The 115,343-nt window shown below is 41.5% G+C and carries 97 protein-coding genes and 2 pseudogenes (2 of these 99 cut by a window edge); 32 read left to right on the top strand and 67 right to left on the bottom strand.

Annotated features, from left to right (window positions below):
• On the bottom strand, nucleotides 1–396 hold the beginning of the coding sequence (locus A6B41_RS01645; RefSeq protein ID WP_027073296.1) for a TDP-N-acetylfucosamine:lipid II N-acetylfucosaminyltransferase family protein. 672 nt of this gene lie to the left of the window's left edge; the window shows 396 of its 1,068 coding nt (coding positions 1–396); its start codon is at nucleotides 394–396; its stop codon lies beyond the left edge, outside the window.
• A gap of 173 nt (nucleotides 397–569) precedes the next feature.
• On the opposite strand from A6B41_RS01645, the gene glnA reads away from it, so the two are divergent.
• Nucleotides 570–1,991: a type I glutamate--ammonia ligase gene (glnA, locus tag A6B41_RS01640; protein ID WP_027073297.1), complete on the top strand. Its 1,422-nt coding sequence runs from the start codon at nucleotides 570–572 to the stop codon at nucleotides 1,989–1,991.
• A 45-nt stretch (nucleotides 1,992–2,036) separates the two neighbouring features.
• On the opposite strand, the gene rffA is transcribed toward glnA, so the two are convergent.
• The 5 genes from rffA to wecA are packed head-to-tail and all read right to left on the bottom strand — an operon-like array spanning nucleotide 2,037 to nucleotide 7,027.
• Complete coding sequence (gene rffA, locus A6B41_RS01635) at nucleotides 2,037–3,188, bottom strand: dTDP-4-amino-4,6-dideoxygalactose transaminase (protein ID WP_027073298.1); 1,152 nt, start codon at nucleotides 3,186–3,188, stop codon at nucleotides 2,037–2,039.
• Nucleotides 3,160–3,819, bottom strand: coding sequence for a dTDP-4-amino-4,6-dideoxy-D-galactose acyltransferase (rffC, locus tag A6B41_RS01630; protein WP_032847078.1), 660 nt, complete (start codon nucleotides 3,817–3,819; stop codon nucleotides 3,160–3,162). The genes rffA and rffC overlap by 29 nt, the downstream gene beginning before the upstream one ends.
• Nucleotides 3,816–5,081 carry a UDP-N-acetyl-D-mannosamine dehydrogenase gene (gene wecC, locus A6B41_RS01625; RefSeq protein ID WP_084493713.1) on the bottom strand — a complete coding sequence of 422 codons (1,266 nt, stop codon included), beginning with the start codon at nucleotides 5,079–5,081 and terminating at the stop codon, nucleotides 3,816–3,818. Before wecC ends, rffC begins: the two co-directional genes overlap by 4 nt.
• 50 nt (nucleotides 5,082–5,131) lie before the next feature.
• Nucleotides 5,132–5,944: an LPS chain length-determining protein gene (locus A6B41_RS01620; RefSeq protein ID WP_032847079.1), complete on the bottom strand. Its 813-nt coding sequence runs from the start codon at nucleotides 5,942–5,944 to the stop codon at nucleotides 5,132–5,134.
• 9 nt (nucleotides 5,945–5,953) lie between these two features.
• A complete protein-coding gene (wecA, locus tag A6B41_RS01615; protein WP_027073302.1) occupies nucleotides 5,954–7,027 on the bottom strand; it encodes a UDP-N-acetylglucosamine--undecaprenyl-phosphate N-acetylglucosaminephosphotransferase in 1,074 nt (357 codons plus the stop codon).
• Between the two features lie 141 nt (nucleotides 7,028–7,168).
• Between wecA and hemL the strand changes: the two genes are divergently transcribed.
• Both hemL and A6B41_RS01605 read left to right on the top strand, forming a co-directional pair.
• The gene (gene hemL, locus A6B41_RS01610; protein ID WP_027073303.1) at nucleotides 7,169–8,449 is read left to right on the top strand and encodes a glutamate-1-semialdehyde 2,1-aminomutase; all 1,281 of its coding nucleotides are present in this window, start codon (nucleotides 7,169–7,171) and stop codon (nucleotides 8,447–8,449) included.
• Nucleotides 8,450–8,771: 322 nt separating this feature from the next.
• On the top strand, nucleotides 8,772–13,655 hold the full coding sequence (locus A6B41_RS01605; protein ID WP_027073304.1) for an exo-alpha-sialidase: 4,884 nt from the start codon (nucleotides 8,772–8,774) through the stop codon (nucleotides 13,653–13,655).
• A 470-nt stretch (nucleotides 13,656–14,125) separates the two neighbouring features.
• Here the strand turns inward: A6B41_RS01605 and A6B41_RS01600 are convergent, their stop codons facing one another.
• The 3 genes from A6B41_RS01600 to rpoB all read right to left on the bottom strand — a co-directional run bounded on the left by A6B41_RS01600 (nucleotide 14,126) and on the right by rpoB (nucleotide 28,443).
• Nucleotides 14,126–19,786: an Ig-like domain-containing protein gene (locus A6B41_RS01600; RefSeq protein ID WP_027073305.1), complete on the bottom strand. Its 5,661-nt coding sequence runs from the start codon at nucleotides 19,784–19,786 to the stop codon at nucleotides 14,126–14,128.
• 172 nt (nucleotides 19,787–19,958) lie between these two features.
• Entirely contained in the window at nucleotides 19,959–24,242 is a 4,284-nt protein-coding gene (gene rpoC / locus A6B41_RS01595) for a DNA-directed RNA polymerase subunit beta' (protein ID WP_027073306.1), read from the bottom strand.
• A 175-nt stretch (nucleotides 24,243–24,417) separates the two neighbouring features.
• Nucleotides 24,418–28,443: a DNA-directed RNA polymerase subunit beta gene (rpoB, locus tag A6B41_RS01590; protein ID WP_027073307.1), complete on the bottom strand. Its 4,026-nt coding sequence runs from the start codon at nucleotides 28,441–28,443 to the stop codon at nucleotides 24,418–24,420.
• A gap of 523 nt (nucleotides 28,444–28,966) precedes the next feature.
• Here rpoB and A6B41_RS11250 point away from each other — a divergent pair.
• On the top strand, nucleotides 28,967–29,098 hold the full coding sequence (locus tag A6B41_RS11250) for a helix-turn-helix domain-containing protein (RefSeq protein WP_257792930.1): 132 nt from the start codon (nucleotides 28,967–28,969) through the stop codon (nucleotides 29,096–29,098).
• Between the two features lie 248 nt (nucleotides 29,099–29,346).
• On the opposite strand, the gene rplL is transcribed toward A6B41_RS11250, so the two are convergent.
• From rplL to dprA, 7 genes are all read right to left on the bottom strand, one after another.
• The gene (gene rplL / locus A6B41_RS01580) at nucleotides 29,347–29,712 is read right to left on the bottom strand and encodes a 50S ribosomal protein L7/L12 (RefSeq protein ID WP_027073308.1); all 366 of its coding nucleotides are present in this window, start codon (nucleotides 29,710–29,712) and stop codon (nucleotides 29,347–29,349) included.
• 58 nt (nucleotides 29,713–29,770) lie between these two features.
• Nucleotides 29,771–30,262: a 50S ribosomal protein L10 gene (rplJ, locus tag A6B41_RS01575; protein ID WP_025235143.1), complete on the bottom strand. Its 492-nt coding sequence runs from the start codon at nucleotides 30,260–30,262 to the stop codon at nucleotides 29,771–29,773.
• A 284-nt stretch (nucleotides 30,263–30,546) separates the two neighbouring features.
• Nucleotides 30,547–31,236, bottom strand: coding sequence for a 50S ribosomal protein L1 (gene rplA / locus A6B41_RS01570; RefSeq protein ID WP_027073309.1), 690 nt, complete (start codon nucleotides 31,234–31,236; stop codon nucleotides 30,547–30,549).
• Nucleotides 31,237–31,240: 4 nt separating this feature from the next.
• Nucleotides 31,241–31,669: a 50S ribosomal protein L11 gene (gene rplK / locus A6B41_RS01565; RefSeq protein WP_006248758.1), complete on the bottom strand. Its 429-nt coding sequence runs from the start codon at nucleotides 31,667–31,669 to the stop codon at nucleotides 31,241–31,243.
• Between the two features lie 224 nt (nucleotides 31,670–31,893).
• Entirely contained in the window at nucleotides 31,894–32,457 is a 564-nt protein-coding gene (gene nusG, locus A6B41_RS01560; protein ID WP_027073310.1) for a transcription termination/antitermination protein NusG, read from the bottom strand.
• A gap of 1 nt (nucleotide 32,458) precedes the next feature.
• Nucleotides 32,459–32,872: a preprotein translocase subunit SecE gene (gene secE, locus A6B41_RS01555; RefSeq protein WP_027073311.1), complete on the bottom strand. Its 414-nt coding sequence runs from the start codon at nucleotides 32,870–32,872 to the stop codon at nucleotides 32,459–32,461.
• 122 nt (nucleotides 32,873–32,994) lie between these two features.
• A complete protein-coding gene (gene dprA, locus A6B41_RS01550) occupies nucleotides 32,995–34,173 on the bottom strand; it encodes a DNA-processing protein DprA (RefSeq protein ID WP_027073312.1) in 1,179 nt (392 codons plus the stop codon).
• Nucleotides 34,174–34,261: 88 nt separating this feature from the next.
• Here dprA and def point away from each other — a divergent pair, with 88 nt between their 5' ends.
• Nucleotides 34,262–34,774, top strand: coding sequence for a peptide deformylase (gene def, locus A6B41_RS01545; protein WP_027073313.1), 513 nt, complete (start codon nucleotides 34,262–34,264; stop codon nucleotides 34,772–34,774).
• A 128-nt stretch (nucleotides 34,775–34,902) separates the two neighbouring features.
• On the opposite strand, the gene A6B41_RS01540 is transcribed toward def, so the two are convergent.
• The 12 genes and pseudogenes from A6B41_RS01540 to A6B41_RS01485 all read right to left on the bottom strand — a co-directional run bounded on the left by A6B41_RS01540 (nucleotide 34,903) and on the right by A6B41_RS01485 (nucleotide 43,643).
• Nucleotides 34,903–35,838, bottom strand: coding sequence for a KpsF/GutQ family sugar-phosphate isomerase (locus A6B41_RS01540; RefSeq protein WP_027073314.1), 936 nt, complete (start codon nucleotides 35,836–35,838; stop codon nucleotides 34,903–34,905).
• 10 nt (nucleotides 35,839–35,848) lie between these two features.
• Nucleotides 35,849–36,646: a glucitol operon DNA-binding transcriptional repressor SrlR gene (gene srlR / locus A6B41_RS01535; protein WP_027073315.1), complete on the bottom strand. Its 798-nt coding sequence runs from the start codon at nucleotides 36,644–36,646 to the stop codon at nucleotides 35,849–35,851.
• A 41-nt stretch (nucleotides 36,647–36,687) separates the two neighbouring features.
• Entirely contained in the window at nucleotides 36,688–37,335 is a 648-nt protein-coding gene (gene hxpB, locus A6B41_RS01530) for a hexitol phosphatase HxpB (protein WP_027073316.1), read from the bottom strand.
• A 74-nt stretch (nucleotides 37,336–37,409) separates the two neighbouring features.
• Nucleotides 37,410–37,778, bottom strand: a complete 369-nt coding sequence (gene gutM / locus A6B41_RS01525) for a transcriptional regulator GutM (protein WP_027073317.1) — start codon at nucleotides 37,776–37,778, stop codon at nucleotides 37,410–37,412.
• A gap of 84 nt (nucleotides 37,779–37,862) precedes the next feature.
• Nucleotides 37,863–38,651 (bottom strand): sorbitol-6-phosphate dehydrogenase, encoded by a 789-nt coding sequence (gene srlD, locus A6B41_RS01520; protein ID WP_027073318.1) that lies wholly within the window; start codon nucleotides 38,649–38,651, stop codon nucleotides 37,863–37,865.
• 47 nt (nucleotides 38,652–38,698) lie between these two features.
• Nucleotides 38,699–39,064 (bottom strand): PTS glucitol/sorbitol transporter subunit IIA, encoded by a 366-nt coding sequence (gene srlB, locus A6B41_RS01515; RefSeq protein ID WP_027073319.1) that lies wholly within the window; start codon nucleotides 39,062–39,064, stop codon nucleotides 38,699–38,701.
• Between the two features lie 73 nt (nucleotides 39,065–39,137).
• Nucleotides 39,138–40,139, bottom strand: coding sequence for a PTS glucitol/sorbitol transporter subunit IIB (gene srlE / locus A6B41_RS01510; RefSeq protein WP_027073320.1), 1,002 nt, complete (start codon nucleotides 40,137–40,139; stop codon nucleotides 39,138–39,140).
• A gap of 30 nt (nucleotides 40,140–40,169) precedes the next feature.
• Complete coding sequence (gene srlA / locus A6B41_RS01505; RefSeq protein ID WP_027073321.1) at nucleotides 40,170–40,724, bottom strand: PTS glucitol/sorbitol transporter subunit IIC; 555 nt, start codon at nucleotides 40,722–40,724, stop codon at nucleotides 40,170–40,172.
• Between the two features lie 240 nt (nucleotides 40,725–40,964).
• A pseudogene (locus A6B41_RS01500) lies at nucleotides 40,965–41,271 on the bottom strand (heavy-metal-associated domain-containing protein).
• Between the two features lies 1 nt (nucleotide 41,272).
• A complete protein-coding gene (locus tag A6B41_RS01495; protein WP_027073322.1) occupies nucleotides 41,273–41,653 on the bottom strand; it encodes a mercuric transporter MerT family protein in 381 nt (126 codons plus the stop codon).
• On the bottom strand, nucleotides 41,628–42,734 hold the full coding sequence (locus A6B41_RS01490) for a transglutaminase-like domain-containing protein (protein WP_027073323.1): 1,107 nt from the start codon (nucleotides 42,732–42,734) through the stop codon (nucleotides 41,628–41,630). Before A6B41_RS01490 ends, A6B41_RS01495 begins: the two co-directional genes overlap by 26 nt.
• A 192-nt stretch (nucleotides 42,735–42,926) precedes the next feature.
• Nucleotides 42,927–43,643 carry an arginine ABC transporter substrate-binding protein gene (locus A6B41_RS01485; protein ID WP_027073324.1) on the bottom strand — a complete coding sequence of 239 codons (717 nt, stop codon included), beginning with the start codon at nucleotides 43,641–43,643 and terminating at the stop codon, nucleotides 42,927–42,929.
• 244 nt (nucleotides 43,644–43,887) lie between these two features.
• Here A6B41_RS01485 and A6B41_RS01480 point away from each other — a divergent pair, with 244 nt between their 5' ends.
• From A6B41_RS01480 to A6B41_RS01465, 4 genes are all read left to right on the top strand, one after another.
• Complete coding sequence (locus A6B41_RS01480) at nucleotides 43,888–44,679, top strand: ABC transporter ATP-binding protein (protein ID WP_027073325.1); 792 nt, start codon at nucleotides 43,888–43,890, stop codon at nucleotides 44,677–44,679.
• A gap of 12 nt (nucleotides 44,680–44,691) precedes the next feature.
• Nucleotides 44,692–45,858 (top strand): ABC transporter substrate-binding protein, encoded by a 1,167-nt coding sequence (locus A6B41_RS01475; protein WP_027073326.1) that lies wholly within the window; start codon nucleotides 44,692–44,694, stop codon nucleotides 45,856–45,858.
• A 20-nt stretch (nucleotides 45,859–45,878) separates the two neighbouring features.
• The gene (locus tag A6B41_RS01470) at nucleotides 45,879–46,622 is read left to right on the top strand and encodes an ABC transporter permease (protein ID WP_027073327.1); all 744 of its coding nucleotides are present in this window, start codon (nucleotides 45,879–45,881) and stop codon (nucleotides 46,620–46,622) included.
• A 164-nt stretch (nucleotides 46,623–46,786) separates the two neighbouring features.
• Complete coding sequence (locus tag A6B41_RS01465) at nucleotides 46,787–47,845, top strand: acyl-CoA dehydrogenase family protein (protein WP_027073328.1); 1,059 nt, start codon at nucleotides 46,787–46,789, stop codon at nucleotides 47,843–47,845.
• Between the two features lie 117 nt (nucleotides 47,846–47,962).
• On the opposite strand, the gene A6B41_RS01460 is transcribed toward A6B41_RS01465, so the two are convergent.
• The 3 genes from A6B41_RS01460 to A6B41_RS01450 form a co-directional block, all read right to left on the bottom strand.
• Nucleotides 47,963–48,508 (bottom strand): carboxymuconolactone decarboxylase family protein, encoded by a 546-nt coding sequence (locus tag A6B41_RS01460; protein WP_027073329.1) that lies wholly within the window; start codon nucleotides 48,506–48,508, stop codon nucleotides 47,963–47,965.
• 149 nt (nucleotides 48,509–48,657) lie between these two features.
• Complete coding sequence (gene glpK, locus A6B41_RS01455; RefSeq protein WP_027073330.1) at nucleotides 48,658–50,169, bottom strand: glycerol kinase GlpK; 1,512 nt, start codon at nucleotides 50,167–50,169, stop codon at nucleotides 48,658–48,660.
• Between the two features lie 9 nt (nucleotides 50,170–50,178).
• Nucleotides 50,179–50,958, bottom strand: a complete 780-nt coding sequence (locus tag A6B41_RS01450) for an MIP/aquaporin family protein (RefSeq protein ID WP_027073331.1) — start codon at nucleotides 50,956–50,958, stop codon at nucleotides 50,179–50,181.
• A gap of 238 nt (nucleotides 50,959–51,196) precedes the next feature.
• Between A6B41_RS01450 and A6B41_RS01445 the strand changes: the two genes are divergently transcribed.
• Nucleotides 51,197–51,562, top strand: a complete 366-nt coding sequence (locus A6B41_RS01445) for a CrcB family protein (RefSeq protein ID WP_027073332.1) — start codon at nucleotides 51,197–51,199, stop codon at nucleotides 51,560–51,562.
• Nucleotides 51,563–51,703: 141 nt separating this feature from the next.
• Here the strand turns inward: A6B41_RS01445 and glmS are convergent, their stop codons facing one another.
• From glmS to A6B41_RS01395, 10 genes are all read right to left on the bottom strand, one after another.
• Nucleotides 51,704–53,539: a glutamine--fructose-6-phosphate transaminase (isomerizing) gene (gene glmS / locus A6B41_RS01440; protein WP_027073333.1), complete on the bottom strand. Its 1,836-nt coding sequence runs from the start codon at nucleotides 53,537–53,539 to the stop codon at nucleotides 51,704–51,706.
• A gap of 27 nt (nucleotides 53,540–53,566) precedes the next feature.
• Nucleotides 53,567–54,340: a DeoR/GlpR family DNA-binding transcription regulator gene (locus tag A6B41_RS01435; RefSeq protein ID WP_027073334.1), complete on the bottom strand. Its 774-nt coding sequence runs from the start codon at nucleotides 54,338–54,340 to the stop codon at nucleotides 53,567–53,569.
• A 208-nt stretch (nucleotides 54,341–54,548) separates the two neighbouring features.
• Entirely contained in the window at nucleotides 54,549–55,004 is a 456-nt protein-coding gene (locus A6B41_RS01430) for a DMT family transporter (RefSeq protein WP_027073335.1), read from the bottom strand.
• 1 nt (nucleotide 55,005) lies between these two features.
• Nucleotides 55,006–55,449, bottom strand: a complete 444-nt coding sequence (locus A6B41_RS01425; protein ID WP_027073336.1) for a DMT family transporter — start codon at nucleotides 55,447–55,449, stop codon at nucleotides 55,006–55,008.
• Between the two features lie 2 nt (nucleotides 55,450–55,451).
• Nucleotides 55,452–56,297 (bottom strand): S-formylglutathione hydrolase, encoded by an 846-nt coding sequence (gene fghA / locus A6B41_RS01420; protein WP_027073337.1) that lies wholly within the window; start codon nucleotides 56,295–56,297, stop codon nucleotides 55,452–55,454.
• Nucleotides 56,298–56,339: 42 nt separating this feature from the next.
• Nucleotides 56,340–57,440 carry an MBL fold metallo-hydrolase gene (locus A6B41_RS01415; RefSeq protein ID WP_027073338.1) on the bottom strand — a complete coding sequence of 367 codons (1,101 nt, stop codon included), beginning with the start codon at nucleotides 57,438–57,440 and terminating at the stop codon, nucleotides 56,340–56,342.
• Nucleotides 57,441–57,521: 81 nt separating this feature from the next.
• Nucleotides 57,522–58,580, bottom strand: a complete 1,059-nt coding sequence (locus tag A6B41_RS01410) for an NAD(P)-dependent alcohol dehydrogenase (protein ID WP_027073339.1) — start codon at nucleotides 58,578–58,580, stop codon at nucleotides 57,522–57,524.
• Between the two features lie 13 nt (nucleotides 58,581–58,593).
• The gene (locus tag A6B41_RS01405; RefSeq protein ID WP_027073340.1) at nucleotides 58,594–59,703 is read right to left on the bottom strand and encodes an S-(hydroxymethyl)glutathione dehydrogenase/class III alcohol dehydrogenase; all 1,110 of its coding nucleotides are present in this window, start codon (nucleotides 59,701–59,703) and stop codon (nucleotides 58,594–58,596) included.
• Between the two features lie 67 nt (nucleotides 59,704–59,770).
• The gene (locus tag A6B41_RS01400; protein ID WP_027073341.1) at nucleotides 59,771–60,430 is read right to left on the bottom strand and encodes an NAD(P)H-dependent oxidoreductase; all 660 of its coding nucleotides are present in this window, start codon (nucleotides 60,428–60,430) and stop codon (nucleotides 59,771–59,773) included.
• 19 nt (nucleotides 60,431–60,449) lie between these two features.
• Entirely contained in the window at nucleotides 60,450–61,511 is a 1,062-nt protein-coding gene (locus tag A6B41_RS01395) for an NADH:flavin oxidoreductase/NADH oxidase (RefSeq protein ID WP_027073342.1), read from the bottom strand.
• An 85-nt stretch (nucleotides 61,512–61,596) separates the two neighbouring features.
• Here A6B41_RS01395 and A6B41_RS01390 point away from each other — a divergent pair, with 85 nt between their 5' ends.
• Nucleotides 61,597–62,490, top strand: a complete 894-nt coding sequence (locus A6B41_RS01390; RefSeq protein ID WP_027073343.1) for a LysR family transcriptional regulator — start codon at nucleotides 61,597–61,599, stop codon at nucleotides 62,488–62,490.
• Nucleotides 62,491–62,566: 76 nt separating this feature from the next.
• Here the strand turns inward: A6B41_RS01390 and A6B41_RS01385 are convergent, their stop codons facing one another.
• Genes A6B41_RS01385 through A6B41_RS01375 form a run of 3 tightly spaced genes read right to left on the bottom strand, consistent with a single transcriptional unit; the run spans nucleotide 62,567 to nucleotide 63,971 of the window.
• On the bottom strand, nucleotides 62,567–63,430 hold the full coding sequence (locus A6B41_RS01385; RefSeq protein WP_237052483.1) for an alpha/beta fold hydrolase: 864 nt from the start codon (nucleotides 63,428–63,430) through the stop codon (nucleotides 62,567–62,569).
• Nucleotides 63,431–63,445: 15 nt separating this feature from the next.
• A complete protein-coding gene (locus tag A6B41_RS01380; protein ID WP_027073345.1) occupies nucleotides 63,446–63,730 on the bottom strand; it encodes a putative quinol monooxygenase in 285 nt (94 codons plus the stop codon).
• A 10-nt stretch (nucleotides 63,731–63,740) separates the two neighbouring features.
• On the bottom strand, nucleotides 63,741–63,971 hold the full coding sequence (locus A6B41_RS01375; RefSeq protein WP_027073346.1) for a tautomerase family protein: 231 nt from the start codon (nucleotides 63,969–63,971) through the stop codon (nucleotides 63,741–63,743).
• Nucleotides 63,972–64,085: 114 nt separating this feature from the next.
• Here A6B41_RS01375 and A6B41_RS01370 point away from each other — a divergent pair, with 114 nt between their 5' ends.
• A complete protein-coding gene (locus tag A6B41_RS01370) occupies nucleotides 64,086–64,985 on the top strand; it encodes a LysR family transcriptional regulator (protein WP_027073347.1) in 900 nt (299 codons plus the stop codon).
• A gap of 505 nt (nucleotides 64,986–65,490) precedes the next feature.
• On the opposite strand, the gene A6B41_RS01365 is transcribed toward A6B41_RS01370, so the two are convergent.
• The 13 genes and pseudogenes from A6B41_RS01365 to A6B41_RS01305 all read right to left on the bottom strand — a co-directional run bounded on the left by A6B41_RS01365 (nucleotide 65,491) and on the right by A6B41_RS01305 (nucleotide 77,079).
• Nucleotides 65,491–66,618 (bottom strand): NADH-dependent flavin oxidoreductase, encoded by a 1,128-nt coding sequence (locus A6B41_RS01365; protein ID WP_027073348.1) that lies wholly within the window; start codon nucleotides 66,616–66,618, stop codon nucleotides 65,491–65,493.
• 14 nt (nucleotides 66,619–66,632) lie between these two features.
• Nucleotides 66,633–67,628 (bottom strand): annotated as a pseudogene (locus A6B41_RS01360) (LLM class flavin-dependent oxidoreductase).
• 146 nt (nucleotides 67,629–67,774) lie between these two features.
• Nucleotides 67,775–68,446, bottom strand: coding sequence for an NmrA family NAD(P)-binding protein (locus A6B41_RS01355; protein ID WP_167325171.1), 672 nt, complete (start codon nucleotides 68,444–68,446; stop codon nucleotides 67,775–67,777).
• Nucleotides 68,373–68,675, bottom strand: a complete 303-nt coding sequence (locus A6B41_RS11220) for an NAD(P)H-binding protein (RefSeq protein WP_050436757.1) — start codon at nucleotides 68,673–68,675, stop codon at nucleotides 68,373–68,375. The genes A6B41_RS01355 and A6B41_RS11220 overlap by 74 nt, the downstream gene beginning before the upstream one ends.
• A 15-nt stretch (nucleotides 68,676–68,690) precedes the next feature.
• Nucleotides 68,691–68,891: a nitroreductase family protein gene (locus A6B41_RS01345; RefSeq protein ID WP_027073349.1), complete on the bottom strand. Its 201-nt coding sequence runs from the start codon at nucleotides 68,889–68,891 to the stop codon at nucleotides 68,691–68,693.
• Nucleotides 68,892–69,207: 316 nt separating this feature from the next.
• Nucleotides 69,208–69,408, bottom strand: coding sequence for a glycine zipper 2TM domain-containing protein (locus A6B41_RS01340; RefSeq protein WP_027073350.1), 201 nt, complete (start codon nucleotides 69,406–69,408; stop codon nucleotides 69,208–69,210).
• A 216-nt stretch (nucleotides 69,409–69,624) separates the two neighbouring features.
• Nucleotides 69,625–69,915, bottom strand: coding sequence for a dehydroquinate synthase/iron-containing alcohol dehydrogenase family protein (locus A6B41_RS11290; RefSeq protein WP_027073351.1), 291 nt, complete (start codon nucleotides 69,913–69,915; stop codon nucleotides 69,625–69,627).
• Nucleotides 69,916–70,325: 410 nt separating this feature from the next.
• Nucleotides 70,326–71,612, bottom strand: coding sequence for an L-fucose:H+ symporter permease (gene fucP, locus A6B41_RS01330; RefSeq protein ID WP_027073352.1), 1,287 nt, complete (start codon nucleotides 71,610–71,612; stop codon nucleotides 70,326–70,328).
• 39 nt (nucleotides 71,613–71,651) lie between these two features.
• Nucleotides 71,652–72,302: an L-fuculose-phosphate aldolase gene (locus tag A6B41_RS01325; RefSeq protein ID WP_027073353.1), complete on the bottom strand. Its 651-nt coding sequence runs from the start codon at nucleotides 72,300–72,302 to the stop codon at nucleotides 71,652–71,654.
• A gap of 58 nt (nucleotides 72,303–72,360) precedes the next feature.
• Nucleotides 72,361–72,795: an L-fucose mutarotase gene (fucU, locus tag A6B41_RS01320; RefSeq protein WP_027073354.1), complete on the bottom strand. Its 435-nt coding sequence runs from the start codon at nucleotides 72,793–72,795 to the stop codon at nucleotides 72,361–72,363.
• A gap of 12 nt (nucleotides 72,796–72,807) precedes the next feature.
• On the bottom strand, nucleotides 72,808–74,241 hold the full coding sequence (gene fucK / locus A6B41_RS01315; protein ID WP_027073355.1) for an L-fuculokinase: 1,434 nt from the start codon (nucleotides 74,239–74,241) through the stop codon (nucleotides 72,808–72,810).
• A 117-nt stretch (nucleotides 74,242–74,358) separates the two neighbouring features.
• Complete coding sequence (gene fucI / locus A6B41_RS01310; protein WP_027073356.1) at nucleotides 74,359–76,125, bottom strand: L-fucose isomerase; 1,767 nt, start codon at nucleotides 76,123–76,125, stop codon at nucleotides 74,359–74,361.
• 207 nt (nucleotides 76,126–76,332) lie between these two features.
• Entirely contained in the window at nucleotides 76,333–77,079 is a 747-nt protein-coding gene (locus A6B41_RS01305; protein WP_027073357.1) for a DeoR/GlpR family DNA-binding transcription regulator, read from the bottom strand.
• 277 nt (nucleotides 77,080–77,356) lie between these two features.
• On the opposite strand from A6B41_RS01305, the gene A6B41_RS01300 reads away from it, so the two are divergent.
• The 4 genes from A6B41_RS01300 to ansB all read left to right on the top strand — a co-directional run bounded on the left by A6B41_RS01300 (nucleotide 77,357) and on the right by ansB (nucleotide 86,789).
• On the top strand, nucleotides 77,357–79,453 hold the full coding sequence (locus A6B41_RS01300) for a TonB-dependent siderophore receptor (protein ID WP_027073358.1): 2,097 nt from the start codon (nucleotides 77,357–77,359) through the stop codon (nucleotides 79,451–79,453).
• Nucleotides 79,454–79,631: 178 nt separating this feature from the next.
• Nucleotides 79,632–83,528 carry a phosphoribosylformylglycinamidine synthase gene (gene purL, locus A6B41_RS01295; RefSeq protein ID WP_027073359.1) on the top strand — a complete coding sequence of 1,299 codons (3,897 nt, stop codon included), beginning with the start codon at nucleotides 79,632–79,634 and terminating at the stop codon, nucleotides 83,526–83,528.
• 55 nt (nucleotides 83,529–83,583) lie between these two features.
• Nucleotides 83,584–85,296 (top strand): anti-phage dCTP deaminase, encoded by a 1,713-nt coding sequence (locus A6B41_RS01290; RefSeq protein WP_084493719.1) that lies wholly within the window; start codon nucleotides 83,584–83,586, stop codon nucleotides 85,294–85,296.
• Between the two features lie 443 nt (nucleotides 85,297–85,739).
• A complete protein-coding gene (gene ansB / locus A6B41_RS01285; RefSeq protein WP_027073360.1) occupies nucleotides 85,740–86,789 on the top strand; it encodes an L-asparaginase 2 in 1,050 nt (349 codons plus the stop codon).
• A gap of 90 nt (nucleotides 86,790–86,879) precedes the next feature.
• Here the strand turns inward: ansB and A6B41_RS01280 are convergent, their stop codons facing one another.
• Nucleotides 86,880–87,464 carry a protein-methionine-sulfoxide reductase heme-binding subunit MsrQ gene (locus A6B41_RS01280; protein ID WP_027073361.1) on the bottom strand — a complete coding sequence of 195 codons (585 nt, stop codon included), beginning with the start codon at nucleotides 87,462–87,464 and terminating at the stop codon, nucleotides 86,880–86,882.
• Entirely contained in the window at nucleotides 87,464–88,417 is a 954-nt protein-coding gene (msrP, locus tag A6B41_RS01275) for a protein-methionine-sulfoxide reductase catalytic subunit MsrP (RefSeq protein WP_027073362.1), read from the bottom strand. The genes A6B41_RS01280 and msrP overlap by 1 nt, the downstream gene beginning before the upstream one ends.
• A 118-nt stretch (nucleotides 88,418–88,535) precedes the next feature.
• On the opposite strand from msrP, the gene A6B41_RS01270 reads away from it, so the two are divergent.
• The 6 genes from A6B41_RS01270 to A6B41_RS01245 all read left to right on the top strand — a co-directional run bounded on the left by A6B41_RS01270 (nucleotide 88,536) and on the right by A6B41_RS01245 (nucleotide 92,170).
• Nucleotides 88,536–89,102: a sigma-70 family RNA polymerase sigma factor gene (locus tag A6B41_RS01270; RefSeq protein ID WP_027073363.1), complete on the top strand. Its 567-nt coding sequence runs from the start codon at nucleotides 88,536–88,538 to the stop codon at nucleotides 89,100–89,102.
• Nucleotides 89,099–89,284, top strand: coding sequence for an anti-sigma factor family protein (locus tag A6B41_RS11245; protein WP_027073364.1), 186 nt, complete (start codon nucleotides 89,099–89,101; stop codon nucleotides 89,282–89,284). Before A6B41_RS01270 ends, A6B41_RS11245 begins: the two co-directional genes overlap by 4 nt.
• Before the next feature lie 141 nt (nucleotides 89,285–89,425).
• Nucleotides 89,426–89,710, top strand: coding sequence for a hypothetical protein (locus A6B41_RS01260; RefSeq protein ID WP_027073365.1), 285 nt, complete (start codon nucleotides 89,426–89,428; stop codon nucleotides 89,708–89,710).
• Between the two features lie 103 nt (nucleotides 89,711–89,813).
• The gene (locus A6B41_RS01255; protein ID WP_027073366.1) at nucleotides 89,814–90,857 is read left to right on the top strand and encodes a Gfo/Idh/MocA family oxidoreductase; all 1,044 of its coding nucleotides are present in this window, start codon (nucleotides 89,814–89,816) and stop codon (nucleotides 90,855–90,857) included.
• Nucleotides 90,858–90,959: 102 nt separating this feature from the next.
• Nucleotides 90,960–91,904 (top strand): ADP-glyceromanno-heptose 6-epimerase, encoded by a 945-nt coding sequence (gene rfaD / locus A6B41_RS01250; protein ID WP_027073367.1) that lies wholly within the window; start codon nucleotides 90,960–90,962, stop codon nucleotides 91,902–91,904.
• Between the two features lie 35 nt (nucleotides 91,905–91,939).
• Nucleotides 91,940–92,170 (top strand): PTS sugar transporter subunit IIB, encoded by a 231-nt coding sequence (locus A6B41_RS01245; RefSeq protein ID WP_050436758.1) that lies wholly within the window; start codon nucleotides 91,940–91,942, stop codon nucleotides 92,168–92,170.
• Between the two features lie 47 nt (nucleotides 92,171–92,217).
• On the opposite strand, the gene A6B41_RS01240 is transcribed toward A6B41_RS01245, so the two are convergent.
• Nucleotides 92,218–93,045, bottom strand: a complete 828-nt coding sequence (locus A6B41_RS01240) for a MurR/RpiR family transcriptional regulator (RefSeq protein ID WP_027073368.1) — start codon at nucleotides 93,043–93,045, stop codon at nucleotides 92,218–92,220.
• A 204-nt stretch (nucleotides 93,046–93,249) separates the two neighbouring features.
• Nucleotides 93,250–95,166, bottom strand: coding sequence for a bifunctional 5-dehydro-2-deoxygluconokinase/5-dehydro-2-deoxyphosphogluconate aldolase (locus tag A6B41_RS01235; RefSeq protein ID WP_027073369.1), 1,917 nt, complete (start codon nucleotides 95,164–95,166; stop codon nucleotides 93,250–93,252).
• A gap of 268 nt (nucleotides 95,167–95,434) precedes the next feature.
• Here A6B41_RS01235 and iolD point away from each other — a divergent pair, with 268 nt between their 5' ends.
• The 3 genes from iolD (at nucleotide 95,435) to iolG (ending at nucleotide 99,402) form a co-directional block, all read left to right on the top strand.
• Nucleotides 95,435–97,369, top strand: a complete 1,935-nt coding sequence (gene iolD / locus A6B41_RS01230; protein ID WP_027073370.1) for a 3D-(3,5/4)-trihydroxycyclohexane-1,2-dione acylhydrolase (decyclizing) — start codon at nucleotides 95,435–95,437, stop codon at nucleotides 97,367–97,369.
• 124 nt (nucleotides 97,370–97,493) lie between these two features.
• The gene (gene iolE / locus A6B41_RS01225; RefSeq protein ID WP_027073371.1) at nucleotides 97,494–98,390 is read left to right on the top strand and encodes a myo-inosose-2 dehydratase; all 897 of its coding nucleotides are present in this window, start codon (nucleotides 97,494–97,496) and stop codon (nucleotides 98,388–98,390) included.
• Between the two features lies 1 nt (nucleotide 98,391).
• Nucleotides 98,392–99,402 carry an inositol 2-dehydrogenase gene (gene iolG / locus A6B41_RS01220; protein ID WP_027073372.1) on the top strand — a complete coding sequence of 337 codons (1,011 nt, stop codon included), beginning with the start codon at nucleotides 98,392–98,394 and terminating at the stop codon, nucleotides 99,400–99,402.
• A gap of 40 nt (nucleotides 99,403–99,442) precedes the next feature.
• On the opposite strand, the gene citC is transcribed toward iolG, so the two are convergent.
• Together citC and acnB are read right to left on the bottom strand one after the other, a co-directional pair.
• A complete protein-coding gene (gene citC / locus A6B41_RS01215) occupies nucleotides 99,443–100,462 on the bottom strand; it encodes a [citrate (pro-3S)-lyase] ligase (protein ID WP_027073373.1) in 1,020 nt (339 codons plus the stop codon).
• Nucleotides 100,463–100,517: 55 nt separating this feature from the next.
• Nucleotides 100,518–103,130, bottom strand: a complete 2,613-nt coding sequence (acnB, locus tag A6B41_RS01210; RefSeq protein ID WP_027073374.1) for a bifunctional aconitate hydratase 2/2-methylisocitrate dehydratase — start codon at nucleotides 103,128–103,130, stop codon at nucleotides 100,518–100,520.
• A gap of 121 nt (nucleotides 103,131–103,251) precedes the next feature.
• Between acnB and A6B41_RS01205 the strand changes: the two genes are divergently transcribed.
• The 7 genes from A6B41_RS01205 to citG all read left to right on the top strand — a co-directional run bounded on the left by A6B41_RS01205 (nucleotide 103,252) and on the right by citG (nucleotide 111,176).
• Nucleotides 103,252–103,992 (top strand): GntR family transcriptional regulator, encoded by a 741-nt coding sequence (locus A6B41_RS01205; RefSeq protein ID WP_032847088.1) that lies wholly within the window; start codon nucleotides 103,252–103,254, stop codon nucleotides 103,990–103,992.
• A gap of 293 nt (nucleotides 103,993–104,285) precedes the next feature.
• Nucleotides 104,286–105,749, top strand: a complete 1,464-nt coding sequence (locus A6B41_RS01200) for an anion permease (RefSeq protein WP_027073376.1) — start codon at nucleotides 104,286–104,288, stop codon at nucleotides 105,747–105,749.
• Nucleotides 105,750–105,836: 87 nt separating this feature from the next.
• Nucleotides 105,837–106,901, top strand: a complete 1,065-nt coding sequence (locus tag A6B41_RS01195) for a 4-oxalomesaconate tautomerase (protein ID WP_027073377.1) — start codon at nucleotides 105,837–105,839, stop codon at nucleotides 106,899–106,901.
• Between the two features lie 48 nt (nucleotides 106,902–106,949).
• Nucleotides 106,950–107,237, top strand: coding sequence for a citrate lyase acyl carrier protein (gene citD, locus A6B41_RS01190; RefSeq protein WP_027073378.1), 288 nt, complete (start codon nucleotides 106,950–106,952; stop codon nucleotides 107,235–107,237).
• An 8-nt stretch (nucleotides 107,238–107,245) separates the two neighbouring features.
• On the top strand, nucleotides 107,246–108,121 hold the full coding sequence (gene citE / locus A6B41_RS01185; RefSeq protein ID WP_027073379.1) for a citrate (pro-3S)-lyase subunit beta: 876 nt from the start codon (nucleotides 107,246–107,248) through the stop codon (nucleotides 108,119–108,121).
• 12 nt (nucleotides 108,122–108,133) lie between these two features.
• Nucleotides 108,134–109,633 carry a citrate lyase subunit alpha gene (gene citF / locus A6B41_RS01180; protein ID WP_027073380.1) on the top strand — a complete coding sequence of 500 codons (1,500 nt, stop codon included), beginning with the start codon at nucleotides 108,134–108,136 and terminating at the stop codon, nucleotides 109,631–109,633.
• A gap of 190 nt (nucleotides 109,634–109,823) precedes the next feature.
• Nucleotides 109,824–111,176, top strand: coding sequence for a triphosphoribosyl-dephospho-CoA synthase CitG (gene citG, locus A6B41_RS01175; protein ID WP_027073381.1), 1,353 nt, complete (start codon nucleotides 109,824–109,826; stop codon nucleotides 111,174–111,176).
• 61 nt (nucleotides 111,177–111,237) lie between these two features.
• Here the strand turns inward: citG and A6B41_RS01170 are convergent, their stop codons facing one another.
• From A6B41_RS01170 to A6B41_RS01155, 4 genes are all read right to left on the bottom strand, one after another.
• A complete protein-coding gene (locus tag A6B41_RS01170; RefSeq protein ID WP_027073382.1) occupies nucleotides 111,238–112,371 on the bottom strand; it encodes a Gfo/Idh/MocA family protein in 1,134 nt (377 codons plus the stop codon).
• 127 nt (nucleotides 112,372–112,498) lie between these two features.
• Complete coding sequence (locus tag A6B41_RS01165; RefSeq protein WP_050436759.1) at nucleotides 112,499–113,527, bottom strand: ABC transporter permease; 1,029 nt, start codon at nucleotides 113,525–113,527, stop codon at nucleotides 112,499–112,501.
• A gap of 11 nt (nucleotides 113,528–113,538) precedes the next feature.
• Complete coding sequence (locus A6B41_RS01160; RefSeq protein ID WP_027073384.1) at nucleotides 113,539–115,083, bottom strand: sugar ABC transporter ATP-binding protein; 1,545 nt, start codon at nucleotides 115,081–115,083, stop codon at nucleotides 113,539–113,541.
• A gap of 50 nt (nucleotides 115,084–115,133) precedes the next feature.
• Nucleotides 115,134–115,343, bottom strand: the end of a protein-coding gene (locus A6B41_RS01155; RefSeq protein WP_027073385.1) for a sugar ABC transporter substrate-binding protein. 729 nt of this gene lie beyond the right edge of the window; the window shows 210 of its 939 coding nt (coding positions 730–939); the start codon falls outside the window, past its right edge; its stop codon occupies nucleotides 115,134–115,136.

Here is a 115,343-nt window from a genome sequence, read left to right as displayed (position 1 = left end):
AGCAAATCGGCGAATCGGATAAAAGAGTGTAAATTTCCAAGAATTGGCTGCTTCGTACAAATCTGCTCCCCAAATATGCCAAATCAAGTTTTGGCTTGGCATTATGCCTAAAGCGATCGCCAGCCAAATCCAAGGATTAAATTGTCCATGTAAGATAAAACAAGCGGTTGGATTTTGGCGAATTTTTGCAATTAGCGCTTTAGCCAATAAAAATTGGGAAGCAAATACATTCAAAGAAAGCGATGAAAACGCAGTTTCCAACTGCTTACCGCCCACAACGTAAAAATAATGAGATTGATTCGCTAGCTGAGGTAATAATGTTTGTTGGAAAAAAGATAATACCCTTTGGTTGTGGTGCGGAATATCCGAACCTAAAATATGATAGGTGGGCAGCATAAATGTTTTTTCTCCCAAAAATACAAGCGGTTTGATTTTAACAAAATTTTACTGTTTTACTGAAACTTCTTATCATCAATGCGCACTAAAAAACATCACATTTTCAGCTAAAAAATGCTATGATGTGTGAGTTTTTTATTTATTAATTTCGCTTAACGAGGAATACTTTTATTATGTCAAACGCAATTGCTAATGTGTCTAAACTGATTCAAGACAATGATATCAAATTTGTCTTATTAAAATTCACCGATATTAAGGGTAAAGAGCATGGTGTTTCACTACCTGTGAGTTTGGTAGCCAACGATCTTGAAGATTTATTTGAAGAAGGCAAAATGTTTGACGGCTCCTCCGTTGAAGGTTGGAAAGCAATTAACAAAGCCGATATGTTATTAATGCCAATCGCTGAGACCGCCGCTGTTGACCCCTTCGCCCGAATTCCTACTCTTACTATCCGCTGTTCCATTTATGATCCTAACACGATGCAGTCTTATGACCGCGATCCTCGCTCTATCGCACAGCGCGCTGAAAACTATTTAAAATCTACCGGCATTGCAGATAATGTCATGTTTGGTCCTGAGCCCGAATTCTTCTTATTTGATGATGTGCGTTTTAGTACGCAAATGAATAATGTTTCATACAAAATTGATGATGTCGAAGCTGCATGGAACACCAACCGCAAATTTGAAGATGGAAACAACGGATATCGCCCAATGAAAAAAGGTGGCTACTGTGCTGTGGCACCAATTGATACTGCCCATGATATCCGCAGCGAAATGTGTTTACTCATGGAAGAAATGGGCTTAGTGATTGAAGCGCATCATCACGAAGTAGCAACCGCCGGTCAAAACGAAATCGCGACCCGCTTCAACAGCCTAACCTTAAAAGCGGATGAGACCCAAATCTACAAATATATCGTACAAAACGTGGCAGTTGAACATGGTAAAACGGCATGCTTTATGCCAAAACCTTTCGCAGGTGATAACGGTTCGGGAATGCACTGTAATATGTCATTAAGCAAAGATGGCAAAAATGTGTTTATGGGTGATAAATATGCAGGCTTATCTGAAACTGCCCTTTACTATATTGGTGGCATTATCAAACACGCTAAAGCATTAAATGCGTTTACTAACCCGACAACAAACTCTTATAAACGTTTAGTACCGGGTTTTGAAGCCCCTGTGTTATTGGCTTATTCGGCAAGTAACCGTTCGGCGTCTATCCGTATTCCGGCAGTAACCAGCCCAAAAGCGACCCGTGTGGAAGCGCGCTTCCCGGATCCGATGGCAAACCCTTACCTCTGCTTTGCTGCATTATTAATGGCAGGCTTAGATGGCGTGATTAATAAAATCCATCCGGGCGATGCAATGGATAAAAATCTTTATGATCTTCCACCGGAAGAGTTAAAAGATATTCCAACGGTCGCTTCCTCTTTAGATGTTGCATTAGATGCGCTAAGTAATGATTTTGAATTCTTAACTCAAGGTGGCGTGTTCACAAAAGACTTTATTGATGCCTATATCGGTATTCGCCGTAAAGAAGTTGAACGCGTAAATATGACACCACACCCGGTCGAATTTGAACTTTACTACGCTTAATTTTTTATTATATATAGCAAAACGGCTGAGAAATCTCAGCCGTTTTTATGTCTGTTGAATAAATTCAACCACCGCTTTTATCACTCGATCCTGTTGTTTCTCAGTTAAATTATAAAACAAAGGTAACCGCACAAGCCTTTCGCTCTCTTTAGTTGTCCACTTGTCTTCTCCGCAAAAATAGCCAAACTGCCGTCCTGCCGGACTGGAGTGAAGAGGTAAATAATGAAAAACCGTCAAAATATTCCGAGATTTCATAAAATCAATAAAGGCTGTTCGTTCGTCAACATCCCGCCATTTCAAATAAAACAGATGTCCATTGGCTTTACAATTATTTGGCAAAACCGGCAACTCCAACCGCCCGGCTTGAGCAAAAGGTTGAAAAGCTTGGTAATAACGCTGCCAAAGCATTAAACGGATTTGATTGATTTTCTCCGCAACGTCCAATTGCGCATATAAATATGCCGCTTGAATTTCAGACATCAAAAAACTTGAACCGATATCTTGCCAGCGATACTTATCTACTTCACCACGAAAATATCGGCTACGGTCTGTGCCTTTTTCTCTTAATATTTCTGCCCGTTTTATCAATTTGGGATGATTAATAACAATCGCCCCACCTTCACCACCGGCACTGTAATTCTTGGTTTCGTGGAAACTGTAACAACCGATATGCCCGATTGAACCTAATGCTTTCCCGTTGTAAAACGACATCACGCCTTGAGCCGCATCTTCTACTACATAAAGCCCATATTTTTTCGCAATCGCCAGAATACTATCCATTTCGCAAGAAACGCCCGCATAATGCACCGGCACTATCACTTTGGTTTTAGCCGTAATCGCTTGTTCGATTTTCTTCTCATCAAGATTCAGCGTATCAGGACGAATATCTACAAATACAATTTTCGCCCCCCGTAATACAAATGCATTAGCAGTCGAAACAAAGGTATAGCTTGGCATAATGACTTCATCACCGGCCTGAATATCTAATAACATTGCAGACATTTCAAGTGCTGCCGTACAAGAGGGGGTTAACAGGACTTTACTGTGAGTGAGGTTCTTCTCTAACCATTGCTCGCACCGCTGAGTAAACTCCCCTCCGCCGGAAAGTCGTTTACTTTCAAGTGCTCGCTGAACATAACTAAGTTCTGTACCTACATTCGGTGGCTGATTAAATGAGATAAAATTTGAGTTTGTCATCATATTTTCGAGGATAAAACCAATAATAAATTGCCTTCACTTCAGCTCCCAAGCGTTGATATAAATGAATTGCTTTCAAATTGCTGGTTTGAGTAGAAATTTTAAGCAGTTCAGCACTGTTTTTGCTTGCCCATAAAATAGCAGCATTCAGTAATTCACAAGCAATGCCTTGCCGCTGGAATTCAGGGGCAACAGCAAGCAAGCCAATTGTCGCCTGATTTTGTTTGAGTCGAAGAGTTACCCCACCTTGAATCTCCCCCTCCTCATTTCGCTTCACTAAACAGAGATCATCAAAGCTGCCTTTTACTGCATTTGTCACCCACTCTTGGTACAAGCGTTGATTTTCTTCAATTGAAAAATAAGGAGGGCGAAAACGGCTATTCGGAAAAGCTGAACCAAAAAGCAATTGTAATGCCTCAATATCCTGAAGTGTAGCTATTTGACAAGCGGTCGTTTTTTCGGGGAATTTTGCATATTCTCCTAAATTAAGCTCAAATTCGATTTCACCCTCAACCCAAACAAAGCCCTGTTTTTGTAATTCTTCAATTTGCACTAAATCTTCTGCTCTTACTTTAACTTGTACAATCTCTCTGTCAAAAAAATCAGACAGCCATTGATCGATAGTTATCATCTTTTCCAAACTCCTCGACAATCTACAATACAAGTTTGCTGAATTTGCTCAATCGGCACATTTTTAAAAGGTTTGTGATCAACTAACAGCACCAAAATATCTGCTTGATTCAACGCCGTAGCTAAATCAACTAATTGCACTTTAGTAAGTGATAAACTTTGGATATTCGGCTCCACCGCCAGCACTCTGCCGCTATGCCAATCAGCAATTTGTTGTGTGATATTTAACGCAGGGCTTTCACGCAAATCATCAATATCAGGCTTAAAAGCTAAACCTAAGCAAGCAATAGTTAACTCACTCGGCTTGCAATCTTTTTCTATAGAACAATCAGCTAATGCCTTTTTTACCTTTTCTATTACCCACTGTGGCTTACTGTTATTTACTTCTCTTGCCGTACGAACTAACCTAGCTAATTGAGGAGACTGAGAAACAATAAACCAAGGATCGACAGCAATACAATGCCCTCCAACACCGGCACTCGGCTGTAGAATATTAACTCTTGGATGCCGATTGGCAAGCTCAATTAGCTCCCACACGTTAATACCAAGCTCATCGCAAATCATCGAAAGTTCATTGGCAAAAGCAATATTCACATCACGGAAACTATTTTCTACCAACTTACACATTTCTGCGGTTCGGGCATCGGTTTGTATGCAATTGCCCTTTGCAAAAATTTGATAAAAATCGACCGCTTGCTCGCTACATTTTGGTGTTAATCCTCCAATTACTCGGTCATTTTCAAACAGTTCTGTCATGACCTTGCCGGGCAATACACGTTCCGGACAATAGGCAATATAAATATCCGCTTCGTTTTTCGTATCAAGCTGAAAGCGTAAATCAGAACGAGCTTGCTTAAACCATTGTGCAATCTGTTCTGTTGTACCAATCGGTGAGGTCGATTCTAACACCACTAAATTGCCTTGACGTAAATGCGGAGCTATCGCCATAGCAGCGGATTGAATATAAGACAAATCAGGCTGATAATCAGCGGTTAGTGGTGTGGGAACGGCAATAACAAAAGCATCAGCAGGCTGTACCTCGCCAGTTGCAAAAAACAGACCGTTTTTGACCGCTTGTTGTACTAATTCTTGTAATTGCGGCTCAACAAAATGCACTTTTCCTTGATTTACCGTTTTAACCACCTGTGGATTAATGTCAACGCCTATTACCTGTTTACCACTATTAGCAAAAGCCACGGCGGTAGGTAATCCAATATAGCCCAGCCCAACAATGCAAATAGTGTTAAATTCAATTTTCCGCATTTCTATTCCTCAAATAGAAATGGCACACTGAGCTTGTGTGCCATTTTTCATTAAAGAGTTTCAACTTGTTGAACCAACTGCGACTTTCTTGCCTTTACCGCAAAACTCAATATAAAACCGATAACTAATCCGCTTAACGCCCCTATCATCAACCAGAACCAGCGGTCAGGAGATATCGGATTTAACGGAATACTAGGTGATTTCACCAAACGATAAGTAGTTAAAACATTATCCAAAGGCTGAACTGAACGCATCATTTGTAATTTAGCACTCCAATCGTTTGTGCTTTGTTTCGCACCTAAATTCAATTCTGCTGCGGCTTTAATTTGCTGGAAAAGCACTTTCCATTTTGCAATTAAATCAGCATTTAATTTCTCGCGAGCCTGCAAGTTTGCCAACAGAATAAATTCATTCAATAATTTTTGTGCTTCCTCAGGGTTTTCTGAAATTAAACTGAACGTATCTGCCGAAACTGCCGAATCTTTCTCAAAGCTAAATTGTGTTGCCAGCTGACTTGCCATCATAGTTGCCGATTTATTTTCAAGCTGCGCTTTTAGTTTTACGGCTTCCGTTTGAGCCAGATAATTTTGTAATAAATCCGCTGACGTCAGATTGCGTTTAAATTCCGCATAAACCTCTGCCACCACATCTTTCTGTAAATTCGCTTCTTGGTTATTGGTATTTAAGAAAGTATAGGTTGATAACAAAGAGTAGTAATTGCCTAAATCAGGCACAGCAGGTTGCTCAAGCTGTGCAGTTACTTTCCACTTCTCAGTCTGTGAATAACTTGCCCCATAACCTACTGCCGCACCAATAGCAGTGAGCAACAAAATAACCAGAAGACGGTAAAATAATGTTCGCATTTATATTCCTTATATATTATTAATTCGTTGATTACGCTTGGCTCGGCGTTTTAAGCGTCGAACAAAACGGGTTACTCGCCATGCATGGGTAATCGAATAAGCATAAAGCAAAAATAGGCCAAGAAACATTAACATCATTACCCATTGGTTCCAGTAATAAACTTCTCCCAACACGCCGATAGTCGAACAAAATGCTGCCCATAGCGTAATCACTAGCAATGCTTGACGAGAAGTTAAGCCTGCTCGCATCATTAAATGATGCAAATGCAAGCGGTCAGGTTTGAACGGACTTTTACCTTTTTTCAAACGACGAATAATAACCGCCACCATATCAATTAACGGCACCGCGATAAGCCATAAACCGGTAATCGGACTAATCGGAGAGCCTTGACCTTGGGTGCTGAGTAATAAAATCCAAATAATGGTAAAACCGATTAACATACTACCAGAGTCGCCCATAAACACTTTCCATTTTGCCCCAAACAAGCTTAAATTAAACATCGCATAAGGCAGTAGCACAAATATAATCGCAAAGCACCAATAACCCAAACTCGGCTCGCCATTAATAAACATTAATGTGCCAAGACCGGCAAAACTCACGCAGGAAAGTCCGGCTAATAAGCCATCAATCCCATCAACCATATTGAAGGCATTAATCACGCCAATTGTGATGAAAACGGTAAATACAATTCCTAGCCAGCCAAGTTCAATACTAAACGGTGCGATAATTTGCCCTAAACTTTCTAGCGATAAACCACTATAAATCATAGCCCCGGCTAAACCGGCTTGAATACCTGCCCGTAATAACGGGCTAACATCAAATCGGTCGTCTAATACACCGATGATTAATAAAATCGTCACCGCCGAAAGGTATAATTCAGGCAATCGCATATCTTGCCATTGCATAAAATAGAAGGTTAGATTGCCCAAAAATAGCGCAATACCGCCAATTAACGGGATTAATCCTTGATGACGTTTACGGAAGTTAGGCTTATCGACTAAACCAATAAATTCCGCTACCGGTCTCATAACGATTAATGATAAAAACGAAACAATAAATACGGTTAGAAAAGTAAGCCACATCGTGGGATTACCTCAGAAAATAAGCAAGAAAATAGGTAATCAGAATATCATAAGGTAGCAAAGTCGTAAAATTTTTTAGCGAAAATCGAGGCTTTTCAGTACAATAGTCAGCAAATTTATAAAAATCAAAAAGGAATCATTATGTCAATGTCAGAGAAACTGTTTGAACAAGCACAAAAAGTTATTCCGGGGGGAGTAAATTCTCCTGTTAGAGCCTTTAAAGGGGTTGGTGGCACACCTGTTTTTATTGAAAAAGCACAAGGGGCTTATATTATCGACAGTGATGGAAAACAGTATATTGATTATGTCGGCTCTTGGGGACCAATGGTATTGGGGCATAACCATCCATCAATTATTGATGCGGTATTAAAAGCAGTACCGAACGGATTAAGTTTCGGTACGCCAACAGCAGCGGAGATCACACTTGCCGAATTAGTCTGTAAATTAGTCCCTTCTATTGAAATGGTAAGAATGGTCAGTTCAGGCACAGAGGCCACAATGTCTGCTATTCGCTTGGCTCGTGGATATACAGGTCGGGATAAAATTATTAAATTTGAAGGCTGTTATCACGGGCATTCTGATTCTCTGTTAGTTAAAGCAGGGTCAGGCGCTTTGACCCTTGGTCAGCCAAGTGGCCCAGGCGTACCGGCAGATTTCGCAAAACATACCCTTACTTGCACCTATAATGATTTAGATTCAGTTAAAGCTGCTTTTGAACAATACCCAACTGAAATTGCCTGCTTAATTGTTGAACCTGTTGCCGGCAATATGAACTGCATTCCACCGCAAAACGGTTTCTTACAAGGCTTACGTGAACTTTGCACACAATACGGTGCGGTCTTTATTATTGATGAAGTGATGACAGGATTCCGTGTGGCATTAGGCGGTGCACAATCTTACTACGGCGTTACTCCAGATTTAACCACACTTGGTAAAATTATCGGTGGTGGTATGCCGGTCGGTGCTTTCGGAGGTAAAAAAGAGATAATGGAATACATCGCCCCAACCGGCCCTGTTTATCAAGCAGGTACACTTTCAGGCAACCCGATTGCAATGGCTGCCGGTTTGGCTTGCTTAACCGAATTATCGAAATCCGGCAATGAAGAAACGCTCGCACTCAAAACCAAAACATTAGCAGAAGGTTTTAAAGCCCTTGCTGATAAACACAATGTGCCATTAACAGTGCAATATGTCGGTGGAATGTTTGGCTTGTTCTTCACCGAACAAAAAGCAGTAAATAACTTCCAAGAAGTGATGAAATGCGATGCGGCTAAATTCAACCGTTTCTTCCGCTTAATGCTTGAACAAGGTGTATATCTTGCACCATCTGCATTTGAAGCCGGTTTTATGTCTTTAGCTCACTCAGATGCTGATATTGCCCATACGTTAGATGCGGCAGATAAGGCGTTCGCTCAGCTATAAATAATTGCAAGCGGTTGAATTTTGAGAAAAATTTACACACAATAGATAAAATCCTCAAAATTAACCGCTTTTTCCGAAATACTTATAAAAAACGCTTTCAATTGAATTATTTTAAATAGAATAATAATTGTCACCCGATCAAATTCTTATCGAAAAAAAGACCCCATTTCGAACAAAAAAAAACCAAAAAGAGCAGAAAACGACCAACCACTTAATCTTTCTGTGAAGCCGCTCTCGAATTTTCACTCCACTATTTTACTCTATTTTGAAAAATTACTATCTTAATGGGCGATTATGCGATCACCTATTAGGAGAAAGTTCTATGAAAAAGCAAACAAAAACTTGGCTTAAACAAACTGCTATTGCGGGATTTGTCGCTACGACGTTAGGGAATACAGCACAGGCTGAAATGATTTTCCAGCACAGTTCAACTAAGAGCTTAGGTAGTATGAATATCACTTCACAATTGGCGGAGGACACTTTTAAACTAGAAAATGGCTCAATTACTTTCCGAGTGAGGAATGTAGCACAAGCCCCTGCTAGATCTAACGGAGCTATTCAAAATGTTTTTGGTACCTTAATGGGTGTAACCAGCTCTTCGGCAGACAGAAATTACCTTTGGTTTTACAGTCGTTTAGATAGTAATAATAATGAGTATATCGGTTTAGAGATTAGAAACGCCCAAGGTAATCTTGTTCCGAATACTGATCTATTAACTGTTGCAGCACCTAGAAATTTAGGTGAGTATAGAACAATTACTTATACATTTGATAAAGAAGCAGGACAAATTAAAATTTATGTAAATGGGCAATTACAAAAAACCTCTAATTCGTCTAAGTTCTTTAATGATGTAGCAGAGTTAAATACCGTCGCATTAGGAAGAGCATTACGTTCACAGGAAAATCCTTTAGCAGGCGATATTCTTTATGCAGATATCACCAAAAATGTACTCAATGCTGATGAAATTAATACCAAACATCAGCAGCTTGTCGAAGCACAAAATACTGCTTTTGAACGCCGTAACCTTTTTGGTGCAGAGAAAACGGAAAAATATGAAATATTTAAACCGGGCCAAGGTGGTGCTAACAGTTACCGCATTCCATCTCTTTTTACAACGCAAAAAGGTACAGTGATTGCTGCAACTGACAAACGTCATCAACATGCTGGAGACTGGGGAAATATTGATACAGTAATTCGTCGTAGTACTGACGGTGGTAAAACTTGGGGAGAAGATCAGGTAATTTTAGATTTAGCCTCACAAAATTATGGTACGGAAAACTCGGCATTTTTAATCGATCCTCTAGTCGTACAAGATAAAAATACCGGTCGGATTTTTATGCTGGTAGATATGTTCCCTGAAATGCGAGGACTTTTCGGCTTTGGTGCAGGAGCAGAGCCTGACGGTACCGGTTATAAAAACATTGGTGGAACACATTATCGGGTTTTAACTGATACTGCTGGTAATCAATACACAGTACGTGAAAATGGGGTTGTGTATAACGAAGATAATCAGGCAACCGACTATCGTGTAGTGATGGAAGGTAATCGTGAGATTGCCTATAAAGATTTGGGCGACCTTTATCAAGGTGAAACTCGTTTAGGTAATATTTTTTTAAATACCCGTCATGCAGGTAACGATTCCGCACCATTAGTTGCAAAAAGAACCAGCTATCTCTGGTTAATTCATAGTGATGATGACGGTGAAACTTGGTCAAATCCTGTGGATATTACCCCGCAGGTCAAAGCTGATTGGATGCAATTTATGGGGGTTGGCCCGGGCAACGGTATTCAACTAAAAAACGGTAACTTAGTAATGCCTGTATACTACACCAACAATGTAGGTAAATTACAAGGCTCTCAAACTGCCGCGGTCATTATCAGCCGTGATGGCGGTAAAACTTGGGAACGTGGTGAAGCACCAACCGACCGCTGGGAGGCAGCAAATGGCGGCAGTCGCTTATTAAATAGCTACTATAAACAAACAACTGAGTCGCAGCTTATTGAACTTGATAACGGGGAAATAAAAATGTTCTCCCGTAACTTAATTGACGGCAAGAAAAAAGTAGTTATCTCTACCAGTAAAGATGGCGGCTATAGCTGGACAAATTCTAAAGTACTTGATGATGTATTGCTTGATCCTTATTCACAGATGTCTGTCATCAAATACTCCAAGCGAATTAACGGCAAGGAGATCGTGATTTTTGCTAATCCTCACTCAACTACACGCAGTAATGGTAAAGTATGGTTGGGCGAAGTACAAGATGATGGCTCAATTGTCTGGAAATACAGCACTAACATTACCGTAGGTACGTCTTATTCCTATAATAGTTTAACAGAGTTGCCGAATGGTGATATTGGTTTACTTTATGAAGAGGTTCAAGGGCAAAATATCCAATATGTGCGTCTGAATATCCAAGAACTGGTATGGCATGATAATTTTGTCCATCGTGATATTCGTAATCCTGACAATAAAGAAGTGAATTTAAATGACTCTGCCGATCAAACATTCTACAAAATCGGTGATGGTGAGATGATTCAAGTCGGTACAGGAATTAACTTATCACACTTAGTGGTTGAAGAAGGATTGGCAACATTAAGCCAAAAAGCCAATGAGCAAAATGAAAAGCAGGCATTTAGTAGCGTAAAAGTAAATAAAAACGGTACGGTACGTTTAGGTAGTGCCGATCAAGTAAATTTAAGCAGCCTCACGCTTAATCAAGGTACGCTGGATCTGAACGGCAATCAAATTGTGATTGATGATGTGACTCAACCTCCTACAGGGCTTCGTGCGGAAACCATTAACGGCAACATAATTAACCAAAACAGTGAAACCGAAGCAGGATTAACTATTGCTTTGAACGGTAGTCGTCAAATTAACGGTATTTTCGGTGATAAGAGCGGAAAAGTAAATCTGGCTTATCAACCAACAGAAAAAGAGGCTAATCTTGTCTTAGCAGGAAACTCTTTGCTTAATGTGATTGATGTAAACAAAGGTACCATCACTTATGCAGCAGATACCACACATCAAGCCAAAGAAGCGGTTTTGACCGAGGCAAACTTAGTACTTACGGACGGTAGTACAGTGAATATCGAACACACGAAATTGGATAAATTGAGTAATCTTGTTGTTCACAATACAGATAAAACAGTGCAACTAACAACTAATGTGAGTGGAGAAGGGAATTTCGTTAAAAGTGGCACCGGTGCGTTAAAATTAAACGCTAATCTAAACCATGTAGGCTTAACCGAGTTGAGAGAAGGTAATATTGATTTACAAGGTACAATCAAAGGCAGCATAGTAGTATTAGGTAATCGTGCGGTACTAAGCGGGAACGGCAAAATTGATACACACAGCGTATGGGCAAAAGGAGCGGTAATTGAACCGGCTGCTCAACAGCCAATTGTCAATAGTGGTAGAGCATTCCGTAATGCAAACTCCTTCACTCCACAGACTTTAACCTTTAGTAGCGTTAACTCATTGGGTGCTGATTTAGTATTACGGATCAATAACATCTTCCAAAATATGCAACGTTGGGATCACGACCGTGTGATTATTGAAGGTGACTTAACTACTACCGAACCAAACCGTGTTGAAGCCAAACTACTAGGCACAGAAAAAGGTGTATCGGATAAAAACCAAAATGGCCAATATGATGCCGATGAAGGTTTGTCGTTGGTACAGGTTAAAGGCAATGGTGAGTTAGGGCAGTTTGTTCTGAATAAAGCAACTGCAAGCGGTGCAGATGTAAGCGATATTTACAAATTTACTCTCGTAAGTGTCGATAAAAAAGTCAATGGTAATGACTACTATGATTACCGTCTACAAAATCTATTGATTGATGAAGAAGGTAACAGCCCTGAATCTGTCATTCGCTACACCGAACCAACTCCATCCACACTGGAAAATAATAATCCGAATAGTGGTGAAAGTACTGATAATCCGGCCGGTGGACACAGCGTAGATATAGGCAATACATCAAATCCGAATAGCAGTGAAAGTACTGATAATCCGATCGATGGAAACAGAGGAGATACAGATAACACTTCAACTCTGAATGGTGGTGAAAGCACTGATAATTCGGTCAGTAGAAACAGTGAAGATACAGTTAACATCTCAAATCCAAGTAGTGGCAATAATGCTAATAATCCAGTCGATAGAAACGACGGAGATATAGACAGCACCTCAAATCCGAATAGTAGTAAAAATACTGATAATCCGATCGGTGGAAACAGCGGAGATATAGGCAATGCCTCAAATCCAAGTAACACGGATAATACAATGCCCAAACCAACCCATCGTGCAGCGATTAACAGTCGAGTTCCGTCTTATTTAGTTGCACCTATTGCAATGTATAATCACGGCAATTTGATTCGTCAACAATTTATGGCAAATCTCTGGACACATGATAAAAGAGGTTTCTATGTCAGCCAACAAAATGGTAACAGCCGTTATGACTCTAATCTATCCTTTATCGACTATGGCTATAACTTTAAAGCCAAACAAAGTAGTACCTTGTTTGGCGGCTATCTACCAATTGGTGTGAACAGTGAGCTACATTTAGGACTTGCTTTTGGTAAGTATAGTGTCAATCCACAGGCGGCAGACGGTTGGAGTGAAACTCGTTATAAATCGACCTCCTTTATGGCTGCGTTACATAATCAGTGGGATAATCTGATTGTTAATGCAAGTATTGGTTACCACCTACAAAAAGGTAAGCTCCATACTGCTGATGCTCAAAATGTTGCCAGCATAAAAGGTAAACAACTCCAAGCATCGGGAGAAGTTGGTTATCAAATTCCATTGGGCAATGTGGCAGTTACACCGGTTTGGGGATTAACTTACCAACAAATGAAAACTTCAACAAACAACCGAGTGGGTAATTGGGCGGTAAATATTGATCCGTTTAAAGTCTTTACCCAGCATATTGGAGCAAACCTGAGTTGGAAAGGTGATCGAATTCGTTTAAATACCGGAGTATTCTATGAACATCAACATAGTCGTGGAGGAAAAGTCGCGATTCAAGCTAACCAAACCGAGCAATTTAAATCTGGCAGTTTAGGCAGCGGATTAGTATTTAAATTAAACGGTGATATTGCACTAACCGAGCAGTTCTTTATTGAACTTGGTGTAGCTCATCGCAAAGCGTTAGATAAAGCGAAAATCCATCAAACACAGTTCAATGCAAAATTAGAATACCGCTTCTAAATCATCTCCCCAAGTCAGATAGGTTGGGGAGTGATAAAATTTGCAAAAAAGCATAGTAGATAAAATTGAGTCTACTTTCCTAATGAAATAGCCATAATGGACATTTTGCGTCTGTTATGGCTTTGCATTTTTCGACAGTTTTTTGACCGCTTGTTGAAGCATATTTTGTATCTGTTGCCAATTTAGATGACGGCTAACTTTTATTCGGTAGTATAAATCTGTTTGGAATGCAAGACAGCTAGCCTGCTTATACCTGAATATTGATACTGAATAATCCGACCTCTTTATTGGGTAGTTGGGAATGATGAAGAGTTGAAAATGTCATGTTGAGCTTCCGAATAGAAATCAATGACTTGGTATTTGAAACATTGGTTATATTTAAGCATAAAAATCTGCACCTTAATCCGTTGGAGATTTAGTCCAACTTTTAGGGTGCAGATCATTTTCCTATCAGATTTTCTATTCTAATATTAGCCGATAATAAACTTATCGCCTTCCAAGTTTTGTAAGCCTGCCACTATCGCAAATGGCGTCGCATTATCTGCACCGCCGTTCTGGCTGTTATAGCTTAACTCGCCCGAAGCTGTATCGTAGAACAGGTGCTCCTTGATATTACTTAAATCGGCACTGATCGCAGAGAAAATCGTTGCTGAGAGTTTGATTTTATCTTGACCCACTACGAAATCAGTAATGGTATCCACTTTACCGTTTAAGCTACTTTCAAAGACGAAAGTATCTTGCCCTTCTCCACCGCTTAAGGTATCAGCTCCCAAGCCACCAATTAAGATATCGTTGCCTGCTAATCCGTTTAGAATATTGCCAGCATCATTACCTCGAATTTCGTTATTGAGGGCATTACCTGTACCGTTTTTCGCCGTTGTGCCGATCAGGGTCAGATTTTCCACGTTCGCATCTAAGGTATAATTTACAAGGCTGTAAATATGATCTGTACCTTGATCAGCCTCTTCGGTTACCACATCTGCTACACTATCAATCACATAGGTATCATTGCCTTGGTTACCGAACATTAGATCATCACCAAGACCCCCGTTAATAAAATCGTCACCCTCGCCCCCAGCGATTGTATCAACGCCGTCTCCGCCAAAGATATTATTCGCCGCTTTATTACCAGTCAATTTATCATCAAATTTCGAACCAATGAGGTTTTCAATTTGTGTGCCGTAACCGATAAAGGATTGACCATCATGGTAATTATTAAATTCTAGTACGCCTGATGCTGGTGGATTAGATACAGGATTCCCGGAAATTTCATTTTGTGAGTTATTCAATGCTGAACCTCTAATGTTCACTCCAGGCTTATCAAAAAATGTGTTTTTGTCATACACAGTTCTACCATCTGTTACGAAATTAAATTTACGTTCCGTACCACGATAGTTCCACGATCCCGGGGTCAGGTTTACCGTAACTCCCTCTTTTTCCATTGAGGCATCAAAGGTGTCCACACCGTTACCGTCCCAGATATAGATATCGCCATCGGCCTTACGTGCATCATACTTTCTGAAAGTATAAACATCATCACCGGCACGATGTGTACGATTTACTCCGAAGCGGTAGTGTAGATAAGCAAGGTCATACATTCTCAGATCACGCATTGCATCAAAGAGACGTACGGTCCAGTAAGACATATTCGAAAACTCGCTTGATGCTTCTGCTACGTGATTAAACGCAGTGGCTTCAGGTGGATTACTCTTCACATCGGTAAAACTATCGTGAGCGTGTCTCATATTCAACGTATGTAAAATCTCGTGGATTGCCATATAGTGAGAGTAATCATCCGTACCCGCTGTACCGAGAATTTTCTTATCCCAGACTAAGTTTCCTCCTGGATAACCAATCGCTGACGAACCTTTATAACGTGTAGCCTGCAAATCACCAACAAATAGCAATGTCCCTTTATTATCAGCCACCTCTTGCCAGCCACCAGTCACCTCTTCAAATTTCAGGTTGGTATATTTGGCAATCTGCTGATAAGCATAACGGAATGTCGCTTTCAAACTATCTGGTATTTCTTCTGCCGAATTGGCTCCAATTGCTTCCAAACCTTGAGTATTAGTTGGAAGCTGGTTAATTTCATTAGTACGTAAAAAGTGATACTTAACTGTAAGCGGCACTTCCGAACTACCGATTTCAACGTTGCGAAGGAAACCAAATTTTGTCGGTCCCTGATCTAATAGGTGAATAGGGTAAAAGAAGTTATAATCATCTTTAGTATGATCGATTTTACGGCTAGCCACAGGTATTTCACTATGTTGAGATACAAAAGTAGCTGAAACTGCCTTCGGCTGAACATATACCTCACTATCCATCACAACATCGCTACCAGTATCTTTCAAAGTTGCCGTTATTACACCTGAGGCATTATTTTTCAAGTGAATAGTATCAATCAAAACACTAAATGTCTTACCCTCTTTGACCTGAGTTTGAACCGTATGGCTGCCAGCTTTAACATCAATGTTCGCACCCACAGCCACATCACCTTTCACGATCCCACTGATTTCCGTTTTTTCCGTCACAAGCGGTTTAATGCTGTAGCTGTTATCGCCGTTTTTCACCAACAGATCACTTTCTAGCGTAAATTTTTTCACTGTCGGAACACGACCTGGTGTTAAGTATGTCACGTTATTCTCAAAATACGGCGAAGTGACTTTACTATAAAAAGATGTCTGTGTAACAAAATGATCCGTAAAATCGACCTTTACACTTTTACCAGCAATCGTCGCCCAATCTGCATTCGGAATATCCAAATGGAACGATTTAGTTAAACCGTCAAAGCCAGCTTGATAGGTCTTATCGCCAATCACCAACTTCACCATACGGATAAAACGCGCATTTTTACCTTGATTGTACAATGCTGCATCAGCAGGCGGGCTCACTACACCAAATTCCTGAATAGAGCCAGTTACACGTGTACTACCACTCATATCCAACCCAAAATTGTCACCAATTTTGGTAATATTGATTTCACGATAACTATCCTCTAGAGTATATTTACGGCTCGCTTCATCCGCAGCTTCTTCATTACCTGCGTCATCTTTTGCCGTGTAGTTGGCCTTGACTTTACGCTCACTCGACTTTAATTTCGCATTTGCAAGGCTAGTTTCACTCACCAGAACTTCAACTTCAAATTTACCATCAACAACTGTTGCTTCAACTTCTTTCCAGCCACTTGCACAGGATTGACAAGGGCAAAGTACGACAACCGGATTATCACCTTCTGCGTTTTCTACAATCCCTTTAATCTTAACTTTCCCATTTGCCTCAGTTGCATCAATCACATCATCTTCAGCAATGCTAGTAATTCTTACCACAGGCTTATTCAACACCGTATCAACTTGATAGGCTTGCGTGGTAGTCGATTCAGCAGGGTTACCTGCGGTATCTTCCGCCTTAATTTTCGCCACAATGCGGTTTTCGCCTTCAGCAAGGGCTAAATCACCACCTGCAACCACTAACTGCCAAGTATTATTTTGCGTATTTACTTCTGCTGCTCGTTCCTGATTGTTGATAAGCAACGTAATCACCACACTATCAGCTTTCACATCAGCATCTGCGGTATAAGTACCTGATAAGGTAATTTGCCCTGCGGCCTCTTGCTTATTGACCTTGTTATCCACCGCAATATCACTTACCGACACGCTTACGTTAAAGCTGTCATCCACACTTACTGTTTTAGAAGCTTGCGCTGTTATGCTATTTAACGCACGATCTTGGGTCGATAAGCTCGCAAAGATCTCTTTGTGATTGACTAAAGCAATAGTACTGACCGGAATAGAGAATTTCAGCTCACGATCCAACTTGCCTGTTACTTGAGATTGACCTACCGTTAAGGTAACTACATCGCCCTCTTTCGCCTCAGCGTGTGCTACATTCACCGCCTTACCTGTCACCAGAATCGTCTCTGCCTGTTTTTCAACAGCATTGATAATATCGTCTGTTGCAATTTTATCGATTATCAAATTTGGTGCAGCAATATCCGTATCGACAAGATAACCGTGGGTTTTAACTGTAGTTAAACGATTTTCTGCTGTATCTTGAGTGGTTAACGTAGCTTCAATGCGGTTATTTTTTGCAAGTAATGCCCCATCTACTTCGACACTGAAGCTTAAATCAGACTGCAAAGACGTCTCAAAAGTATGCTCTCCAATTTTAATCACGACCTTATCATTAGCTTTGGCTGCTGAATTCACCACATTTTCAACCTTGCCTCTAACAATAATTTTTTCGCCACTCTCTTGGATATTAACGATGTTATCAGGAGTGATATTCTCAATCGTAATAGTGGGATCAGCAATCACTTGATCGATAAAATAGCTGTGTTCAGCATTCGTGACCAACTCATTGCCGGCAATATCTTTGGTTAACAGAGATGCCTTAACCTTACGTTCCGCATTTACTAAAACATTACCAGGCACATTCACACTGAAGGTGAGATCATCGGTCAATACAGCTTCAAATTGATGATCACCTATCGTTAAGATCACTTTATCGCCGATTTTTGCTTCGGAGCCACCCACATTTTCTACTTTGCCACTTACCGTCACATTTTGACCGCTTGTACCTTCAGTTTGGTTGATGGTGTTATCATAAGTAACTACATCAAAGGTAATTTTAGGGTGCACAATTTCTTTGTCGATCGCATAGTTACGACTAGCTTGGCTCTCTTTACGATTGCCGGCTGGATCTTCCGTGGTCAGAGTTGCATCAATGCGGTCATTATCTTTTAACCACTCGCCTGCAACTGACACGCTAAATTTCAACTGCTCATCTAGTTTAGTAGTAACAAGATGGCTACCAATCACTAGAGTAACCACATCACCTTTCTTCGCCGCAGACTCATCTACATTAGTCACAAGGCCACTAACCATAACCTCATTCTCTAACTCTATGGCATTAAGAATGTCATCTGTCGCAATAGCATTAATCTGAATTTCAGGATTAACAATCAGCAAATCAACAGCATAGGCTTTTTCTGCTAGCGTTGTTATAGCATTGCCCGCATTATCTTTGGTTTCAAGTTCAACAGAAATTTTGCGATTTTTTGCCAATAATTGACCGCTTGCAGCGATTTCAAAACTTAAATCAGATTTTAATATCGTTACAAAAGTTTGATCTCCGATTTTCACAATCACTTTATCGTTAGGTTTTGCTTCAGAACCGGGCACATTTGTAACTTTTCCACCTACTTTTAGCACTGGTTGATTGCTTTCTGCAATATTCACAATATTGTCATTAGCAATAGTGTTAAGTGTAATGTTTGGATGGACAATTTCAGCATCTACCCCATAAATATGCACGCCTTCCGCATTACCTTTTGACTGCCCATTCTCTACACTTATACTCGCTTTAATTTGCTGATGTTGAGCAAGCAAAGTCCCTGGAATTTTCGCACTGAACGTTGATCCTGTTACTATTGCCTCAAAACGCTCTGAACCAATTTCTAACCACACTTGTGCCTGAGTAAAAGGCTTATCTGCTGTAAATTGACCAGAAACAACAACCTCTCCTTTACTTTCACTCAAATTGACAAGATTATCTGAAGTCACAGAATTAAAAGAAAGTGTGACATTAATTGACTCACCTGTAGTATTTGGAGTCTCTTCTTTATTTTCTTCAGTTTTTTTATCTTCCTCAATATTTTTATCGTCTTTAGGCTTTTCTGCTGGTTTTGCAGGAGCTGAGCCACTGCTACCGCCATTACCACCACTTAATGCCAAAGCACCACCTATTAATGCAGCAGCACCTAAACCATAGAGGATTTTTGACGTTAGACCCGCTGAGGCAACTTCTGATGCCAATACAAATGGAGCTTCACGGCTAGATGTAGCTAAACTTGCTGAAATCACAGCCAAATACGCACTATCTTCAATAGGATAAACAGAGTAATAATCTTCCAAAATAAAACTTGGTTCACTACTGTTATCAAGATAAACCGCTAAATCATCCTCATTGATTTTTTCAACTTTAGGATTAACAATCAGCTCACCCTGTTCATTAAAAATTTGATATTTTGCATTCTCTTGAGCCTGAATTTTGGCAGTATTGCTACTATGGGTAAGCGGAATAGAGTTTTCTGCGGTTTTGGTTATGACTTTGATAGTATATTGGGACATTTTTGCACCTAATGTGATAAATTTTGAGCATCATAGCAAACTTGCTCAAGACATCAAAAGCAAATTTATTGAAAATACCCCCTAAAAAACCTTTCTTACCAATCTACAATAACTATCAATAAAAAAGCCCCCAGAACTATTATTCTGAGGGCTTTACGGTTATAGCGAATTATTACTCTTCGTCACCTGCATTTAACAATGCTGCTAAACTTTGAGTTGCATCATCTGCCACAAACTCAAATTCAGCTTCAATGTCTGCATCAGTTACAAATGATTTTTCTTTTGCAACCGGAGCTTCAAACTCAGGTGAAACTGCGATGCCGGCTTCCATTTGAGCACGCTTCTTCGCACGTGCTTGGTGGTAAGCAAAACCGGTACCTGCCGGAATTAAACGACCAACAATTACGTTCTCTTTTAAGCCACGTAACTCATCTTGCTTACCTGCAACTGCGGCTTCAGTAAGCACACGTGTTGTTTCTTGGAATGAGGCTGCTGAGATAAATGACTCAGTCGCAAGTGATGCTTTAGTAATACCAAGCAATTCACGTTCAAACTCAACCAATGGTTTGCCTTCCTCCGCACGTTTGCGGTTAGCAATTTTCACACGAGCCACTTCAACTTGCTCCCCTTCGAGGAACTCACTATCGTATGCATTAGTAATAATTGCTTTACGTAGCATTTGTCGAACGATAACTTCAATGTGTTTATCGTTAATTTTTACCCCTTGTAAACGGTAAACTTCTTGCACTTCGTTCACGATGTAATCAGTTACAGCATGTACGCCACGCAAGCGTAGGATATCATGTGGCGTTTCTGCACCGTCTGAGATCACATCACCACGTTGAACTAACTCACCTTCGAATACGTTAAGTTGACGCCATTTTGGAATCATCTCTTCAAACGCTTCACCTTCTGCCGGAGTAATTACCAAGCGACGTTTACCCTTGGTTTCTTTACCGAATGAAACAATACCTGAGATTTCCGCAAGAATTGCCGGCTCTTTTGGTTTACGAGCTTCAAATAAATCTGCAACGCGTGGAAGACCACCGGTAATATCTTTCGTTCCCACAGATTCTTGTGGAATACGGGCTAATGCCTCACCGACTGCAATTTCTGCTCCATCATCAAGCGTTACAATCGCTTTACCCGGTAAGAAGTATTGTGCCGGCACATCTGTACCCGGAATTAAGATATCGTTACCGTTGCTATCAACTAGGCGTAATGCCGGACGCAAGTCCTTACCAGCTGTTGCACGTTCACCCACATCTTGTACTACGATTGATGATAAACCGGTTAACTCATCAGTTTGACGAGTAACAGTTAAGCCATCAACGATATCACTAAATTGGATACGACCTGATACCTCTGAGATAACCGGCATTGTGTGCGGATCCCAGTTAGCAACTACTTCACCTACAGATACCTCTGCGCCATCATGTTTCGAAAGTACTGCACCGTAAGGCACTTTATAATTCTCTTTAGTACGACCGAAAGTATCAATCACGGTTAATTCTGTATTACGAGATGTCAGAACAATCTTACCATCTTTATTCGTAACAAATTTAGCATTCGCTAATTTAATCGTACCGGCATTTTTTACTTGAATGCTTGATTCTTTCGCTGCCGCAGATGCCGCACCACCGATATGGAACGTACGCATCGTTAACTGTGTACCCGGCTCACCGATAGATTGTGCTGCAATAACACCAACCGCTTCACCTTGGTTGATTAAGTGACCACGTGCTAAATCACGTCCGTAACATTTCGCACACACACCGAAGTCTGTATCACAAGTTACTACAGAACGTACTTTGATCACATCAACAGATTCTCTGTCAACTACATCACACCATTTCTCATCTAATAAAGTGTTACGAGGAATTAACACTTCATCTGTACCCGGTTTTAATACATCTTCAGCCACCACACGACCTAATACGCGATCACGCAATGCTTCTTTTACATCACCACCTTCGATGAGAGGAGTCATCACAATACCTTCGTGTGTACCACAGTCATCTTCAATGATCACTAAATCTTGTGCCACATCAACTAAACGACGGGTTAAGTAACCTGAGTTCGCTGTTTTTAATGCAGTATCAGCAAGACCTTTACGTGCACCGTGGGTTGAAATAAAGTACTGAAGAACGTTTAAGCCTTCACGGAAGTTTGCTGTGATTGGCGTTTCGATAATAGAGCCATCCGGACGAGCCATCAAACCACGCATACCGGCAAGCTGACGAATCTGTGCCGCAGAACCACGCGCACCAGAGTCTGCCATCATAAAGATGCTGTTAAACGATGCTTGTTTTTCTGGATTACCTTCACGGTTGAGCACTTCTTCAGTTGAAAGGTTTTCCATCATCGCTTTAGCAACACGTTCATTTGCTGCCGCCCAAATATCGATTACTTTATTATAACGCTCACCAGCTGTTACCAAACCACCGTTAAACTGTTCTTGGATTTCTGCTACTTCAGCTTCAGCTGCTTCAATGATTGCATATTTTTGCTCTGGAATAACCATATCATCAATACCAACTGAGGCACCAGAACGTGCAGCGTAAGCAAAACCTGTATACATAATTTGGTCAGCTAAAACCACTGACTCTTTCAAACCTAAACGGCGATAGCTCTCATTGATTAATTTTGAGATCGCTTTTTTACCTAAGGTTTGGTTGAACAGTGAGTAAGGCATACCTTTTGGTGCGATCATCCAAAGAATAGCACGACCAATAGTGGTATCCACTAATGAAGTTTTCGCTTCAAACTCACCGGCTTCATTTTTCTCATATTCTGTTACACGCACTTTTACACGCGAATGTAACTCTGCCTGACCGGTACGATAAGCTTTCTCCGCTTCACGTGGGTCAAGGAAGTACATGCCTTCACCTTTACCGTTTACTTTCTCACGAGTCATATAGTACAAGCCTAATACAACGTCTTGAGATGGAACGATAATCGGATCACCACTTGCCGGTGAAAGTACGTTATTGGTTGACATCATTAACGCACGAGCTTCTAATTGCGCTTCAAGCGTTAATGGAACGTGTACCGCCATTTGGTCACCGTCGAAGTCCGCGTTGAACGCCGCACACACAAGTGGGTGTAACTGAATAGCTTTACCTTCGATTAACAACGGTTCAAACGCTTGAATACCTAAACGGTGAAGCGTTGGTGCACGGTTAAGTAAAATTGGATGTTCACGAATAACTTCTGCAAGAATATCCCATACAATCGGCTCTTCACGCTCTACCATTTTCTTCGCAGCCTTGATCGTTGATGCAATGCCACGAGATTCTAATTTAGAGTAGATAAACGGACGGAATAATTCCAATGCCATTTTCTTCGGTAAACCACATTGGTGTAGACGTAAGTATGGACCTACGGTAATTACCGAACGACCTGAATAGTCAACACGTTTACCTAATAAGTTTTGACGGAAACGACCTTGTTTACCTTTGATCATATCCGCAAGTGATTTTAATGGACGTTTGTTCGAACCGGTAATTGCACGACCACGACGACCATTGTCTAATAACGCATCCACAGACTCTTGTAACATACGTTTTTCGTTACGTACGATAATGTCCGGTGCAACTAAGTCTAACAAGCGTTTTAAACGGTTGTTACGGTTAATTACACGGCGGTATAAATCGTTTAAGTCAGAAGTTGCAAAACGACCACCATCAAGTGGTACTAACGGACGTAAATCTGGTGGAAGAACCGGTAATACTGTCATCACCATCCATTCCGGTTTGTTACCGGATTGCAAGAATGCTTCTAAAGTTTTTAAACGTTTAGTGATTTTTTTACGTTTGGTTTCTGAGTTGGTTTCTTGTAACTCTTCACGCAATACTTCGCATTGGTGTTCTAAATCTAAGTCACGAAGTAATGCTTGGATACCTTCTGCACCCATTTTTGCTTCGAACTCATCACCCCAACGCTCTTCTGCATCCATAAACTGTTCTTCGGTTAATAACTGATTTTTCTCTAAATCAGTCATTCCCGGCTCAGTTACCACATAGCTTTCAAAATAAAGTACACGTTCAATATCACGTAATGGCATATCTAAAATTAAGCCGATACGGGATGGAAGTGATTTTAAGAACCAAATATGTGCAACCGGACACGCTAATTCAATGTGTCCCATACGCTCACGGCGTACTTTAGTTTGGGTAACTTCAACACCACATTTTTCACAGATTACACCACGGTGTTTTAAACGTTTGTATTTACCACACAAACATTCATAATCTTTTACCGGCCCGAAAATACGTGCGCAAAATAAGCCATCACGCTCAGGTTTAAAGGTACGGTAGTTAATGGTTTCAGGTTTTTTTACCTCACCAAAAGACCAAGAACGGATCTTATCTGGTGATGCTAAACCGATTTTAATCACATCAAAATCATCGCTTGATTTTGATTGTGCTTTTAAAAACTTCACTAAGTCTTTCACTTTTTTGCCCCTAGGGTGAGAAGTTTGATCCAACGTTTTTACGCTGAACAGGAAATTCTTTTTGTTTTACAAGCGGTCGATTTGGTAAAAAATTTTGCAAATTTGACCGCTTGTTTCTCCATTTTCGCTTCTGTCAGGGCGTAATTATTCGCCCCTACATCGTTTACCAATAGAATTACGCTTCGTCTAGCTCTAAATCAATCGCTAATGCACGGATCTCTTTAGTGATTACATTAAAGGATTCAGGGATACCCGGCTCCATATAATGTGTACCATCTACGATGTTTTTATACATCTTCGTACGACCGTTTACATCATCCGATTTCACAGTAAGCATTTCTTGTAAGGTGTAGGCTGCGCCATATGCTTCTAATGCCCAAACCTCCATCTCACCGAAACGCTGACCACCGAACTGCGCTTTACCACCCAACGGTTGTTGAGTAACAAGGCTATAAGAACCGGTTGAACGTGCGTGCATTTTGTCATCAACCAAGTGGTTCAATTTGAGCATATACATATAACCTACAGTTACCGGACGCTCGAATTTCTCACCGGTGCGACCATCAAATAAGGTAATTTGACCTGAAGTCGGCAAGCCACCTAATTCTAATAAACCTTTGATTTCAGTTTCGTGAGCACCATCAAATACCGGTGTTGCAAGCGGTAAACCCTTACGTAAGTTTTGTGCTAAACGCATCACTTCTTCGTCAGTAAAGGTACTTAAATCCACTACTTGAGATCCATGACCTAAGTCGTAAGCTTTTTGCATATATTCACGCAATTTCGCCACTTCTTGTTGCTCTTTGATCATCTTGTTAATCTGATCACCGATACCACGTGCCGCTAAGCCTAAGTGCGTTTCTAAGATCTGACCGATGTTCATACGAGATGGTACGCCCAGCGGGTTCAACACGATCTCAACAGGCTGACCGTTTTCATCATACGGCATATCTTCAACCGGGTTGATTTTCGAGATAACACCCTTGTTACCGTGACGACCAGCCATCTTATCACCAGGTTGGATTTGACGTTTCACCGCAAGGTATACTTTAACTACTTTTAATACACCCGGTGCTAAATCATCCCCTTGGATAATCTTATTACGCTTGATTTCAAGCTTACGCTCAAACTCTTTACGTAACTCTTCATGCTGCTCTGCTAATTGCTCTAACTGGCTTTGTTTCACTTCGTCTTCAAGGGTTTGTTCTAACCATTTCTCACGAGCAACATCGTCTAAAGCCGCTTCACTTACGCCACCTTCAATTAATAAGTTGCGAACACGCGTGAATAAACCCGCTTCTAAGATTTCTAACTCTTCAGCTAAGTCTTTCTTCGCTTCACGAAGTTGCATTTCTTCGATTTCTTTCGCACGTTTATCTTTCTCTACTCCATCACGGGTAAATACTTGAACGTCGATAACCGTACCTGATGTACCATTTGGTACACGTAATGATGAATCTTTTACATCTGATGCTTTTTCACCGAAGATCGCACGTAATAGTTTCTCTTCCGGTGTTAATTGGGTTTCACCTTTAGGCGTTACTTTACCGACTAAGATATCCCCACCTTTTACTTCTGCACCGATATAAACAATACCAGATTCATCTAATTTGCTTAATGCAGACTCACCCACGTTTGGAATATCTGCAGTAATTTCTTCTGCACCTAATTTAGTATCACGTGCCACACAAGATAATTCTTGAATATGAATCGTTGTAAAGCGATCTTCTTGAACCACACGCTCAGACACTAACATTGAGTCTTCGAAGTTATAACCGTTCCAAGGCATAAATGCCACACGGATATTTTGACCTAACGCTAATTCACCTAAGTCTGTTGAAGGACCGTCTGCTAAGATCTCACCACGCGCCACCGGCTCGCCCAAGTTCACACAAGGCACTTGGTTGATACAGGTATTTTGGTTTGAGCGGGTGTATTTAATTAAGTTATAGATGTCGATACCTGCTTCGCCCGGAATTGTTTCATCTTCATTCACTTTAACTACGATACGAGATGCATCAACATATTGAACTGTACCACCACGTTTTGCAACAATTGCAACACCTGAGTCAAGAGCAATTGGTTTTTCCATGCCTGTACCGACTAACGGCTTGTCAGCACGAAGAGTTGGTACTGCTTGACGTTGCATGTTCGCACCCATTAAGGCACGGTTCGCATCATCGTGCTCAAGGAATGGAATAAGTGCTGCCGCAACAGAAACTACTTGTTGAGTAGAGATGTCCATATACTGAACTTCTTCCGGTTTGTATAAACCAGACTCACCTTGCTGACGGCAAGTTACATAAGTATCGGTAAAGCGGAAGTTCTCATCTAAATCTGAGTTTGCCTGCGCAATGATATTGTTGCTTTCTTCAATCGCTGATAAATACTCAATCTCTTCGGTTACTTGACCATCAACCACTTTACGGAATGGGGTTTCTAAGAAACCGTAGTTATTGGTACGTGCATACACAGAAAGTGAGTTGATCAAACCGATGTTTGGACCCTCTGGGGTTTCGATTGGACATAAACGACCATAGTGAGTCGGGTGAACATCTCGAACCTCAAAGCCTGCACGTTCACGAGTTAAACCACCCGGACCTAATGCAGAAATACGACGTTTGTGCGTAACCTCTGAAAGCGGGTTATTTTGATCCATAAATTGCGAAAGTTGTGATGAGCTAAAGAACTCTTTCACCGCGGCTGAAATCGGTTTCGCATTGATTAGATCTTGTGGTGTTACACCATCTAAATCACCTAAAGATAAACGCTCACGCACCGCGCGCTCAACACGCACTAAACCAATACGGAATTGGTTTTCTGCCATTTCGCCTACAGAACGGATACGACGGTTACCTAAGTGGTCGATATCATCCACATCACCACGACCATTACGGATCTCGATTAATTTTTTCATCACACCGATGATATCATCGTTGCTTAATGTGCCGGTACCAACGCCTTCTGGAATCTCTAAAGAGCGGTTGAACTTCATACGGCCTACCGCAGATAAATCATAACGTTCTGCAGAGAAGAACATATTGTCGAATAATGCTTCTGCCGCTTCTTTTGTTGGTGGCTCGCCCGGACGCATCATACGGTAAATTTCAACTAACGCACTTAAACGATCGTAAGTTGGATCCACACGTAAGGTTTCAGAAATATATGAACCATGGTCTAAATCATTGGTAAATAATACGTCAATCTCTTTATAGCCGGCTGCTGATAAGTTCGCCAACATTTCCATTGAGATTTCCATATTCGCAGGGCAAATCACTTCACCTGAAGATAAATCAACGTAATCTTGAGCTGCTACTTTACCTACGATATACTCAACCGGCACTTCAATTTGAGTAACGTTATCTTTTTCTAATGCACGAATGTGACGGGCAGTAATACGACGACCCACTTCTACATACACTTTGCCGTTTGCTGAAATATCGAATGTTGCCGTTTCACCTCTTAAACGCTCAGGTACTAACGTCATTAATAATTTATTATCAGCAATTTCAAACTTAATTTTCTCGAAGAATAAGTTTAAGATTTCTTCTGTAGTGTAGCCTAATGCACGTAAGATAATAGTTGCCGGTAATTTACGACGGCGGTCGATACGGGCAAATAAGTTATCTTTCGGATCGAACTCGAAATCCAACCAAGAACCACGGTAAGGAATAATACGTGCGTTATAAAGCACTTTACCTGAAGAGTGGGTTTTACCTTTGTCAGAATCAAAGAACACGCCCGGGCTACGGTGTAATTGTGAAACGATAACACGCTCGGTACCGTTGATAACGAAAGTACCGTTGTCGGTCATTAATGGGATTTCGCCCATATATACATTTTGCTCTTTAATATCTTTCACCGTACCTGCAGCAGCCTCACGGTCATAAGATACTAAACGCAATTTAACGCGTAATGGGGCGGCATAGGTTGTACCACGGATTTGACATTCACGCACGTCAAACACTGGCTCACCTAATTCGTAAGAAACGTATTGTAATTCAGTTGCACCATTGTTACTCACAATCGGAAATACTGAACGGAATGCCGCTTCTAAACCTTGTTGCCCTTCAGGATCTTTTTCAATAAATTTTTCAAAAGAATCAAGCTGAATTGTTAATAGATAAGGTACATTCAGAACTTGTGGACGTTTACCAAAGCTCTTACGGATACGCTTTTTCTCGGAATATGAATATGCCATTTTCTAAGATAGCCTCTGATTTATATTTTGGTTGAGATTACACAATCCGACACGAAAGACTCGGTTGGAAGTGGCATTATAAAAAACTGTACGAGATGTCATTTTCCAATCGCCAATCAAGCAGTCAAAAATCACTACTGCAAGCGGTCAAATTGGGCAGGAAATTTACAAATATTGTTGATTAAAATGACAAAATCAACACTTGCGTTCAAGCAGAAAAGGCTGACAGTCAAAGCTGTCAGCCAATTTTCACTAAAATGGTTGCAAATTATAGCGGATTTTGCAAAATTTTACAACAATTTGACCGCTTGTTTGGATAGATAATTTTCCTTTTACTACACTTAACTTAACGAGTTAAGACGATACTTTTGCTATCATCTTTATTAACTTGTACCTGTTGTAAAAGATAACCACCCTCAGTAACCTCTGTCGGATATTCACTATACTTAGTCAAATATTTTGTATCTCTTGAATTATTGCTGAATAATCGACTAACAATAATACTAAGAAAATGAAAAATGAAATGCTGACCAGCCACCCGATTCGCCATACTTTTGCCAATAATCTTAGAAAAATCCGCCGATTAAAGGATATTTCTCAGGAGGCATTAGCATTTGATGCTGAACTGAGCCGGGCTTATATAAGTGATGTATAAAGGGGGAAAAGAGCCATCTCAATTGATGCTATGGGGAAAATAGCCGACGCCCTAAACGTCAGCCTAATTGACCTACTGAAAAGCGACTATTCAGTAGAAGATTTGATTCAAAAATAAAAAACAAGCAGTGATTTTTCTTCAATTTTTTGCAAAAAATACTCCAAATCCGACCGCTTGTAAAAAACAAAACCCCGATGTTTCCATCGGGGTTTGTTGAACTTGAAGTTCGGGAAAAGTTAAATCAAAAATTATTTGATTTCTACTTTTGCACCAGCTTCTTCTAATTCTTTCTTAAGTGCTTCAGCTTCTGCTTTAGAGATGCCTTCTTTTAATGCTGCTGGAGCAGATTCAACTAAGTCTTTAGCTTCTTTTAAGCCTAAACCTGTTGCACCACGTACTGCTTTGATTACAGCAACTTTGTTTGCACCAGCTTCTGCTAATACTACATCAAATTCAGTTTTCTCTTCTGCTGCTGCCGCTGCTGGAGCTGCTGCTGCAACTGCTGCTGCCGCTGAAACGCCGAATTTTTCTTCCATCGCTGTGATTAATTCAACGATTTCTGATACTGATTTAGAAGCAATCGCTTCAATGATTTGTTCGTTAGTTAATGACATAACAATCGATTCCTAAAATAAATAAAGTTAAACGAATAAAAAAGAAGCACCGCTAAAATTAAGCCGCAGCTTCCATTTGGTCGCGTAATGCTGCAAGAGTGCGAACAAGTTTGCCTGCCGCAGCTTCTTTCATTGTGCCCATTAAACGTGCAATTGCTTCTTCGTAAGTCGGTAATGTTGCTAAGAATGCAACATCTTGTCTTTTACCTTCAAAGGCTGCACCTTTAAGTTCAAACTCTTTGTTTGTTTTCGCAAATTCAGTGAACAAGCGTGCTGCTGCACCCGGGTGTTCGTTTGAGAATGCGATAAGAGTTGGACCGGTAAACGTATCTGTTAAGCACTCGAATTCTGTGCCTTCCACTGCACGACGTAATAATGTATTACGTACAACTTGCATTGTCACACCAGCTTCGCGAGCTGCTTTACGTAACTCAGTCATTTTTTCAACTGTTACGCCACGTGAATCCGCAACAACAGCTGAAAGTGCACCTTTGGCAGCTTCGTTTACTTCAGCAACAATCGCTTGTTTGTCTTGAAGATTTAATGCCATTGGTTTTAGCTCCTGATACACTCTGCTTTTTCAAGCAGAATTTACAAAAAATCCCAAAAATATCACCGCTTGTTTTAATACAAGTTGCAATCTTCTGAGCCTAAGGTGTACAGAAGCAGAAAATTCTGTCTGTTCACCATCTATGTAGGATAATTAAGTTTTCACCCCTACAGTCTTAGACGGGGCTTAGATAGGCTAAGCACCATCAGCTTGCTCTCGCAAGTTAAGGTCGCAAATTATACAGATAACTTGCGACCCTGTAAAGTTTTAACTTCTTTCAGAAATTATAGTGAAGCTTGATCAACCGCTACACCAGCACCCATAGTAGTAGAGATGCTTACTTTCTTGATGAAGATACCTTTAGCAGTTGTTGGTTTAGCTTTAGTTAAAGCAGCTAACAACGCTTGTAAGTTTTCTTTTAGTTGCTCAGGTGAGAAATCAGCTTTACCGATAGTAGTATGGATAATACCATTTTTGTCGTTACGGTAACGGATCTGACCTGATTTTGCATTTTTAACTGCTTCAGCAACGTTTGGCGTTACAGTACCCACTTTCGGGTTTGGCATTAAGCCACGTGGACCTAATACTTGACCTAACTGACCAACAACACGCATTGCATCTGGTGAAGCGATAACAACATCAAAGTTCATTTCGCCTTTTTTCACTAATTCAGCCAAGTCTTCCATACCAACTAAATCAGCACCGGCTGCTTTAGCAGCTTCTGCGTTTGCACCTTGTGTAAATACAGCAACACGCGCTGTACGACCTGTACCGTGTGGTAATACAGTTGCACCACGTACGTTTTGGTCAGATTTACGAGCATCGATACCTAAGTTCACTGCAACATCTACGCTTTCAACGAATTTAGCTGTTGCGAATTGTTTTAATACTGCGATTGCTTCGTTAATGTCATAAGCTTTTGTAGAATCTACGTCGGCTTTGATTGCTTTCATTTTTTTAGTCAATTTAGCCATTGTATTATTCCTCTACGATTAAGCCCATTGAGCGAGCTGTACCAGCGATTGATTTCATTTTGGTTTCGATAGTCGCACCTGTCATATCTGCTGCTTTAGTTTCAGCGATTTGACGGATTTGCTCTTGAGTTACTGTACCCACTTTATCTTTGTTCGGTTTACCAGAACCAGATTTGATACCTACAGCTTTTTTCAATAATACTGCTGCCGGTGGAGTTTTTGTTACGAAAGTAAATGATTTATCAGCATAAACTGTAATAACAACAGGGATCGGTAAACCTTTTTCTAAACTCTCAGTACGAGCGTTGAATGCTTTACAGAATTCCATGATGTTAACACCTTGTTGACCTAATGCAGGACCAACCGGTGGTGATGGGTTAGCCATACCCGCTGCAACTTGCAGTTTAACGTAGGCTTGGACTTTTTTTGCCATTTTTGATTTCCTCTAAATGGGTAATAACGCCAGTAAATACTGGCTCCCCTGTTACATAAAAAATACGAGTCAGTAGACTGCCTCGTAGTAGGTCGCAAATTCTAACGAAATCACGACTATTTTTCAAGCAAAACTTTATTTTGCTTAGATAAACTTTTTACAAGCGGTTACTTCCTTACTCTTTTTTGCAAAAAAACGTATAAAAACAACCGCTTACCGGAAGATTAGCTGTGTTTTTCAACCTGGCTGAATTCAAGCTCAACCGGTGTTGCACGACCGAAGATGGAAACAGATACTTTCAAACGACCTTTTTCGTAGTCCACTTCTTCTACTGTACCTGCGAAGTCTGCAAATGGTCCTTCCGTTACACGAATACTTTCGCCCGGCTGGAATTCTTTTCTGTGACGTGGTTTTTCTGCCGTTTCTTGAACACGGTTTAAAATACGATCCGCTTCACGTTTAGTAATTGGTGCCGGACGGTCTGCCGTGCCACCGATAAAACCCATTACACGCGGTACGCTTTTCACTAAGTGCCAAGTATCATCGTTCATTTCCATCTCAACTAATACATAGCCGGGGAAGAATTTACGCTCAGTTTTGCGACGTTTTCCACCTACATTTTCAACCACTTCTTCGGTTGGTACCAAAACTTCACCAAATTGCTCTTCCATTTTGTGAAGTTTAATGTATTCGCGTAATGTTACCGCAACACGGTTTTCAAAACCTGAAAAGGCTTGTAATACATACCAACGCTTTGACGTGGTTTCTTTCACTTCTACTTCACTCATTTTAGAACCTTAAACTTGTTAAAAATGTAATTAATGCCACGATAATTGAGTCAATGCCCCATAACACTAATGACACTACCGCACATACTGCAAGCACAATCAGTGTGGTTTGTGTCGCTTCAGGACGAGTTGGCCAAATAATTTTACGCAACTCGGAACGAGACTCTTTGATAAAATGAATTGCTTTTTGACCTTGATTTGTGATTGCTGCCAGCGCCACAGCACCAACTAATACAACCACTAATAATAGCACTCGAACAACTAATGAAAAATGAGATGCAAAATAGGCATTACCCACTGCAGCAACAACCAATAATATTACTGCCACCAACCATAATGCCGTATTTACACCTTTACTTTTCTCCCCTTTTTGTTCAACTTGTTCAGGGATTTTTGTTTTAATCTCAGTAGCCATATATAACCTAAAAATGAATAAAAAATCGGAAATTTATTTTTAAAGCGTTAAATTCTATCATTTTCTGATAAAGTTGCCACGATATTTTCTACAATTTATCTAAATTTATTTCATTTTTAGTCTTAACCAATCACATATCCCCCACTTACCTGTTTAATCACCCCGCTTAATTCTAGCCCTAATAATTCTACTAATAGTGCTTCAACAGGAATTTGAAGTGTCTTAGCTAAATTATCCACAGGAATTGGCTCTAAGCTCAGCTGTTGATAAATCTGCTGCTGGCAAGCGGTTAAATTTGGCAAGTTTTTTACTGCTTTTTCTTGCCTTTCAGGCTGTTGGCAAGGCGAAGGTGTTTTTGCAAAATTTTCTGTTTTTTTGACCACTTGTACCGCCTTAGGCTTTTCATCTTCAAACAATGCGACTTGCTGTGGTTGTCGTTGATAAGCTATTGCATCCAAGATATCTGTTACAGACTCTACTAACAAAGCGCCCTCTTTGATTAATTTATGACAGCCTTGTGCATACAGACTTTGAATCGCATTTGGAATAGCAAAAACCTCTCTACCTTGCTCTAACGCATACCGAGCAGTAATAAGTGAGCCACTATTTACCGTTGCTTCAACCACTAACGTCCCTATAGATAAACCGCTGATAATACGATTACGACGAGGGAAATTTTCTGCCAATGGCGGCTGATTCGGTGAAAACTCCGAAACTAATGCCCCACCTAAATCTATCATCTGATCAGCTAAGTTTTTATGACGAGCCGGGTAAATTTGATTTAATCCACTTCCCAAAACCGCAATAGTCTTGCCCTTTTCTGCTACCACTTGCTTATGAGCGAAACCATCAATGCCAATTGCTAAACCGCTTGTCACCACAAGATGATTCTGGGTTAAATCAGTCGCAAATTTAGCTGCCCAATATTCTCCATAAGGGGAATAATCTCGACTGCCGACAATCGCAATTTGTGGTAGTGATAAACTTTCCACATATCCTTTTACAAATAACACGGGAGGAGCGGTTGAAATTTGCCGTAATAAAAAAGGATATTCCTCATCAAATAGCGTAATAATGTGCTGATTCGGCTGCTGAGCCCAAGTAAATGCTTGCTCAATCCAATTTAGATCCGGCTGAAACCAGCGCTGAATCTGCTTTTCATTCCAACCGATTTGCCGAAGCTGATGTTTATCATAAGCACAAAACTGTTTGAAATCGATCTCTGACAATAATCTGCCAATTCGTTGCGGCCCAATCTGCGGAACTTGCAATAAGCGTAATAAATCATACTGATATACCATTTTTTCACCCTCAAAATTTCCCTAATAATAAGAAAAGGTTTAGAATAGCCAAACGAATTTTTTAAACTTTTCGAGAGAGATCACAAAAATGGCAGTATTAGATGTTGTACTCTACCCAGATGAAGGGTTATCTACCTTATGCGAACCTGTAACACAGGTAGATGAGGAATTAAATCGTTTTATTGATGATATGTTTGAAACTATGTATGAGCATGAAGGTATCGGCTTAGCCGCACCCCAGGTAGGCGTATTAAAACGAGTAATCACTATTGATATTGAAGGCGATAAAACCAACCAAGTGGTATTAATCAACCCTGAAATTTTAGAAAGTTGTGGCGAAACCGGTATTGAGGAAGGCTGTTTATCCATCCCCGGACACCGTGCTTTAGTGCCACGCAAAGAAAAATTGAAAGTCAAAGCCCTCAACCGTAAAGGCGAAGAAATTGTGTTCGATGCAGACGGCTTGTTCGCTATTTGTATCCAACATGAAATTGACCATTTAAACGGCATTTTATTTGTTGATCATATTTCTGCACTTAAACGCCAACGCATTAAAGAGAAAATGCAAAAGCTAAAAAAACAAATTGCTCGAGCAAAATAGTTTTAATATAAAAAGACTGAGCCGAAAATTTGATCTGACCCCAAAAAGTTAGACTCATTTAATTCAAGGACCGGGTTCTGTATTCCACAGGTCTCAGTCTTTTTATTTATATATCATTTCAAAATTGCCTAGCTAGAAAACTCAATTAGCCCTGTTACTTTTCCATCATCATCCACCGCAATTAGCGAATGAATTTTTAATTCTTTCATTAAATCTTCTGCTTTTGCTAAGAATACAGAATCATTAATGGTTTTCGGATGACGAGTCATAATTTCACCTGCGGTTTTACTGAGACTATCAGCACCAAATTTCGCAAGCGTGCGGCGAATATCACCATCGGTAATAATTCCCTCTAATCTCTCATCTTGCATAATCACGGCAACCCCCATGCGCCCTTCGTTCATCACTGATAAACATTCAGTAAATAGCGTATTTGGATGAGCTATCGGTAAATTTCTCACCATCACATCTTTGACTCTATTCAGCAGACGGCGGCCAAGGCTACCACCCGGATGGAAGCGAGCAAAATCTTCGGGGCGGAAATCACGGGCTTTCATTAACGCGATCGCCAACGCATCACCTAATGCCATAGTAACCAAAGTCGAGCTGGTTGGAGCAAGGTTGTTCAAGCAAGCCTCACGCTCTACGCCGATATTTAAAATCACATCTGCATTTCGCCCAAGGGTTGAGTACGGATTTCCTGTCATGGCAATAATTTTATTACCGAAATTCTTCAAACTTGGAATCAGCTTATTCACATCATCCGTTTCACCGCTGTTGGAAATTAAAATCACCATATCAATCGGCTTTAGCATGCCTAAATCACCATGGAACGCTTCTGTCGGATGCAGGAAAAAACTTGGTGTGCCGGTTGAGGCAAAGGTTGCAACCATTTTTTTCCCCACCAAACCGGACTTGCCGATACCTCCGACTACCACACGCCCCTCACAGGCTAACATCATTTCGACCGCTTCATTAAACTCTTGAGAAAGACGATGATGCAGGGTCGTAATTTGATGAGCATAAAGGCTTAAAGTTTCTTTTGCACTCTCTAAATGATTCATTTTCTCGTCCTCATACGATTAACAGCTCAATGCCTTTTTCTCGAATTTGCTCTCTCATTTCTAATGATAAACCTTCATCAGTAATGATAGTATGGATTTTTTCTAAACCACAAACAATATTAGGACTTTTACGTCCAAACTTACTGGAGTCCGCAAGTAAGACAATTTTATTTGCAGCATCGCACATTAAAGAGCTGACTTTATATACTTCATTAAAAGTAGTTAATCCAACGTCTAAATCTAATCCGTCTGTACCAATAAAGAGTATGTCAAAATTTGAACCAATAAAAGCTGATTCAGCAAAATAACCATGAAATGACGCTGATTTCTCACGAAATGTGCCACCGGAAATAAGCAAGTTATACGATTTATTTAGTTTCAAAATTTCATTAAAAATCGTTAAACTATTTGTCATTAAAGAGAGATTATCAAATGGTTTTAGATAGGGGATCATTTGAAGCACTGTACTGCCAGCATCAAAAATAATAGAGTTTCCCTCATTAATCAACTCGGCGGCTTTTTGTCCAATACGTTGTTTTTGCTGAAGATTAATCCCTGTTTTTTGTGAAATTGGTTTATCTTCCTTATCTGTAGTGGCTACTTTTTCTTTTCTATCAAAGGTTTCATCCGAAATTAACACCACACTACCATAAGTTCGTAGAACTTTATTATCATCTTCTAAAGCAGTGAGATCTTTACGAATAGTTGCACCTGTTAGCTTAAAATAAGCTGCAAGTACGTCCACTTCTGTTCTACCGTGATTGGCTAAATACGCTAAAATTTGTTGTCGTCTTTCAAATGGTTTCATTTTAATCTCCAATTAGCAACGATTGGAGATTTCAATCTATGCTAATACTGTTTTAACTTTGTGATTACATCTAAAAGAGAAAGCATTCTTTCATCAGCAATCGAAAATTTTTCATTTTGATAGTGTGGATTAACTAAAAAAGTGGTTAAATTTGCCGCTTTTGCTGCGATTAAGCCCGTTACGCTATCCTCAATAACAATGCATTCTTGTTTCTCAATACCGAGGTTTTTTACTGCACTCAGATAAACAGCTGGATGAGGTTTGCCGTAATCTTCGTCCATTGCAGTACATTGAATAGGGAAGTAATCCCATAATTTTAAACGATCGAAAACCGCTTTGATAATAACCGGTGGTGATGATGTTGCCACAGCAAGTCTGATATTATTAGACTGTAAGAAATCCAATAATTCATGTAATCCTGCTAACGCAGAGCCTGATTTTTGTATCGCATTACAACCATAAGCAAGAATAGCCTCACTTAATTCGGCATTAGAAATCGTTAAATTGAATTTTTTTATCCAAGTTTCGCTAAGTTCATCTATGCGTTTACCCCTTGTGAATTTTTCACAATCTTCAACCGTAATATTAACTCCTAACGTTTCTAATACTTCAATTTGGGCTTCCGCCCATTGGGGTTCTGAATCAATCATCACCCCATCCATATCAAAAATGACACTGCTTATTTTCATTCTTTCCTCTCTATATTATCTTATTTCAAATAAAAAATATTCAAAATGAAATAAAAATTACATTATTTTTGATCCTAAGCATTATATCCGGAAGAGATAGCTACTTTTAAGGCAAACTGTGAGCGTTTATCCGTTGGAAATATCTTTTCTGGTACGATTTCATCAATGGATAAGCCAATCACATCATCTAATTTTTGTGGTCGGGCAAAAACAGAGAATCCTTTCATACAAAGGCTATCAACAACTTTTTTCTGCTCATCAAATGCCAATACAATAATGGATTTTGGATTAAAGCGACCACTGTTACGCCCAACGGTTACTTTTCCTTTCTGGCTAATTTTCATAAAGGCTTGATTAAATGCTTTGATTTGAAGCCACCCGAATAAAATTTGTAAAAGCCACATTACTATAGCAAAAATAATGAAGACGGTTGTTGAATTCATTTCTCCTCCAAAGAAAATACAAGCGGTCGATTTTGTTCATTTTTTTGCAACTTCCATAATGAACAGAACCAACCGCTTATGCTATTAGAACATCACTTGTCCACCAGTAATGTTGATGGACTGCCCTGTACAATAAGCCGCCTCTTCACTGGCATAGAATTTTAAGACATTCAATACATCTTGATAATCACAGCCACGTTTTAAAGGTACTTTATCAATATAAACCTGCTCCACCTCACTTTCCGGAATACCAAGTTTCGCTGCATATTGTGGAATTAACGATTGGAACATCGGTGATTTCAATAAATTGCCTAACATTAATGAATGTACGGTAATGCCTTTGTCTGCTAAATCTAACGCTAAGGATTGAGTCAGGCCTACACCGCCAAATTTTGCTGCACTATAACCTGAATTATATTTACTACCAACTTTACCCGATTTTGAGTTAATTTGAATAATCCGTCCTTTAATTCCATCACGAATCATTAAACGAGAAAAATGTTTTGCTGTTAAGAAATAACCTGTCAAATTCACTTTTACCGATAAATCAAAATCGTTTAAATTGAAATCCCAAATAGGCGATGCTTTTGCTGTGCCTGCACTATATACCAATACATCAGCACGCCCAAATGCAGCATCGGTAGCATTAGCTAATGTTTCAACGCTTGGCTCATCTCCAGCATCTACTTGCACTCCAATCGCATTGCCCTCGCCTTGTTTTGCATTAATATCTTTAGCCACTTTTTGTGCATTTTCTCCGTTTAAATCAGCAACAACTACACGATAGCCTGCATCAGCTAAACCTTCAGATAAAAAAGCCCCAAGTGTTTGACCGCCACCTACAACGATAGCCACTTTTTTTTCATTGTTCATAATGTATCCCTCTAAATTTTCAATTTGAAATAAGTTGTAATCCGTCATTAATCACGTTTGATAATCAAGGTTGAGTTTTCCGATAAGCCTTGCGGTGGTGTTCCGATAACGTGAACACTTCCCGGAAATTCAGCTTCTGTTGAGCTATCAAAGCGGAACGTGATGTGTCCGAGTGATGATAAGTTTTCTGATGCAACACTGCCAACTGCCGTAATTGGATAGGCTACGCCATCAAATTCGGCAATATCGCCTACTTGTAAAGGGCTGCTTAATTCAGATGGATTATGAATGAAACAATAATCTTCCAAGTCTGCAGGAGCACCTTGCTTAAAAGTGATTAACATATTGTCTTGTAATGATTCTTGAGCGAAGTTACCAATTTTAGTAAAGGTCGTTGTATAAATAATTGCCATATAAATATTCTCTCTGTGTTTACAAGCGGTGCATTTTGCAAAAAAATTTGTAAATTTAACCGCTTGTAATTCATTATTGATAGATAAATGCTGAAACCGCCCACGCAATCAGCACGGTCGGTGCACCGGTTAAGAAACGGCTAACTAACACCGACGGTACGCCAACTCTCACAGTATCTTGCTTCGCTTCTGCCATTGAAAGCCCAACAGGAATAAAATCACAAGCAGCTTGAGCATTGATAGCAAAGAGTGCAGGTAAGGCTAAATGCGGAGGAATATTACCTAAACCGATTTGAGTACCGACTAACACGCCGATAACCTGTGCAATCACGGCTCCCGGCCCTAAGAATGGGGAAAGGAGAGGGAATGAACAAATCAACGCTAGTGTAACTAAACCGATAGGACTATTTGCCAAAGGGGTTAAACCGTGTGCAATCACGTCTCCTAAGCCTGAAGCAATGATGATCCCAATGAGTGCGGAAACGAATGCCATAAACGGTAAAATGGTTTTAAGCACGGTATCAATAGTATCTCGCCCAGCTTGGAAGAATAATGCGGCAACAGAACCCATTCCCATTCCGATTTTTGCTAATAAACCATCGCTTTGCTCGGTAATTCTTTTACTTGAGTCATACTCTTTTGTATTTGCTGTCGTCGATGAGGTAGGTTTTGCTTGCTCTGTCGCCACAGGTACTATTCCGTCTGCATCAATTAAGCGGATGTTGTTTTCTTTCACCGCAGAAACATAAATATCTTCTACAATAAATTCCGCTAAAGGACCGGATTTACCGGTTGCGTGAATATTAATGGTTGGAATGCGGCGTTTTGGATAAAGTCCACAACGTAATACACCACCACAATCAATAATCGCAATGCCGATTTCTTCTACAGGTGGCTCGCCTTCTTTGAAGCCATCTACGGCTTCCCAGCCTGTTAATTCCACTAATTTATTGACAATCGCGGGGCGAGTTCCCCCTGTCATATAAAGTACTTTTTTGCCTTCCACAACAGGTAATGTTAATGGACCACCCCAACCACCATTGCCTTTTTCAATGTAAATCGCTTTGTTACTCATAATCTATTCCTCTGTATTTCAATTACTTGGTTAGTGAGATAAATGTACTTCTCTGTCTAAGGTAATCCCCATTCGTTTTTCAAAGAATGCGGTGGTAAAGTCAGTAATCCAGCCACGGAAGAAATTGGTAAACATACCAACTAATAAATAACTGATAGCTAAAGGTCCAAGTGGTAATCCTAAGGTGGTTAAACCGCTTGCAATACCTAAATAAACGAATAACTCGCCCGGATTGATATGAGGGAATAAGCCATTCATTGAGTGGCAACTATAAGAGGCTGCAGCATAGTAGCTTGGTTTGTAACGCTCAGGTAAGAAACGTCCCAAGCTTAATGTCATCGGATTACAAAAAACAAATGTTCCGATAACAGGTAGGATTAAATAACGAGAAATCGGATTTCCTGCACTGCGTTGTGCAAGCCTTTCAATACGATCTTGCCCAATGAATTTAATCAATGCATTCATTACTACCAGTAATGAAATTAAAAGAGGCAAAATACCGTTTATCATTCCAACTAAGGTTTCCCCACCTTTTTGAAACAAACCGATAAACCATTCTGCTCCGTGTGTGATTGTTTCGATCATAAAGACCTCCGTATTTTTCAAAATAAAAATTAGATTTTTTATCCCTGTGTCGAGATGTGCAAATAATAAAATATTTTCATTTTAAAAAATGTGATTTAGATCACAAAACCAGAAAAACATTTCAAAACAAACTAATTAATTTTTATTTTGAAAAATAAATATGGGTAAATGCTTTAATAAGAAAATGGGAGAGGTATGAATAAAAGAAAAAAGCTCAAACCATTGTTTGAGCTCTGTTTATTACATCACTTTTGCAGAATATTTCAATTTTTCGACCGCTTGTATTAACGCTTGGTTATCCACATTCGCTTTGGCGACTACGGTTGCGGTTCGTTCTTTCATTGAGGCTTTGGTCGAAATTACGCCCTCTACCGCTCGCAGTTCTTTATTAACCAAGTAAAACACAAAGTTGGCAGTACATTTCAGGAATGTGAAGTACCACTGTTTTTTCAGCTTGTTGCATTTCGGTTTGAACGGCTTTTTCTTGTGCATAGCTTGAATTAATCAACCCAAAAGCCAACAATATGGCTGCGATATATTTTTTCATTTTATTCTCCACCCCACATTTCTAAAATATAAGGCAAAACATAAGGGTAAGTTAGAAAGAACATTACAATAATAAACACCACCCAATACAAGATCACTAAGGTTTTGTGAGAGAAGTATTTGGTGCAAATAATCTTATTGGAAAAATTAAGTAGCCAAAAACCATAGCCAAATGCACAAAGTGAAAGAATTAGCATTGGAATTTGCAAAAATTCAAGCTGATTTAATTCCATCAGCCACGGGGAAGAAATGCCAAACAACAAATAAATGAGCGGTGCAATGCAGCACAAAGTTGAACTCACCGCTGTAATAACAGCGGTGATACACATTGTGATGAATTTGTTGTTATAGCTGCTGTTATAATTCTTTGGAGATGAACTCATAACCAAATTCTTTTGCATCAAAGGAATTTAACGGATCGCCACCCACTTCCGCATACGGATAACCGAAGTTGTTAAGCGGGGCCAATTCAGGCTGTGGATATAAGTTGAAATCACGACCGTGGTTAAAGCCGACCCAGTTCATTTCCCAGTTACCGAACAAATATTTAGACACTGCTTGAACATCTGCATCAGCTACTTCTTTTTTCTCTGCTAAACGCATTTTTGCTACATCTGCCGAATCCACCGGCACCCAGCCGAAGCCAGCTAAATAGAATTCCGCACGGCAGTGTTGTCCGCTATTTTCATTCGCAATACCATCTTTTGAGCTACCAAAAGCGGTTTTGGAGTATTGGCCCATTTTATCAGCTTTACCTAAACGGATACCAAACACTTCACGTGCCGGAATGCCGGAAGCACGAGCAAGGGCAACGAATACTGAGTTGATATCAGTACATTTACCTTTTAACACTTTGGTAGTTAAGATTTTCTCCACATCACCATCGCCACAACCCAATACCGAGTTGTCACGTTCCATATTATCTACAATCCACTTATGGATAAGTTCAGCTTTTTTCAGCGGATTTTGCTCGTTACCCACAATTTTATCAGCATATTCTTTCACGATACCGTCTGTTTTGATATGGGCAGTGGGTTTTAAATACGCTAATACATCCACCGAATAGATAATTTTTTCCGGCATTTGGTAATCTTTTAACGCACCTTGCGCCATTGGCTCACGGTCTTGAGTTTGCATGACCAATTTCACTTTCATATCACGTTTGGGAGCATCTTTATCCCAAGTAGCAAATAGTGTCTTCGCACCATAGGCATTATTTTCTGTGATATACGCCGTTTTGTAGCTGCCTTCAAATTCAATGGATTTCACTGTTTGATAATCGGTATCAGACGGCAATGGAATCCATAAATTTGTCGTGCCGGAAGAACCTTGCGGCACAACCAAATCATAAGATTGGGTAAATTCGTAATTGTGAGTATTAGTGTGGAAATTATTGTGTTGAATAGGAGCAGAGAACGCAGTCGCACAGCTGGATGCAACAAGAGAGGCAATAAGTTTATTCATGATAAATGATCCTTATTAGAGTGAAAAACAGTTAAAACTTAACATATTAAGTATTCTAACTACGGATGAGGTTGAATAGTAGCCAATAACAAAGGGAAAAGCAATGGGGGATAAAAAATAATCGGAAAGTCTTCCATTTAAAACAAGCGGTCTGATTTTTACAAAATTTTGCAAGAATCAAACCGCTTGTATTTATTTAGCGCTCATCCATTTATCATAGATTTTTTGGTACTCGCCACTATCTTTAATCGCTTTTAATGCACCATTAAATTGATCAACTAACTCTTGATTTTTTAAGTTGGTAGCAATACCCAAACCGTTACCAAAATAACTCGGGTTATCAATTTTTTCGCCGGTAAAATCTAAACCGTCATGCTTTTGAATCATTTCTACTAACACCGGTACATCACCAAAGATAGCATCAATACGACCGTTTTGAATATCTAAAATCGCATTTTGATAAGAAGCATAAGATTTCACCTTATACTCTTTTTTCTCTTTCATTAAATAGTTTTGATAAGTAGTACCGTTTTGCACGCCGATGGTTTTCACATTTGTAAAATCGGTGCCTTTTTTGGCAATAAATGCAGCAGAGCTGGCAAAGTAAGGGTCGCTAAACAAGACTTGCTTTTTACGCGCCTCAGTAATACCCATACCTGAAATTGCTGCATCAAATTGTTTTTGTCTTAAACCTTGAATTAAACCGTCAAAAGGTTGGCTATGGAAGGTACAATTCGCTTTCATTTCTTTACAAATAGCATTGGCAATATCCACATCAAAACCAATAATTTCCCCCTTCTCATTAGTCATTTCAAAAGGCGGATAACTTGGCTCCATTGCAAATTTAATATCCTGCGCTTGTGCAGTTACTGCACATCCTAATAAAAGGGCTAAAAGTGTTTTTTTCATAAAAAATCCTTGTGTTTATTATTGAGGGAATAACTTTACTCCAGTTACAGTCTGAAAAAAAGCCCTATTACTGAGAAAGTGTGTGCTTTTCAGCAAGCAAGCGGTCAGAAAATACTAATTTTTTGCAAAACCGTTACTCTTTAATAACAAATAGTTCTATTTAAAAATTTATAATTCTTTTCCTTCATAAAAATTTTATTCTATTTTCGCTTTATCTGCCAATACAACAGTAAAAAGAGGATGTATGAGCCTGAGCATTAATAATCTTTCTCTCGGCTATGAAAAAAATAAGCAAGCCAATACCATTCTACAGGCTGTCAATTTTGAAGTTAACAGCGGTACTCTTACCTCTATTTTAGGCCCAAGCGGTGTAGGAAAATCCTCTTTGCTTCGAGTAGTTGCAGGTCTAGATAAGCCGTTAAGTGGCCAAATTAATTTATTTGGTGAAACCATCAGCAAACCTCATCCTGATGTTGGTTTTGTGTTTCAATCAGCAACTTTATTACCATGGCTAAGCGTGAGAAATAATGTTGCCTTTGGGCTGGATTTCCAATGCCGAACGCCACTTACCAAATCAGACATTCAGCAACGGGTAGAATCTGCTCTTGAAGAAGTTGGCTTAAGCCATGCTATTGATGCTATGCCACACGAGCTTTCGGGTGGAATGGCACAGCGGGTCAATTTGGCTCGAGCCTTAGCTCGTAAGCCGAAAGTAATTTTATTAGACGAGCCGTTTTCTGCCCTTGATGCAGTCATCCGTACCCAAATGCAAAGTTTATTACACGATATTGTTCGTCATCACAATGCTGCAGCACTTTTAGTCACACACGATATTGATGAGGCATTATTAGTCTCCGACAATATTTTATTACTTGGTGGCACACCCGCACATATTGTGGGTAAATGGCAGCTTTCAGATGCTTTTCCTCGGGCTGATTTATTAAGCCTAAATCATATAAGAGTCGATATATTGCAATCTCTTCGTCAAGCTCAGCAACGCAATCTGCAAGAGCAGACCGTCGATTTTATGATCTAACAAGGGGGATTTATGGATCAACAACGTCGAGATTTTATGAAACTACTGAGCTTATTTTCGGTTGCCGGTAGCTTTCCGCTTCTGCAAGCCTGTGAACAAGTGCAAAAAACCGCAGAAAATCGACCGCTTGTGATTGGTTATTTGCCGATTACCGATGCCACACCACTACTGGTAGCTCACGCTAAAGGGCTATTTGAAAAGCACGGAGTACAGGTGGAAAAGCCGGTGATGTTTCGCAGCTGGGCACAGTTAGTGGAAGCTTTTTTAAGCGGTAACGTCAATGTGGTGCATTTACTTTCTCCAATGAGTCTATGGGCAAAATATGGGGCAAATGCGCCCGTGAAGGCAGTGATGTGGAACCACTTAGCAGGGTCAGCTTTAACCGTTCGTCCGGAAATCAACAGCATTGCCGAATTATCCGGCAAAACAGTCGCAATTCCGTTTTGGTATTCGATTCACAATATCGTATTACAACGCTTATTACGTGAAAATGGACTAAAAATAACCGAAAAAGAACCGAGCAGTGGTGAAGTTCGCTTAACGGTAATGGCTCCGTCCGATATGGTCGCAGCATTAGCAAGCGAAGCAATTTCCGGCTTTATTGTGGCAGAGCCTTTTAATGCCTTGGCGGAAGCTAAAGGTGTCGGAAAGGTGCTACGTTTTAGTGGCGATGTTTGGAAAGATCACGCTTGCTGCTTAACGTTGATGCACGAATACGATATTCAGCACCGCCCGCAATGGGTGCAAAAAGTAGTAAATGCGTTAACTGAGGCTCAAGTTTACACCCTCGCTAACCGTGCAGAAACAGCAAAATTATTGGCTAGGGGAAGCGGCTATACCCCGCATGATCAAAAAGTGTTGGAAAACGTACTCGCACCAACTCAAGCTCAATGGGATAAATATATCGAAAGCGGAGCAATTTTAAATCCACAATGGCATCAAGAACGTATTGGTTTTCAACCTTATCCGTTCGACTCTTATATGGAAGAATTAGTGAAAATGCTAAAAGAGACGCACATTGCCGGTAACAATGCCTTTTTACAAGCACTTGACCCAACCGAGGCAGCCAAAGCGATTAACGAGCCTAAATTTGTCCGCAAAGCAATTGAAGATAACGGTTGGATTGAAACGTTCAATCTTCAAGCCGGCTGGACACGAACAGAACAAATCAGCGTATAAGGTTTATAGGAATAATAGGTATGAAACAAAACTATCTCTACGGCTTGGCAGGCTTACTTCTTCTGCTTTTAGGTTGGCAACTGGGCGTGAGTATTCTTAGCCAAAAATTACCCATGGCATCTATGCTTGCCCCTGTAAAAACATGGGAAAGCTTAATGTGGCTGGTTTCATCGGGAGATATTTTTCCACATTTGATTACCAGCCTGCAACGTATTGCTATTGGTTTGATTTCAGCATTACTCATTGGTGTACCGATAGGTTTACTGCTAGGGTTTTCCCGTCATTTGGAAATGCTTTGCACCCCGTCCTTCCAGTTATTACGTATGATTTCACCACTTTCGTGGATGCCGATTATTGTGATGTTATTAGGCGTGGGCGATTTGCCGATTTATTTCCTGTTAGCGTTTGCAACAGTATGGTCTTTGATTATTTCCACCACATCAGGCGTGAAAAATATTGATTCACAATGGCTACAGCTTGGGAAAGTAATGTCAGCTTCCCGCCAAGAATTACTGTGCAAAATTGTAGTACCGGCAATTACCGGTCATGTTTTAACAGGTTTAAGAGTAGCGGTTGGAATTGCTTGGGTAGTATTAGTACCATGTGAAATGTTAGGAGTAAACCAAGGCTTAGGCTACTTTATTTTAGACACCCGAGATAGATTGGCATATTCCGAACTGATGGCGGTAATTGTGATTATCGGCTTAATTGGCTGGGCGTTAGATGGTCTTATCCGACTAGCATTAGCAAAAGGGGGAAAATAATCTGTCGGGGAGGGTTTTAACCCTCCCTTTTTACAAAAAATTTTTCTTTTTTGACCGCTTGTTTTTATTCCTAAAAAACATATCTCGTTCATTTATTTTATTTCTACGCCATAAAAAAGCCCATTAAGATAGCCTTAAATTAAAATATTTAAGGAGTAAACACAATGTCAGTTCTTTCAACATCTTTTATCGAATGGCTGCAAGCCAATGCAGAAAGTTTAGACCAATCTAATGAACGAGCAGACTTACTGATTCGCAATATTGCTGCCGAAAATCTATTTAAAATCGGCGTGCCGACTGATCTTGGCGGCAGCGGCGGCAATTTAGTGGATGCGATTAAAGCGATTAGTGAATTAGGTAATCATTCACTGGCAGCAGCTTTTGTGTCTTGGGGGCATCGCACTTTTATTGAGCATATTATCGCCTCGAAAAACCCTCTTCCCCGAGAAACCTATCTGTCGGATTTACTAAGCGGCAACTTAACCGCCGGCACAGGTTTATCGAATGCAATGAAATTCCTTTCCGGGATTGAAGAATTGAATGTCTCTATTCGAGAAGAAAACGGCAAACGTTATTTAAACGGTCGCCTACCTTGGGTAACCAATTTGCGTTCAGATCGCTTTGTAGCAAGTTTTGTTGCCGGTTTTGAAAACGGCAGCACACCGATTGTGATTGCTATTCCTTCTACTGCAGCAGGATTGACCCGTACCAAAGAGCTGGAATTTATGGCATTGCAAGGCACTAATACCACCGCTCTTGTGTTTGAAAACGTGGAATTAAAAGAGGAATGGATTTTAGCCGACAATGCCCCGGAATTTTTAGCCGCAACCCGTCCGGCATTCTTAGGGTTACAATTTGGTTTACCTTTTGGCTTGGTGGAAAAAAGCCTTGCCGAAATTGCAAAAACACTCTCATTCCGTGAAATTTTAACCTCAGAATGGCAGGCTTTAGCTGATGCTTTAAACGATATTAAATCTCGCTTATTCAACGGCTTAAACGAAGAAGGATATTTTGTCAGCCACCCGAAAGCGCTGTTTCAGGCAAGAATTGATATTGTTGATGTGGTCGCCAAAACCATTCTACTTGAGCTACAAGCAAGTGGCGGGCGTGGCTACTTAAAGAACGATACTTCAGGCTTTAGTCGCCGTTGGAAAGAGGCCGCATTCCTACCTGTGGTAACGCCAAGTGCAGTACAATTAAGAATAGTATTAGCGAAGAGCTAATGCATACAAGCGGTTTGATTTTGGTAAATTTTTACCAAAATTTGACCGCTTGATATCTTAAGTATATAAAGAAAAAGCAAACCTGAAGGTTTGCTTTTATTTCTAATAATACTCTCATTATGCAAAAGGTTGTAATTCCGGGTTGATTGGGGTTTCAGCAATGTTGTTGACGTAGTTACATAAGGTTGCAAGACTCACACCTAAAATAACATCAATTGCGTTTTGCTGATTATAACCTGCAGCAAAAAACTCACTTAATTGTGCTTCAGTTAATTTTGCTCTCTGTAAAATTACCGCAAGAGTAAAGCGAGCGAGAGTATCAAGTTTTGGATCTGAATCAATACGAGCAGTTGCACGTAGCGAATTGACTAACTCTTCCGGCATTTTTAATAATTTTGAGGCAATTTTAGTATGACCTGCGACACAGAAACCGCAGCCATTAACCACCGCAGCGGTAATTTGTACGACCTCACGCTCCTCCGCGGTTAAGCTGTTGCGACCATTAATTCCTCCCACCGTACGGTAAGTTTCTAACGCTGTCGGTGCATTGGCTAATACGCCAATCAAATTAGGAATAAAACCATTTGCTTGTTGAACCGCTTTTAATGCATCTTGAGATGCTTCAGGGGCAGATTCAATAGTATGAATTTGAAATTTAGACATAGATTGCTCCTTATAAGTGCTTTATAAATGAGCATCATCATAAAAGAAAGGATAAATTGCAACAAATCAAAAATGTCTATTTGATATAACCAAAAGATATGAAAGGGAGCTTAGTTTCCTTTGCTCCCCTCTTAGCTTAAATCAGAGTATTACTCTTCTGCATCCTCTTTCGCCCACTCTAATGAACGACGAACCGCTTTTTTCCAGCCTTTATAACGTTTTGCACGTTTTTCTTGATCGCCATCCGGAGTAAAGGTGCGTTCAATTTCAGCCTTATCTTTCAGTTCATCTAAGTCTTTCCAGAAGCCAACAGCAAGACCTGCAAGATAAGCTGCCCCTAATGCGGTGACTTCTTTCACTTTCGGTCGTTCTACTTTAGTATCTAAAATATCAGCTTGGAATTGCATTAAGAAATTATTTGCGGTTGCTCCACCATCCACACGCAATGATTGCAGCTTAGCTTTTGAATCAGACTGCATTGCTTCTAATACATCACGAGTTTGGTAAGCGATAGACTCTAATGTTGCACGCACAATATGATTGCGGTTTGCACCTCGGGTTAAGCCGAAAATCGCACCTCGAGCGTACGGATCCCAATAAGGTGCTCCTAAGCCGGTAAAGGCAGGTACCACATACACGCCATTAGAATCATCTTCTTTTGTCGCAAAATATTCGCTATCAAAACTATCATGCACAATTTTTAGCTCATCACGTAACCATTGAATAGAGGCACCGGCAATAAACACCGAGCCTTCTAATGCGTATTCCGGTTCACCCTTAGCGTTACATGCAATAGTAGTAAGTAAGCCGTTTTCAGACTGAATTGCCGTTTTCCCTGTGTGCATTAGCATAAAACAGCCTGTACCGTATGTATTTTTTGCTTGTCCTTCACTCACACACAAATGACCATAAAGAGCAGCTTGTTGGTCGCCTGCAATTCCTGCCACAGGAATACGAACGCCACCTTGACCACCGATATTTGTTTGTCCGTAAACTTCAGAGGAATTTTTCACTTCAGGCAACATTGAGCGTGGAATATTGAGTAATTCCAACATTTTATCGTCCCATTGTTTAGTGTGAATATTAAACAACATTGTACGGGAAGCGTTAGTGTAGTCAGTAACATGGACTCTCCCTTGAGTTAACTTCCAGACAAGCCAAGTATCCACTGTGCCAAAGAGCAATTCACCCCGTTCGGCTTTTTCTCTCGCGCCTTCCACATTGTCTAAAATCCACTTCACTTTAGTACCGGAGAAATAAGGATCAACCACCAAACCTGTGGTTTTGCGGATATACTCGTCGTGACCATCCGCTTTTAATTTATCGGTAATCGGCGAAGTACGGCGGCATTGCCATACAATCGCATTATAAACAGGTTTACCGCTTTCTTTTTCCCACACAATAGTGGTCTCACGCTGGTTTGTGATCCCAATTGCGGCAATGCTTTCCGGCTTAATGCCGGCTTTTGCTACCACTTCATTTAAGGTTGAGCTTTGTGTTGCCCAAATTTCCATCGGGTTATGTTCTACCCAGCCTGCTTGAGGATAAATTTGAGTAAATTCACGTTGTGCCACTTCAACAACATTGGCATTTTTATCTAATAATACAGCACGAGAGCTGGTTGTACCTTGATCAAGTGCGATGATATATTCTTTGCTCATAGCTTACTCCTAATTATTGGCCGGAAGGTTTTTATGAATAAGATTTTTATAGCCCCAAGCACCTGCTAATGCACCACAAATTGGAGCTACGATTGGAATGATGAAATAAGGGATTTCTTTACCACCTGTTAATGCAATTTCTCCCCAACCGGCAAGGAATGCAAACAGTTTTGGTCCAAAATCACGGGCAGGATTCATTGCAAAGCCGGTTAACGGACCGGTTGCACCACCGATAACCGCAATCAATAAACCAATAAGCAATGCAGCTAACGCTTTATTCGGTAAGCCATTTTTGTCATCACCAATAGCTAAAATAGTGGACATTAATACGGCCGTAATCACAAATTCCACAATAAAGGCAGTTACAAGCGTAATATTCGGATTTGGATAAGTTGAGAAAACTCCTGCAAAACCAACAGTTTCGCCTCTTACAATACCTTGAGCTGTTTCAGCGGCAATGAAGAGATCGCTATACATAAAATAAATAAGTGCAACAGAACAAAAAGCACCGGCAATTTGAGCGATAATGTAGGGAAGAATTTTGTGTTTTTCAAAACCATAGAATGCTGCAAGAGCAATAGTGACGGCTGGATTAAGATGAGCACCGGAAATACCTGCGGAAATATAAATTGCCATAGAGACCCCAATACCCCAAACAATTGCAATTTCCCACAAACCGAAACTCGCTCCTGCTAACTGTGCTGCAGCTACACAGCCTGCACCGAAGAACAAAATAAAACCTGTGCCGATAAACTCACCAATACAGGCGTTACGTAAAGATCTGTCCATAGAGTTTCTCCTTAATATGAAATGATTGAAAAACGATGGAAAAATGTTTGAAAATGAAAATATTTTCGGAATGATATTGCCAAAATGATATTTTTTAAGCAAATAGCAAAATTTAAATTTGTGAATTCAATCACATTATTTTTATAAAAATAACTTATTTTGGAGTGTAATTTCAAAAAATCGATAAAAGTAGTATCCTGATAACAAGTGAAAATATAAATATGAGGCAAATCATTTTATGTATACGATTTTTCTTCTTTCGAGCGGAGCTATATTAGGTGCCTTAATTCGCTGGGCTTTAAGCGTTTGGCTAAATCCGATATTTAGCCAGCTGGCATTCGGTACATTATTAGTGAATTGGTTAGGCTGTTTCTTGATTGGCATTGCAATTGGCTTTAATTTAGGCGAACACGAAAAACTTTTATTGATAACAGGTTTTCTCGGCAGCTTTACAACCTTTTCGAGTTTTTCAGCCGAATTAAGCGAGAAATTATTAGCCGATAAATGGGGGGAGTTTACTATGGTATTGAGCTTACATTTGGTAGGGGGTATTGTGCTGACAATTTGCGGAATTTTAATAACCCGCTGGCTTACAAGCGGTTAAATTTTCTAGAAAATTTACACATCTTTCACTTGTTAACTCCATAAAGTCAAAGGGCTGATTTTGCGATAATAGCGAAATCAGCCCTTTGATAAAAATAGCCTAACCTTTAAATTGGAAGATTAGCACAACGTTATTTTGACATTACTCTACAGTCACCGCTTTCGCTAAGTTACGAGGTTGATCTACATCTGTACCTTTAATTAATGCAATGTGGTATGAAAGTAGTTGTAACGGCACGGTGTAGAAAATCGGTGCAGTCACCTCATCTACTTTTGGCATAACAATAGTTTTAAAACCTTCTGCTTCTTCAAAACCTGCATCGTGGTCAGCAAATACATATAGCTGACCGCCACGAGCACGAACTTCTTCAATGTTAGATTTTACTTTCTCTAGCAAATCATTTTCCGGTGCAACCACGACCACAGGCATATCACTATCAATTAAAGCTAACGGACCGTGTTTTAATTCACCGGCTGCATAAGCTTCAGCGTGAATGTATGAAATCTCTTTTAATTTCAATGCAGATTCCATTGCAATCGGATAGTATTCACCACGGCCTAAGAATAAGGTGTGGTGTTTATCGGCGAAATCTTCCGATAATTTCTCAATTTGTTTATCGAACACTAACGCACTTTCAATTTGTGCCGGCAAGCGTTGTAGAGATTGAACAATGTGCTGTTCTTGCTCTTCGCTCATATTGCCTTGTAAGCGACCAATTGCAACATTCAACAATAATAAGCACGTTAATTGAGTAGTAAATGCTTTGGTTGAAGCAACACCAATTTCAACCCCTGCTTTGGTTAAGAAAGCAAAATCAGATTCGCGTACTAAAGATGAGCTTGCCACGTTACATACAGTCATCGCTGCCATATAACCCGATTCTTTCGCTAAGCGTAATGCCGCTAAAGTATCCGCAGTTTCACCCGATTGTGAAAGGGTAATTAATAAGCTATTTGGGCGTGTGACAAATTTGCGGTAGCGGAATTCGGAAGCAATTTCCACATCACAACTCACCCCAGCTAAAGATTCAAACCAATAGCGAGCTACCATACCTGCATTGTAGGAGGTACCACAAGCCACAATTTGCACGTGCTGTACTTTAGATAAAATCTCTGCTGCATTTGGTGCAATAGCAGAAACATCTACTTTACCGTCTTTAATACGACCATCTAAAGTATTCATAATTGCCACAGGTTGCTCAAAGATTTCTTTTTGCATATAGTGGCGATATTGACCTTTATCAGCCGCATCTGCTTCAAAGTTACCTTCGTGAATTTCACGTTCCACTTTATTCCCTTGGCGGTCGTAAATATCTACTGTACGGCGAGTGATTTCAGCCACATCACCCTCTTCTAAATAGGCAAAGCGACGGGTTACGCTCAATAACGCAAGCGGGTCTGAAGCAAGGAAATTTTCCCCCACACCATAACCGATCACAAGTGGGCTGCCTGAACGAGCCACAATTAAATGTTCCGGCTCTTCCTCGTTTAATACCACTGTACCGTAAGCACCACGTAACTGTACAACTGTTTTTTGTACCGCTTCTAATAATGAAGAAGCTGAACGCAACTCCCACTCTACTAAGTGAGCGATAACTTCAGTATCGGTTTGTGATTGGAATACATAACCACGTTCTTGTAAAACTACTTTTAGTTCTTCATAGTTTTCAATAATACCGTTATGCACCACCGCAATTTTACCGCTACGGTGTGGGTGAGCATTGGTTTCTGACGGCTCACCGTGCGTTGCCCAACGGGTATGTGCAATCCCCGTTCCGCCTAATAACGGTTTAGCTTCCAATGCTTCATCTAATGCTTTAACTTTACCCACGCGACGTACAATTTGCATTTGTTTATCGTCGCTATTTAAAACCGCCACACCGGCTGAATCATAACCACGATACTCTAAGCGGTGTAAACCATCTACTAAGATTTCTGCGATATCACGTTGTGCTACTGCACCTACAATTCCACACATAAATTTGCTTTCCTATTTTCATTAAGTTTAAAAATTCGATCCTTTAGCGATAACCACTTCGACACCCATTTTTTCGATTTGTTCTTTCGTTTCAAAACTTAATTGGTTGTCAGTAATAAGTTTAGTGATTTTTCCCCATTCTAATTCGATATTAGGCATCTTCCGCCCGATTTTTTGTGATTCAATTAACACAATCACTTCGCGGCTTACTTCTGCCATGACTTGGCTTAATCCAACCAACTCATTAAACGTAGTGGTGCCACGAGCTAAATCTAAACCATCTGCACCAATAAACAGTTGGTCAAAATCATACGAACGTAATACTTGTTCAGCTACTTTCCCTTGAAAAGATTCTGATCTCGCATCCCAAGTCCCTCCTGTCATCAACACGGTAGGTTCACATTCAAGCGCTGTTAATTCAGTTGCTAAATTCAGCGAATTAGTCATAACCACTAAGCCGGTTTGGTTTAAGGCTTTGACTAATGCCCCAGTGGTGCTGCCACTGTCAATAATAATACGATTATGGTCTCGAATGCAGTCTCTTGCTGCTTGAGCGATCATTTTCTTTTGAATCGAAAGTTGCTCGGTAAATTCTTCTTCCATCATTTCGGAGGGAATCTTCACTGCTCCGCCATATTTTCGCAACAAAAAACCACTTTCCTCTAAAGCGGTAAGATCTTTACGAATAGTAACTTCTGAGGTTTCAAATAAGCTAGCCAGTTCATCTACACTGACTTCATTTTGCGTTTGTACCATTTGTACTATCAGATGACGGCGTTGTTGAGTGTTTCGTTTTGACATTTTAAGCCTTCACTAAGTTTCGATTCAAAACTTTTCGCATTATAATGAAAGAAAATGAAAAGAAAAGCAGAAATTAGGAATTTACAAATTTTACATAAAATAAAACCGCTTGTTGATTTGATCTGCCCCCAAAAGTTGGACTAACCAACTGATTAAGGATTTCAGTTAGGGAAGCAAGCGGTCTTTTTTCACGAAAAAGTTGCAAAAATTACAATTTTTCGGATACACGGTTACTTTGGTAAATAAAATACAACGCCACACCCAAGCAAATTACCGCCCCCAAGCGATAATAGGAAAATGGGATTTGAGCATTGCCCAGCCAGCCAAAACTGTCAATCAGCATACTCATCAACAGTTGCCCAAAAATCACCGCAATGGTTGCCGTTGCCGTGCCGATTTTTTGCACCGCCAGCACCATAATAATGATATATGGCACGCCCATTAACGCCCCGAGCAGTTGCCATTTTGGCACATCAAGTAGGCTTGTTTCATAGCGTGGCTCAAAAAAGAAAATCAGTAATGCGGTCAATAATGCCCCCACCGAAAAGGTCAAAAAGGCACTTTTAAATACGCCCACACTTGCCCCTAATTTGCCGTTAATCGCCGACTGAATCGCCAACAAAGTCCCGCCAATAAAGGATAATAAAATCATCAAACCAATCATATTAAGCTCCCTTCCCCATTGCCACTAACACAAGGGCAATCACAATAAATACCAAGGCAATTAAACGGTTTTTGTCCATTTTCTTTTTGGGCATACCCAGCCAGCCAAAATGGTCAATCAAAAGGCTTTTGCCAATTTGCCCTGCCAAAATCGCAATCATCGCCATTGCAATACCAATCACAGGCACAGCCATAGTCAAAAACACCACATAGCCCACCCCCAAAATCCCGCCTGTCAGTTGCCAAGACGGCTGGGCAAAAAAGGACGGAGCATTTCTTGGGGCGAAAAATAGCATCAGCAAAAATGTCAGCCCTGCCCCCACGCCAAAAATGGAAAAAGTCGCCCATAAATGCCCGACTTGTTGCCCAAGAGGCCCTAATAAGCCAGCTTCAATGGATAAACCCATTCCTGCCAGCACGACCAATAAAATTAAAATTAACTGCATTGTTATCCTCGTAAATGTGTTGCGTGAAAAGCGATGTGTTCGCCAATAAAACTTGAAATAAAATAATAACTGTGATCAAAACCTGCTCGCAGATGAAACTGATAATTCACGCCCAATTTATCTGCCATTTGGCAAAACAGTTCAGGCTTTAATTGCTCGCTTAAAAATTGATCTTTGTCGCCTTGTTCAATCAAAATCGGCAGATTTTTGGCAATGATGTTGGCGTGATGTTTTTGCAAAAGTGCCACGCTGTCGTAGTCCTGCCAAGCGGTCTGTTTTTCGCCTAAATATGCAAAAAATGCCTTTTGCCCCCAAGCGACTTGTATGGGTGCGACAATCGGCGAAAATGCCGACACGCTGTGATAATTGTCCAGATTTTTAAAGGCAATCGTCAACGCCCCGTGTCCACCCATTGAATGCCCAAAAATGGACTGTTTGCCATTGGTCGGGAAATGTTCATTGATCAACTTGGGCAACTCGGTCACAATGTAATCATACATTTGATAATGACTTGCCCAAGGCTCTTGTGTGGCATTCAGATAAAAGCCTGCCCCTTGCCCCAAATCATAAGCCGTATCATCTGCCACGCCCTCGCCACGGGGCGAAGTATCAGGGGCAACCACAATCAGATGATGCTCATCGGCATAACGCTGGTAGCCTGATTTGGTAATAAAATTTTGCTCGGTGCAAGTCAAACCAGACAGCCAATACAGCACGGGCAAGTTTTGGCTTTTGGCGGTGTCGGGCAAATAAATGGCAAATTTCATTTCACAATTTAGGCTGGCTGAAAAATGTTGCCAAATTTGTTGTTCGCCGTTAAAAATACGGTAGCTTTCAAGGTGTTTCATCAAACTTCTCCAAATCATTCAGATATTGTTCGGGTTTTGTTGTTACTCTCGTCTTAAAGATTTCTCTTCCCACCAACGCTCCCCCACAAAACCGTCCGTATATTTCTCGCCCATTTTTGGCACATCAATCGGAACATTGTGTTCTTTGGCACTTTTAACGGCATTATCAATCGACTGATGCCACAGATTTCTGCCAAGACTAAACACGCCCCAGTGCATTGGCACCATTTTTTTGGCGTTTAAATCCAGAACTGCTTGCACCGATTGATGAGCGAACATATGCGTTTTTGGCCAGCCTGAATTAGCAGCGTCAATTTCCATAAAAGCGATGTCAAATCCACCGTATTTTTTGCCAATATCGCTAAAATGCTGGGCGTAACCCGTGTCGCCACTCCAATACAAGCGTTTGCTCCCTTCCAGCACAAAAGACGCCCACAGGGTTTTGTTGTGGTCGTTTGTCCAGCGAGATGAGTAGTGCTGGGTCGGTTCGGCGGTGAGTTTGATTGTCCCCACCATAGTGGACTCTCCCCAGCCCAGTTCGGTGATTTTGTCAGGCGAAACGCCCCACGACTCTAATCTTGCCCCCACGCCAAGCGGTGCGATAAAGCGTTTTGCTTTGTCTGCCAAATGGCGAATGGTGGTCGCCTCCAAATGGTCGTAATGATCGTGGCTAATCAGCACCACATCAATGTCGGGCAGGTTTTGACGGCTAATCGGGGCTTCCTGAAAGCGTGGTGCAATCAAGGGCAAATTCAATGGATTGGCATTGTCAAACACAGGATCGGTCAAAAAACGTTGTCCGTCCAATTCCAAAATGGCACTTGCGTGCCCCAGCCAATAATAGGCGAAATTTTCAGGCTGGCTGAAACTCGTTTTATCCAGCGAAATCATTGGCAAACGCCCGTTTGGGGTATAGCCGTCGTGACGAATAAAACCGCCCTTGCCAGTGGCTTGCTCAGGATAATAGGGCAAATCATCGGTATAAAGGTTCACAAATTGCCCGTTTTTATAATAAGGCAACTGGGCAAAACGGCTTTCATCAGGCAATGCACCCAAATTGCGGTACAACATCACGCCCAAAATCGCCACAATCACAAGTAAAACACCCAGCGTGGCAAGGGCAAACTTTAAGCATTTTTTCAAAAAAGGTTTCATAAAAATCAAATGAAACCATTGAGCAAAACGCCCAATGGTTTGTTTATATATCAATGAGTTAATGATAAATTAGTCTTTCAGACTTTGCATATCCACCACAAAGCGATATTTCACATCACTCTTTTGCATTCGCTCATAAGCGGTATTAATGTCTTGCATATTAATCATTTCCACATCTGGTACGATGTTATGCTCAGCACAGAAATCCAGCATTTCTTGGGTCTCTTTAATGCCACCAATTACCGATGCAGCAATGCTACGGCGACCTGTAATCATCGGCACGGTGTTAATGGTTTGTTCAAGCTCGCCCACTAGACCTACCAGCACCAGCGTGCCGTCCAATGCCAAAGTCGGGATATAGGGTTTTAAATCGTGGGTGTATGGCACGGTGTCAATGATTAAATCAAAGGTGTTCGCCACTTCTTTCATCTGATTTTCATCGGTAGATAGCACCACACGGCTCGCTCCTAGACGGAACGCATCGTCTGATTTATTCAATGAACGGGTAAACAGCGTAACTTCCGCTCCCATTGCGTGAGCCAGTTTAACCGCCATATGTCCAAGACCGCCCAAGCCGACAACCGCCACTTTATCGCCTGCTTTGACATTCCAATGACGAAGTGGCGAGTAAGTGGTAATACCTGCACAAAGCAGCGGAGCAACGGCTTTGGTGTCTAATTTTTCAGACACTTTTAAGACAAAATCTTCGCTCACCACAATGCCCGTGCTGTATCCCCCTTGTGTCGGAGTTTTATCAAAACGGTCAAAACCACCGTAAGTGCCGATATTGCCCTTTTCGCAATACTGCTCCAAACCGTGCGAACAAGGTGAGCATTCACGGCACGAATCCACCATACAGCCCACGCCCACCAAGTCGCCAACGGAGAATTTTTGGGCATTTTTACCGACTTTGCTGATGCGTCCGATAATTTCGTGCCCTGGAACGAGTGGATAATAGCTTGTCCAGCCCCAATCGTTGCGAGCCATATGTAAATCGGAATGGCACACGCCACAGTATAAAATATCAATTAACACATCATCTTCACGCAGCTCACGGCGTTCAAAAGTGTGTGGTGCAAGTGGTGTAGTTGCCGAAAAAGCGGCGTAGGATTTTACTGGATAACACATGATTTTTTCCTAATTAGTAGTGAATAACTGAACGAATCGATTTGCCTTCGTGCATTAAATCAAAGGCTTTGTTGATTTGGTCTAAGCCCATTGTGTGGGTAACAAATGGACGCAAGCGAATAATGCCTTTCATCGCATCTTCCACCATTTGCGGTAATTGACTGCGACCTTTGACCCCGCCAAATGCCGTGCCTTTCCAAGTTCTGCCTGTTACCAATTGGAATGGACGGGTACTGATTTCTTGCCCTGCTCCAGCCACGCCGATGATGATCGACTGCCCCCAGCCACGATGAGCCGATTCTAGTGCTGCACGCATCACATTGACATTGCCGATACATTCAAAAGTGTGATCCACGCCCCATTTGGTCATTTCAATCAACACTTGTTGGATTGGCTTGTCAAAATCATTGGGATTTAGACAGTCAGTCGCCCCAAATTCTTTGGCAAGGGCGAATTTGTCAGGGTTGGTGTCAATGGCAAAAATCCGTCCAGCGTTCGCCTGTTTTGCCCCTTGAATCACGGCTAAACCGATACCGCCCAAACCGAATACGGCAACGCTGTCGCCTTCTTGTACTTTTGCCGTGTTATGCACCGCTCCAATGCCTGTGGTTACGCCACAACCAAGCAAGCACACTTCTTCTGGGTTGGCTTCGGGGTTGATTTTGGCAAGCGACACTTCCGCCACCACTGTGTATTCGCTAAAAGTCGAGCAGCCCATATAGTGATAAATCGGCTTGCCTTCGTACGAAAAACGGCTCGTGCCGTCTGGCATTACGCCTTGTCCTTGCGTGGCTCGCACTGATACGCACAGGTTGCTTTTGCTGGACTGGCAAAACTCGCACTCGCCACATTCAGCCGTGTAGAGTGGGATAACGTGGTCGCCTACGGCAACAGAAGTTACGCCTTCGCCCACCTCCACCACCACACCTGCCCCTTCGTGCCCCAGCACCACAGGGAATAAGCCTTCTGGGTCAGCCCCTGATAGGGTAAAAGCGTCTGTGTGGCACACGCCTGTGTGGGTGATTTTGACCAACACTTCGCCTTTTTTGGGGCGTTCGACATCAATTTCTACGATTTTTAAGGGTTCGTTGGGGGCAAATGCCACCGCCGCACGGGATTTAATGGTGCTCATTTTTTGTATTTTTCCTTTTGGAAACAACCGCTTGCAAGCAAGCGGTCTCATTTGGTGATTATTCTACAAATTTCACAACTTGTTCAAAGATCTTGCGTGCTTTTGGACGAATTTCTTTATCACGGTAACCAAAAGTACACATTACCGAAATCCCCCACTCGTTTGCATCAAATAGCCCTGCCTCTGAAAGGATTTGGTTGACTTTGTCGTAATCAAAACCTTCAATCGGGCAAGAATCCACGCCGATCATCGCCGCACCTGTCATCATATTGGCAAGGGCGATGTAGGTTTGTTTGCTCGCCCAGTCAAATAAACTGCGGTCGGAATCCAAAATGGCAATGTCTTCTGTTTGGAATTTTTTGTACACCGCCATTGCTTTTTCACGAGCTTCGCCTTGCAAGCCTCGTCTGTCCATAATTTCGCCAAAATAAGGCGTGTCATAACGGGCGTTTTTCTTGGCAAGAATAGCGACAATGTGGCTTGAAGTTTCCATTGTCGGAATGCCCCAGCAGTAGGGTTTTAATTTTTGGCGTAAATCGGCATTTTGCAACACCAAAAATTGCCAAGGCTCAGAACCCACCGAACTTGGGCTTAAACGTCCCATTTCTAAAATGGCATTAAAATCATCGGCAGGGATTTTTTTGTTACCGTCATAAGAACGGGTTGAAGCACGATAATGGAATGCGTTTAAAACGTCTTCTTTGTTTAAAAAGCTCATAAATTTTTCCGAGTAAAAATTACATAAACCCACGCTGATATTGGCGTGGAACAAATTGCATTTCTGTGCTGTTAGCTGCATTTTGGCTAAATTGAGCATTCAGCACCCAATACGGGTCTCTAAGTAGCCCACGACCGATCGCCACCAAATCGGCATCGCCTACGCCTAAAATATGGTCGGCAACGGCAGGATTATCCAGCATTCCCACTGCAATCACAGGTTTGTTCGTTGCCTGTTTGACCTTGCGAGCCAAATCCACTTGATAGCCTGCATAAAATTCAGGGTGATTGCCCTTGTGAAGCACACCGTCGCCACCACCGCTGACATCAAACACATCTGCCCCAGCCTCTGAAAAACGCTTGGCAATCTCTACACCATACTCGCTGTCAAAGCCGTCTTTGCCATATTCTTGGGCAGAAATTCGCACGATTAACGGCATCTCGGCAGGTATCACCGCTTTAACGGCTTGAATCACTTCCACGCCAAATAATGCCTTGTCTTGACCGTATTCATCGCTGCGTTGGTTGGATTTTGGCGAATAAAATTGATGAATCAGATAGCCGTGAGCTGCGTGAATTTCAATGGTATCAAAGCCAGCTTCTACTGCACGCTTGGCAGAATCGGCAAAGGCTTGCACCAAGTCTTTGACTTCCTGTGTGGAAAGTTCTCGTGGCGTAATCAGATTTTGCCCAGCGAAATCTAATTCGCCATAATGAATAGAGCTTGGGGCAACAGCGTTTGGTTCATCTTGGGCTTTGCGACCTGCGTGGGCGATTTGCACGCCAATTTTTGCACCGTGAGAATGCACGCTGTCCACGATTTTTTTGAACGCATCTTTTTGCGTATCGTTCCACAGCCCCAAGCAGTTCGGGCTAATGCGACCGTTGGCAGCGACATTGGTCATCTCCACAATAATCAAGCCCACGCCACCAATGGCACGGCTACTATAATGCACAAAATGCCAGTCGTTCGGCACACCGTCTGTGGCAGAATATTGGCACATTGGGGGCATCACCACGCGGTTTTTGAGTTCAAGGTTTTTGATTGTAAATGGGGTAAAAAGAGAGCGGATTTTTGCCATCTTAGGTTCCTCAATAAAATTGGTGAAATGATAGAGAAGTGATATTATCAATTCAAATTGATTGTTTTTATAGTGAGATATCATAATGAGTGATATTAGAACCCTTGATTTCAACTTACTCAAAGCGTTTGTCGTGTTATTAGACGAATGCAATGTGAGCCGTGCGGCACAAAGGCTGGCAGTTACTCAACCGGCAATGAGCGGGATCTTAAACCGCCTGCGGGAGAGTTTTAATGATCCGCTTTTTGTGCGGGTGCAGCACGGTATGCAACCAACCGAACGTGCCTTGCAGCTAGGGCAAACTGCACGCAAAATTGTGCAAGAGATCGGCACAATGTTGCAGCCGCCGGTTTTAGAACCGGAAAAGCTGACGATGACGTTACGCATTGCAGCGATGGATTATGTTCAGCAGATTATCGCCTTGCCACTGATTTTACGCCTAAGGCGGCTGGCTCCCCATGTCCAAGTTGCCTTACTGCCTGTGCAGGGGCAGAGCATAAAAATGCTGTTTGAGCAGAATAAAATCGACCTCGCCTTAGTCAGCCATCACCATTTAACCGATGATATGCACCAAAGCCTGCTGTATGAAGAACGCTATGTCTGTGCAATGAGCAATACGCATTCAATGGCGAAAAAAACGCTGACACCAAGCCAATTTTGCGAATTACCCTTTGCTATGCTTTCCTATAATGGCGGGGAATTTAGCGGTGCGACAGATATTGCCTTGCAAAAATTGGGCTTGAAACGGAAAGTGATGGTGTCGGTCAACCACATTTCCCTTTTACCGCAGCTGATGCAAGGCTCGGATCTTGTGGCGGTATTGCCCGAACATTTGGCACAAACCTTGCCGAATGTCGATCTCCAAACACCGCCGATTGAGATCGAGGGCTTTCAAATGTTGATGGCTTGGCACGAACGCACCGATCAAGATCTCGCTCACCGTTGGTTGAGAAAAGTGCTGTTGGAAGTGATTGCATAGAAAGGTAATAAACAAGCGGTCGATTTCCTTTAAAATTTTGCAAAATCAGGCGGGAAATTGGCCGCTTGTGGTCTCTTTAAGGCTTTGCTAAGAATGCTTCAACCGCTGCCCATACCGCACGGAAATGGGTGGCAAAAGCAGGGTGTGGTGCATCTGCAACCACCGCTAAATCCGCATTCGGCAAGGCTTTATAAGCGGAGAAGACGGTATCGAGCGGAGCGTTTTGATCCTCTTCACCTACCACCAATAACACCGGTGAGGCGATCTGTTTGAAGATCGCTTGGCTATAATCTAACTCATTATAGTAGGCAATGCTTTGTGCAAACCAGTCGGCAGTGCGTTTCGGCTCAGGGCGGATTGTGGCTTGTTCTGCCCAATAAGCAGGGTCTAATTGGGCAAACGGCTCAAAATTGCCGTCTCCCAAGTGTCTTGCCCCTTTTACCCATTCGCCCGCCCCAATCGCTACTACTTTTTGGGTCTGGCTTGGGTAATTTTTGGCAAACATCATTGCTGTGTAAGCCCCATCGCTAAATCCTAACAGATCGGTTTTGGCAATTTTTTGCTGATTTAGCACCGCTTGCACATCACGGGCTTTTTGTTCATAAGACGGCACACGTTGTCCAATCTCTGATTTGCCGTGTCCCCGAGTGCTAATCGCAATCACCTGACGATTTTTCGCCAGCTCATCAATAAACTGCCCCATTTCGGCAGTCGAGCCGACCAAGCCACCGTGAAGAACCACAATCGGCTCGCCCTTACCATAGACTTCATAATAAATGCGGGTATCATCTGACAAAACATAATGCCCTGTGTTGGCATTGTTGCCGTAATCGATCTGGCTTTGGTAACTCTGCGGCGTTTGCCCAAAATAGCGGAGATTATCGGCGTAAGCTGCAATGCTCACGCCAAGTAGCAACGAGCTAAGAAGTAATCGTTTCATCATCAATCCTTAAACTTAATCGCATTCGACCAGCTCAATATCCAGCTCTTTTGCCAAAACATCGCCAAAGGCTTGTGCGGCTGACTGAAAATGCGGCTGGTCTAAATGAGCGTCCAAATCGGCTTGTGATTGCCACAATTCCACAAAGGCAAAAGTATTTTCCTGCCCTTGCACTTGCCCGCATTGATAAGACACACAGCCTGACTCTTGGCGAGATTGTTCAATCAACGGGGCGATGATTCGCTTAAATTGAGCCACTTTTTCAGGCTTAACCACGCATTTGGCATAGACGGCTAACATCGTACACTCCTTATAATTGATACTGTGGTTTGCGCAGCAATTTATCGGCATTTGGGGCGATTTTTTCGTCCCACACCTTTTCTTTAAAGGCTTGTTCAGAAAGCTCTTGAAAATCAATGGTGATGTACTCGGCTGGCGTGTTTAAACGCTCGCTGGCAAAAGCAGTTAAGTCATCGGCAAAGGCTTTTAATTCAGTTTCAGTTAAGCCTTTTGGGTAACATTGTAAAGTGATATGTGGCATTTTTTTGCTCCGTAAAATGAAGGGTTTATCATAAAAACAAGGTTATTGTAGGCTTCTTTTTGATATAATTGAAGCAACAAAATCGTATATCTATTATCACTGATAATTATATCTATGCACAATCTGAACAACCTAGATTTAAACCTACTCAAAGCCCTGCACGCTTTATTGCAAGAAAAAAATGTCAGCCGTGCCGCCGAACGACTGAACCTCACCCAACCTGCGGTCAGCAATATGCTCACCAAATTGCGTTATCGTTTTGACGACCCTTTGTTTATCCGCACTGCTCACGGAATGATACCCACCAATCGGGCTGAACAACTTGCCGAGCCTGTGGGGGCGATTTTGGACAGCATTGGCGTGTTGATGCAGCCTGTGGCGTTTGACCCTGCCGACTTAGATTGCACTTTTAAATTGGCGGCTACCGAAAATGGCATTCGCACGCTGGGCGTGCCGTTTGCCCTAAAACTTGCTCAGCTTGCCCCCAAAGTCAAAGTGGCGTTTTATGCGATACACGGACAAGATTTGACACAAAATTTGGCAGACGGTGTATGGGATTTGGCAATAGCAGGGCAGCAGCAACTGGACGAGCGATTATATTTTGCCCCTTTAATGCGTGAAGAATACACCTGTGCGGTGCGACAAAATCACCCTGTGTTAAGCCAAAATTGGGATTTGGAGGCGTTTTGTGCGTTGGAATTTGTGTTGGTTGCCTATCACGCTGGGCATTTTAATGGGGCGACCGATGAGGCATTGGCAAAACTTGGGCGAAGTCGATTGGTAAAAATGTCGGTGGGGCATTTTTCGCTATTACCAGAGCTTTTGAAAAACAGCGATTTAGCAACTGTTGCCCCTGTTCACTTTTTACAAACACAAAATGACTTGGTATTGCTCAATCCCCCTTTGCCCATTGACGGCTACACCAAAGTAATGGCTTGGCACGCTAAAACCCATTATGACCCTGTGCAAAAGTGGTTTCGGCAGGTGATGAAAGAAGTAGGAGAGAGTACGTAGTAGTTTTTTAGGCTGCCTCAAAGTGATTTTTGCAAAATTTCAAAACAAAAACACCGCTTATATTTCTCCAAACGGTGTTTTCTATAAGGTTTAAATCAGTCTTTAATCCTCATCATCAATTCATCAATAATCTCAGCCACCGAGCGATATTTCTATAATCGCTCCTAACACCTGTGCCAAGCGAAACATAACCTTCATAGTTGTTGTTTTCCAGCATTCCTAAACGCAAGCTACTAGATGCTACCAACCGCTCTTTAACCTATTGGTAGATACAGCTTTCAATGCTTGATTAAAAAAGTGAACCTGCAAACACACCTTCTACCCCAAGTGCCAAAATCACTTTGGCAGTACGTCTGTCCACAATGCTCCACCTTCGTTATAGTCATTTTGATCCACTTACCGATTATCATCTGATCTGAACCTTAATCGTTAGCTATGTAGTCTAACTTTTGAGGCGTTAATCAGCCTTTTAACAAGCGGTCATTTTTAGCCCAAAATTTACCAATTAAATATCCATTGGTTTCCAATCTTGCCCTTTTAACGGCGGTAACCACGCACCACCTTGTACACAGTAGCTCCACAGACGATCCGGAATGCCGTAGTGGTCGGCTTTTTGTGGATCAAGTTCGCTTACGATCTCATTATCACGGTTCTCTTTTAATAAAGTTGCTACATTAGGGTTAATCATCACTGCTTTGCCTAATGCAATAAATTCCGCCCAGCCGGTTGCATATGCTTGACGGATCTGTTTGCCGCTTAAGAGATTACCGACGCCAATTAACGGCAAACGCCCGTTAATATGTTCGTGAACCAGCTGCATTCGTGTTAAATGGGTGTCCGCACCACGACGGGCTTTTTTGCCAAAATCCCACAAAGAAATGTGCAGATATTGCAGTGGTTTTTCGCATAATGCGTCAATGAGGGCAAAAGTATCTGTCATCGTTAAGCCATTTTCACCTGGTTCTTCCGGTGAAAAACGGTAACCGATGATAAATTCAGGCTTAGCGTGCTTTTCACGCACTTTTGTTACTACATCAACTACTGCTAGTGGGAAATTTAGGCGTTTTTCGAGACTACCACCCCACTGATCGTTCCGATGATTAAATTCGCCGGAGAAAAACTGCTGAATGAGGTAACCGTTCGCACCGTGAATTTCCACACCATCAAAGCCTGCACGGATTGCCAGATCGGTGGCATTGGCAAAAGCGTTAATCAGCCCAATAATTTCATCTTCCGTGACTGCTCTTGCACCACTTGGTTCGTGGGCAGAAGGAGCGATAAGATCCGCACCATCCAGTAATGCTTTAATTGACTGCAAGCCCCCGTGAAAAATCTGTAAAATCGCCTTTGCACCTTGATTTTTCAGGAGTTGTGCCGTTTGAGTAAGGCTTTCCAAATGGCTTTCATTCAGGGCTTCCGGCTGACCATAAAAGGCTTTCCCGTTACGCATTACACCTGTTGCTGCCGTGATAAAAAGTCCCATATTTTCAGCACGATTGGCTAAAAACAGGCGCTCTTGTTCGCTGATTGTGCCGTCATCGTTAGAGGCAGAATGAGTCATCGGTGCAACCACAAGGCGGTTTTTAATTTCTACGCCATTGTTTAGCGTGTAGGGTTGAAATAGATCGGTCATGGTGAATTCCTCATTTAAAGTTCGTTAATCATCTGTTTAAACAATTTATAGGCGTTAAGCTGTTTATCTTCATCAAAAATATAGTTGGTTAGCATAATCTCATCGGCATTGATACGGCTTTGCAAATCGATAAACTGTGTTTTTACGCTTTTCACATCGCCAACTAATGCCGCATTTAACATCTGCATTGCCGACATTTTTTCAGCTGGTGACCAAAGGCTGTCAATATTTGGCACAGGGGGCTGCATCGCTTTTGGCGTGCCTCGCACCAAGTTTAAAAACATCTGCTGTACCGTGCTATGTAGGAACTGTGCCTCTTCATCGCTTTCGGCAAGGGTGGCATTGATACAAGCAATCACATAAGGCTTGTCCAGCACCGCAGACGGCTGGAATTCACGCCGATAAATCTCCACTGCCATATCCAGCATTCTTGGAGCAAAATGGGCGGCAAAGGCATATGGTAAGCCGAGCCGTGCGGCTAAAAAGGCACTTTCGGTACTTGAACCCAAAATGTAGAGCGGTAGCTTTAAGCCGAGTGCCGGATAAGCCCGCACCCGACCTTACACACTTTCATCGCCAAAATAGCGTTGCAGTTCCAAAATATCCTGTTCAAATTCCTGCGACACATCACGCTGCCCACGGCGTAAAGCAAGGGCTGTGAGTGGATCCGTTCCCGGCGCTCGCCCAAGCCCCAAATCCACTCGCTTGCCATACAAGGTTTGCAAAGTGCCGTACTGCTCAGCAACCTGTAGCGGGCTGTGATTAGGAAGCATCACCCCACCGCTCCCAACCCGAATTTTGTTGGTATTAGCAAGGGTATGCCCGATTAACAGCTGGGTTGCCGAACTCACCAGATGCGGCATATTGTGGTGTTCGGCAATCCAAAAGCGTTCAAAATCAAGGCTCTCGACATATTGAGCAAGCCGCACCATCGCATCAATCGCCTCTTTGGCAGTTTGCCCTTGACGCATTGGGACAAGGTTAAGGGCTGATAATTTGGGTTTATTCATAAAATAACTATCCTAATATCTAAAAAATGGAAATGTTGAACTAAATCAACCGATTTTAGGTGTTCAGGCAGCCAGAACCCCATTTTGCAAAATTTTAAGAGAAAAACACCGCTTGTTATTTACCAAAACAAACAGTGTTTTGTTTTTTAAGCCGTTGCCGACTGGATAATTGCCTGTTTATGCTCTAATAAATGTTCACGCAAAGTTTTGGCATTTCGTCCCAAAACATAAGGAATGTCGTTGCGAATTGCCCCAATCGCCCCCAAACGGTTATCCAAAACCTGTGTGACAAATTCAATATTGGCACGGGCGTACTCTCGTTCAATCGGAAAATCAGGCACATCAATCATCGCACGAAACTCATCAAGGCTTTTCTTTTCAAGGGCAATGTCAAGCCCTGTGATTTCGTTCATCAGATTGACAATTTCTTGACCGTTATAGCTTTCTACGCTTAACCAATAATTTTGCCCTGCATGTTTGTCCTGTCCGTCAATCAAGACTTGGGCGGCCACGGCGGCGATGTCGCTGGAAGCCACCAGCCCAATTCGGCGGTCATCAAAATAAGTGGAATAAGTCATTTTTTTAGGCATATAAAGCCCTGTAATGGCTTCCATAAACATATTGGGGTGCAGGTGTGTCCAAGCAATGCCACTGGCTTCAATGTAGGTTTCAATCAGCTGGTGCCAAGTAAAATGCGTGCTGGTGCAATCCCATTCGGCAAAAATACCGATATGCACAATGTGCTTAACCCCTGCTTTTTTGGCTGCGTCCACCGGCGTTTTGCTTTGGGCAAGCATTGCTACCGTGTAGCCTGTCAAAAGCAGCACTCGCTCCACCCCTGCCCAAGGCAAGGGCGAAAGTTTGTGGTTTGTCCAAGTCCATATAGACCGCATCTTTACCTTCGCTTTTAAGTTTGGCAACTGTATCTGGATTGCGAGACGGAATGCGGACATTGACCGCACTGCTTTGCTCCAATACTTTTACCACTTGACTGCCCACTGTGCCTGTCGCACCCAGTACCAGAACGGTAGGTTTTTGATTGTTCATAATTTTTCTCCAAAATTACCAGTATAAAGTCGCACTCTCTTTCACAGGCACACGCCCCAAATGGTGTTTGTTTTGCATTGCGTCCCAATCAGGATAGTCAAACGAAATGCCGTGCAAAAGTTTGTAATCATCAGAAATGCCAAGTTCTGCACGCACATCATCGGCAAACATCGCAAGGGCAAGCTGGGGAATACCGCCAAAACCACGAGCGGTCAAGGAGAGCAGGAAAGTTTGCGAATGGATTGACGGCTTTTGATGGTGGTTTCAAAGTCGAGCATAGGTATTCCTTTAAGTTGAAATGAGGCTATTTTAATTGTTGACGTTTAAAACAGCATTGCTCATTGCTCCAAAAAACATGCCTAATTCTCTAAATTTGAGGGTGGCAAGCGGTTAAATGATGAGATAAATCTTAGACAGATTGATATGAGTCTTTAGGTAGACTAAGAACCATTTAGCAAAAATTTTAATAAAAAATACCGCTTGTAACGTATGAGCATGATACAAGCGGTTGATTTCTTCCTGCTTTTTGCAGTTATTTAACTTGGCTACCAATAACGCCACCTAATGCCGCACCACCTAAGGTTGCCCCTGTCGATGCACCAATTGCATGACCGGCAACGCCACCGATAGCCGCGCCAATTGCAGTATTACGCTGAGTTTTAGTCATGCCGTTACAGCCAGATACTGCAACCATTAGTGCAGTCACACCAATCACTTTAAAAATAGATTTCATATTTAGCTCCTCATTATCAATAAAATAAGCCAATCGCTGACTTAAGCTATAAGATTAAATTTATCATTAAAGGTTCCGCAATGCTTTTATTTGATTAAAAAAATGAGGTATAAAAACAATCTGAATGATTATTTTTTAAACAATCCTCAATAAAAAAATCTACTTCCTGTCGGTTAAAGAGAAACCCGACTAGGAGTAGATTTTCTATTTCGTAAATTAGAATGCCATTTTATATACTTCTAATAATTCTTCAGGGCTACAGTCTCTTGGGTTACCACCGGTACAAACATCATTGAAAGCATCGACCGATAATGCCGGTAAGTCTTCTTCTTTCACGCCGATTTGGTGAAGTTTTGGCGGAATGCCAACATCTTGTGAAAGTTGTTGGACCGCTTTAATTGCGGCATTGCGATACTCTTCTTGGCTCATGTCATCAACACCTTTCACACCCATTGCACGAGCAATTTCACGGTACTTTTCACCCGTGTAGTTTTTGTTAAATTCCATGACAGATAGCAATCAGATAGTCTGCTCCTGAGGATTTAAATTTTTCTACTCCAGCTTTGATCACACCTACCGCAGGGTTAGGGTTAGCTTTAACTTCATCAAAAATTTCACATAAGGTAAGTCTGCGGCATCAAGTAAAGAAGTTACTTTTTGTGCCACGTTAAATTTGATTAAGTCTTTATCGGTTACCACAAGAGCTTTTTAGAAACTACGGCTGGCTATTTCATGAATGATGTTTTTAATTGCACCTTTACCGTGATAACTGGTTTCATTGAGGATAAGACGATTTGACATAATATTTTCCTTCTTAAAAGTTAAACAATTCAATTAACTTGCAAGCGGTCAAATTATGAAGTTTTTTTGCAAATTTTTATTTAAATCAGACCGCTTGTTTTCCAAAGTAAAATGGCTTATTTCAATACCTTCCAGCAACGGAAACCATAGATGGCAATAGCAATAAAACAGATAAGAGGAAGGATGAATGAGAAATTAACTGCAGGCATACCAGCCACTGAACCTTGGTCGATAATCCAGCCTTGCATTGGCGGCATTAATGCTCCACCTACAATCGCCATAACTAAGCCGGCAGCCCCCAATGTAGATTCTTCACCTTGGCCATCTAATGCAATTCCATAAATAGTAGGGAACATGAGAGACATAAATCCGGAAGTGAGTACTAAACAATAAAGCCCACCCATACCATCAATAAACATCACGCCCAGAATACTGAAGAAGCCACCCACTGCGAAGAGAAATAACATTAATTCAGCTTTTAGGTATTTCATGAGTGCCGTGCTGATAAAACGGCTGGTAATGAATAATGCCATCGCAACAATATTCCAGTTTTGTGCTTCTGCTTTAGTTAAACCGATACGTTCAGCATATTGAATAATGAACGTCCAGCACATAATTTGTACACCCACATAGAATACTTGAGCAATCACTCCTTCGCGATAACGAGCATTTACAATTAAGCGACTAAAGGATTCTTTTACAGAAATACGATTTGCACTCTCTACCTTTGTAACCGGCATTTTATATAAGGCAATAATGATAAATACCGCAACAACCACTAAACCAATCACTACATACGGATTACGAATCATGGCGAGATCGTGAGTTTTAACTACCGCTTTTTCTGCTGCAGATAAGCTATTAAATAGTAGATTGCCGGCAGCATCACGTTTTTCAGATTCCAAGTTAGTTAACACAATTTGTGAGGCAACAAACATACCGGTAATTGAACCTAACGGGTTAAATGATTGTGCTAAGTTTAGACGGCGGGTTGCTGTTGCCGGATCACCCATTGAAAGAATATACGGATTGGCTGTTGTTTCTAAGAACGCCAAACCAAAAGTTAAGATATAAAGTGACCACAGAAAGAAGGAGAATTGCTCATACATTGCCGCAGGAATAAATAGAAATGCACCAATTGCATAGAGAGCTAATCCTAATAAAACACCGGCTTTATAACTATAACGACTAGCAAATAAGGCGGCAGGAATTGCCATTGTGCCGTAGCCACCGTAGAAAGCGAACTGAACAAGAGCGGCTTCAGAAGCCGGGATCTCCATAACGGTTTGGAATACTGCAACCATCGGATTTGTAATGTCATTTGCAAATCCCCAAAGGGCAAATAATGTGGTAATTAGAATAAAAGGGACCACAAATTTTTTCTCAAGAACTTTAGCTGTCATAGGACATTCCTTCTATTATTTTAGGAAAATTTCATTTAATTATCTTTCTTCTATCCAAGAGCCGTAGGATTTAAATTTTTCTAATACAACATCCATTTGCTCTTTGTTTAACGTTGGAATTGGTTTGCCGGTAGCGAGTAATTTCAAATACCATTCGGCAATGACTTCCACTTCATGTGCCACACCTAAGGCTTTATCAAGGGTTTTATCGGCAGTAATTAAACCGTGGTGAGCGAGCAAAATCGCTTTACTGCCTCGAATACCTTCACGCACATAGTCGGCTAATTGGTGTGTGCCGAAAGGCGCATAAGGCACGCATGGAATATGATCTGTCCCTGTGCAGGCAATCATATAGTGAATGGCAGGAATTGGTTCACCGAGAATAGACACTGCCGCACAGTTACGCGCGTGGTTATGCACGACTGCGTTAAGCTCCGGACGTGCTTCATACACCGCTAAATGGAATTGCCATTCACTGGATGGGAGCTTGCCTTCTTCATGCTTACCCTCGGCATCTACAAACACGATAGAATCTTCTGTCATTTCTTCATAAGGTGTACCCGTTGGCGTAATGAGCATGCCATCTCGATAACGTACACTCACATTACCTGCTGTTCCTTGATTCAATCCAATTCGAGTCATTTCAAGACAAGTATCAATAATTTGTCTTGAGAGTATTTTTCTGTTCATCATTGAACTCCTTTTAATTTGCAAAAAATGTTGTATTTTGAACCGCTTGTAATCGGCATTAAGACACCGGCGTGACGCCTTTTTTAATAATGATGTTGCCGTATTTGGCTAATTCACCGGTAATCACTACCGCATAAGCGGTTTTCGCGCGCTCATAAAAAGCAAAACGTTCAACACGTTCTACTTTTGGAACTGAGCCGCTGATTTTCTTGATAGCCGCCAGATAACGCTCTTCCACCGTTGGATCTAACGTATCTCCCGGTACCGCTTGCATCATTGCAAGTGGGGCTTTAACATATTGGTCAAATTCAAACAGTGCGGAAATGCCTTCTAATAAGGTGGCAACGCTAATGCCATCTGCACGAATCACTTTTTGATGAATAGAATGGGCGGGAAAATGAGCATCAGAAAGAACCAATTCATCGCCGTGTCCCATTTCTGCCAACACCTTTAATAACTCCGGTGAAATAGCCGGATGAATACCTTTTAACATGTCAAACTCCTGTTATTTATAAAAATCGCGATTTGCAGATGGCTCAAGCCGTTTTACATTAGGCTTCATTGCTTGCTGTGCTAGATTTTGACTTTCAAAGATCCCTGCTCCGGCAAATGTAAACATGGCTGCGCCCAATACGGTACTTTCAGGAAAATCCACCACATCAATCGGGCGATTTAACACATCAGCACGAATTTGATTCCATAGGGAATTTTTAGAGCCTCCACCCACACAGATCAAACTTTCTGCATTAAAGTTACTCACTTCTTGTAATACATCTAACCCCGCTTTTAAGCGGTAGGCCATATATTCCAAACCTGCACGGTAAATCTCCCCACGGGTTGTGTGCATAGAGATCCCAACAATTGAGCCTGTCTGTTCAGTAGTACCATCAAAATTGCCTATTAATTTCACACCGTTCGAGCCTGCCGGTACTTTGCTTGCTTCATTAATCATTGTGGAATAGTAGTTTGGTGTGTCGGCAATATCAGAGAAGAAACGTTTGCCAACCCATTCCATCACCCCTGATGCGACCCACTGTACGCCGGGGTTGAAGTAGCCTGCTTGGCTGTCAAATTCAATGGTTAAGCCGTTTTGTACAAATTGCCATTGTGGTTTAGCCTGCGGGGTACGCACCATTAAAATTTCCCAAGTACCGGAGCTTAAAACCGGTTGGTTGTAGCCTGCACCCGAGCCAAAGATGGCAAATTGGGTGTCGTGTCCGCAAGAAATAATCGGAATTTGACCGCTTAACCCTAACTCTTGGGCGATCTCAACTTTCAAATTGCCAACCACTTCGCCTGCACTTTTCATTGGAGGGAAATGACTTTCGTTTAAGCCGAGTAAATCCAGCACTTCTCTATCCCAATGGTCGCTTTCAATATTGGTCATCATTGAAGTCCCCGCCATTGTGCGGTCAGTGCTTTTCACGCCGGTTAAGCGGTAGGTTAGAATTGAGGAGATGAATAAAAAACTATCCGCTTGGGCATAAATTTCAGGTTTATTGCGTTTAAGCCATAAGAGCTTAAATAACGTATTAAAGCTGTAGTGGCCGACCCCGTTACGGCGATATAACGCCTCAACATCAATATCATTAGCGATGTTTTCCATAATCGGCAGGGTTCTTGGGCATTTCCAAGAAATAATCGGATAAAGTTGATTGCCGGCTTTATCAAAGAGTGTGCCATCTACCCCAAAGGTAGTTACTGAAATCCCAACAATCTCTTTTCGTTGTTGTTCTGAAAGTTGGGAAAGCGTTTGTTTGGCACAACTCATCAGTTTTGACCAAATTTCTTCAATATCCCAAATATGAAACTCAGGGTTTTCCGCTCCGGGCTGCGTATTATTCGGTAAGTGATGTGCTGCAACAATTTGCCCTGTTTGGTCGATGGCAATTGTGCGAAGGTTTGTTGCACCACAGTCAAAAATAAGGGCAATAGACATAGGTTTTCCCCTTTGTTACTTCCTTGGAAGGACGCACTGTGTGCGTCCTTATCGTTTGAGGGTTTTTCAAGCGGTCTTATTTGCAAATTTTTTTACAAATTTAACCGCTTGTATGGCTTATTTATAAAGCGGTCCGAAGTTTGCACAGGCGCGGTAATCTTGACCTTCTTTGTCTTGACCGAAACCATTCCACGCACTTGGACGGAACACATCTTTATCTTTGACGTTATGCATACAAACCGGAATACGTAACATTGAAGCAAGCGTGATTAAGTCTGCTCCTACATGTCCGTAAGTTGCCACACAGTGATTTGCACCCCAGTTCGCCATTACGCTATAAACGTCAGCGAAAGCCCCTTTACCGGTTAAGCGAGGCACGAACCAAGTGGTTGGCCAGGTTTCATTCGTGCGTTTATTTAAGATATCGTGTACATTTTCCGGTAAGTCAATTGACCAACCTTCTGCAATTTGTAGTACAGGACCGATACCTTTGATAAGGTTGATGCGGTGCATCGTAAACGGCATTCCACCTTTGGTTAAGAATTGAGAAGATAAACCGCCACCACGGAAGTATTCATGAACTGCCGGGCACCAACGAGTATTCTCTAAGCAGCGTTTTCCATCCTCTTCTGTTACTTCCCAAGCCGGTTTGATAGTTGGCTCACCATCTTTGTCGGTATGTTGACCAGTACCATCTAATGCCGCAGAACCGGAGTTGATTAAGTGAATAAAACCCGTTTCAGGACGCCAGCCGGTAACACGCTCAACAGAATCCTCGCTCCAATAAGTACGCACATCGGCAAAAATTTGCGCTTGACCGGTTAACAAGTTACCAAACAACATATTCACGCCGTTTAACGAGTCATTTTCGGTTGCAAGAATGTATGGAGCACGCACACCGTTCCAGTCATAGGTTGAATTTAGCATTGCTTCCATAAAGTCACCATTTGGCAGGTGATCAGTCCATTGGCGTTGACCTTGGAAACCAGCTGCAATCGCATTGTGACCTAATGCTTCTTCACCGTAACCTAATTCTGCTAAACGAGGGTTGCCGACCATTAAATCACGAGTGATGATGGCCATTTTCACCACATCTTCCCAAAGTTTTGCTCGCTCTTCTGGGCTGCGTTGGTTTTCCGGTGCGTTTACATCAATGCCTTCTTTGCAATATTGTTTCACCCAGCTCATTGCCAGCTTGAATTCTTCATCATCATAAATATGGCGATCCAAGCGGCGTTTGATTTCGGTCATATCCACATATTCATTACGCATACCTAAATATTCTTGGAAGAATTGTTGGTTGACAATTGAACCTGCAATCCCCATTGAAACCGAACCGATAGATAAATACGATTTACCACGAAGTGTGGCGACTGCCAAACCTGCACGGGCGAAGCGTAATAATTTTTCACGCACATCAGCAGGAATAGATTGATCATCTGCCTCTTGCACCTCCGTACCATAAATTGAGAATGCCGGTAAGCCTAATTGGCTGTGGCCAGCAAGAGAGGCGGCTAAATAAACTGCACCCGGACGTTCTGTGCCGTTAAAGCCCCAAATCGCTTTCGGCATATGTGGGTCCATATCAATGGTTTCTGAACCATAACACCAGCAAGGTGTGACAGTAATCACCGCACCGACATTTTCACGTTTGAATTTTTCTGCACAGGCTGCAGCCTCAGCAACACCACCGATAGTTGAATCTGCAATCACACATTCCACAAATTCACCATTAGGATGGCGGATTTCCGACTGCAATAGATTGGCTACGGCTTTCGCCATATTCATTGTTTGATCTTCAAGTGATTCACGTACTCCCATACGGCGACCGTCAATAGTTGGGCGGATACCAATTTTTACTGGAGTTGATTTCAGCATAGTCATGATTGAGTCTCCTGATTGGTTTAAAAAATTTAGCTGTTGAGTTTATTATGCATACGCAATATGGGTTATGAAGAAAAATGCAAAATTAGTACAAAATTTGTGAGGATGATCACAAAAAGAGGAGGTTTCCACTCAAAATAGGCGGGAAAAGCATGCCCGATTTTGCGATTACTTTCACAAAATCGGGCATTTAGAAATAAGCTTAACTTAAATAACGATTTGAATTTGGTTCTCTAAACAGTATTTTTGCAGAGTATTAGCCGGCATTCGATTCACAAATAATTTATCAACGCAAGCCAAATTTTCCATTTGAATTAAGTCTTTACGCTCAAATTTACTGTGATCAACCAAAAGAAAAACCTGTTTGCTGTTAGCAATCAGTTTACGTTTGAAAGAAATATTAACCTCATTAGATTCCCAAATGATTCCCTCTGCAATCCCTGCACAAGAAAGAATGGCAATATCTATTTTTAACCGAGAGAAGAGCTGCTCTGAAAGGGGGCCGTAAAAGGCATCATATTTTTCTAAATAAACCCCACCGGTTGCAATGGTTTTAATATGCGGTTTTTGGGAAAGGCTTCGAATAATCCGCATAGAACTACTTACCACCGTACAAGGAATATTAGGAAGACGTTGTGCAACATTCCAAGAGGTCGAACTTGCATCAAGGGCAATCACCGATTCCGGATATAAATGTAAGAGTACATTTTCTGCAATATTCCGTTTTGCTTCACTATTTGTTCGCAAGCGGGTACTAAATGAACGGCCGACATCCCTTTTCTTATAGCTAACCGCACCACCATGGGTACGGTGTAGAAGCCCGTTTTTATCTAATTTATTTAGATCACGGCGAATGGTTTCAATTGATACAGCACAATGTTCCGCCAGCTCTTTTACACTCGCTTCATCAAATTCCGTTAAGTAAGTGATAATTTGGTTATGTCGTTGTTGCATAAACTTTCCTTAGTAAATTTCCGCCTAAATTTAACCGCTTGTACTTATTCTGTCGAGCAAACAAATTTGATTTTTAGACAGGGATCACATTTTCAGTAACGAGCGACTATAACCTTAAAGAAAAGAAGATCTTATTTAGAATTTAATTGTAAGGAAGATTGACAACTGATTTTAACTATGTAAATATTCGCTTGTTTTTATTGTTGAGAATTATTTTCAATAATAAAAAGATAAGAGAATCATTGTTATATTCCCCTTATCCGAAAGGAACAAATAAATGAAAAACTTCAAATTACTCCCTCTCTCTGCTGCTGTAATGACAGCATTATGTGCAGCAAATGCTCTTGCAGAAAATAATAAAGATGTTGCAGTGCTTGATACAGTAACCGTAACAGACAATCAAGGTCTGAAAGTTCAAACTAATGTCGTAACTACACAGAAAAAAGATGAAAGCACGCAAACAGACTTACGTGGCTTATTAAAAGATGAGCCTTCAATCAGCCTAGGTGGTGGTAACGGTACATCACAATATCTCTATATTCGTGGTATGGGTCAAAACTCTATTGATGTAAAAGTCGATAATACCTATTCAGACAGCCAAATTTTATACCACCAAGGTCGCCATATGTTAGATCCCGCATTGGTGAAAGTTGTATCTGTTCAAAAAGGTGCAGGTAGTGCATCAGCAGGTATCGGCCAAACTAACGGTGCGATCATTGCTAAAACCGTAGATGCATTAGATTTATTAAAAAACAGCGATAAAAACTTCGGTGCAAAATTAGGTACAGGTATCAGTACTAACCATGCACATAATTTCAATGCAGCGGTATATGGAAAAGGCGATATTTTTGATGTTTTAGTGTCAGGTAATCTTATAAGAGATCGTGACTATAAAGGTGGTAAAGGCTATGTGAACCAATTCGGTACAAACCGTGTGCCATATAGTGCGTTAGATAAAACCAGCTTCTTAGCGAAATTAGGTGCTACATTAGGTGATCACCGCTTTGTGTTAAGCCACTCTAACGAGCGAAATGAGGGGCAACGTTTAGTGCGTGAAGAGTTTGATACTGCACCTATTGGTACACCAGGTAGCCGTATAACTCTAGATCGTCAAGCTCCTGCAAATCGTAGAATGACAGTACAAAGAACCAACTTAGAATGGACGGGTAAAAACTTAGGCTTTGCTCAAGAAGCGACAGCTAACGTTTATCAATTAGTACAAGGTCGTTGGTCTGAACACGAAAAAGGTAACGGCTACGCAGGTAATGTAGATTATGCAACGAAAACTAAAGTTGTTACTCACGGTGCAAATATAAACTTCGATTCAGCAATTCACGAAAATGTATTATTAAAATACGGTGTTAACTATCGTCACCAAGAGGCTAAGCCGCATACTAAATTTAGCCCTCTAGTGAAAAACCAAGAGAAAACCGATACCGGTTTATATATCGAAGCCATTACTGCTCCTATGGATAAAGTAACATTAACCACTGGTGTGCGTTATGATCACTTTAACTTTAAAGCGATGGATGGCAAAAAACGCAGTGACGGCGCATTCAGCCCAAGCGTAGGAATTATTTATGAGCCAATTCAACACTTAAGCCTCAGTGCAAGCCACAACTATGCAACCCGTAGCCCACGTTTACACGATGCATTAATGGCACATGGTAAACGCGGTATGGTAACAATTGGTGATAATACCAAAGCGGAACAAGCTCGTAATACTGAAATCGGCTTCAACTATAATGATGGCACATTCAGCTTTGATGGTAGCTACTTCTGGCAAAATATTAAAGATGCTTTAGGTACAACGAACGGCCGTGATAACCATGGTAATGCAGCGCAAGCAATTGTGAACGGCGGTAAAATTAAAAACCGTGGTTATGAGTTAAATGCAGGTTACCAGAATAATGGCTTTACCGCTCGTATTGGTGTTGCACATAGCAAACCTCGTTTCTACACACAAACTGTGATGCAACGTAATAATCAAGGTAAGTTAGTTGAAACTGCATTGTTAAGCAGTAACCCGGAATACGCCTCAGCTATTGGTCGTACTTGGACAGCTTCTTTAAGCTATCGCTTCGAGCAACCAAATGTAGAGGTTGGTGTACACCACCGTATTGTTGAAAAAGTAAAACCTGAAGATAACTACTTTGTGACAGGCGGCACATTACAGACTAACACAGGCACTGGTAAAAAAGGTTATAATGTAACTGATATTACCTTAAACTGGAAACCGTTTAATGATGATAGTGTGAATGTAAACTTTGCTGTTGATAACGTAGCAAACAAAAAATACAACGCACACGGTCAGCGTGGACAACTTTCTGCCCGTGGTCGTGAATTCCGTGCAGGTGTGAACTACACTTTCTAATCTAATTTCATTCAGAAAATACTTTTTACAAGCGGTCAAATTTGGCCGCTTTTTTACTATTTTGATAAGCCCTATTTGATTAAATAGAAATAGCAAACGTTTGCTATTTTGTAGCAATCGTTTGCTTAATGATTTATAATCAGCATAGTTTTTCATTTTAAATAGGAAAATCTCAAGAATGACAATGCAAACCTTTCGTGGCTCGCCTGCCCTTTCCAACTTTCGTATTCAGCAACTCCTGCAAAAATTTCAACAACATCAACTTCCTGTGCATTCGGTGTATGCAGAGTTTTTGCATTTTATTGCCCTAAATCGACCGCTTGCAGAGAGCGAGACGGCGAAAATTCAGGAGCTGTTGCACTACGGCCCGACCTTGGAAGAGCACGAACCGAACGGGTTTTGCTTAATCGTTAGCCCGCGTATCGGCACGATTTCGTCGTGGTCATCCAAAGCGACCGACATCGCCCATAACTGCGGTTTGGACGCGGTAGAGCGTATCGAGCGTGGCTTGGCGTACTATTTTGAATTTGATCTTCCGCCGACCGACGCTCAACTTGAAACACTGAAAGGTTTATTGCACGACCGTATGATGGAAACCGTGCTGACCGACGCCGGCCAAGCTGCGCAACTTTTCGCTCAACAAGAACCCAAACCGTTCACCAGCGTGGATATTTTAGGCGGTGGCCGCAAGGCTCTCGAAGAAGCGAACGTCAATTTAGGCTTGGCGTTGGCGGAAGATGAAATTGATTATTTGGTGGAAAATTTCACCGCACTTGGCCGCAATCCGAACGATATTGAGCTCTATATGTTTGCTCAGGCGAACTCGGAGCACTGCCGCCACAAAATTTTCAACGCCGACTGGACGATTGACGGCGTGAAGCAGGAAAAATCCCTGTTCAAGATGATTAAAAACACCTTTGAGAAAACCCCTGACTATGTGCTTTCCGCTTATAAAGATAATGCGGCGGTGATGGAGGGTTCGAAAGTCGGTCGCTTCTTCCCCGACCAAGACGGGCAATATCGCTACCACCAAGAAGACGCTCACATTTTAATGAAAGTGGAAACCCACAACCACCCAACCGCCATTTCGCCATTCCCAGGGGCGGCGACCGGTTCGGGCGGTGAAATCCGTGATGAGGGTGCGACAGGGCGTGGGGCGAAGCCGAAAGCGGGCTTGACTGGTTTCTCGGTCTCTAACCTTGTGATTCCAAACTTTGAACAGCCTTGGGAAAATCCTCTTTCTAAGCCTAGCCGTATTGCCTCGGCACTGGATATTATGATCGAAGGTACACTCGGCGGTGCGGCGTTTAACAACGAATTTGGTCGCCCTGCGTTGCTTGGCTATTTCCGTACTTATGAAGAAAAAGTAAATAGCTTTGCAGGCGAGGAAGTGCGTGGCTACCACAAGCCGATTATGTTGGCGGGCGGTATCGGTAACATTCGTGCGGAGCACGTACAAAAAGGCGAAATTCCTGTGGGGGCGAAGTTGATCGTACTTGGCGGCCCTGCGATGAATATCGGCTTGGGCGGCGGTGCGGCATCGTCAATGGCATCAGGTAAATCCAAAGAGGATTTAGACTTCGCCTCTGTGCAGCGTGAAAACCCGGAAATGGAACGCCGTTGCCAAGAAGTGATCGACCGCTGTTGGCAAATGGGCGATGAGAACCCGATTTTATTTATTCACGACGTGGGTGCAGGCGGTTTATCCAACGCAATGCCTGAATTAGTGCATGACGGCGAGCGTGGCGGTAAATTCGACTTACGCAAAATCCTGTGCGATGAAAAAGGGATGTCGCCACTCGAAATTTGGTGTAACGAATCGCAAGAACGTTATGTGTTAGCAGTTGCGCCTGAAAAACTCCAATTATTTACCGCACTTTGCGAGCGTGAGCGTGCCCCGTTTGCGGTGATTGGCGAGGCGACCGAAGAGAAACATTTAACCTTACACGATGAACATTTCGGCAACGATCCGATTGATTTGCCGATGAACGTATTGCTCGGTAAAACCCCGAAAATGCACCGTGAAGTTTCGCAAAAAACTGTCGAAAATCCACCGCTTGTAACCGAAAATATCGACTTAAAAGAGGCATTCCACCGTGTGTTACGCTTGCCTGTAGTCGCTGAAAAAACCTTCTTAATCACCATTGGCGACCGCTCGGTAACCGGTATGGTGGCGCGTGATCAAATGGTCGGCCCGTGGCAAATTCCGGTTGCGGACTGTGCGGTAACTACGGCAAGTTTAGACAGCTACCACGGCGAAGCAATGTCAATGGGCGAACGTGCCCCTGTTGCCTTGTTAGATTTCGGCGCATCGGCTCGCTTGGCGGTAGCAGAAAGCATTACCAACATTGCGGCAACTAATATCGGCGACATCAAACGCATCAAACTCTCGGCAAACTGGATGTCGGCCGCAGGACACGAGGGCGAAGATGCCGGTCTTTTTGAGGCCGTGAAAGCGGTCGGCGAAGAGCTTTGCCCGGCACTCGGTATTACCATTCCGGTGGGTAAAGATTCAATGTCGATGCGTACCACTTGGGAGGAGAACGGCGAGCAGAAATCCGTTACCGCACCGCTTTCCCTTGTGATTTCGGCATTCGCCCGCGTGGAAGATGTGCGTAAAACCGTTACTCCACAACTGCGTACCGACAAAGGGGCTTCACGCTTGCTTTTAATTGATTTAGGCGAAGGCAACAACCGCTTGGGTGCAACGGCGTTGGCACAGGTTCACAAACAGCTTGGCGACAGGCCTGCGGACGTGGTGAACGTTCAAACTTTAAAAGACTTCTTTAACGCAATGCAGGCGTTGGTAGCAGAAGAGAAATTATTAGCCTACCACGACCGTTCAGACGGTGGTTTGATTACGACCTTAGCGGAAATGGCATTTGCAGGAAATTGTGGCGTAGGTGTGGATATTTCTGCCCTTGGCGACAACGATTTAGCGGTGCTATTCAATGAAGAATTGGGTGCAGTAATCCAAGTTGCAGATAGTGAACTCAATGCAGTGCGTGAGGTGCTGAAAGCCCATAATCTCATTCACTTAACCAAAGAATTAGGGGCGGTGAATGCTGATAACCGTTTTGAAATCAGCCGTGGTTCGCGCAAACTGTTAAGCGAAAAACGCTCTGAACTGCGTGGAATTTGGGCGGAATTAACCCACCAAATGCAACGTTTGCGTGACAACCCGGAATGTGCTGATCAAGAATTTGCAGCAAAAAAAGATATTAATAACAAAGGGTTATCCGCATTCTTAACTTACGATGTGAATGAAGACATCGCCGCACCATTCATCAACAAAGGGGCAAAACCGAGCATCGCAATCCTGCGTGAGCAAGGCGTAAACAGCCATTACGAAATGGCGGCAGCCTTCGACCGTGCCGGTTTCAATGCTATTGACGTACATATGTCTGACCTAATCGCTGGCAGACGCAACCTGAACGACTTCAATGCAATGGTAGCTTGTGGTGGTTTCTCCTACGGCGACGTACTGGGTGCAGGCGGCGGCTGGGCGAAATCAATCCTGTTCAACCCAATGTTGCGTGACCAATTCAGCCAATTCTTCGCCAACCCGAACACACTGGCGTTAGGCGTGTGTAACGGTTGCCAAATGGTGTCCAACTTGGCGGAAATTATCCCCGGTGCCGAAAACTGGCCACGTTTCGTTCGTAATAAATCCGAACGTTTTGAAGCTCGGGTTGCGATGGTGAAAATCAATGAAACGAATTCCGTTTGGTTCAACGGAATGGCAGGCAGCCATATGCCGATTGCAGTCAGCCATGGCGAAGGACGAGTGGAATTTAGAAATAGTGATCAACTTCACAAATTGCAAAATCAGAATTTGATCGCCGCTCAATATGTGGACTACAATTGTGCTGTAACCGAACAATACCCTGCCAACCCAAACGGCTCTACACTAGGTATCACCGCACTTACTAATCTTGACGGACGAGTCGCCATTATGATGCCACATCCTGAGCGAGTGTTCCGAGCGGTGAGTAACTCTTGGTGTCCGGATGATTGGACTGAGGATGGGGGTTGGATGAGGGTGTTTAGGAATGCGAGGATAGTATTAAAGTAATAAAAGCAACAGCTTTTAACCATTACCTTTTTGTGCACATGTATAGGATTAAATTATGACAGTTGTTAGCAATATAAAAAATATTAATGCTCGAAAAAGATTTGGATATATAGAAAAACAAAAGGACCAAGATGGTAAAGATTATTTTTTCTTAGAAAAAGATCTTATAGATATTAATTTTGATGATCTAAATGAAGGAGTGAAAGTTTGTTTTGATTCAGAAGAAAGGAAAGGGACTAGATATGCACATAATATTAGATTACATATAGATACTAAAGAAATAATCGAATCTAATAATGAACTAAGATCTAGCTATTTACTTCCTGGAGGAAAAATGCATAACAGTGAACTTATTATAGGAATTGTTAGTGCTGTAGGTTCCGAATCTAGGACAATTATAGAATCACTTAAAAGCAGACTAGAAATTTTTGAATATCATACTGAGATTATTAAATTATCTTCTATTCTTCCTGAGTTTAATAAACAAGGGGAATATCAGCGAATACGTCACTATATGAAACAAGGGGATAAGCTTAGAGAAGAAAGTAAAAATAATGCTATCTTGGCAGCTAAAGCTATTAAATTAATAACTCACTGTAGAGAACAAAGTAGCAAGGAAAAAAGAGCTTATATTATTGATTCATTAAAACATCCTGATGAAGTAGAGTTATTAAGAAAAGTTTATGGTGATGGTTTTTACCTTTTTGGTATACATGCAGATGAAAAACGACGCATGGATTTTTTAATTCATGAAAAAGGTTGTTCTCAAGAAGCTGCTAATGAATTAATTAAAATTGATGAAAATGAGAATTTTAGTTATGGACAAAAAACTAGAGATACGTACCATTTAGCTGATTTCTTTTTAAATTTAGGAAGTAATGGGGATGCTGTCAAAAATCATTTACAAAGATTTCTAAATCTCATTTTTTCAAATCCTCATTTACATCCTACATTTGATGAATTTGCTATGTTTATGGCATTTAATAGTTCTATCCGTTCTGGTGACTTATCTCGTCAAGTTGGTGCTGTAATTAGTAAGAATAAACAAATCATATCTACTGGAGCCAATGATGTTCCTAAATTTGGTGGAGGGTTATATTGGGCAGAACAAGATAATTCTGGTAATGTAAATGATTTTCCAGATGGTAAAGATTATAAGAGAGGAGTTGATTCTAATAAGCAAACTCAAGCAGAAATCATTCAAGAAATTATAAGGGATGTAGAGAAAATACAATTAAATTCAGAACAAAAAAGTAAACTTGAAACTATTTTGCGAAATAGCAAAATATCAGATTTAACTGAATTTGGCAGAGTTGTTCATGCTGAAATGGAAGCTATTCTTGCATGTGGACGAGAAGGCATTTCTACCATAAATGCTATTTTATACTGCACGACATTTCCTTGTCATAATTGTGCTAAACATATTATAGCCTCTGGCATTAAGCGAGTTGTATATGTAGAACCATATCCTAAGAGTAAAGCCCTTGAATTTCATTCAGAATCAATAGAATTACGCTCTTCATTTGAACAAGGCAAAACTACTGAAGACAAAGTTATTTTTGAACCTTTCATTGGTGTTGGCCCTCGAAGATTTCTTGATTTATTCTCTATGAGTTTAGGTGCAGGTTCTAAATTGAAGCGTAAACAAAAAGATGGGCGTATAATACCGTGGGAAGGAGATAATAAATCAATTAGAACACCGTTATTAATTAACTCATATTTGGAATTAGAGAAAGAGGCTATTACTTTATTAGATAATATTTCTTAGTATCTAACATATATTGAGTATCTTTAACTAATATGATTTAGCCTTGCTAGGACAAGCTATATAAGGTGATAAGTGAACTATTAGCTCGTTTTTACCTTAATGCTCTACCCCATAATTGCAAAATCATCTTTTCTTGTACCTATTAATTCTAGCTAGATATCTAACAATTACCTAAAAGCCTAACTATACCAATTACAATTTGGTTTATTTAGGCCTTTTTAGTACAGCATAAGCTCTTGTGCTGCTACTGTAATTATTTTAATTGTTTATTTTTAATGCTATATAATTACAAGCGATTAATTTTTCTAAATATGTTGCATGTCATTTATTAAATTGATGTATTTATTAGTGAGATTTAATCTTCACTTTTATGTACCAGATCAAATTATTTACACTGATTTATCGGTATGATCTCTTTAGTTTTTTAAATTAAGGAGCCTTATATGAAATTCAAAAAATTAGTGTTAGCAACAATGCTAAGTGGCTTATTTGTTACAGCAAATGCGGCAGAATTGCCAAACATTACTATTTTAGCAACAGGGGGAACGATTGCCGGTAGCCAGCAGAATGCAAATAGCAGTGCCTATCAAGCGGGGCAATTGAATATTGAAACTTTAATTGAAGCTGTGCCGGAAATGAAAGCATTAGCGAATATTAAAGGCGAGCAGATTGTTAAAATCGGTTCGCAGGATATGTCGGATAGCGTGTGGTTAAAACTGGTTAAAGCGATTAATCAACAATGTGCAGCAACAGATGGTTTTGTCATTACCCACGGTACAGATACAATGGAAGAAACCGCTTATTTTCTTGATATGACGGTGAAATGTGAGAAACCTGTTGTATTAGTTGGTGCGATGCGTCCGGCAACAGAAAAGAGTGCCGATGGTCCATTGAATTTATATAACTCAATTGTAGTGGCAAAAGATCCCAAATCTGCCGGGCGTGGTGTGTTAGTGGCGATGAACGATGTGGTATTGGGAGCGAGAGATGTGACTAAAACCAGCACTACTGCGGTGCAAACATTTAGTTCGCCAAATTTTGGTTCTTTAGGTTACGTCCACAATAGTAAAGTGGACTATGAACGCTCTCCGGAAAGCAAACATACTGTTAATACCCCATTTAATGTGGATGGATTAAATGAATTACCAAAAGTTGGGATTATTTATGCTTATGCCAATATGCCGACCGAGCCGCTTAAAGCCTTGTTAGATGCGGGTTATCAAGGCATTGTGGTAGCAGGTGTTGGTAATGGCAATATGAATGCGGAAAATCTTGCATTATTAGAGGAAGCGGCGAAAAAAGGCGTTGCGGTGGTACGCTCTTCTCGTGTGCCAACAGGCTATACTACTCGTGATGCAGAGGTTGATGACAGTAAATATGGCTTTGCTGCTTCCGGCACGTTAAATCCGCAAAAAGCCCGTGTGTTATTGCAATTAGCTTTAACTCAAACGAAAGATATCAAAACGATTCAGCAATATTTTGAGGATTTTTAATAAACGTTAAAGCATATAAAAAATGGCATAAGTGAGTAAACTTATGCCATTATTTTCTGTAGCTTGACTGCTGCAAGCGGTGTAATTTTGCTATTTTTTTGCAAATTTAGCCTGTATTTTATGCGCAACGATAAACAACACTAAAACTCCAATGATAATTGGATCGAATGTTACACTTTTTACCGACCAATAATAATGTATCATCGCCAATACTAATGCAGGATAAGCCCACTGGTGAATCGTCCCCCAGCGTTTTCCTAATTTTCGTTTTAATATCGGCAGCGAAGTCACTGCCATTATGCTTAGAATAAAAAAAGCAGCGGCTCCTAAAATTAAATATGGACGACTGGCAAGCTCGCTAAAAAATAACGTAACATCAAGACTTAATTCTAGCAATAGATAGCTTGAGATGTGTAGCGCTGCCCACACAAACGCCCATAATCCCAATGGGCGGCGTAAAATTTGATACTGATTTTTCTTTAAGTATTGTAGAGCAATACCAAGTAGAAACATGACACAAAAAATCACGATTGCACCATAACCGAGAAAATGTTCCAGCTCTTTAATCGGATCGGCACCTAATACCGTTTCATTACCCGTATATAATAGCTGTGCCACCCAAACTAGCGGTAATAAACAGCCAAGATGAATAAGTATGCGTAGTCCGGTTAGCATTAGTAGTTCACCTTTAAATCTAAGCCACGGTATAAATTAGCCACTTCATTTTCGTAGCCATTGAACATCAGTGTTGGTTGGCGTTTGACTGATAATAACCCACCGGCACCAATTACTCGTTCAGATGCTTGCGACCAGCGTGGATGATCAACATTTGGGTTTACATTAGCATAAAAACCGTATTCGTTTGGGGCAAGACTTTCCCAAGTAGTAAGTGGGCGTTTTTCAGCAAAGGTGATTTTGACGATCGACTTAATACTCTTAAAGCCGTATTTCCAAGGCACGACCAAGCGAATCGGAGCGCCATTTTGCGGTGGTAAAGTTTTACCGTATAAACCGACGGAAAGCAGTGTTAGTGAATTTAATGCTTCATCTAAGCGTAAAGCTTCTACGTAAGGATAGGTAATTCCTCCGCCTAGCAAACGATTTTTTTGCCCCGGCATTTGTGCAGGGTCATATAAAGTGTGAAAGACCACATATTTGGCTTTACCGGTTGGTTTTGCCATCTCAATTAAGCGTGCTAACTCAAAGCCGATCCACGGCACAACCATTGACCATGCTTCTACGCAGCGGAAGCGGTAAATACGTTCTTCCAGTGGAAACGTATTAAGCAATTGTTGATGATTTAAACTAAACGGATTTTCAACTTCACCGCCAATTTCTAATATCCAAGGATCAGTTTTAAAGTTTGCTGCATTTTTTGCCGGTGCACTTTTATCAACACCAAATTCATAGAAATTGTTATAGCCGATTATTTTGTTTTCCGGAGTGAGTTCAAGCCCTTTATTTGGATCCGGTTTAAACTGTAGTGATTGCAAGTGACTTTGTGTTTCTGCCACACTCATTTTAGGCAATGCAGAAGCAGCAATACCTAAACCTAACGCAGTAATAATTTTACGGCGTTGGTAGAAAATAGCTTCAGGTGTCACACCTTGAATTGTTAATTTTTTCATCGAACTATCCTTTTTTTATGAATTGTTGTTATTATTTTGGACTCAACTGATCTAGAATTCTTACAAATGAGTGTAATTTTTCATTGGGAAAGTTATCTTAATTCCCTAAAGGAGATATATGAAGAGCCTATCTTCTACACAGATAGAAGAGATTAGAAAGCAAATGATTAAATTTGCCACCCTACAACTAGCCGATAAAGATTTAGCCGAAGATGCTGTACAGGATGCCTTAACCAACGCCTATAAACATTCAGCCTCTTTTCGGCGAGAAGCTGCACTTAAAACTTGGATTTTTGCCATTTTAAAGAACAAAATTTTGGATTTACTCAAAACACGAAAACGGCATATTCCGGTCAGCTCTCTATGTGAGGAAGAAGAATCACCAAATGCCTTTTTCGATCACCACGATCATTGGTTGGAACATCAAGAAGTGACTGAATGGAGTGGGATAGCGCAATCGACTTACCAAAAAGAATTTTGGGCAATTTTTGATATTTGTTTAAATAAATTACCCGCTCAGCAAGCACGAGTATTTATGATGCGTGAACATTTGGAGATGAGTAGTGCGGAAATTTGCCATGAATGCGAAATTTCTCTCTCTAACTTAAATGTATTACTTTATCGTGCCCGTTTACGTTTACAAGAGTGTTTATCTCGCAATTGGTTTAGAGAGGAATCAAAATGAAATGCAGGCAAGCAACAGAACTTATTTCACAGTCATGTGATGAGAAACTTCGTTTGCAACAACACATGCGTTTGCAGTTGCATCTTTTGGTATGCCCTAAATGTCGTAATTTTAATAAAAATACCAAAAAATTAGGCAAGATATTAAGAGCCTACTGTGACGATAGAGATGTTCCGTTCTGATTTGTTGTTGGTTAAATAACTTTCAGAATCCTAAAGGTAGAACCACTTAAAACTTTTCGAACATCACTTAATATTTATAGTCAAACCTAGGAAAATCCATCATATACCGTCTTTTTTATTCATTTTATTAAGGAGAAAAATATGCGTTATTGGTTAATGAGTTTAAGCATACTATTAAGTGGTTGTGTTGTACCGGTTGCTCCAACAGAGCAAGCCGGCGTCCCTATGCCAATTATAATTGATGTTCCGGATCAAATTGATTCCAGAGCGGTTCACATTTGTACTCTAAAGCCATTTACTCAGGAATATCGTAGTGAACATAGTAACCGAGGTAGGGCTAAATTAAATGTACAAAAGCAATGCCTTGCAAACCATAGTGACATATTTTGCGAAGAAAAAGATATTGTTTGCAAAACCTATTATTAGTTAAACAAGCGATCGTATTTTATCTATTTTTTGCAAAATTTTCCCAAAATCTGACCGCTTGTTTATTTAAGCAAACAATATAAAAATTTTATGAGGATTTTCTATGCAACCTATCAATATTGCTATCTCCGGAGCAGGTTATTCCAGTCGTGTTTTTCATATTCCGTTTTTCAAACAAGATCCACGTTTTTATGTACGTAAGGTGTATGAACGAAGCACTAATAATGCGGCACAATGGCTGCCTAATGTAGAAACTGTACGAGAATTTTCCGCCCTTTTAACCCCAGAAATTGATTTAGTCGTGATTACTACGCCGAATCAAACCCATTATACAATGGTGAAAGAGGCTCTTTTAGCAAATAAGCATGTTTTAGTAGAAAAGCCACTGGTAGCCAGTTCAACAGAAGCTATCGAATTAGCCGAATTAGCAAAAAAACAAGGTAAAGTCCTTTATGTTTACCAAAATCGCCGTTGGGATAGCCATATTGCCACCGCAAAATCCATTATGCAGCAGGGGTTGTTAGGTGAGCCGGTGGATAGTGAAATCCGCTTTGATCGCTATGCTAAAGAGAAAAATACGAAAGCTTGGAAAGAAGCAGGTGATAAAGGGACAGGTTTAGTCTATGACTTAGGCGTGCACTTGATTGACCAAACACTTTATTTATTCGGAAAACCACAAGCGGTATATGCAGATATTCGCTATCAGCACGAAGGTGCATTAGTGGATGATAATTTCGATATTCAGCTCTATTATGCTAATGGTTTTAAAATGGTACTAAAAGCCAGTAAATATGCCCGTGAGCCAAGCCCAACCTTTGTTTTACATGGAAAGCTCGGTTCTTATCTGAAACACAATGCGGATAACCAAGAAGATTTATTAAAAAATGGCACTATTCCAAAAGGGAATTGGAATATAGAAGCAGAAACACAATGGGGTATTTTGCATACAGAAGTGAATGGTGATGTTGTTCGTCAGCCTTATCCCAATGTGAAAGCAAGTTACCAAAATTTACTTGATAACTTATATGATTGTATCAACCATAATGCAGAACCGACAGTGAAATTAGATGAGGTAATATGGGTGCTGAAAATCATTGAATCAGCATTTGAAAGTGCTAAATCGGGGCAGAAAGTTTATTTATCATAACTTTTCTTTTATCTCCTATAAGAAATCTAATTTCCTAAATATTTGCAAATTCAAAACGATAAAACGATAATAACCACAATTTAACTGAAAAAGGATAAAAATATGATTATTGTAACCGGTGGCGCCGGTATGATCGGCAGCAATATTATTAAAGCATTAAATAAAATCGGTCGTAAAGACATTTTAGTAGTAGATAATCTAAAAAATGGTGAAAAATTTATCAATTTGGTCGATTTAGATATTGCAGACTATTGCGATAAAGAAGATTTCATTGCAGCTATTATTGCAGGAGATAACTTTAGTTATATTGATGCTATTTTCCACCAAGGTGCTTGTTCGGCAACTACCGAATGGGATGGGAAATACCTAATGCAAAATAACTACGAATATTCAAAAGATTTATTACATTTCTGTTTAGATCGCCAAATTCCGTTTTTCTACGCATCAAGTGCTGCAACCTATGGCGGACGTTCCGATAACTTTATCGAAAAACGTGAATTTGAAAGACCATTAAATGCTTACGGCTACTCAAAATTCTTATTTGATGAATATGTGCGCCGTGTTTTGCCCGAAGCTTATTCTCCGGTATGTGGTTTTAAATATTTCAATGTATACGGCCCGCGAGAGCAACATAAAGGCTCAATGGCAAGCGTTGCGTTCCACTTAAATAACCAAATGTTAAAAGGAGAAAATCCGAAATTATTCGCTGGTTCTAAACAATTCCTACGTGATTTCGTCTATGTTGAAGATGTGGCAAAAGTGAACTTATGGGCTTGGGAAAATAATGTATCAGGTATTTTCAACCTTGGAACAGGTAAAGCAGAATCTTTTGAAGAAGTCGCCAACGCAGTTATTAAATATCATGGCAGAGGAAAAATTGAAACAATCCCATTCCCTGAACATTTAAAATCTCGCTATCAAACATTTACCCAAGCGGATCTAACCAATCTCCGTGCTGCAGGTTATAAAGATACATTCAAAACCGTTGCACAAGGGACAGCAGAATATATGGAATGGTTAAATCAATCCGTAAACAGAAATTCCTAAATAAATTTCCAACAATTTGCATCACAGAGGGATATATGGCTGATATTAACAAAATTCTAGAAGCTCTCGGTAACAAAGAAAATATTAAACAGGTAGAAGCATGTTTAACTCGTTTAAGAGTTGTATTACATAATAACCGATTATTAAATAAATCAATGTTGAAAAAACTTGGAGCTGTAGATGTGGTTAAAGTCGCTGATACGCAACAAATTATTTTTGGTACAAAATCAGCACAATACCGTGATGAAATTAAAGCTCTATTATAAATAGACTATCTCTGTCATCAATAATAGACCTCTAAGAGGTCTATTATTTAAGCTTTTTTCAACGCTAGCGACACCGCAATAGTCTGTGCCAATGTCATCGTCGCACATTGGGAGCGGAAACCACTAACTTGTGCCTCTTTAATAATAAAAGATACATCACTAAACGATAGCAAGGGGCTGAGCTGGCTGTCAGTAATCGCAATATGCTTCACTCCGGTTCTTGCTGTTGCACTTACAACATTTAATGTTTCATTAGCATAAGGAGAAAAGCTGATTGCAATAACAGCATCACCTTCTCGAATACGCCCTAGCTGTTCATCAAACATCCCTCCGGAACCATCAATCATAAAAACATCATAATCTAAGTGATGTAAAGCATAATTGAGATAATTAGCAATGCTAAATGAACGCTTTAACCCAACAATAAAAATCCGCTTAGCACTATTTAAAATTTCTACTGTTTGTTCTAATTGTTCTGAACTCACCTGACTGGTAAGTTGCTGTAAGGCTTGCATATTACCTTGTACAAAAACATCTAAAATATGATTTAATGTGCCATTTGAAGAATTTTCATCCGGCTCAATTTGCCGGAATAACTGTACTCGCTCAGCATAACGAGATGTATTTTCCATCATATCCTGACGAAAAAGCTGCTTTATCTCATTAAAACCGCTAAATCCAAATGCATTAGCAAAACGGATTAAGGTAGAAGGTGGCACATTTGCCCTATCAGCAATAGTTGAAACAGTATCAAAAACAACACTATTGCCGTTATCTAACACATATTGAGCAACTTGTTTTAATCTCTTACTGAGTCCATCATATTGCTTACGGATTTCTTCTTGAAAATGAGCAAGTTGAGTAGGTTCATGCATTTCAATATTCCTATAGTCGATATTTTTATTTCATTATACTCTTTTCTAATTGCAAACAGATAACTTTTTCAATTATCTCTTTTGCCTAATATGTCCTGTTTTCAGAAAATTCGGGCATCAAGCGGTCAATTTGTTCTGATTTTTTGCAAAACAAAACCCCTTGTGTATGCAAGGGGTTTTCAAATCTGTGAGAAATGTGAGTGCTTAACGCTTTTGCCACAAATCAATCAGGATGCGGTATTTTTCCGATACAGCGTTAATCAGTCCCTGATCGTCTAATTTTCCGGCCAACCATTTTTCAGAGGCTTCACCGAAAATAGTGCGGCCAACCGCAAAGCCTTTGACTTTTTTACAGCCTTTCGCCTGTTCAAAGGTAGCTTTAAACACATCAAGCGGTGCGTCTAAACCTAAGATCAGAATACCACGGCAGTCTGGGTCATTGGCGTCAATGGTGGCGGAAATCGCTTTCCATTGAGCCGTTGAAACACCTGGAAGTTTCCACCATTCTGGTTTGATGCCGAGTTGGTAGAAATGTGTAATTGCTTCGTTGTAGTAGTGTTCGTCCTGAGGCATATCCGCCGGCAGGATGATTTCTAACAACAGCTCGTGTCCGGTGCGGCAGCACGCTTGGTACACTTCTTTTAATTTGCGATCTTGGCGAGCTTTTAAACCGCTTTCATCGGTTGGGTGGTAGAACGCCAAGCATTTGATCACGTGATAACGCGGGAAAGCGGAAAGCTGTGTGCCTAAATCGCCGTATTCCAATTCAAGTGGACGAGATGATGGCTCTTCGATCGGGCGGGCAATCCAGTAGTTTTTGCCGGTAATTTCATTCAGTGCATCTTGTCCGAATGTAGTATCCGCCAAAATTCCTGCTTGATTTTGTGGAAGGCCTGCCGCTGCGGCGGTCTGCTCCATCGCTTTTAACAGCAGCTGTTTGAGTTTCGGTAAACGCGCTACATCGGCACCCACTTTATTGGCCATATCCACCAACTGTTTACGGTGGTCAAACGCAAAAATACAGAGATTTTCCCACGATTTTTTACGGGTTGTTACACGGTGTAAGTGGTTTAAACTCTCGTCTAAATCCGGGCGTGGCACGCTGGCCGCACGGGTTAAGTAGTCGTCTAATTCACGTTTGGTTGGCATTGCCGGCGAGCAGCCGTGGCGGGAAACCACCAACGCACCACATGCATTCGCATAACGGCACGCTTGCTCCCAGCCTTCATTATTTAAGTAGCCACGCAGTAAGCCTGACATAAACGCATCGCCTGCGCCCAGCACGTTCAACACTTCGACACGCACACCATACACATTCAAACCACCGTCTAAATCATTCGGCAGTTCGCCTTCAAATACCGAGCAACCGAGTGCACCACGTTTGCAGACTAATACGGCATTGGAGACTTTACGCACGTTTTTTAAAGCAGTGAACGTGTCGGTTGAACCGCCAGCGATGTGGAACTCTTCTTCTGTGCCGACAATCAGATCAAAGTGGTGTAGCACTTCTTGCAGAGATTTTGTCACTTCTGCGCTATCGATATAACGGGTTTCGCCATCGCCGAGCGAGGTCAGCCCCCATAGCACCGGGCGATAGTCAATGTCCAATGCACGTTTCACCTCATTTCTGCCCGCATATTCTAACGCTGTCAGCACCGCTTCACGGGTTTTCGGATTGGATAAATGCGTGCCGGTGATGGCCAATGCACGGCTGGAAGCGATATAGGCTTCGCTGAAATCGTCTTTGGTGATTGCCATATCCGCACAGTTATCACGGTAGAAAATCAGCGGAAAGGTCTCTTTATCTTTAATGCCCAAAATCACCAGTGCGGTTAAACGCTCTTTATCGGTAATCAAGTGGCTGGTGTCCACACCGACACTTTGCAGTTCTTCGCGCAGGAAACGTCCCATATGTTCATCGCCCACACGCGCCAACATCGACGAACGTAGGCCTTGCACCGCGGTGCCGTATGCCACATTACCTGATGAACCGCCAAGATATTTTGAGAAAGTCGTCATCTCTTCTAAACGAGATCCGATTTGCTGGCCGTAGAGATCGACCGCAACACGCCCTAAACAGATAAGATCAAGAGGACGATCTTGATGATTTACTGTAGCCATAATCGCTCCTTGTAGTGAATTTATTGAAAATCGCCATTTATTATACAAAATGAAACATTTATTTCAATTTTAATTATATTGAAATTATCAATTATGTGACTTAGTTCGCAAATTTACATAAAACTCCGCCATTTTTTAGAAATACGATAGCTAACCCGATTTTTTTCGACTATGATTACACTATAAATGAAACAAATTTTTCATTTGTAGGTTTTTAGTGAAAAAACACCGCTTGTAAATCACCACTATTCATCACGCAGAGGTTTTTATGCAAACTACTCGATTAACTGTCGCACAAGCTCTCATTCAATTTTTGGATAATCAATATATTGAAGTTGATGGTAAAGAGATCAAATTTGTTCACGGCGTTGTGGCCATTTTTGGCCACGGCAATGTGCTGGGTATCGGGCAAGCGTTAGCGCAAAATTCTGGCGGGCTAACCTTATACCAAGGTAGAAACGAGCAAGGGATGGCACATTTGGCGATGGGTTTTGCCAAACAGAACCTGCGCCAAAAAATCATCGCGTGTACCTCCTCTGTTGGCCCGGGAGCAGCGAATATGGTGACTGCGGCCGCCACGGCAACTGCTAACCGCATTCCTCTTCTATTGTTACCCGGCGATGTATTTGCCACCCGCCAGCCAGACCCTGTGCTACAACAAATCGAGCAATCTTACGATTTAAGCATCAGTACCAACGATGCCTTCCGTGCCGTCAGCAAATACTGGGATCGTGTGCAACGTCCGGAGCAGTTAATGAGTGCCTGTATCAATGCGTTTCGTGTTTTAACCGATCCGGCAGAAACCGGTGCAGTGACGATTGCACTTCCGCAAGATGTGCAAGCAGAAAGCTTCGACTTCCCGAACAGCTTCCTGCAAAAACGCGTTCACCGTTTAGAGCGTAATCTGCCGACCAAAGCGATGCTGAACGATGCGGTGAAACTAATTACCGCCAAGAAAAAGCCGCTGATCGTCTGCGGTGGCGGTGTGCGTTACTCACAAGCGGGTCAAATCCTGCAAAAATTTGCAAAACAGTTCGGCATTCCGTTTGCGGAAACCCAAGCGGGTAAAAGTGCGGTGGTTTCCGATTATGAATTGAATGTCGGCGGTGTCGGTGAAACCGGTTGCTTGGCGGCAAACCGCTTAGCGAAAGAGGCAGATTTGGTGATCGGTATCGGCACACGCTACACCGATTTCACCACGTCTTCGAAATGGATATTCCAACATCCGGACGTGCAGTTCTTAAACATCAATGTGGCACGTTTCGATGCCTATAAATTAGACGGCGTACAAATTGTTGCCGATGCCAAGGCGACACTCGAAGCATTGCTTACCAAGCTGCCAAGCAGCTATCAAGCACAATGGGGTAATGAAATTACCACCGCCAAAGCAGACTTTGCTGAAGAAATCAAACGCCTACGTGCGGTGCAATACAGCCAGAATTTCACCCCTGAAATCAACGATAACTTGGATCATAAAGCGGTTCACAAAGAATTTATCCAACTCACCGGCTCACAATTAACACAATCACAAGTGCTTGGCATCGTGAACGAAACGATTGAAAACGATGGTATTATCGTCGCTGCCGCCGGTAGCTTGCCGGGCGATTTACAACGCACTTGGTTGAGCAAAGGCGAAGAGACCTACCACCTCGAGTATGGCTACTCTTGTATGGGTTACGAAGTAAGCGCAGCGGTTGGTGTGAAAATTGCCCGTCCTGAGCAAGAAGTTTACGCCTTACTCGGCGACGGCTCTTACTTAATGGCGCACACCGAGTTAGTGACTTCTATCCAAGAAGGTAAAAAAATCAACGTAGTGCTGTTCGACAATATGGCAAACGGCTGTATCAACAACCTGCAAATCGGCAACGGTATGGACAGCTTCGGCACGGAATTCCGTTTCCGCAACGCACAAAGCAACCAGCTCAACGGCGGTTTAGTGCCGATTGATTTCGCGAAAAACGCCGAAGCCTACGGCTGTAAAACTTACCGAGTGACTAACGAAGCCGAACTGCGCGCAGCCCTTCAAGATGCGAAACAGCAAACTGTTTCAACGCTGATTGATATTAAAGTGTTGCCGAAAACCATGGCACACGGCTACGGCTGTTGGTGGCACGTTGGCGTAGCGGAAGTGTCGGAAAGCGAGCGCATTCAACAAGCCCGCCAACGCTCCGAAGAGCAGTTAGCGAAGGCTCGGAAGTATTAGTTAAAAAACAAATCCCCCTCTTTAGCAAAGAGGGGGAACATCAAGCGGTCAAATTTGCAAATTTTTTTACAAAATCTACCGCTTGTTCTCTTAATTATCTCTCTACAAACCAAGAGGTTTCTCTATGAAAGCAGAAAACATTCAATTAGGTATCGCCCCTATCGGCTGGACAAACGATGACTTGCCTGAACTGGGTGCAGAAAATACGTTCGAACAATGCGTCAGTGAAATGGCCTTAGCGGGCTACACCGGCTGCGAAGTGGGTAACAAATACCCACGTGATGTCGAAGTGCTAAAACACAAATTAGAGGTACGTGGCATTCAAATCTGTAATGCGTGGTTCAGTACCTTCTTTGTGGACGGTAAACGCGAAGAAACCATCGCCGAGTTCATCAAACACCGCGATTTCTTACACGCCATGGGCGCAAAAGTGATCGGCTGTTCCGAGCAGAGTCGCAGTATTCAAGGCACGACTAAATCTGTCTTCAAAGAAAAACCGGTGTTTGACGATGCCGACTGGAAACGTATGGCAGAAGGTTATAACGAGCTGGCAAAACTGGCAGCGGAGAAAGGGATGAAAGTCTGCTTGCATCACCATATGGGTACAGGTATCCAAACGCCTGAGGAAGTGGATCGCTATATGGCAGAAGTGAATGACGATGTTTATCTGTTATTCGATTCAGGCCACCTTTACTACTCCGAAGGCTGCCAAAAAGCGATGCTCGGCGTGTTAGAAAAATATATCGACCGCATCATCCACGTTCACTTGAAAGATGTGCGTGACGAAGTCGTTGCCGAAGTGAAAGCGAAAGATTTGAGCTTCTTAGAAGGCGTGAAAAAAGGCACATTTACCGTCCCAGGCGATGGCGTGATCGATTTCAAACCGATTTTCGAGATTCTCGAAAAACACGATTACAAAGGCTGGATGGTGGTGGAAGCCGAGCAAGACCCAGCACTCGCCAACCCATTTGAATACGCCTTAAAAGGCAGAAAATATATCCGTGAAACCGCAGGAGTTTAAGATGTTAAAAGTAGGCATTATCGGCGCAGGCCGTATTGGTCGTGTACACTCAGAAAGTATCAGCAAATATGTGAAAGGCGCGGAAATCAAAGCGATTTCAGACGTTCGCATTACTGACGAACTGACCACTTGGGCGAAATCCATGGGCATTCCGCACGTTTATGACGACTACAAACAAATCCTGCAAGACCCTGAAATCGATGCAGTGTTAGTTTGCTCGTCCACCAACACCCATGCGCCTATCTCAATCGAAGCAGCACAAGCGGGCAAACACGTCTTCTGTGAAAAACCGGTGGATGCAGACCCAGCAAGAATTCACGAGGTGCTAGCTGCGGTAGAAAAAGCGGGCGTGAAATTCCAAGTAGGTTTCAACCGCCGTTTCGACCACAACTTCAAAGCGATTAAAGATCGTGTTGCCGCCGGCGACATTGGTGAACCGCACGTTATTCGTGTGACTTCTCGCGACCCAGACGCACCACCAATTGAATACGTAAAAGTTTCTGGCGGTATGTTCTTCGATATGACCATTCACGACTTCGATATGATCCGCTATCTCTCCGGCAGCGAAGTGGAAGAAGTGTTTGCCGTGGGAACCGTGCTGGTCAATCCTGAAATAGGCAAAGCAGGCGACATCGACACTGCTGTCATCACCCTAAAACTGAAAAACGGTGCAATCGGCGTCATCGATAACAGCCGTAAAGCGGCTTACGGCTACGACCAACGTGCCGAAGTCTTCGGTTCAAAAGGTGCAATCCACATCACCAACGACACCGGCTCAACTGCCGTGTTCTCTGGTGAAAATGGAGTGATTGCAGAAAAACCGAAATACTTCTTCTTAGAGCGTTATATGCAATCCTTCGCAAACGAAATCAGCTGCTTCGTGGATTCTGTGGTAAATGACAAGCCAACGCTCGTAAACGGCAACGACGGCTTACAACCGGTGTTAATCGCCTTAGCTGCGAAAAAATCACTGGAAGAAAACCGCCCGGTTAAATTGAGCGAAGTGGTTTAATCTATACACTACTTGAATATTTCTACCTTATCCCCGTTGCTTAAAATGGGGATTTTTGTTTTAAAAATACCAATGTCGTCTCCGGCACAAGATGGATAAGCTCATCCCATGCCTGTGTTTGCCATAACTGACGAACACGAGAGGCAGAAATAGGCTGCGTCTCAATATATTTGCGTTCAAATTCAACCACCTCAATTTTGGGTGTAGCCATATCGGCCTGTTGTAGCCAATAGTGCATCTTTTTATTATATTCCGCTGTTACTGCACAGAGAGGCTCCGTACCAACAAAGCGATGAGTAATATTTAACGCCGGAGCAATATATTGTCGGAAGAGACGTAAATCAATTTCTAAATAGGCTGCATCGACAATACAACTTTCTTTAATAAAATAATCAGGGAAGGTGGCACGTGAAATAATGTAAGGTGAACTATTATGCAATGTAATATGATCGAGATCTTGAATGCCAAGTTTAACTAAATTAAACCGTTCTTGATAAGAAAAAACTGAAGCATTTTCTTCCACCACAAAAAGATGGAGATGATTACATTGTTCTAGTGCTTGTTCGATTAAATAACGATGTCCAAGTGTGAAAGGGTTAGCATTCAGCACAATCGAACCAATCTTTTCTCCTTGTACGCCTTTTTGCTGCCATTGTTGGCACTGCTTATGTAATCGGGTGGCACTATTTTCCAGTAAAACTACATAAGGATAAGCAGAAGAAATGGGATAGAAACCGCAATGTTGAAATAGAGCTTCGTATTCGGGTTTAGTAAAAATAAACAATTCTGTGTATTGCTGCTCATAAGCAAGGTTTACTATTTCGGTAATTAATTTCAGTGCAATACCTTCACCACGACAAGTTTTGCTAATCGCAACACATTTAATGATATTTTTTGCTAAACCTGCACAAGCAATCAATTTTCTATCATCATAAGCAAGAATAAACCATTCAATTTGCTCATCAAACTTGAGCTCATTTTCTGTTAAGAAAGCTAAAAGTGCTGTAATTTTTTTACTGTTTTTCGCAACAAGCGAGAGATGAAAACGTTCAAAAACCATTGTGTCTCCTATGATAAATCTAAACAAAAAGCTCTCTTTCGAGAGCTTTAACATATTATTTGTACACCGCACTCTTGAAAATCACTTTATCTGCATGCACGGTATAACTTGGGATTTTGTCGAAGTTTAAGTAATTATAAATCTCTACTTTATAATTATCCAAATCTGCTACATAGCTTTGATATTCTTTAGGTGTTGGTAATTTTCCTAAGATAGCAGCTACAGCTGCTAATTCTGCGGAAGCCAGATATACACGCGCACCTTGACCTAAACGGTTTGGGAAGTTACGAGTCGAGGTAGAAACAGCAGTGCATCCTGAACGTACACGGGCTTGGTTGCCCATACAAAGTGAACAGCCCGGCATTTCAGTACGAGCGCCTGATCGACCATAAATGTTATAATAACCTTCTTCAGCAAGTTTTTGGGCATCCATTTTAGTTGGTGGCGCAAGCCATAAGCGAGTATTTAGCTCCCTCTCCACTTTGTTTAGAAGCTTACCTGCAGCACGGAAGTGTCCGATATTTGTCATACAAGATCCGATAAAGACTTCATCAACTTTATCGCCTTGTACTTCAGAAAGCAGACGAACATCATCCGGATCATTTGGCACGCAAAGAATAGGTTCTTTGATATCATTCATATCGATTTCTAATATCGCGGAATATTCAGCATCTGCATCGGCTTCTAACATTTCAGGATTTGCCAACCAGGCTTCCATGGCTTTTACTCGATTTTCGAGGGTTTGTGCATCACTATAACCATCGTCTATCATCGTTTTTAGTAACACCACATTTGAGCGTAGATATTCTTCAATTGAGGCTTGATTAAGTTTGATTGTACAAGCTGCCGCTGAGCGCTCTGCTGTTGCATCGGCAAGCTCAAAGGCCTGCTCAGCGGTTAAATCTTCCAAGCCTTCAATTTCTAAAATACGGCCAGAGAAAATGTTTTTCTTATTGGCTTTTTCAACCGTTAATAAACCGGCTTTAATCGCATAGTATGGGATAGCATGGACTAAATCACGCAAGGTAATGCCTTGTTGCATTGTGCCTTTAAAGCGAACCAATACAGATTCTGGCATATCCAATGGCATCATCCCCGTTGCAGCCGCAAAGGCAACTAAGCCAGAACCCGCAGGAAATGAAATGCCAATTGGAAAACGGGTATGTGAATCACCACCAGTCCCCACCGTAAATGGTAATAACATACGGTTTAACCAAGAATGGATGACGCCGTCGCCAGCACGTAAACCTACACCTCCGCGTTCAGTAAAGAATGACGGAAGTGTTTGATGCGTAATCACATCACTTTGTTTCGGATAAGCAGCGGTATGACATAACGATTGTATAACCAACGGGGCGGAGAATTTTAAGCAAGCTAAGTCTTTTAATTCATCACGGGTCATAGTACCCGTGGTATCTTGTGAGCCAATAGATGTCATCGCCGGTTCACAATATTTCCCTGGATGCACGCCTTTGACACCACAGGCTTTACCTACCATTTTTTGTGCAAGAGTATAGCCTTTCCCATTATCTTCAGCTTGAGCAGCTTTGACAAAAACATCACTTTCACTCAATCCTAATTCTGCCCGTGCTTTGGCGGTCAGGCTGCGACCGATAATAAGAGGAATTCGACCACCAGCATGAACTTCATCTAATAAGCCTGCTGTTTTGTATTGGAAAGTAGTAATGACTTCATTCGTGCCATGTTTACAAATTTTTCCATCAAAAGGGTAAAGGTCAATGACATCGCCCATATTGAATAAGGTCACATCTAATTCGATAGGCAAAGCCCCCGAGTCTTCCAAAGTATTAAAGAAAATAGGGGCAATTTTACTACCAAAAACAAAACCGCCTGTGCGTTTGTTTGGTAAGAATGGAATATCTATCCCTATATGCCATAGCACTGAGTTCGTAGCGGATTTGCGTGATGAACCTGTTCCAACGACATCACCCACATAAACAAGCGGAAAACCTTTTTCTTTTAATGCAGCAAGCTGTTTAAGTGGACCACGGACACCAGCCTCATCCGGTTCAATACCCTCACGTGGCATTTTCAGCATAGCGTTAGCATGGAGTGGAATATCTGAACGGCACCAAGCATCTTGTGCCGGAGATAAGTCATCAGTATTGGTTTCACCAACGACTTTGAAGACCGTTAAGGTAACTTTTTCTGCTAATTTCGGACGTGATGTAAACCATTCTGCCTCTGCCCAAGATAGGAGGACTTGTTTTGCAAAAATATTACCTTCCTTAGCTAACATAGCAACATCGTTAAAACTATCGAATACTAATAAAGTTTTACTAAGTGCCACTGCCGCAAGCGGTGCAATTTTCTCATTTTTTAGCAAATCAACCAAAGGTTTTACATTATAACCCCCTCCCATTGTTCCTAATAGTTCGGTAGCCCGTTCTGCCGAAATTAACGTACAAAATATTTCACCTTTTGCTAAGCTTTCCAGAAATTCTGCTTTTATTTTTGCAGCTTCATCCACACCGGCAGGAATACGGTTCTCAAATAAAGCAATAAGATCTGCTTCTTTACCTTGGGGAGGATTTTGTAATAAGGCAATTAAGTCTGAGGTTTGTGTTACATCTAAGGCTTTTGGCAAAATACCTAATGCTGCACGTTCTTCCACGTGGATTTGATAATCTGCTAATAAATTAGACATGGCCTTCACTCCGTTATAGAATTAAAAAATTAACATCTTTAAAACATATAGATGACTACATGTTAAATACCCTAGTCCCTTTTTAGAAGGACGTCAATGGGTTTAAAAAGGAAAATAATGAATGTTTAACTATGATCAAAAATTTATAGCGTTAACAAAAATGCCACGTTATTTGCAAATTAAATACGAATTGCAAAAATTTCTTTCGGAGAATAATTGGGGATTTGATAAAGCGATTCCTAGTGAGCAAGAATTATCTATAAATTATGAAGCTTCAATTGGAACTATTCGTAAAGCAGTAGAATGCCTTGTAGAGGAAGGTGTCTTAATTAAGCATCAAGGCAAAGGTACTTTTTTAAAACACCCTGCTTTTGTGGAATCTTCCATGGTGCGTTTTTATTTGCGTAATGCAAAAGTGGGTAAACCAGAAACACCTGTTGGAAAAGTGAGAACAGTGAAGTTAGTTAACCCTAAAACAGAAATCAATCAATTACTCAACATTCCATTAGATCAACCTTTACTTTATTTAGAGCGTACTCGATCAGTAGATGGAAAAGTGATTGTTAGCGATAAGATCTGGTTATCGCCGAACAGGTTTGAGGCATTACTTGAGCTCCCTTTAGATCAATTTGAAAATTTACTCTACCCTTTTTATTTCAAAAAATGTGGGCAGTTAGTTGTCTCAGCAAAAGAACAGATGAGCATCTTAACTGATTTTTGCGATCCTTACTTAACGGAAGGGAAACCTCAACATGTGGTTAAAGTGTGCCGTACAGCAAAAGGATTAGATAGCAATATCATTGAATATAGAGAGTCTTATGGTCTTGCAAAAGATTTTTATTATGAAACTATCATTACCTAATGAACAATAGAGGCTATCTTTGATAATTAGCTTAACCTCTCTTTAACTAATTTTTAGTCGTTATCTAGAGCATCCCATCAATATATTCAATAACAGAAAGGCAGTTTCAAATTACACTTGCCTTTCTTTTTGAACTACCAATTACACAACAGAACAAAAAGTAAACAATAAAATATTTTAATTTCATTTTTATGATCTAGTTCAATATTTTGGCATTTCTTAATTGCCTACCTCAAATTAATTAGTTATATATATGACTAGTTGAATTTTTAATTGTCATTGAGGTTTACAATATGAACTCTAAAAAACTCTTACATCTTGCAATAGTGCTTGCTTGCCCAGTCGCAACTTATCTCTTTGCAACTCCAGAAGGTATGTCTACTATTGGTTGGCACCTACTAGGAGTTTACATTGGGACAATTCTTGCTCTTATTTTAAAAGTCTATCAAGCTCCAGTCATATTATTATCGGCAATCGCAATTGCGGCGATAATCATTGGAAATACACCAGCAGAAGTTTTAGCAGATGGTACTAAAATTGCCTTAAAACAAGGAGCTGTATTAGATGGCTACAAATCCGGTACTACATGGCTTATCTTTGCTGCATTTGCAATGAGCGCAGCATTTGTCGGCACTGGTTTAGGTAAACGTATTGCTTATAAAATGATCGGTTCCTTCGGTAAATCAACTTTACGCATCGGTTATATCAATGCTGTTTTAGACTTATTGATCTCACCAGCAATGCCTTCAACAACAGCACGTGGTGGTGGCATTATGGCGCCCATCATGGAAGCTACAGCACGCTCATTAGGGTCAGAACCAGGAGAGACTTCACGTAAGGCGGGGCATTACTTATTGTTAAATACTTATATGGTCGTTAAAACTACAGGTTATATGTTCTTTACTGCTATGGCACCAAATGCTGTTGCCCTGGAGTTAATGCGTCCAATTATGGGCATTAATTACGATTGGACACAATGGTTTTTGGCGGCTTGTGTGCCAGGTATTGTTTCTCTTATCTTAATGCCTTTTGTTGCTTATATTCTCTATAAACCAGAGATTACAGAAGTAAATAACAAAGAAATTGCTAAGAAAGGCTTAGAAGAAATGGGACCGATGAAAACCAAAGAAAAGATTCTTGCTGGTTTATTTGTTGCTGCCATTATCGGTTGGGTTTTTTCTGATGTATTAGGAGTGAGTGCTTCAACAGTTGCAATTTGTGCAATGGCATTAATCTTAGCAACGTCGGTACTTACTTGGGATGATATGCTTAAAAACAAAGGTGGTTGGACAACCTTTACTTGGTATGGAGCACTACTTGGTTTAGCGGGCGTATTAGATAAAGCGAAATTCTTTGATTGGTTATCGGCAGCGATGGGAAATATGTTCTCTGGGGCAGAGATGAATACAACCTTCGCTACAGTATTAATATTAGCCTTAAGTGTAGCAGTACGTTATTTATTTGCTTCAGGTGGTGCTTATGTAGCAGCAATGGTTCCGGTATTCTCTGCTGTAGGTGTAGCCGTTGGGGCTGATCCAGTACTACTTTCACTCGGTTTATTATTTTCAAATAGCTACGGTAGCATGGTAACGCATTATGGCTCAGGTCCTGCTGCGGTAATTTATGGCATTGGTTACCATGACCTAAAATCCTTCTGGATTGTAGGTGGTATATGTGCCCTTGTCACATTAATTATTCACTGCACAATTGGTTTCGGTTGGTGGTCAATGCTTCATAGTATGGGTGTAATTGGCTGATCCCCAATTACTTCTGTGAAAAGTTTAAATGAACTTGGCGGATCTGTTCCCGCTTTTTATAAAAGATTTTGTAATTGGAGAAACTAGATGAAAAAAGTTCCTTGTATGATTATCCGTGGAGGCACATCTAAAGGCTTATACTTTTTAAAAGACGATTTACCAACTAGTGTAGCAGAACGTGATAAGTTTTTAATGACCATTATGGGGTCAGGTGATGCAACCCAAATCAACGGTTTAGGAGGAGCAACAAGCGTAACCAGCAAAGTAGCTATTATCTCAAAATCTGAAAAAGAAGGGGTCGACTTAGATTACCTTTTCGCCCAAATTGGTATTGATCAAAAAGTTGTTGATACGGCCCCTTCTTGCGGAAATATCCTTTCTGGCATTATTTGTTTCGCAAGTGAAAAAGGTTTAATTGAACTACAAGATGGCGTAACTTCGGTGGTGGTAAACAACGTCAATACCAACAGTATTATTGAAGTATCGGCAGAAAGCCCAAACTGCCAACTTAAATATGATGGTACAGCAGAAGTGTCCGGTGTGCCGGGCACTGGATCGCCTGTCAATCTAAACTTCAGTCAAATTGAAGGGGCAAAAACAGGTAAAGTTTTCCCAACCGGCAATAAACAAGACGAGATTAATGGCTACAATGTGACTTGTATTGATGTCGCAATGCCAATGGTATTGTTTAGTGCTAAAGATCTCGGCTTAACCGGAAAAGAATCCAAAGCAGAACTTGATGCAAATAGGACCCTCTTTGATATTATTGAGCCAATTCGCCGTAAAGCGGGCGAATTAATGGGTTTAGGAGACGTCTCGCAAAAAGTGATTCCTAAAATAGGTATACTTTCACCCCCTACCGGTAAAGGTAATATTACTTCACGTTATTTTGTGCCAGATAAATGCCATGCAAGCCATGCCGTCACAGGCTCAATTTGTGTATCCGCCGCTTGTAATATTGAAGGTACAGTTGCTCACCCACTTTATAAGGACACTGGTTCTGTGGTAACGATTGAGCATCCATCAGGCTTTATCAGTGTAGATATGATGTGTGAAAAAACCAATGACAGTTATAAATTCACCCGTTCTGCATTAGTTCGTACAGCACGCCCACTAATGATGGGTGAGGTATATTACGACGAGAGTTTGTAATCTCATCAACCAGATTATGATTTAAACCTAATTATTAAGGAATGTATTATGCAAATAATTAAAGTTGCTGTTGCAGGTACGCTAGAATCAAGTGATGTTCAGGTTCGCATCACTCCTGCAACATCATTAGATATTGAGTTAAATAGCTCAGTAGGCAAACAATTTGGTGAAGATATTTTAGCAACAATTCAAGATGTATTAACCACTTTTGAAGTGAAAGCCGCCCAGGTGATTGTAGAAGACAGAGGGGCATTAGATTGTGTACTTCGCGCTCGTTTAAAAGCAGCACTTTTACGGGCAACAGAAGAAGAAATTGACTGGGAGAAAGTACTATGAGCCAGAAAATAAAATTAAGAAGAAGTATGCTTTTTGTCCCAGGCTCAAATGCGGCAATGCTCAGCAATACATTTATTTATAAACCAGATGCCATTATGTTTGACCTAGAAGATGCCGTAGCATTACAGGAAAAAGACTCTTCCCGTATCTTGGTTGCACATGCGTTACAACACCCACTTTATCAAGACATGGAAACCGTAGTTCGCGTAAATCCATTAGATTCCGAATTCGGCTTAAAAGACTTAAATGCCGTAGTACGTGCCGGTGTTGATGTGGTACGTATGCCGAAAACAGAAACTGCTCAAGACGTAATTGATATGGATAATGCAATCACTGAAATTGAAAAAGCTTGTGGACGAGAATTAGGATCAACCTTAATGTTAGCGGCAATAGAATCACCACTAGGCATTACCCAAGCCAATCAAATTGCGACAGCTTCAAATCGCTTAATCGGTATCGCACTTGGTGCTGAAGACTATGTGCGTAATTTAAAAACAGAGCGCTCTGCAGACGGTATTGAATTATTATTTGCTCGCTGTTCAATCTTGCAAGCAGCTCGAGCAGCCGGTATTCAAGCTTTCGATACAGTTTACTCAAATATCAATAATGAAGAAGGTTTTCTCAATGAAGCTGCGCTTATCAAACAATTAGGCTTTGACGGTAAATCATTAGTAAATCCTCGCCAAATTGAGCTACTACATAATTTATTTGCACCAACACAGAAAGATGTAGAACAGGCACAGAGTATTATTGAAGCAGCAGAAGAAGCAAAACGTAAAGGCTTAGGTGTGGTATCACTGAACGGCAAAATGATCGATGCACCAATTATCGATCGTGCACAATTAGTACTTCAACGTGCAAAACATGGTATTCGTGAAGAGTAAGGAAGAACCATTATGACAACTAGAGAACAACGTATCGAAAAATTTAATGGTAATAAACCTGTTTACCAAGCTGAACCAAAAGCAGAATCACTGATTCGTACGGCAAAAGATCGTAAAGTTTGTAATAACCTCGAAGAAGCTATTCACCGCTCAGGATTAAAAGACGGCATGACTGTTTCGTTCCACCATGCCTTCCGCGCAGGCGACTTCGTGGTCAATATGGTGATGAACAAAATTGCTGAAATGGGCTTTAAAAATTTAACCCTTGCCTCTAGCTCATTAATCGACAGCCATTTTCCAATTATTGAACATATTAAAAATGGGGTTGTAACCAAAATTTATTCGTCAGGAATTCGCGGTAAATTAGCAGATGAAATTTCCAAAGGGATCTTAAAAGAACCTGTGCATATCCACTCCCATGGAGGTCGTGTTCACTTAGTCAAATCCGGTGAATTAAAAATTGACGTGGCATTTTTAGGCGTGCCAATGTGTGATAAATTTGGTAATGCCAATGGCTTTAGCGGTAAAAGTAAATGTGGTTCATTAGGTTATGCTCGTATTGATGCGGAATATGCCGATAAAGTTGTACTATTAACTGAAGAATTTGGCGAATATCCACTTAATCCCGCCAGTATCACTCAAGATCGTGTGGATTTAATCGTACAAGTAGATGAAGTGGGCGATCCGAAGAAAATCGGTGGAGGAGCAACCCGTATGACCACCAACCCACGAGAACTATTAATCGCACGCAAATGTGCGGAAGTGATCTTCAATTCAGGCTATTTTAAAGACGGTTTTTCATTCCAAACAGGGACAGGTGGAGCATCACTTGCAGTAACACGTTTCCTTGAAGATAAAATGCGCCGTAAAAATATCACAGCCAGTTTTGGTTTAGGTGGGATTACTTCAACCATGGTGGCATTACATGAAGCAGGTCTCATCAAAAAATTAATTGATGTACAATCTTTTGATAAAGATGCAGCAGAATCACTTGCCCGTAACTCAAATCATATTGAAGTCTCAGCAAACCAATATGCCAATTTCAGTTCAAAAGGCGCTTCTGTTGAACGTCTAGATGTGGTTATTTTATCTGCACTTGAAATTGACACGAAATTTAATGTCAATGTTTTAACCGGCTCTGATGGTGTGATTCGTGGCGCTTCAGGCGGGCATTGCGATACGGCCTCCTCAGCACAGGTTGCCATTATTGTAGTGCCATTGGTACGTGGTCGCATTCCTTGTGTAGTTGAAAATGTACTCACTTGTGTCACCCCGGGTGAAAATATTGATATTCTTGTGACAGATCACGGTGTCGCAGTCAATCCAAAACGTCCAGATTTAATTGAAAAATTAACGGAAGCAGATATTGAATTATTCAGTATTGAACAGCTCTGTGAACGAGCATATAGTATTACAGGCAGACCAAAAGAAATTGAGGTAACCGATCAGCCTGTTGCTGTGGTACGTTACCGTGATGGTTCTGTAATTGATACAGTTTATGCAGTCAAATAATAATGCTAGTTAGCTATTAATGATCTGCACCTCAAATGTTGGATTCAACCAACAGCTTAAGGTGCGGATTTTTTCTGGCTTGAACCTCATACACTAGTCATAATGCAAGCGGTGCTTATTGAACAATTTTCGACAAAATAGTATTAAATACACTTTACTTTAGAACAAAAACCCGAGATAAAATACTCAAATGCACAACAAATTTATTCGTTTCTTCTCTTTGGACGGAGATAAAGTTTCCCTTGAACAGCTGCTTGAAGCACGAGAAAACCGAGCCTTATTACAGCAGCAATGCATCCAACAATATGGGCAAACGTTACTTTCTGTGACCTTGTTAGCTGTTGGCGAAGTCAAGAAAAATACCTTATTAGACTATGTATTTGAAAAAGCGTTAAGCAGCCTCTCTATACTTTTTCAGCAATTAAATATTCAACCTACCGCAGAATTTATTCGCCCATTCAACACAGGACATGAAGCCCTATTTGTCTTACCGATAGATGCAAAACAGCTAAAAAAATTAACAATAGAATTAGAAGATAGTTCAGATCTTTCCCGCCTTTGGGATATTGATGTGATTGATTCACGAGGGCAGTTACTCAGTCGTACAGAATTTAATATTTCACCCCGTCCTTGTTTAATTTGTTCAGAGAATGCAAAAAGTTGTGCAAGATCCCGCAAACATACTCTTAATGAACTCTATACAGAAATACAACGACGTGCCCGAACGTTTTACTTAGCAGAAAATATCGCTGAATCTGTTTATCAAGCTTTATTGAAAGAAGTTTACCTTACCCCTAAACCTGGATTAGTTGATCGTAGTAACAACGGTGCACATAACGATATGAATGTACGAACCTTTGAACGCAGTGCTGTCGTTCTACGCCCCTTCTTCACTCAATTTGTCTTAAAAGGCATTGCTACTGCAAACCTTCCCGTTAAGCAAATTTTAACGCAAATCAGACCGCTTGGTCTGCAAGCAGAACAAGCCATGTTTCAAGCGACAAACAATGTAAATACCCACAAGGGGGCAATTTTTGCCTTTGGCTTAGTTTGCACCGCAATTGGCCGGTTATTTGAACAAAAAACAGATATAAATCACACTAACATTTGTCAGCTTGTTGCACAATTCGCACAAGGTTTGACCACCGAATTACAGCATTACTCCGCCAATCAGCCTCTTACTGCTGGGATAATACTCTACCGAGAATATGGTTTAACAGGCGCAAGAGGAGAAGCAGAGAGCGGCTTTGGCACAATCCACCCTGTCCTAGCTGAATATACAAACCAAAAGATTGAAAATGATGAAATTTGGTTACGCATTTTATTGAAAATAATTGCAAAAAATAATGATACCAATGTAGTTCACCGAGGTGGCATAAATGCCCTATACTGGGTGAAAAATGAGGCAAAACGCCTATTAAATGATGAAGATTTCAACCTAAAAAATTTGCACTCTTTTGATAATGCTTGCATTCACAAAAATATTAGTTGTGGAGGTAGTGCCGATTTGTTGGCATTGACCATTTTTCTGTTAAACCTTTGATATTCCCCCTGCTCTAAATAAGAATTTACCTTTTGAAGATGCGATATAAGATACCATCTATTTAAATTTCATTTATCTCCACCCAGCGTTTCTCTTCTGCCGATTTCGCAATTGCCTCTAACACTCGAGAAACCTTGTAGCCCTCTTCAAAATCAGGGAACATACGGTCATCGGAGGCGATACCGTTGATGAGATCGCGGATTTCGACCGCTTTTTGGTCGTTAAAGCCGATGCCGTGGCCGGCACTCACGCAGAATGCGGCATAGTCGGGGTGTTCCGGGCCGACGAGAATAGTTTTGAAGCCTTGGCGGGATTCGTCGTCATCATGCAAATAGAGTTTCAGTTCCGCCATCCGTTCTTGGGTGTAACTGAGCGTGCCTTTGGTGCCGGTTACGACATAAGTTAGCCCCATTTTGCGGCCACAAGCGATGCGGGAGCTTTCAATCGTGCCCATCACACCGTTGGCAAAACGTACTAAGGCAGTGGCTTGGTCTTCATTTTCGACTGGGATTTTTTCTGCCAAGTTTTGTGGATTTGGGCGTTCGGTTATGACGGTTTGCATATCGCCGACGACACTGATAATCTCTTCCCCAACCAGATAGTGAGCCATACTGACAATGTGCGCAGCTAAATCGCCCAATGTTCCTAGCCCGGCTTTGGCTTTGTAGCAGTGCCAGTCAATCGGTGTGTTAGGGTTGGCGAGATAGTCTTCGTTGTGTGTGCCATAGAAATGCACCACATCGCCAATTTCGCCGTTTTGGATAATTTGGCGAGCAAGTTGTGTGGTGGGGTTCTTGATGTAATTAAAGCCAACCAACGTTTTTACACCCGCTTTTTGTGCAGCTTCAACCATCTCTTTGGCATCGACGGCAGTCAATGCCAGCGGTTTTTCGGAATAGACGTGTTTGCCGTGTTTGATCGCTTCAAGGGCGATTTCTTTGTGCAGAAAATTTGGGGTGCAGATATCGACCACATCCACATTCGGATCGGCAACCAGTTTACGCCAGTCGTCCGTAGCACGATTAAAGCCGAATTCTTGGGCTTTTTGTTCAGCCAGTGTTTGGTTGATTTCAGCAAGGTATTCGAGTTGGAGTTTGCCTTTAAGCGGGAAGAGTGTTGGCGCTTGGGCGTAGGCAATGGCGTGGCAGCGGCCGATGTAGCCTGTGCCAACCAAGCCGATTTTGACGGTTCTCATAATGTATCCCTAAAATTGAAAATCTTTAATATACGATGAAATATTTCTCTCTTTAGCCAAGAAGGAAGTAAAAAAATAAGCGGTCTGTTTTTGCAAAAATTTTACAAATTCAGACCGCTTGTTTCAGTTAAATCGCCCCTCGTCTGCTCTTCGCATAGGTATCAAAGGCTACCGCAAGGATAATGATGATCCCCATAATAATCTGTTGATAGTAGGCAGAAACATCCATCAGCACTAAGCCGTTAATCAACACGCCCATAATAATTGAGCCGATGATCGTGCCGGTAATCCGTCCATATCCGCCCATCAGTGAGGTTCCACCAATCACCACAGAGGCAATCACACGTAACTCGAACGATACACCGGCAACCGATTCCGCACTGCCTAAACGGGCGGAGAGAATGAAACCGGCTAATCCTGCTAATGCACCGATTACAACATATACACTCACTAAGGTGCGGTTGATGTTTACCCCCGCAAGACGAGCGGCTTCGGGATTGCCGCCGACTGAGTAGACATAGCGTCCCCAGCGGGTTTTGTGGAGAGCAAAGTAGCCGATAATGGCAACAACAGCGAAGATCACAACCGGTACCGGCACGCCTAAAATATCGCCACGTCCCCACCAGCGGTAGCCCTCATCAAAGCCGGCAATTGGCGAACCGTTGTTCAGTACTAAGGTAACTCCACGCCAAATCGTCATACCGCCAAGTGTAATAATAAACGGCGGTAATTTAAGTTTAGTGACACCCAATCCGTGCAGCCAGCCGATCAATGTGCCTAAACCTAAACAGATACCTAACCCAATCAGCCAGCTCATTCCACCCCAAGCACCGGCTTCGACTGTCACAGTATTATCGCCTTTGATAATATAGGCAGCGAACATTGCCGTTACCGCTAAAATTGAGCCGACAGAGAGGTCAATCCCCGCAGTGAGAATAACAAAAGTCATCCCCACCGCCATAATTCCAAAAATAGAGACTTCGGTTAACACATTGTAGATATTGCGTTGAGACAGGAAAGCACTATTTTGTGAGGTAAAGAAAATAATCAGTAAAATTAAGAAAATTAGTACGCCAAAGCGTTCAAAGAAGGCAATAAAATCGATTTTTCCTTTGTCATCAACCATACCTAGGTTTTTTAAAAATTGTGTTGTCATATAAACCTCTCTTATGCTGCCTGTTCATGCTGAACGCCGACTGCCATCATTGACATTAATTTTTCTTCGGTTGCCTCATCACCGTGAATTTCACCGGTTACGCGACCTTCGGATAAGGTAATAATACGATCTGAAATGGCCATAATTTCAGGTAAATCGGAGGAGATAACTAGTACCGCCACGCCTTGTTTCGCCATATCGAACAGCACTTGGTGAACTTCCGATTTTGCACCTACATCGATACCTCGGGTCGGCTCATCAACAATTAACACTTTTGGATTAAGTGCCATACAGCGGGCAAGAATCACTTTTTGCTGGTTTCCGCCGGAGAGCTTGCGTGCTTCCAACTCACTGTGTGCCATTTTGATGCGGAGTGCTTGGCGGTAGGTTTCAATCAGGTCATCTTCTTTTTGATTATCGACGAACAGATTACCTTTCAATAATTTTCCTAAAATTGGCAACGTCATATTAGTTTTAATCGGCAAGCCGAGTACTAAGCCCTCTTTTTTACGATCTTCGGGCATCAGTGCGACGCCTTTTTCCAGTGCATCCAGCGGAGAAACCGCGGCATACGGTTTGCCGTCTAAGCTGATTTCATCAGCAGTATATTTTTCTACGCCGAATAAACATCGGGCGATTTCGGTACGGCCTGCCCCCACCAAACCGGCAATGCCTAATACTTCACCTTCGTGAATATTGAAAGATACACCGTGTAATGCAATACCGTGTGGGTCAAGTGCCGGTTTTTCACGATGTAGATTTTTCACTGCTAAACGTACAGGGCGATGAGTGTGGTGAGTCTCTTCCGGTGGACGGCGGGTAAAGGCGACTTCACGCCCGACCATCATTCGGATAATGTCATCCACATTCACATTTTTCACTTCACCTTCGCCTGAGTAACGTCCGTCTTGGAAGACAGTAAAGCGATCACATAGCGCAAACACTTCGTTTAAACGGTGGGTCACATAAATCACACTAACACCACGGCTTTTTAAATCACGCACGATTTGGTGAAGGGTTTCCACCTCTTTGTCACTAAGGGCAGCGGACGGCTCGTCCATAATGATCAATTTGGCGTTTAAGGTCATCGCTCGGGCAATTTCAACCATCTGTTGTTGAGCGACACTTAAGCGCGAAACTTGGGTGTCGGGTTTGATATTTAAACCAAGGTTATCTAGCACCAATTGGGCTTCGTCGTTTACCGCTTTTTCATTAACAAACAAGCCTTTGGTCGGCTCACGCCCGAGGAAAAAGTTTTCCGCCACCGTCATATTCGGCAGCAAATTGAATTCTTGATAGATAGTAACAATCCCTTTGAGCTGACGATCAAACGGGGAATCATCGAGACTTAAGGTTTCGCCATTAAAAATAATCTCGCCACTGGTTTGCGGTTGTGCACCGGAAAGAGCTTTTAATAGGGTGGATTTACCTGCACCGTTCTCACCCAGTAATGCGTGAACTTCACCCGCACCTACGGTAAGTTTGACGCCGTTGAGTGCCATTACGCCGGAAAAGCTTTTTTTCAAGTCTCGGACTTCAAGTAAAGGAGTAGACATACAACCTCCGAAAGAAAAACCTCCCCACCTCACAGCAGGGAGGCAAAAAATTATTCGCTCACTTCTGCGAAACGTTCCGCTTCTTGCAGGTTCTCTTTCAGAATAATTTTCGGTGGATAGTCCGCACCGGTCACTTCTTTTTTATCGCGAATGTTACCGACCACTTGCTCTAAGGCTGTACTGACCGCAAAGCCCGGGCGTTGGTCGGCAGTTAAGAACAACCAGCCATCTTTCACGCGAGCTAGTGCTTCCGGAGTGGC

Origin of the sequence: Mannheimia granulomatis, assembly GCF_013377255.1 — a bacterium.
GTDB classification, from domain to species: Bacteria; Pseudomonadota; Gammaproteobacteria; order Enterobacterales; family Pasteurellaceae; genus Mannheimia; species Mannheimia granulomatis.
This window is presented reverse-complemented; position numbering and strand designations above follow the sequence as displayed.

Bases quoted from the DNA above. Each gene is read 5' to 3' on its own strand.
- glnA (WP_027073297.1), top strand. From the start codon at position 570: ATGTCAAACGCAATTGCTAATGTGTCTAAACTGATTCAAGACAATGAT.
- rffA (WP_027073298.1), bottom strand. From the start codon at position 3,188: ATGACAAACTCAAATTTTATCTCATTTAATCAGCCACCGAATGTAGGT.
- rffC (WP_032847078.1), bottom strand. From the start codon at position 3,819: ATGATAACTATCGATCAATGGCTGTCTGATTTTTTTGACAGAGAGATT.
- wecC (WP_084493713.1), bottom strand. From the start codon at position 5,081: ATGCGGAAAATTGAATTTAACACTATTTGCATTGTTGGGCTGGGCTAT.
- A6B41_RS01620 (WP_032847079.1), bottom strand. From the start codon at position 5,944: ATGCGAACATTATTTTACCGTCTTCTGGTTATTTTGTTGCTCACTGCT.
- wecA (WP_027073302.1), bottom strand. From the start codon at position 7,027: ATGTGGCTTACTTTTCTAACCGTATTTATTGTTTCGTTTTTATCATTA.
- hemL (WP_027073303.1), top strand. From the start codon at position 7,169: ATGTCAATGTCAGAGAAACTGTTTGAACAAGCACAAAAAGTTATTCCG.
- A6B41_RS01605 (WP_027073304.1), top strand. From the start codon at position 8,772: ATGAAAAAGCAAACAAAAACTTGGCTTAAACAAACTGCTATTGCGGGA.
- A6B41_RS01600 (WP_027073305.1), bottom strand. From the start codon at position 19,786: ATGTCCCAATATACTATCAAAGTCATAACCAAAACCGCAGAAAACTCT.
- rpoB (WP_027073307.1), bottom strand. From the start codon at position 28,443: ATGGCATATTCATATTCCGAGAAAAAGCGTATCCGTAAGAGCTTTGGT.
- A6B41_RS11250 (WP_257792930.1), top strand. From the start codon at position 28,967: ATGCTGACCAGCCACCCGATTCGCCATACTTTTGCCAATAATCTTAGA.
- rplL (WP_027073308.1), bottom strand. From the start codon at position 29,712: ATGTCATTAACTAACGAACAAATCATTGAAGCGATTGCTTCTAAATCA.
- rplJ (WP_025235143.1), bottom strand. From the start codon at position 30,262: ATGGCATTAAATCTTCAAGACAAACAAGCGATTGTTGCTGAAGTAAAC.
- rplA (WP_027073309.1), bottom strand. From the start codon at position 31,236: ATGGCTAAATTGACTAAAAAAATGAAAGCAATCAAAGCCGACGTAGAT.
- rplK (WP_006248758.1), bottom strand. From the start codon at position 31,669: ATGGCAAAAAAAGTCCAAGCCTACGTTAAACTGCAAGTTGCAGCGGGT.
- nusG (WP_027073310.1), bottom strand. From the start codon at position 32,457: ATGAGTGAAGTAGAAGTGAAAGAAACCACGTCAAAGCGTTGGTATGTA.
- secE (WP_027073311.1), bottom strand. From the start codon at position 32,872: ATGGCTACTGAGATTAAAACAAAAATCCCTGAACAAGTTGAACAAAAA.
- dprA (WP_027073312.1), bottom strand. From the start codon at position 34,173: ATGGTATATCAGTATGATTTATTACGCTTATTGCAAGTTCCGCAGATT.
- def (WP_027073313.1), top strand. From the start codon at position 34,262: ATGGCAGTATTAGATGTTGTACTCTACCCAGATGAAGGGTTATCTACC.
- A6B41_RS01540 (WP_027073314.1), bottom strand. From the start codon at position 35,838: ATGAATCATTTAGAGAGTGCAAAAGAAACTTTAAGCCTTTATGCTCAT.
- srlR (WP_027073315.1), bottom strand. From the start codon at position 36,646: ATGAAACCATTTGAAAGACGACAACAAATTTTAGCGTATTTAGCCAAT.
- hxpB (WP_027073316.1), bottom strand. From the start codon at position 37,335: ATGAAAATAAGCAGTGTCATTTTTGATATGGATGGGGTGATGATTGAT.
- gutM (WP_027073317.1), bottom strand. From the start codon at position 37,778: ATGAATTCAACAACCGTCTTCATTATTTTTGCTATAGTAATGTGGCTT.
- srlD (WP_027073318.1), bottom strand. From the start codon at position 38,651: ATGAACAATGAAAAAAAAGTGGCTATCGTTGTAGGTGGCGGTCAAACA.
- srlB (WP_027073319.1), bottom strand. From the start codon at position 39,064: ATGGCAATTATTTATACAACGACCTTTACTAAAATTGGTAACTTCGCT.
- srlE (WP_027073320.1), bottom strand. From the start codon at position 40,139: ATGAGTAACAAAGCGATTTACATTGAAAAAGGCAATGGTGGTTGGGGT.
- srlA (WP_027073321.1), bottom strand. From the start codon at position 40,724: ATGATCGAAACAATCACACACGGAGCAGAATGGTTTATCGGTTTGTTT.
- A6B41_RS01495 (WP_027073322.1), bottom strand. From the start codon at position 41,653: ATGAGTTCATCTCCAAAGAATTATAACAGCAGCTATAACAACAAATTC.
- A6B41_RS01490 (WP_027073323.1), bottom strand. From the start codon at position 42,734: ATGAATAAACTTATTGCCTCTCTTGTTGCATCCAGCTGTGCGACTGCG.
- A6B41_RS01485 (WP_027073324.1), bottom strand. From the start codon at position 43,643: ATGAAAAAAACACTTTTAGCCCTTTTATTAGGATGTGCAGTAACTGCA.
- A6B41_RS01480 (WP_027073325.1), top strand. From the start codon at position 43,888: ATGAGCCTGAGCATTAATAATCTTTCTCTCGGCTATGAAAAAAATAAG.
- A6B41_RS01475 (WP_027073326.1), top strand. From the start codon at position 44,692: ATGGATCAACAACGTCGAGATTTTATGAAACTACTGAGCTTATTTTCG.
- A6B41_RS01470 (WP_027073327.1), top strand. From the start codon at position 45,879: ATGAAACAAAACTATCTCTACGGCTTGGCAGGCTTACTTCTTCTGCTT.
- A6B41_RS01465 (WP_027073328.1), top strand. From the start codon at position 46,787: ATGTCAGTTCTTTCAACATCTTTTATCGAATGGCTGCAAGCCAATGCA.
- A6B41_RS01460 (WP_027073329.1), bottom strand. From the start codon at position 48,508: ATGTCTAAATTTCAAATTCATACTATTGAATCTGCCCCTGAAGCATCT.
- glpK (WP_027073330.1), bottom strand. From the start codon at position 50,169: ATGAGCAAAGAATATATCATCGCACTTGATCAAGGTACAACCAGCTCT.
- A6B41_RS01450 (WP_027073331.1), bottom strand. From the start codon at position 50,958: ATGGACAGATCTTTACGTAACGCCTGTATTGGTGAGTTTATCGGCACA.
- A6B41_RS01445 (WP_027073332.1), top strand. From the start codon at position 51,197: ATGTATACGATTTTTCTTCTTTCGAGCGGAGCTATATTAGGTGCCTTA.
- glmS (WP_027073333.1), bottom strand. From the start codon at position 53,539: ATGTGTGGAATTGTAGGTGCAGTAGCACAACGTGATATCGCAGAAATC.
- A6B41_RS01435 (WP_027073334.1), bottom strand. From the start codon at position 54,340: ATGTCAAAACGAAACACTCAACAACGCCGTCATCTGATAGTACAAATG.
- A6B41_RS01430 (WP_027073335.1), bottom strand. From the start codon at position 55,004: ATGATTGGTTTGATGATTTTATTATCCTTTATTGGCGGGACTTTGTTG.
- A6B41_RS01425 (WP_027073336.1), bottom strand. From the start codon at position 55,449: ATGCAGTTAATTTTAATTTTATTGGTCGTGCTGGCAGGAATGGGTTTA.
- fghA (WP_027073337.1), bottom strand. From the start codon at position 56,297: ATGAAACACCTTGAAAGCTACCGTATTTTTAACGGCGAACAACAAATT.
- A6B41_RS01410 (WP_027073339.1), bottom strand. From the start codon at position 58,580: ATGTGTTATCCAGTAAAATCCTACGCCGCTTTTTCGGCAACTACACCA.
- A6B41_RS01400 (WP_027073341.1), bottom strand. From the start codon at position 60,430: ATGAGCTTTTTAAACAAAGAAGACGTTTTAAACGCATTCCATTATCGT.
- A6B41_RS01395 (WP_027073342.1), bottom strand. From the start codon at position 61,511: ATGGCAAAAATCCGCTCTCTTTTTACCCCATTTACAATCAAAAACCTT.
- A6B41_RS01390 (WP_027073343.1), top strand. From the start codon at position 61,597: ATGAGTGATATTAGAACCCTTGATTTCAACTTACTCAAAGCGTTTGTC.
- A6B41_RS01385 (WP_237052483.1), bottom strand. From the start codon at position 63,430: ATGAAACGATTACTTCTTAGCTCGTTGCTACTTGGCGTGAGCATTGCA.
- A6B41_RS01380 (WP_027073345.1), bottom strand. From the start codon at position 63,730: ATGTTAGCCGTCTATGCCAAATGCGTGGTTAAGCCTGAAAAAGTGGCT.
- A6B41_RS01375 (WP_027073346.1), bottom strand. From the start codon at position 63,971: ATGCCACATATCACTTTACAATGTTACCCAAAAGGCTTAACTGAAACT.
- A6B41_RS01370 (WP_027073347.1), top strand. From the start codon at position 64,086: ATGCACAATCTGAACAACCTAGATTTAAACCTACTCAAAGCCCTGCAC.
- A6B41_RS01365 (WP_027073348.1), bottom strand. From the start codon at position 66,618: ATGACCGATCTATTTCAACCCTACACGCTAAACAATGGCGTAGAAATT.
- A6B41_RS11220 (WP_050436757.1), bottom strand. From the start codon at position 68,675: ATGAACAATCAAAAACCTACCGTTCTGGTACTGGGTGCGACAGGCACA.
- A6B41_RS01340 (WP_027073350.1), bottom strand. From the start codon at position 69,408: ATGAAATCTATTTTTAAAGTGATTGGTGTGACTGCACTAATGGTTGCA.
- A6B41_RS11290 (WP_027073351.1), bottom strand. From the start codon at position 69,915: ATGGAATTTAACAAAAACTACACGGGTGAAAAGTACCGTGAAATTGCT.
- fucP (WP_027073352.1), bottom strand. From the start codon at position 71,612: ATGACAGCTAAAGTTCTTGAGAAAAAATTTGTGGTCCCTTTTATTCTA.
- A6B41_RS01325 (WP_027073353.1), bottom strand. From the start codon at position 72,302: ATGAACAGAAAAATACTCTCAAGACAAATTATTGATACTTGTCTTGAA.
- fucU (WP_027073354.1), bottom strand. From the start codon at position 72,795: ATGTTAAAAGGTATTCATCCGGCTATTTCACCGGAGTTATTAAAGGTG.
- fucK (WP_027073355.1), bottom strand. From the start codon at position 74,241: ATGTCTATTGCCCTTATTTTTGACTGTGGTGCAACAAACCTTCGCACA.
- fucI (WP_027073356.1), bottom strand. From the start codon at position 76,125: ATGACTATGCTGAAATCAACTCCAGTAAAAATTGGTATCCGCCCAACT.
- A6B41_RS01305 (WP_027073357.1), bottom strand. From the start codon at position 77,079: ATGCAACAACGACATAACCAAATTATCACTTACTTAACGGAATTTGAT.
- A6B41_RS01300 (WP_027073358.1), top strand. From the start codon at position 77,357: ATGAAAAACTTCAAATTACTCCCTCTCTCTGCTGCTGTAATGACAGCA.
- purL (WP_027073359.1), top strand. From the start codon at position 79,632: ATGACAATGCAAACCTTTCGTGGCTCGCCTGCCCTTTCCAACTTTCGT.
- A6B41_RS01290 (WP_084493719.1), top strand. From the start codon at position 83,584: ATGACAGTTGTTAGCAATATAAAAAATATTAATGCTCGAAAAAGATTT.
- ansB (WP_027073360.1), top strand. From the start codon at position 85,740: ATGAAATTCAAAAAATTAGTGTTAGCAACAATGCTAAGTGGCTTATTT.
- A6B41_RS01280 (WP_027073361.1), bottom strand. From the start codon at position 87,464: ATGCTAACCGGACTACGCATACTTATTCATCTTGGCTGTTTATTACCG.
- msrP (WP_027073362.1), bottom strand. From the start codon at position 88,417: ATGAAAAAATTAACAATTCAAGGTGTGACACCTGAAGCTATTTTCTAC.
- A6B41_RS01270 (WP_027073363.1), top strand. From the start codon at position 88,536: ATGAAGAGCCTATCTTCTACACAGATAGAAGAGATTAGAAAGCAAATG.
- A6B41_RS11245 (WP_027073364.1), top strand. From the start codon at position 89,099: ATGAAATGCAGGCAAGCAACAGAACTTATTTCACAGTCATGTGATGAG.
- A6B41_RS01260 (WP_027073365.1), top strand. From the start codon at position 89,426: ATGCGTTATTGGTTAATGAGTTTAAGCATACTATTAAGTGGTTGTGTT.
- A6B41_RS01255 (WP_027073366.1), top strand. From the start codon at position 89,814: ATGCAACCTATCAATATTGCTATCTCCGGAGCAGGTTATTCCAGTCGT.
- rfaD (WP_027073367.1), top strand. From the start codon at position 90,960: ATGATTATTGTAACCGGTGGCGCCGGTATGATCGGCAGCAATATTATT.
- A6B41_RS01245 (WP_050436758.1), top strand. From the start codon at position 91,940: ATGGCTGATATTAACAAAATTCTAGAAGCTCTCGGTAACAAAGAAAAT.
- A6B41_RS01240 (WP_027073368.1), bottom strand. From the start codon at position 93,045: ATGCATGAACCTACTCAACTTGCTCATTTTCAAGAAGAAATCCGTAAG.
- A6B41_RS01235 (WP_027073369.1), bottom strand. From the start codon at position 95,166: ATGGCTACAGTAAATCATCAAGATCGTCCTCTTGATCTTATCTGTTTA.
- iolD (WP_027073370.1), top strand. From the start codon at position 95,435: ATGCAAACTACTCGATTAACTGTCGCACAAGCTCTCATTCAATTTTTG.
- iolE (WP_027073371.1), top strand. From the start codon at position 97,494: ATGAAAGCAGAAAACATTCAATTAGGTATCGCCCCTATCGGCTGGACA.
- iolG (WP_027073372.1), top strand. From the start codon at position 98,392: ATGTTAAAAGTAGGCATTATCGGCGCAGGCCGTATTGGTCGTGTACAC.
- citC (WP_027073373.1), bottom strand. From the start codon at position 100,462: ATGGTTTTTGAACGTTTTCATCTCTCGCTTGTTGCGAAAAACAGTAAA.
- acnB (WP_027073374.1), bottom strand. From the start codon at position 103,130: ATGTCTAATTTATTAGCAGATTATCAAATCCACGTGGAAGAACGTGCA.
- A6B41_RS01205 (WP_032847088.1), top strand. From the start codon at position 103,252: ATGTTTAACTATGATCAAAAATTTATAGCGTTAACAAAAATGCCACGT.
- A6B41_RS01200 (WP_027073376.1), top strand. From the start codon at position 104,286: ATGAACTCTAAAAAACTCTTACATCTTGCAATAGTGCTTGCTTGCCCA.
- A6B41_RS01195 (WP_027073377.1), top strand. From the start codon at position 105,837: ATGAAAAAAGTTCCTTGTATGATTATCCGTGGAGGCACATCTAAAGGC.
- citD (WP_027073378.1), top strand. From the start codon at position 106,950: ATGCAAATAATTAAAGTTGCTGTTGCAGGTACGCTAGAATCAAGTGAT.
- citF (WP_027073380.1), top strand. From the start codon at position 108,134: ATGACAACTAGAGAACAACGTATCGAAAAATTTAATGGTAATAAACCT.
- citG (WP_027073381.1), top strand. From the start codon at position 109,824: ATGCACAACAAATTTATTCGTTTCTTCTCTTTGGACGGAGATAAAGTT.
- A6B41_RS01170 (WP_027073382.1), bottom strand. From the start codon at position 112,371: ATGAGAACCGTCAAAATCGGCTTGGTTGGCACAGGCTACATCGGCCGC.
- A6B41_RS01165 (WP_050436759.1), bottom strand. From the start codon at position 113,527: ATGACAACACAATTTTTAAAAAACCTAGGTATGGTTGATGACAAAGGA.
- A6B41_RS01160 (WP_027073384.1), bottom strand. From the start codon at position 115,083: ATGTCTACTCCTTTACTTGAAGTCCGAGACTTGAAAAAAAGCTTTTCC.